At 71.7% G+C, this 113,676-nt stretch carries 100 protein-coding genes and 3 pseudogenes (3 of these 103 running past the window's edge); 60 read left to right on the top strand and 43 right to left on the bottom strand.

Annotated elements, in window-relative coordinates:
* Nucleotides 1-54: pseudogene (locus AQJ54_RS47825) on the top strand (tetratricopeptide repeat protein) (its annotated part extends 627 nt beyond the left edge of the window); the annotation flags it as partial.
* Nucleotides 1-673: the 3' portion of a hypothetical protein gene (locus AQJ54_RS47425; RefSeq protein WP_211278598.1), read on the top strand. The gene continues 38 nt to the left of window position 1, outside the view; the window shows 673 of its 711 coding nt (coding positions 39-711); its start codon lies beyond the left edge, outside the window; the stop codon is at nt 671-673. The pseudogene AQJ54_RS47825 and the gene AQJ54_RS47425, both read left to right, overlap by 92 nt.
* Nucleotides 565-1,341: a tetratricopeptide repeat protein gene (locus AQJ54_RS46415; RefSeq protein WP_211278597.1), complete on the top strand. Its 777-nt coding sequence runs from the start codon at nt 565-567 to the stop codon at nt 1,339-1,341. The genes AQJ54_RS47425 and AQJ54_RS46415 overlap by 109 nt, the downstream gene beginning before the upstream one ends.
* A gap of 62 nt (nt 1,342-1,403) precedes the next feature.
* On the opposite strand, the gene AQJ54_RS28080 is transcribed toward AQJ54_RS46415, so the two are convergent.
* A complete protein-coding gene (locus AQJ54_RS28080; RefSeq protein WP_062241853.1) occupies nt 1,404-2,696 on the bottom strand; it encodes a DUF1015 domain-containing protein in 1,293 nt (430 codons plus the stop codon).
* 72 nt (nt 2,697-2,768) lie between these two features.
* Between AQJ54_RS28080 and AQJ54_RS28075 the strand changes: the two genes are divergently transcribed.
* The 3 genes from AQJ54_RS28075 to AQJ54_RS28065 all read left to right on the top strand — a co-directional run bounded on the left by AQJ54_RS28075 (nt 2,769) and on the right by AQJ54_RS28065 (nt 5,995).
* The gene (locus tag AQJ54_RS28075; RefSeq protein WP_062241851.1) at nt 2,769-3,797 is read left to right on the top strand and encodes an HAD hydrolase-like protein; all 1,029 of its coding nucleotides are present in this window, start codon (nt 2,769-2,771) and stop codon (nt 3,795-3,797) included.
* A 120-nt stretch (nt 3,798-3,917) separates the two neighbouring features.
* Nucleotides 3,918-4,961 (top strand): FecCD family ABC transporter permease, encoded by a 1,044-nt coding sequence (locus tag AQJ54_RS28070; protein WP_062241849.1) that lies wholly within the window; start codon nt 3,918-3,920, stop codon nt 4,959-4,961.
* Complete coding sequence (locus tag AQJ54_RS28065; RefSeq protein ID WP_062241847.1) at nt 4,958-5,995, top strand: FecCD family ABC transporter permease; 1,038 nt, start codon at nt 4,958-4,960, stop codon at nt 5,993-5,995. The genes AQJ54_RS28070 and AQJ54_RS28065 overlap by 4 nt, the downstream gene beginning before the upstream one ends.
* On the opposite strand, the gene AQJ54_RS28060 is transcribed toward AQJ54_RS28065, so the two are convergent.
* Entirely contained in the window at nt 5,967-6,137 is a 171-nt protein-coding gene (locus AQJ54_RS28060) for a hypothetical protein (RefSeq protein WP_159055560.1), read from the bottom strand. The two genes, AQJ54_RS28065 and AQJ54_RS28060, sit on opposite strands and share 29 nt — an antisense overlap.
* 1 nt (nt 6,138) lies before the next feature.
* Here AQJ54_RS28060 and AQJ54_RS28055 point away from each other — a divergent pair, with 1 nt between their 5' ends.
* Complete coding sequence (locus AQJ54_RS28055; protein WP_062241843.1) at nt 6,139-6,957, top strand: ABC transporter ATP-binding protein; 819 nt, start codon at nt 6,139-6,141, stop codon at nt 6,955-6,957.
* Nucleotides 6,958-6,962: 5 nt separating this feature from the next.
* Here the strand turns inward: AQJ54_RS28055 and AQJ54_RS28050 are convergent, their stop codons facing one another.
* Entirely contained in the window at nt 6,963-7,310 is a 348-nt protein-coding gene (locus tag AQJ54_RS28050; RefSeq protein WP_062028837.1) for an SCP2 sterol-binding domain-containing protein, read from the bottom strand.
* 42 nt (nt 7,311-7,352) lie between these two features.
* On the opposite strand from AQJ54_RS28050, the gene AQJ54_RS28045 reads away from it, so the two are divergent.
* From AQJ54_RS28045 to AQJ54_RS28025, 5 genes are all read left to right on the top strand, one after another.
* Nucleotides 7,353-7,655, top strand: a complete 303-nt coding sequence (locus tag AQJ54_RS28045; protein WP_062241842.1) for a hypothetical protein — start codon at nt 7,353-7,355, stop codon at nt 7,653-7,655.
* A gap of 7 nt (nt 7,656-7,662) precedes the next feature.
* Nucleotides 7,663-8,478 (top strand): TlyA family RNA methyltransferase, encoded by an 816-nt coding sequence (locus AQJ54_RS28040; protein ID WP_062241840.1) that lies wholly within the window; start codon nt 7,663-7,665, stop codon nt 8,476-8,478.
* Nucleotides 8,475-9,380, top strand: coding sequence for an NAD kinase (locus tag AQJ54_RS28035; protein ID WP_020139442.1), 906 nt, complete (start codon nt 8,475-8,477; stop codon nt 9,378-9,380). The genes AQJ54_RS28040 and AQJ54_RS28035 overlap by 4 nt, the downstream gene beginning before the upstream one ends.
* A gap of 161 nt (nt 9,381-9,541) precedes the next feature.
* Nucleotides 9,542-11,260 (top strand): DNA repair protein RecN, encoded by a 1,719-nt coding sequence (recN, locus tag AQJ54_RS28030; RefSeq protein ID WP_062241906.1) that lies wholly within the window; start codon nt 9,542-9,544, stop codon nt 11,258-11,260.
* 199 nt (nt 11,261-11,459) lie between these two features.
* Nucleotides 11,460-12,593, top strand: coding sequence for a glycosyltransferase family 4 protein (locus AQJ54_RS28025; protein WP_062241838.1), 1,134 nt, complete (start codon nt 11,460-11,462; stop codon nt 12,591-12,593).
* Between the two features lie 67 nt (nt 12,594-12,660).
* Here the strand turns inward: AQJ54_RS28025 and AQJ54_RS28020 are convergent, their stop codons facing one another.
* A complete protein-coding gene (locus AQJ54_RS28020; RefSeq protein ID WP_062241836.1) occupies nt 12,661-14,292 on the bottom strand; it encodes a PucR family transcriptional regulator in 1,632 nt (543 codons plus the stop codon).
* A 55-nt stretch (nt 14,293-14,347) separates the two neighbouring features.
* On the opposite strand from AQJ54_RS28020, the gene AQJ54_RS28015 reads away from it, so the two are divergent.
* The gene (locus tag AQJ54_RS28015) at nt 14,348-15,304 is read left to right on the top strand and encodes an LLM class F420-dependent oxidoreductase (protein ID WP_062241834.1); all 957 of its coding nucleotides are present in this window, start codon (nt 14,348-14,350) and stop codon (nt 15,302-15,304) included.
* Here the strand turns inward: AQJ54_RS28015 and AQJ54_RS28010 are convergent.
* Both AQJ54_RS28010 and AQJ54_RS28005 read right to left on the bottom strand, forming a co-directional pair.
* Complete coding sequence (locus tag AQJ54_RS28010; RefSeq protein WP_062241832.1) at nt 15,291-16,673, bottom strand: FAD-binding oxidoreductase; 1,383 nt, start codon at nt 16,671-16,673, stop codon at nt 15,291-15,293. The genes AQJ54_RS28015 and AQJ54_RS28010 overlap by 14 nt on opposite strands.
* 158 nt (nt 16,674-16,831) lie before the next feature.
* On the bottom strand, nt 16,832-18,634 hold the full coding sequence (locus AQJ54_RS28005) for a glycoside hydrolase family 15 protein (RefSeq protein WP_030322509.1): 1,803 nt from the start codon (nt 18,632-18,634) through the stop codon (nt 16,832-16,834).
* A 469-nt stretch (nt 18,635-19,103) separates the two neighbouring features.
* Here AQJ54_RS28005 and pyrG point away from each other — a divergent pair, with 469 nt between their 5' ends.
* From pyrG to AQJ54_RS27945, 12 genes are all read left to right on the top strand, one after another.
* On the top strand, nt 19,104-20,765 hold the full coding sequence (gene pyrG / locus AQJ54_RS28000; protein ID WP_062028823.1) for a CTP synthase: 1,662 nt from the start codon (nt 19,104-19,106) through the stop codon (nt 20,763-20,765).
* 85 nt (nt 20,766-20,850) lie between these two features.
* A complete protein-coding gene (locus AQJ54_RS27995) occupies nt 20,851-21,477 on the top strand; it encodes an NUDIX domain-containing protein (RefSeq protein WP_062028821.1) in 627 nt (208 codons plus the stop codon).
* 258 nt (nt 21,478-21,735) lie between these two features.
* Nucleotides 21,736-23,859, top strand: a complete 2,124-nt coding sequence (locus AQJ54_RS27990) for a tetratricopeptide repeat protein (protein WP_062241831.1) — start codon at nt 21,736-21,738, stop codon at nt 23,857-23,859.
* Nucleotides 23,860-24,003: 144 nt separating this feature from the next.
* Nucleotides 24,004-25,119 (top strand): alanine dehydrogenase, encoded by a 1,116-nt coding sequence (gene ald / locus AQJ54_RS27985; RefSeq protein WP_107121156.1) that lies wholly within the window; start codon nt 24,004-24,006, stop codon nt 25,117-25,119.
* A 421-nt stretch (nt 25,120-25,540) separates the two neighbouring features.
* Nucleotides 25,541-26,671, top strand: coding sequence for a ParA family protein (locus AQJ54_RS27980; RefSeq protein WP_020117888.1), 1,131 nt, complete (start codon nt 25,541-25,543; stop codon nt 26,669-26,671).
* On the top strand, nt 26,656-27,225 hold the full coding sequence (locus AQJ54_RS27975; RefSeq protein ID WP_078852097.1) for a hypothetical protein: 570 nt from the start codon (nt 26,656-26,658) through the stop codon (nt 27,223-27,225). Before AQJ54_RS27980 ends, AQJ54_RS27975 begins: the two co-directional genes overlap by 16 nt.
* Before the next feature lie 18 nt (nt 27,226-27,243).
* Entirely contained in the window at nt 27,244-28,383 is a 1,140-nt protein-coding gene (locus AQJ54_RS27970; protein WP_107121148.1) for a segregation and condensation protein A, read from the top strand.
* Nucleotides 28,380-29,033: an SMC-Scp complex subunit ScpB gene (gene scpB / locus AQJ54_RS27965; protein ID WP_020139428.1), complete on the top strand. Its 654-nt coding sequence runs from the start codon at nt 28,380-28,382 to the stop codon at nt 29,031-29,033. Before AQJ54_RS27970 ends, scpB begins: the two co-directional genes overlap by 4 nt.
* Entirely contained in the window at nt 29,033-30,196 is a 1,164-nt protein-coding gene (locus tag AQJ54_RS27960) for a pseudouridine synthase (protein WP_062241829.1), read from the top strand. Before scpB ends, AQJ54_RS27960 begins: the two co-directional genes overlap by 1 nt.
* Nucleotides 30,197-30,449: 253 nt before the next feature.
* Nucleotides 30,450-30,983: a maleylpyruvate isomerase family mycothiol-dependent enzyme gene (locus tag AQJ54_RS27955; RefSeq protein WP_062241902.1), complete on the top strand. Its 534-nt coding sequence runs from the start codon at nt 30,450-30,452 to the stop codon at nt 30,981-30,983.
* 78 nt (nt 30,984-31,061) lie between these two features.
* On the top strand, nt 31,062-31,778 hold the full coding sequence (locus AQJ54_RS27950) for an NUDIX hydrolase (protein WP_062241827.1): 717 nt from the start codon (nt 31,062-31,064) through the stop codon (nt 31,776-31,778).
* Nucleotides 31,775-32,791: an ADP-ribosylglycohydrolase family protein gene (locus AQJ54_RS27945; protein WP_062028812.1), complete on the top strand. Its 1,017-nt coding sequence runs from the start codon at nt 31,775-31,777 to the stop codon at nt 32,789-32,791. The genes AQJ54_RS27950 and AQJ54_RS27945 overlap by 4 nt, the downstream gene beginning before the upstream one ends.
* Nucleotides 32,792-32,802: 11 nt before the next feature.
* Here AQJ54_RS27945 and AQJ54_RS27940 read toward each other — a convergent pair whose 3' ends face one another.
* The 3 genes from AQJ54_RS27940 to AQJ54_RS27930 all read right to left on the bottom strand — a co-directional run bounded on the left by AQJ54_RS27940 (nt 32,803) and on the right by AQJ54_RS27930 (nt 34,714).
* The gene (locus tag AQJ54_RS27940; protein WP_062241825.1) at nt 32,803-33,216 is read right to left on the bottom strand and encodes a Rieske (2Fe-2S) protein; all 414 of its coding nucleotides are present in this window, start codon (nt 33,214-33,216) and stop codon (nt 32,803-32,805) included.
* Entirely contained in the window at nt 33,213-33,794 is a 582-nt protein-coding gene (locus tag AQJ54_RS27935) for a DUF6529 family protein (protein ID WP_062028809.1), read from the bottom strand. Before AQJ54_RS27935 ends, AQJ54_RS27940 begins: the two co-directional genes overlap by 4 nt.
* A gap of 245 nt (nt 33,795-34,039) precedes the next feature.
* Entirely contained in the window at nt 34,040-34,714 is a 675-nt protein-coding gene (locus AQJ54_RS27930; protein ID WP_062241823.1) for a hypothetical protein, read from the bottom strand.
* 230 nt (nt 34,715-34,944) lie between these two features.
* On the opposite strand from AQJ54_RS27930, the gene aroH reads away from it, so the two are divergent.
* The 5 genes from aroH to der all read left to right on the top strand — a co-directional run bounded on the left by aroH (nt 34,945) and on the right by der (nt 39,545).
* Complete coding sequence (gene aroH, locus AQJ54_RS27925) at nt 34,945-35,307, top strand: chorismate mutase (protein WP_020139420.1); 363 nt, start codon at nt 34,945-34,947, stop codon at nt 35,305-35,307.
* Nucleotides 35,304-36,389, top strand: coding sequence for a prephenate dehydrogenase (locus AQJ54_RS27920; protein ID WP_062028806.1), 1,086 nt, complete (start codon nt 35,304-35,306; stop codon nt 36,387-36,389). Before aroH ends, AQJ54_RS27920 begins: the two co-directional genes overlap by 4 nt.
* A gap of 186 nt (nt 36,390-36,575) precedes the next feature.
* Nucleotides 36,576-37,262 carry a (d)CMP kinase gene (gene cmk, locus AQJ54_RS27915; protein WP_030322470.1) on the top strand — a complete coding sequence of 229 codons (687 nt, stop codon included), beginning with the start codon at nt 36,576-36,578 and terminating at the stop codon, nt 37,260-37,262.
* Complete coding sequence (locus AQJ54_RS27910) at nt 37,220-37,975, top strand: lysophospholipid acyltransferase family protein (protein WP_174856994.1); 756 nt, start codon at nt 37,220-37,222, stop codon at nt 37,973-37,975. Before cmk ends, AQJ54_RS27910 begins: the two co-directional genes overlap by 43 nt.
* Nucleotides 37,976-38,054: 79 nt before the next feature.
* Nucleotides 38,055-39,545 carry a ribosome biogenesis GTPase Der gene (gene der, locus AQJ54_RS27905; RefSeq protein WP_062241821.1) on the top strand — a complete coding sequence of 497 codons (1,491 nt, stop codon included), beginning with the start codon at nt 38,055-38,057 and terminating at the stop codon, nt 39,543-39,545.
* A gap of 54 nt (nt 39,546-39,599) precedes the next feature.
* Here the strand turns inward: der and AQJ54_RS27900 are convergent, their stop codons facing one another.
* On the bottom strand, nt 39,600-39,923 hold the full coding sequence (locus AQJ54_RS27900) for a hypothetical protein (protein ID WP_020139415.1): 324 nt from the start codon (nt 39,921-39,923) through the stop codon (nt 39,600-39,602).
* A gap of 172 nt (nt 39,924-40,095) precedes the next feature.
* Nucleotides 40,096-40,878, bottom strand: a complete 783-nt coding sequence (locus AQJ54_RS27895) for a hypothetical protein (RefSeq protein WP_020139414.1) — start codon at nt 40,876-40,878, stop codon at nt 40,096-40,098.
* Nucleotides 40,879-41,382: 504 nt separating this feature from the next.
* Here AQJ54_RS27895 and AQJ54_RS27890 point away from each other — a divergent pair.
* Nucleotides 41,383-42,024, top strand: a complete 642-nt coding sequence (locus AQJ54_RS27890; protein ID WP_062028796.1) for a LysM peptidoglycan-binding domain-containing protein — start codon at nt 41,383-41,385, stop codon at nt 42,022-42,024.
* Nucleotides 42,025-42,108: 84 nt separating this feature from the next.
* On the opposite strand, the gene AQJ54_RS27885 is transcribed toward AQJ54_RS27890, so the two are convergent.
* From AQJ54_RS27885 to AQJ54_RS27875, 3 genes are read right to left on the bottom strand one after another with little or no spacing between them, the layout of a single operon-like run.
* Nucleotides 42,109-42,753 (bottom strand): ABC transporter ATP-binding protein, encoded by a 645-nt coding sequence (locus AQJ54_RS27885; RefSeq protein ID WP_062028789.1) that lies wholly within the window; start codon nt 42,751-42,753, stop codon nt 42,109-42,111.
* Nucleotides 42,750-45,620 carry an ABC transporter permease subunit gene (locus tag AQJ54_RS27880; protein ID WP_062241819.1) on the bottom strand — a complete coding sequence of 957 codons (2,871 nt, stop codon included), beginning with the start codon at nt 45,618-45,620 and terminating at the stop codon, nt 42,750-42,752. The genes AQJ54_RS27885 and AQJ54_RS27880 overlap by 4 nt, the downstream gene beginning before the upstream one ends.
* Nucleotides 45,620-46,096: a hypothetical protein gene (locus AQJ54_RS27875; protein WP_062028785.1), complete on the bottom strand. Its 477-nt coding sequence runs from the start codon at nt 46,094-46,096 to the stop codon at nt 45,620-45,622. Before AQJ54_RS27875 ends, AQJ54_RS27880 begins: the two co-directional genes overlap by 1 nt.
* Before the next feature lie 132 nt (nt 46,097-46,228).
* On the opposite strand from AQJ54_RS27875, the gene AQJ54_RS27870 reads away from it, so the two are divergent.
* Nucleotides 46,229-46,774 carry an MTB12 C-terminal domain-containing protein gene (locus AQJ54_RS27870; protein WP_425471542.1) on the top strand — a complete coding sequence of 182 codons (546 nt, stop codon included), beginning with the start codon at nt 46,229-46,231 and terminating at the stop codon, nt 46,772-46,774.
* Nucleotides 46,743-48,035, top strand: coding sequence for an ABC transporter substrate-binding protein (locus AQJ54_RS27865; RefSeq protein WP_062241816.1), 1,293 nt, complete (start codon nt 46,743-46,745; stop codon nt 48,033-48,035). Before AQJ54_RS27870 ends, AQJ54_RS27865 begins: the two co-directional genes overlap by 32 nt.
* 14 nt (nt 48,036-48,049) lie before the next feature.
* On the opposite strand, the gene AQJ54_RS27860 is transcribed toward AQJ54_RS27865, so the two are convergent.
* Nucleotides 48,050-49,183 (bottom strand): epoxide hydrolase family protein, encoded by a 1,134-nt coding sequence (locus AQJ54_RS27860; protein WP_062241814.1) that lies wholly within the window; start codon nt 49,181-49,183, stop codon nt 48,050-48,052.
* A 62-nt stretch (nt 49,184-49,245) separates the two neighbouring features.
* Between AQJ54_RS27860 and AQJ54_RS43885 the strand changes: the two genes are divergently transcribed.
* Nucleotides 49,246-50,334 (top strand): WYL domain-containing protein, encoded by a 1,089-nt coding sequence (locus tag AQJ54_RS43885; protein WP_079070031.1) that lies wholly within the window; start codon nt 49,246-49,248, stop codon nt 50,332-50,334.
* On the opposite strand, the pseudogene ctaD reads toward AQJ54_RS43885, so the two are convergent.
* Nucleotides 50,333-51,913, bottom strand: a pseudogene (gene ctaD, locus AQJ54_RS27855) (aa3-type cytochrome oxidase subunit I); the annotation flags it as partial. The gene AQJ54_RS43885 and the pseudogene ctaD sit on opposite strands and share 2 nt — an antisense overlap.
* Nucleotides 51,914-52,278: 365 nt before the next feature.
* Here ctaD and AQJ54_RS27850 point away from each other — a divergent pair.
* The gene (locus AQJ54_RS27850; protein ID WP_030322439.1) at nt 52,279-52,494 is read left to right on the top strand and encodes an I78 family peptidase inhibitor; all 216 of its coding nucleotides are present in this window, start codon (nt 52,279-52,281) and stop codon (nt 52,492-52,494) included.
* A gap of 232 nt (nt 52,495-52,726) precedes the next feature.
* On the opposite strand, the gene AQJ54_RS27845 is transcribed toward AQJ54_RS27850, so the two are convergent.
* A complete protein-coding gene (locus tag AQJ54_RS27845; RefSeq protein WP_030322437.1) occupies nt 52,727-53,758 on the bottom strand; it encodes a phosphatase PAP2 family protein in 1,032 nt (343 codons plus the stop codon).
* A gap of 247 nt (nt 53,759-54,005) precedes the next feature.
* Nucleotides 54,006-55,607, bottom strand: a complete 1,602-nt coding sequence (locus AQJ54_RS46825; RefSeq protein ID WP_062241810.1) for a mannosyltransferase family protein — start codon at nt 55,605-55,607, stop codon at nt 54,006-54,008.
* A gap of 262 nt (nt 55,608-55,869) precedes the next feature.
* Here AQJ54_RS46825 and AQJ54_RS27835 point away from each other — a divergent pair, with 262 nt between their 5' ends.
* Together AQJ54_RS27835 and AQJ54_RS27830 are read left to right on the top strand one after the other, a co-directional pair.
* Nucleotides 55,870-57,471 (top strand): MFS transporter, encoded by a 1,602-nt coding sequence (locus tag AQJ54_RS27835; protein WP_062241808.1) that lies wholly within the window; start codon nt 55,870-55,872, stop codon nt 57,469-57,471.
* A gap of 132 nt (nt 57,472-57,603) precedes the next feature.
* On the top strand, nt 57,604-58,776 hold the full coding sequence (locus AQJ54_RS27830; RefSeq protein WP_062241806.1) for an acyl-CoA dehydrogenase family protein: 1,173 nt from the start codon (nt 57,604-57,606) through the stop codon (nt 58,774-58,776).
* 37 nt (nt 58,777-58,813) lie between these two features.
* On the opposite strand, the gene AQJ54_RS27825 is transcribed toward AQJ54_RS27830, so the two are convergent.
* Nucleotides 58,814-59,254 (bottom strand): cell division protein SepF, encoded by a 441-nt coding sequence (locus AQJ54_RS27825; RefSeq protein ID WP_020139399.1) that lies wholly within the window; start codon nt 59,252-59,254, stop codon nt 58,814-58,816.
* 786 nt (nt 59,255-60,040) lie between these two features.
* Here AQJ54_RS27825 and AQJ54_RS27820 point away from each other — a divergent pair.
* The 5 genes and pseudogenes from AQJ54_RS27820 (at nt 60,041) to AQJ54_RS45155 (ending at nt 65,569) form a co-directional block, all read left to right on the top strand.
* Nucleotides 60,041-61,864, top strand: coding sequence for an FAD/NAD(P)-binding protein (locus AQJ54_RS27820; protein WP_062241804.1), 1,824 nt, complete (start codon nt 60,041-60,043; stop codon nt 61,862-61,864).
* Nucleotides 61,864-62,919, top strand: coding sequence for an LLM class flavin-dependent oxidoreductase (locus AQJ54_RS27815; protein WP_062241802.1), 1,056 nt, complete (start codon nt 61,864-61,866; stop codon nt 62,917-62,919). Before AQJ54_RS27820 ends, AQJ54_RS27815 begins: the two co-directional genes overlap by 1 nt.
* An 11-nt stretch (nt 62,920-62,930) precedes the next feature.
* Nucleotides 62,931-64,211, top strand: coding sequence for an NtaA/DmoA family FMN-dependent monooxygenase (locus tag AQJ54_RS27810; RefSeq protein ID WP_062241898.1), 1,281 nt, complete (start codon nt 62,931-62,933; stop codon nt 64,209-64,211).
* 2 nt (nt 64,212-64,213) lie between these two features.
* Nucleotides 64,214-64,432: pseudogene (locus AQJ54_RS47820) on the top strand (DUF1684 domain-containing protein); the annotation flags it as partial.
* Nucleotides 64,433-64,666: 234 nt separating this feature from the next.
* Nucleotides 64,667-65,569: a S1 family peptidase gene (locus tag AQJ54_RS45155; RefSeq protein WP_062241800.1), complete on the top strand. Its 903-nt coding sequence runs from the start codon at nt 64,667-64,669 to the stop codon at nt 65,567-65,569.
* Between the two features lie 106 nt (nt 65,570-65,675).
* On the opposite strand, the gene AQJ54_RS27800 is transcribed toward AQJ54_RS45155, so the two are convergent.
* Nucleotides 65,676-66,548 (bottom strand): alpha/beta fold hydrolase, encoded by an 873-nt coding sequence (locus tag AQJ54_RS27800; protein WP_107121145.1) that lies wholly within the window; start codon nt 66,546-66,548, stop codon nt 65,676-65,678.
* An 89-nt stretch (nt 66,549-66,637) separates the two neighbouring features.
* Between AQJ54_RS27800 and AQJ54_RS27795 the strand changes: the two genes are divergently transcribed.
* From AQJ54_RS27795 to AQJ54_RS27780, 4 genes are all read left to right on the top strand, one after another.
* A complete protein-coding gene (locus tag AQJ54_RS27795) occupies nt 66,638-67,591 on the top strand; it encodes a slipin family protein (protein WP_062241798.1) in 954 nt (317 codons plus the stop codon).
* A gap of 232 nt (nt 67,592-67,823) precedes the next feature.
* The gene (locus AQJ54_RS27790) at nt 67,824-68,903 is read left to right on the top strand and encodes a S1 family peptidase (protein WP_079070030.1); all 1,080 of its coding nucleotides are present in this window, start codon (nt 67,824-67,826) and stop codon (nt 68,901-68,903) included.
* A gap of 674 nt (nt 68,904-69,577) precedes the next feature.
* Nucleotides 69,578-73,240 carry a DNA polymerase III subunit alpha gene (locus AQJ54_RS27785; RefSeq protein WP_062241797.1) on the top strand — a complete coding sequence of 1,221 codons (3,663 nt, stop codon included), beginning with the start codon at nt 69,578-69,580 and terminating at the stop codon, nt 73,238-73,240.
* A complete protein-coding gene (locus AQJ54_RS27780; protein ID WP_062241795.1) occupies nt 73,237-74,205 on the top strand; it encodes a DNA polymerase Y family protein in 969 nt (322 codons plus the stop codon). The genes AQJ54_RS27785 and AQJ54_RS27780 overlap by 4 nt, the downstream gene beginning before the upstream one ends.
* A gap of 3 nt (nt 74,206-74,208) precedes the next feature.
* On the opposite strand, the gene AQJ54_RS27775 is transcribed toward AQJ54_RS27780, so the two are convergent.
* A complete protein-coding gene (locus tag AQJ54_RS27775; RefSeq protein ID WP_062241793.1) occupies nt 74,209-74,583 on the bottom strand; it encodes a cupin domain-containing protein in 375 nt (124 codons plus the stop codon).
* A gap of 95 nt (nt 74,584-74,678) precedes the next feature.
* Between AQJ54_RS27775 and AQJ54_RS27770 the strand changes: the two genes are divergently transcribed.
* Together AQJ54_RS27770 and AQJ54_RS27765 are read left to right on the top strand one after the other, a co-directional pair.
* Entirely contained in the window at nt 74,679-75,122 is a 444-nt protein-coding gene (locus AQJ54_RS27770; RefSeq protein ID WP_062028746.1) for a MarR family winged helix-turn-helix transcriptional regulator, read from the top strand.
* 172 nt (nt 75,123-75,294) lie between these two features.
* Complete coding sequence (locus tag AQJ54_RS27765; RefSeq protein WP_062241791.1) at nt 75,295-76,158, top strand: esterase/lipase family protein; 864 nt, start codon at nt 75,295-75,297, stop codon at nt 76,156-76,158.
* Nucleotides 76,159-76,240: 82 nt separating this feature from the next.
* Here AQJ54_RS27765 and AQJ54_RS27760 read toward each other — a convergent pair whose 3' ends face one another.
* Complete coding sequence (locus tag AQJ54_RS27760) at nt 76,241-77,230, bottom strand: lytic polysaccharide monooxygenase auxiliary activity family 9 protein (RefSeq protein WP_062241789.1); 990 nt, start codon at nt 77,228-77,230, stop codon at nt 76,241-76,243.
* Nucleotides 77,231-77,371: 141 nt separating this feature from the next.
* Between AQJ54_RS27760 and AQJ54_RS27755 the strand changes: the two genes are divergently transcribed.
* Complete coding sequence (locus AQJ54_RS27755; RefSeq protein WP_062241894.1) at nt 77,372-77,821, top strand: GNAT family N-acetyltransferase; 450 nt, start codon at nt 77,372-77,374, stop codon at nt 77,819-77,821.
* Nucleotides 77,822-77,842: 21 nt separating this feature from the next.
* Here the strand turns inward: AQJ54_RS27755 and AQJ54_RS47420 are convergent, their stop codons facing one another.
* Nucleotides 77,843-77,977, bottom strand: a complete 135-nt coding sequence (locus tag AQJ54_RS47420) for a hypothetical protein (protein ID WP_020139373.1) — start codon at nt 77,975-77,977, stop codon at nt 77,843-77,845.
* A 139-nt stretch (nt 77,978-78,116) separates the two neighbouring features.
* Here AQJ54_RS47420 and AQJ54_RS27750 point away from each other — a divergent pair, with 139 nt between their 5' ends.
* Nucleotides 78,117-78,716, top strand: coding sequence for a class I SAM-dependent methyltransferase (locus tag AQJ54_RS27750; protein ID WP_062028902.1), 600 nt, complete (start codon nt 78,117-78,119; stop codon nt 78,714-78,716).
* Here AQJ54_RS27750 and AQJ54_RS27745 read toward each other — a convergent pair.
* Both AQJ54_RS27745 and AQJ54_RS27740 read right to left on the bottom strand, forming a co-directional pair.
* Nucleotides 78,713-79,261 carry a ribonuclease FAU-1 family protein gene (locus AQJ54_RS27745; protein ID WP_062028741.1) on the bottom strand — a complete coding sequence of 183 codons (549 nt, stop codon included), beginning with the start codon at nt 79,259-79,261 and terminating at the stop codon, nt 78,713-78,715. The genes AQJ54_RS27750 and AQJ54_RS27745 overlap by 4 nt on opposite strands.
* A complete protein-coding gene (locus AQJ54_RS27740) occupies nt 79,242-80,171 on the bottom strand; it encodes a GNAT family N-acetyltransferase (RefSeq protein WP_062241787.1) in 930 nt (309 codons plus the stop codon). The genes AQJ54_RS27745 and AQJ54_RS27740 overlap by 20 nt, the downstream gene beginning before the upstream one ends.
* Before the next feature lie 71 nt (nt 80,172-80,242).
* Between AQJ54_RS27740 and AQJ54_RS27735 the strand changes: the two genes are divergently transcribed.
* Nucleotides 80,243-80,614, top strand: coding sequence for a GntR family transcriptional regulator (locus tag AQJ54_RS27735; RefSeq protein ID WP_062241785.1), 372 nt, complete (start codon nt 80,243-80,245; stop codon nt 80,612-80,614).
* Nucleotides 80,615-80,635: 21 nt separating this feature from the next.
* Here the strand turns inward: AQJ54_RS27735 and AQJ54_RS27730 are convergent, their stop codons facing one another.
* Together AQJ54_RS27730 and AQJ54_RS27725 are read right to left on the bottom strand one after the other, a co-directional pair.
* Nucleotides 80,636-81,355, bottom strand: a complete 720-nt coding sequence (locus AQJ54_RS27730; protein WP_062241784.1) for a DUF72 domain-containing protein — start codon at nt 81,353-81,355, stop codon at nt 80,636-80,638.
* A gap of 15 nt (nt 81,356-81,370) precedes the next feature.
* Nucleotides 81,371-82,465 (bottom strand): DUF5925 domain-containing protein, encoded by a 1,095-nt coding sequence (locus tag AQJ54_RS27725; protein ID WP_062241781.1) that lies wholly within the window; start codon nt 82,463-82,465, stop codon nt 81,371-81,373.
* Between the two features lie 154 nt (nt 82,466-82,619).
* On the opposite strand from AQJ54_RS27725, the gene AQJ54_RS27720 reads away from it, so the two are divergent.
* Nucleotides 82,620-84,041 carry a GH39 family glycosyl hydrolase gene (locus AQJ54_RS27720; protein WP_062241779.1) on the top strand — a complete coding sequence of 474 codons (1,422 nt, stop codon included), beginning with the start codon at nt 82,620-82,622 and terminating at the stop codon, nt 84,039-84,041.
* Between the two features lie 30 nt (nt 84,042-84,071).
* On the opposite strand, the gene AQJ54_RS27715 is transcribed toward AQJ54_RS27720, so the two are convergent.
* The 7 genes from AQJ54_RS27715 to AQJ54_RS27685 all read right to left on the bottom strand — a co-directional run bounded on the left by AQJ54_RS27715 (nt 84,072) and on the right by AQJ54_RS27685 (nt 93,751).
* On the bottom strand, nt 84,072-87,899 hold the full coding sequence (locus tag AQJ54_RS27715; RefSeq protein ID WP_062241777.1) for a lipopolysaccharide biosynthesis protein: 3,828 nt from the start codon (nt 87,897-87,899) through the stop codon (nt 84,072-84,074).
* Nucleotides 87,892-88,692 carry a polysaccharide deacetylase family protein gene (locus tag AQJ54_RS27710; protein WP_062241775.1) on the bottom strand — a complete coding sequence of 267 codons (801 nt, stop codon included), beginning with the start codon at nt 88,690-88,692 and terminating at the stop codon, nt 87,892-87,894. Before AQJ54_RS27710 ends, AQJ54_RS27715 begins: the two co-directional genes overlap by 8 nt.
* On the bottom strand, nt 88,685-89,674 hold the full coding sequence (locus tag AQJ54_RS27705) for a glycosyltransferase family 2 protein (protein WP_062241773.1): 990 nt from the start codon (nt 89,672-89,674) through the stop codon (nt 88,685-88,687). The genes AQJ54_RS27710 and AQJ54_RS27705 overlap by 8 nt, the downstream gene beginning before the upstream one ends.
* Entirely contained in the window at nt 89,671-90,492 is an 822-nt protein-coding gene (locus tag AQJ54_RS27700) for a glycosyltransferase family 2 protein (protein WP_062028731.1), read from the bottom strand. Before AQJ54_RS27700 ends, AQJ54_RS27705 begins: the two co-directional genes overlap by 4 nt.
* Nucleotides 90,493-90,841: 349 nt before the next feature.
* Complete coding sequence (locus tag AQJ54_RS27695) at nt 90,842-91,963, bottom strand: GNAT family N-acetyltransferase (protein ID WP_062241771.1); 1,122 nt, start codon at nt 91,961-91,963, stop codon at nt 90,842-90,844.
* Between the two features lies 1 nt (nt 91,964).
* Complete coding sequence (locus tag AQJ54_RS27690) at nt 91,965-92,360, bottom strand: hypothetical protein (RefSeq protein ID WP_248845450.1); 396 nt, start codon at nt 92,358-92,360, stop codon at nt 91,965-91,967.
* Between the two features lie 173 nt (nt 92,361-92,533).
* A complete protein-coding gene (locus AQJ54_RS27685) occupies nt 92,534-93,751 on the bottom strand; it encodes a S8 family peptidase (protein WP_062241767.1) in 1,218 nt (405 codons plus the stop codon).
* A 277-nt stretch (nt 93,752-94,028) separates the two neighbouring features.
* On the opposite strand from AQJ54_RS27685, the gene AQJ54_RS27680 reads away from it, so the two are divergent.
* Nucleotides 94,029-94,823: an SGNH/GDSL hydrolase family protein gene (locus AQJ54_RS27680; protein WP_062241764.1), complete on the top strand. Its 795-nt coding sequence runs from the start codon at nt 94,029-94,031 to the stop codon at nt 94,821-94,823.
* Nucleotides 94,824-94,830: 7 nt separating this feature from the next.
* Here the strand turns inward: AQJ54_RS27680 and AQJ54_RS27675 are convergent, their stop codons facing one another.
* The 4 genes from AQJ54_RS27675 to AQJ54_RS27660 form a co-directional block, all read right to left on the bottom strand.
* Nucleotides 94,831-96,438, bottom strand: coding sequence for a serine/threonine-protein kinase (locus AQJ54_RS27675; RefSeq protein WP_062028722.1), 1,608 nt, complete (start codon nt 96,436-96,438; stop codon nt 94,831-94,833).
* A gap of 57 nt (nt 96,439-96,495) precedes the next feature.
* A complete protein-coding gene (locus AQJ54_RS27670) occupies nt 96,496-98,283 on the bottom strand; it encodes an urease accessory protein UreH domain-containing protein (RefSeq protein ID WP_062241762.1) in 1,788 nt (595 codons plus the stop codon).
* Nucleotides 98,280-99,734, bottom strand: a complete 1,455-nt coding sequence (locus tag AQJ54_RS27665) for a tetratricopeptide repeat protein (RefSeq protein WP_062028718.1) — start codon at nt 99,732-99,734, stop codon at nt 98,280-98,282. The genes AQJ54_RS27670 and AQJ54_RS27665 overlap by 4 nt, the downstream gene beginning before the upstream one ends.
* A gap of 180 nt (nt 99,735-99,914) precedes the next feature.
* Entirely contained in the window at nt 99,915-101,447 is a 1,533-nt protein-coding gene (locus AQJ54_RS27660) for a DUF4331 domain-containing protein (RefSeq protein WP_174856995.1), read from the bottom strand.
* A 207-nt stretch (nt 101,448-101,654) separates the two neighbouring features.
* Between AQJ54_RS27660 and AQJ54_RS27655 the strand changes: the two genes are divergently transcribed.
* From AQJ54_RS27655 to AQJ54_RS27645, 3 genes are all read left to right on the top strand, one after another.
* Complete coding sequence (locus AQJ54_RS27655) at nt 101,655-102,197, top strand: sigma-70 family RNA polymerase sigma factor (protein WP_062028715.1); 543 nt, start codon at nt 101,655-101,657, stop codon at nt 102,195-102,197.
* A complete protein-coding gene (locus tag AQJ54_RS27650) occupies nt 102,194-103,018 on the top strand; it encodes an anti-sigma factor (protein ID WP_062028713.1) in 825 nt (274 codons plus the stop codon). The genes AQJ54_RS27655 and AQJ54_RS27650 overlap by 4 nt, the downstream gene beginning before the upstream one ends.
* 126 nt (nt 103,019-103,144) lie before the next feature.
* Nucleotides 103,145-103,414: a hypothetical protein gene (locus AQJ54_RS27645; protein WP_062028711.1), complete on the top strand. Its 270-nt coding sequence runs from the start codon at nt 103,145-103,147 to the stop codon at nt 103,412-103,414.
* Between the two features lie 284 nt (nt 103,415-103,698).
* On the opposite strand, the gene AQJ54_RS27640 is transcribed toward AQJ54_RS27645, so the two are convergent.
* Both AQJ54_RS27640 and AQJ54_RS27635 read right to left on the bottom strand, forming a co-directional pair.
* A complete protein-coding gene (locus AQJ54_RS27640; RefSeq protein ID WP_062241760.1) occupies nt 103,699-104,481 on the bottom strand; it encodes an ABC transporter permease in 783 nt (260 codons plus the stop codon).
* Complete coding sequence (locus AQJ54_RS27635) at nt 104,478-105,416, bottom strand: ATP-binding cassette domain-containing protein (RefSeq protein ID WP_062241759.1); 939 nt, start codon at nt 105,414-105,416, stop codon at nt 104,478-104,480. Before AQJ54_RS27635 ends, AQJ54_RS27640 begins: the two co-directional genes overlap by 4 nt.
* Nucleotides 105,417-105,479: 63 nt before the next feature.
* On the opposite strand from AQJ54_RS27635, the gene AQJ54_RS27630 reads away from it, so the two are divergent.
* Complete coding sequence (locus AQJ54_RS27630; RefSeq protein WP_062241757.1) at nt 105,480-106,193, top strand: TetR/AcrR family transcriptional regulator; 714 nt, start codon at nt 105,480-105,482, stop codon at nt 106,191-106,193.
* Nucleotides 106,194-106,284: 91 nt separating this feature from the next.
* On the opposite strand, the gene AQJ54_RS27625 is transcribed toward AQJ54_RS27630, so the two are convergent.
* The 3 genes from AQJ54_RS27625 to hmgA form a co-directional block, all read right to left on the bottom strand.
* A complete protein-coding gene (locus AQJ54_RS27625; protein WP_062241755.1) occupies nt 106,285-107,439 on the bottom strand; it encodes a type ISP restriction/modification enzyme in 1,155 nt (384 codons plus the stop codon).
* A gap of 26 nt (nt 107,440-107,465) precedes the next feature.
* Entirely contained in the window at nt 107,466-108,215 is a 750-nt protein-coding gene (locus tag AQJ54_RS27620) for a GntR family transcriptional regulator (RefSeq protein ID WP_062028702.1), read from the bottom strand.
* Between the two features lie 313 nt (nt 108,216-108,528).
* Nucleotides 108,529-109,938, bottom strand: a complete 1,410-nt coding sequence (gene hmgA, locus AQJ54_RS27615) for a homogentisate 1,2-dioxygenase (RefSeq protein ID WP_248845449.1) — start codon at nt 109,936-109,938, stop codon at nt 108,529-108,531.
* A 173-nt stretch (nt 109,939-110,111) separates the two neighbouring features.
* On the opposite strand from hmgA, the gene AQJ54_RS47815 reads away from it, so the two are divergent.
* The 3 genes from AQJ54_RS47815 to AQJ54_RS27600 all read left to right on the top strand — a co-directional run.
* The gene (locus AQJ54_RS47815; protein ID WP_062241753.1) at nt 110,112-110,987 is read left to right on the top strand and encodes an SPRY domain-containing protein; all 876 of its coding nucleotides are present in this window, start codon (nt 110,112-110,114) and stop codon (nt 110,985-110,987) included.
* A gap of 49 nt (nt 110,988-111,036) precedes the next feature.
* On the top strand, nt 111,037-111,657 hold the full coding sequence (locus AQJ54_RS27605) for a TetR/AcrR family transcriptional regulator (protein ID WP_062028695.1): 621 nt from the start codon (nt 111,037-111,039) through the stop codon (nt 111,655-111,657).
* 77 nt (nt 111,658-111,734) lie between these two features.
* Nucleotides 111,735-113,676 carry the 5' portion of a molybdopterin oxidoreductase family protein gene (locus AQJ54_RS27600; protein ID WP_062241752.1) on the top strand. 290 nt of this gene lie beyond the right edge of the window, so the window shows 1,942 of its 2,232 coding nt (coding positions 1-1,942); the start codon lies at nt 111,735-111,737; its stop codon lies off the right edge, out of view.

Raw genomic sequence — 113,676 nt, 5'->3', positions numbered from 1 at the left:
CGCGGTGGCGGCGGTGGCTACGCCCGGCGTGACGACCGCGACCGTGGACCCCGTGGTGATGACCGGGACCGCGGCTTCCGTCGGGACGACCGCGGTGACCGTGGGGATCGCGGTGAGCGCGGTGGCTTCCGTCGGGACGACAACCGCAGCAGCGCCGGCGGTGGCTACCCGCGCCGTGACGACCGTCGTGATGACCGCCGTGGCGACGACCGCGGGGACCGCGGTGGTTTCCGTCGGGACAACGACCGGCGTGACGACAACCGTGGCGACCGTGGCGGTTTCCGGCGCGATGACAACCGGGGTAGCGCCGGCTACGGCCGACGTGACGACAGCCGCCGTGAGGACAGCCGGGGTGGCGACCGCGGTGGCTTCCGGCGCGATGACCGTCGGGACGACCGCAGGGACGACCGTGCTGGGCGCGGTGGCGGCGGCCCCCGCAGGGACGACCGTGGCGGGCGGCCCGGTGGGTTCCGTGGCCGGGACGACCGGCGCGGCGGCGACGACCGTCGTGGTGGTGGGCGTTTCCGTGAGGAGCGTGACCGGGACCGCGAGCCGATCAAGCGGCTGCCGATCCCCGAGGACGTCACAGGCGACGAGATCGACAAGGACGTACGGCAGGAGTTGCAGAGTCTGCCGAAGGGGCTCGCGGAGGATGTCGCCAAGAACCTGGTGATGGTCGCCCGGCTCATCGACGAGGACCCCGAGGGTGCGTACGGCTACTCCAAGGTGGCCCTGCGGCTCGCGTCGCGTGTCGCCGCCGTGCGCGAGGCTGCCGGGTTCGCGGCTTACGCCAACCAGAAGTACAGCGAGGCGCTCGCCGAGTTCCGGGCCGCGCGGCGGATGACCGGGAACGTGGAGCTGTGGCCCGTCATGGCCGACTGCGAGCGGGGGCTCGGGCGGCCGGAGAAGGCGCTGGACATGGCCGGGGCGCCCGAGGTGCACAAGCTCGACAAGGCCGGGCAGGTCGAGATGCGGCTCGTCGCCGCCGGTGCCCGACGTGACATGGGGCAGCTGGACGCGGCCATCGTGACGCTCCAGAGCCCCGAGCTGGCCTCCGCCTCGGTGCAGCCGTGGACCGCGCGACTGCGGTACGCCTATGCCGACGCGCTGCTCGCCGCCGGGCGGGAGGACGAGGCGCGGGAGTGGTTCGCCAAGGCCGTGGAGTCCGACAAGGACGGCAGCACCGACGCCTCCGACCGGCTCGCCGAGATGGACGGGGTCGAGTTCGTGGACGCCTTCGACGAGGACGAGGCCGAGGACGCCGGTGTCACCGAGGCCGCTGACAGCGTCGTAGAGGACGAGGAAGCCGGAGAAGTCGGCGAGGGGGACCTCAAGGACTGACCTGCGGGTCGGTGAGCGATGAGCAAGGGGCGGGATCCCGGTGATCCCGCCCCTTGTTCGTGTCAGACGTCCAGTGCGCGCAGGACCAGGCCCGAGGCCGGTTTCGGGCCGAAGGACGTCGACTTGCGGGGCATGGTGACGCCCTGGCGGGCGAGGTCGCGGACGACCTCCTCGCGGACCGGGTGCATGAGGACCGCGGTGCCGCCGTCCCGTTCCGCCTTCTCGACCGTGGCGGCCGTGTCGTGGATGTAGGCGATGCGGGCGGGGTCGTCCTCGGGGATGTCCCAGACGTGGGCGAGGAGCGTGGCGTGGAGGACCGTCGCGTCCAGGGTGCGCCAGGCGGTGGGGCGGTCCGTGGGGATCGTGCGGGACAGGAGGTCCGGGTCGGGGCGGTCCACGAGGTGGAAGGCGCCGTCGCCGGCGAGGAGGAAGGCGTTGCCCGCGCAGGCCGCGTCGGCGAGGGTGTCGAGGGCCTCCGTGAGGCCGACGTCGAGACGGCTGACCCGGAAGAGCCCCTCCAGGGGCGCGAGGGCCTGTGCCACCGGCACGCCGTGCAGGAGGCGGTGGATGGCGCGCACGCGGAGGGGATAGCGGGCCGTGTCGACCAGCAGGACCAGGCCGTGGTCCCAGGGGCTGGGTGAGGGGTGCTCCGCGCGTAGACGGCGGTAGGTCGCCCAGCGGTGGTGGCCGTCGGCGATGAGGGCCTGGTGCTGGGCGAGGTCCGACTGGATGCGGGACACCTCATCCGGGTCGGTGATCGACCACAGGCGGTGGCGGTAGCCGTCCTCGGTGGTGGTGGCGAGGAGCGGGGGCTGCTCGGCCAGGCGCTCGATCACGGTCGTCGTGGCGGACCGCGAGCCGTTGCCGCGGTAGGTCAGGAGCAGGGGCTCCAGGTTCGCCGAGGTGGCGCGCATGAGGGCCGCGCGGTCGGCGACCACATGGGGCATGACGTCCTCGTGTGGCAGGACCACCCCCTCCGAGGGCTCCGACAGGAGCAGGGTCCCTATGATCCCGCGCTGGAGCAGGCCGGCGCCGTCGTCCTGCTCGTAGACGTACAGGCCGGGCTCGGGGTCGGCGGCCAGGATGCCCTCGGCGAGCCAGTCGCGCAGGGTGCGGGCCGCCTGGGCGTTGCGTTCGGCCGGCGTCCTCGCCTGCGGAAGGATCAACCGGACGATGTTGTACGGGTCGTTGGACTGGAGCTGGTGCAGGCCGTCGGGGCGGACCACGACGTCGTACGGCGGGGAGGTGACGGCGGCGAGGCTGCCGACCCGGTCGGGGTCGTAGCGCAGGCCTCGGAACGGGGTGAGTTCCAGGCCTCGGCGCGCCGTTGCTTCCGGGTGACCTGCTGTGTTCATCCCGGCATCGTACGGGTGTCGGTGGCATGGGGGATGATCGGGGGAAAGCCGTCGAACCGGGAGCGATACGGAATGAGCCAGCGCGTGAGGACGAAGCCCGAGGGCAGTGAGCGGGCCTTGAGCGAGGCGTACGACACCGCGCTGCTCGATCTCGACGGGGTGGTGTACGCGGGCGGGAACGCGATCGCGCACGCCGTCGAGTCGCTCGCCACCGCGCGTGAGGGCGGGATGCACCTCGCCTACGTCACCAACAACGCCCTGCGGACGCCCGACACCGTGGCCGGGCATCTCACCGAGTTGGGGATACCGACCGGTGCCGATGACGTGATCACCTCCGCGCAGGCGGTGGCACGGCTGATCAGTGAGCAGGTGCCGGCCGGGTCGCGGGTGCTCGTCATCGGGGGCGAGGGGCTGCGGGCGGCGCTGCGGGAGCGGGGTCTTGAGCCGGTCGAGTCGGCGGACGACGATCCGGCCGCCGTGGTGCAGGGCTTCGGCGGGCCGGATCTGCCCTGGGGGCGGTTCGCGGAGGCGAGTTACGCCGTCGCGCGCGGGGTGCCGTGGTTCGCGTCCAACACCGATCTGACCATCCCGAGCGGGCGCGGGATCGCGCCGGGCAACGGGGCCGCGGTCGAGGTCGTGCGGATCGCGACCGGTGCCGAGCCTCAGGTCGCCGGCAAGCCGCTGCCTCCCATGCACCGGGAGACGATCCTGCGGACCGGTGCCGAGCGGCCGTTGGTGGTCGGGGACCGGCTGGACACCGACATCGAGGGGGCGTTCAACGGCGAGGTGGACTCGCTGCTCGTGCTCACCGGTGTCACCGACGGCGCGCAGCTGCTGGCCGCGCCGCCGCAGCACCGGCCGACGTATGTGGACGCGGATCTGCGGGGGATGCTCACCGGCCAGCCCGAGGTCACCGAGGCGGGAGACGGCTTCCGGTGCGGGGGATGGACGGCGACGGCCGGGAAGGAGCGGCTGGAAATCGACGGAGACGGGGAGGCGCTGGACGGTCTGCGGGCCCTGTGCGCGGCGGCCTGGACCGTGGCCGGAGAGGGTGTGTGCGAGCTGGACTCGGGGAAGGCGCTGGCCAGGTTGGGGTTGTGAGCTGGCGTCCCCTGCTGTGAGCCGATGTCCCCTGCTGTGAGCCGGTGTCCCGAGCTGTGATTCGGGGTACGTTCCGGCCCGGGATCGTGGCTTGCGGGCAGGGTAGGCTAACCTAACCACGTGTTGGTCGACAGTCCTCCCGAACAGCGCGCGGAGACCGCCCCCGCGCCCCCAACCCGCCGGGCGATACGCGTTCTTGGGCTCTTCGTCTCCCTGGCCGTCCTCGTGGCCGTAGGAGTGGCGAGCATCGCGATCGGTGCGAAGGGGCTGTCCGTCGCAGAGGTCTGGCACGGCCTGTTCCACGACACCGGGACCTACGGTGACGTCGTCGTGGCCGACCGGCTGTCGCGGACGGTCCTTGGACTGCTGGCCGGGGCCGCGCTGGGGCTGTCCGGGGCCGTGCTCCAGGCCCTGACCCGCAATCCGCTGGCCGATCCCGGGCTGCTCGGCATCAACGCCGGCGCGTCCGCGGCCGTCGTCACCGCGATCACCTTCTTCGGCGTCACCTCGCTCAGCGGCTATGTGTGGTTCGCCTTCGTCGGGGCGGCGGCGGTCGGTGCGCTGGTCTGGTTCCTCGGCGGGAGCCGGGGCGCCACTCCGGTCCGGCTCGCCCTGGCCGGTACGGCGATCAGCGCGGCCCTGTACGGCTATCTCCAGGCCGTGATGATCACCGACGACCAGGCGCTCAACAAGATGCGCTTCTGGACGGTCGGTTCGCTGTCCTCGGCGAGCACCTCGACCATCCTCCAGGTGCTGCCGTTCCTCGCGGCCGGCTCGCTCCTCGCCCTCTCGCTGGCCCGCCCGCTCAACGCGATGGAGATGGGCGACGACACCGCCAAGGCCCTCGGCGCCAACCTCAACCGCACCCGGGCACTCGCCATGCTGGCCGCGACCGTGCTGTGCGGGGCGGCTACGGCGGCCTGCGGACCGATCGTGTTCGTCGGCCTGATGGTCCCGCACGTCGTGCGCTCCTTCACCGGCCCCGACCTGCGCTGGATCCTGCCGTACGCGACCGTCCTGTCGCCTGTGCTGCTGCTCGGCTCCGACGTGATCGGCCGGGTCGTCGCCCGGCCCGCGGAGCTCCAGGTCGGGATCGTCACCGCGCTCATCGGCGGGCCGGTCTTCATCTTTCTCGTACGACGGCGAAGGACGGCTCAGCTGTGAGGACCAACCGTGCCCTCAGGACCCCCGGCGGGCTCTCGGTCCGGCTGGACGTGCGGGCCACCGTCGTCGTCGCCCTGATCCTGCTCGCCGCGCTCACCGCGAGTGTCGTGCTGATCGGCACCGGTGACTACCCGATCCCGGCGCGGGACGTGCTCAAGACGCTGTTCGGGGACGGCAACGCCGGGCAGGAGTTCATCGTCAACGAGCTGCGGCTGCCCAGGGTGCTCGTGGGGCTCCTGGTCGGGGCCTCGCTCGGGCTCGGCGGGGCGCTGTTCCAGGCCATCTCCCGCAACCCGCTGGGCAGTCCGGACGTCCTCGGGCTCAGCCAGGGGGCGACGGCCGGGGCGCTCACCATGATCGTGCTGTTCTCCGGGAGCGCGGGGCAGGTGACCACGGGTGCGCTCGTGGGCGGGCTCGTGACCGGGTTCGCCATCTACCTGCTCGCCTGGCGGCGGGGTGTGCACGGTTATCGACTGGTCCTGGTCGGTATCGGTGTCTCCGCGATCGTCACCGCGATCAACGGCTATCTGCTGACCAGGTCCACGCTCACCGAGGCGTCCCAGGCGGTCGTCTGGATGACCGGCTCGCTCAGCGGCCGTGACTGGACGCAGGTGTGGCCGCTGCTGTGGCTGTGCGCCGTCCTCGTCCCGCTCGTCCTCGTCAACGGGCGCGGCCTCAGGATGATGGAGATGGGCGACGACGTCTCCAACGCGCTGGGCGTGCGCGTGGAGCGGGTACGGCTGCTGCTGCTCGTCGCCGCCGTCCTGCTCACCGCCGCCGCCACCGCGGCCGCCGGACCGGTCAGCTTCGTCGCGCTCACCGCCCCGCAGCTGGCCCGCCGCCTCACCCGCTCGCCCGGCCCCAACCTGCTGGCGTCCCTGTGCATGGGCGCCACCCTCCTGGTCACCGCCGACTGGACCTCGCAGAAGGTCTTCGGCGCCGACCAGCTGCCCGTCGGTGTGGTCACCGGGGTCCTGGGCGGCGTGTACCTGCTGTGGCTGCTGGTCACCGAGCGCAGGGCGGGCCGCATATGAACCTCCCGAGCACCCCGAGCACCCCGAGCACCCCGAGCACCCCGAGCACCCCGAGCACCCCGAGCACCCCGGGCACGCCCAGCACCCCGGGCACGCCCAGCACCCCGAACATCCCCAGCACCCAGCGGAGCACAAGGAGCACCGTGAACCGCCTGTCCGCCGACGCCGTCACCCTCGCCTACGACCAGCGGGTCATCGCCGAGCAGCTGTCGGTGGAGATACCCGACAACTCCTTCACGGTGATCGTCGGCCCCAACGCCTGCGGCAAGTCCACGCTCCTGCGCGCCCTGTCGCGGATGCTCAGGCCGAGCCAGGGCAAGGTGCTGCTCGACGGGCAGGTCATCCAGTCGATGCCGGCGAAGAAGGTCGCCCGCACCCTGGGCCTGCTCCCGCAGTCGTCGATCGCGCCGGACGGGATCACCGTCGCCGACCTCGTCGGCCGTGGCCGCTACCCGCACCAGGGCATCCTGCGCCAGTGGTCCACCGAGGACGAGCGGGTCGTCCAGGAGTCCATGCGGCAGACCGGGGTCGCCGAACTCGCCGAGCGGTACGTCGACGAGCTGTCCGGCGGTCAGCGTCAGCGGGTGTGGATCGCCATGGCCCTCGCCCAGCAGACCCCGCTGCTGCTCCTCGACGAGCCGACCACCTACCTCGACATCCAGCACCAGATCGACGTCCTCGACCTCTGCGCCGAACTGCACGAGGAGCAGGGCCGCACCCTGGTCGCGGTCCTGCACGACCTCAACCACGCGGCCCGGTACGCCACGCACCTGATCGCGCTCAAGGGCGGGAAGGTCATCGCCGAGGGCGCCCCCAACGACATCGTCACGGCCGAGCTGGTCGAGGAGGTGTTCGGACTGCGCTGCCAGGTCATCGACGACCCGGAGACGGGGACACCGCTGGTGGTGCCGGCCGCGCGGAAGGCACGCGCGCGTGTGGAGGCAGTCGTAGAAAAGGCGTAAAAGCCCTACAGAAGCTTCCTGAGCTGGAACAGGTCCTTCAGGCCCGCCTCCAGCTTCACCCGGCCCGAGCCCCAGGCCTTCGCGAAGTTCAGCTCGCCGTTCACGAGGGCCACCAGGTCGTCGCCGGACATCGTCAGCCGGATCTGGGCCTTCTCCTTCGGAGGGCCCTGCACGGTGTCGTGCACCACGATCCGGCCGCCCGTCATCCGGCCGACGAAGGTGACGTCGAGATCGGTGATACGGCAGCTCACCGAGCGGTCCATCGCCGCGGCCGCGGCGACATCCCCCTCGGCGTCGCCCATGGAGTCGGAGAGCTTCTCGAGTGCGGCGCGGCACTCCTCGATCGTGGCCATCGCGATCGACGGTACCCCAAGGGTTCGGGGTAGCGTCTGGGCATGAACGACGTGGTGCCAGAGCCTTCACCAGAGGTCCCGGTCGAACCCGACCACGACCCGGCCGCCCCCGCCCCGCTGCAGGTGCCCCGGACCCCCACCGGCAACGCCGAGGTGGACGCCGGTCTGGAGCGGCTCGGCGACGCCGACCACCTCGCCACGGACGGCCACATCGAGGTGTACGAGGATGTACACCGGGGGCTGCGCGACGCGCTGACCGCGCTCGACGTGCGCCCGGGACCTCCGGCGCCCTCGCCGTCGTACGACCAGAGGGCGCCCTCACCCTCGTATGGCACTAGGAGCTGAACCGAACGTGGCAGGAGTCGCACGCCGTCGGCTGGACGCGGAGCTGGTCCGGCGGAAGCTCGCGCGCTCGCGCGAGCACGCCAGCCAGCTGATCGCGGCGGGGCGGGTCACCGTGGGCAAGACCGTCGCGACCAAGCCGGCCACCCAGGTGGAGACCGCGGCCGCGATCGTGGTGCAGAGCGACGACGGTGACCCCGACTACGTGTCCCGGGGCGGGCACAAGCTCGCCGGGGCCCTCCAGGCGTTCGTGCCGCAGGGGCTGGTCGTCGAGGGGCGGCGGGCGCTGGACGCCGGCGCGTCCACCGGCGGGTTCACCGATGTGCTGCTGCGGGCCGGGGCCGCGCACGTGGTCGCCGTCGACGTCGGGTACGGCCAACTCGCGTGGTCTCTCCGGAGCGATGAACGCGTCACCGTCAAGGACCGTACGAACGTACGCGAGTTGACGCTCGAAGCGATCGATGGGGAACCAGTGGATCTTGTCGTGGGGGATCTGTCCTTCATCCCGCTCGGCCTGGTGCTGCCCGCCCTGGTGCGGTGCGTGAAGCCGGACGCCGATCTGGTGATGATGGTGAAACCGCAGTTCGAGGTGGGGAAGGAACGGCTGGGCAGCGGGGGAGTCGTACGGAGCACGCAGCTGCGGGCGGAGGCCGTGCGCGGAGTGGCCGCGAAGGCGGCGGAACTCGGGCTCGGGGTGAACGGGGTCACGGCCAGTCCGCTGCCCGGGCCCTCGGGCAATGTCGAATACTTTCTGTGGCTGCGTGCCGGGGCGCCCGCCCTGGACCCGGCCGATGTCGACCGTGCAGTTGCGGAGGGGCCGCGTTGAGCCAGAACCGAGCTCGTACTGTTTTCCTGCTCGCCCACACCGGGCGGCCCGCGGCCATTCGCAGTGCCGAGCTCGTGGTGAAGGGGCTGCTGCGCTCCGACATCGGCGTGCGCGTCCTGGAGTACGAGGCGGCCGACCTGCCGCTGCCGCCCGAGGTGGAGCTCGTCAAGGAGGCGACACCGCAGTGCCTCGAAGGGTGCGAACTGCTCATCGTGCTGGGCGGTGACGGGACGCTGCTGCGGGGCGCCGAGTTCGCCCGGGCCTCCGGGGTGCCGATGCTGGGCGTCAACCTGGGCAGCGTCGGATTCCTCGCGGAGGCCGAGCGGGACGATCTCGACAAGGTTGTCGACCGGGTGGTGAGCAAGGCGTACGAGGTCGAGGAGCGGATGACGGTCGATGTCGTCGTTCACCGGAACGGGGACATCGTCCACACCGACTGGGCGCTCAACGAGGCCGCGGTGCAGAAGGCCGGCGCCGAGAAGCTCCTCGAGGTCGTGCTGGAGATCGACGGGCGGCCGGTGACGGGGTTCGGGTGCGACGGGATCGTGCTGTCCACGCCCACCGGGTCCACGGCGTACGCGTTCTCTGCCGGGGGGCCTGTGGTGTGGCCCGAGGTGGAGGCGCTGCTGATGGTGCCGATCTCCGCGCACGCGCTGTTCGCCAAGCCGTTGGTGACCTCGCCGAACTCCGTGCTGGCCGTGGAGTTGTTGCCGCACATCCCTCCGGGGGTGTTGTGGTGTGACGGGCGGCGGACCTTCGAGTTGCCGCCGGGGGCGCGGGTCGAGGTGCGGCGGGGGGCTGTGCCGGTGCGGCTGGCTCGGCTGCATCACGCTTCGTTCACGGATCGGCTTGTGGCGAAGTTCGCGTTGCCGGTCTCTGGATGGAGGGGTGCGCCGCACTAGCCGGCTGTGGGGGGTGGTTGCGGAGTGTGGCGGGCTGCGGGCCGGTGGGGGCTTGTCGCGCAGTTCCCCGCGCCCCTGAAGAACCTCCACTCGCCCGAGTGAACAGGGCACCTCGCACTCTCCCGCCCCGACCTCGTAAGGTCTTCACCGTGCTGGAAGAGATGCGGATACGGTCGCTCGGAGTCATCGATGACGCTGTCGTCGAACTGTCGCCCGGGTTCACCGCTGTCACCGGTGAGACGGGTGCGGGCAAGACCATGGTGGTCACCAGCCTGGGTCTGCTGCTCGGCGGGCGGGCTGACGCGGCGCTCGTGCGGATCGGGGCCGAGAAGGCGGTCGTGGAGGGGCGGATCACCGTGTCCGCCGGGGACTCCGTCGTCGTACGGGCCGAGGAGGCCGGGGCGGAGCTCGACGACGGGGCGCTGCTGATCAGCCGTACCGTTTCCGCCGAAGGGCGGTCCCGGGCGCACCTGGGCGGGCGGTCGGTGCCCGTGGGGGTGCTGGCCGAGCTCGCCGACGAGCTGGTCGCCGTGCACGGCCAGACCGATCAGCAGGGGCTGCTCAAGCTGAACCGGCAGCGGCAGGCCCTCGACCGGTACGCCGGTGACGGCGTCGCGGTGCCGCTGGCCAAGTACACCGAGGCCTACCGGCGGCTGCGGGCCGTCACCGTCGAGCTGGACGAGATCGTCACCCGCGCGCGTGAGCGGGCCCAGGAAGCCGATCTGCTGCGCTTCGGGCTGGACGAGATCGCCGGCGTGGAGCCGCGGGCCGGGGAGGACGTGGAGCTCGCGGAGGAGGCGGAGCGGCTCGGCCACGCCGAGGCCCTGTCGTCCGCCGCCACGGCCGCTCACGCCGCGCTCGCGGGCAATCCCGAGGACCCCGAGGGGATCGACGCGGCGACGCTCGTGGCGGGCGCCCAGCGGGCCCTGGAAGCCGTGCGGTCGCACGACCCGGCTCTCTCCGCGCTCGCCGACCGGCTCGGGGAGATCGGGATCCTGCTGGGCGACGTGGCCGGGGAGCTGGCCGGATACGCCGACGACCTGGACGCCGATCCGCTGCGGCTGTCCGCCGTCGAGGAGCGGCGGGCCGCGCTCACCGCGCTGACCCGGAAGTACGGCGAGGACGTCGCCGCCGTGATCACGTGGGCCGAGCAGAGTGCCGCGCGGCTCACCGAACTGGACGGCGACGACACGCGGATCGACGAGCTGACCGCCGAGCGGGACGCCCTCAGGGCCGAACTGGGCGGGCTCGCGCAGGCGCTGACGGACGCGCGGACGGAGGCCGCCGAGAGGTTCGCCGCCGCGGTGACGGCGGAGCTGGCCTCGCTGGCGATGCCCCACGCGCGCGTGTCCTTCGCCATCCGGCAGACCGAGGACCCCGAGGGCGTGGAGGTCGACGGACGTCCGGTCGCCTACGGACCGGCCGGTGTCGACGAGGTCGAGCTGCTGCTCGCCCCGCACCCGGGCGCCCCGCCGCGGCCCATCGCCAAGGGCGCGTCCGGCGGTGAGCTCTCGCGCGTGATGCTGGCCGTCGAGGTCGTGTTCGCGGGGACCGACCCCGTGCCGACGTACCTCTTCGACGAGGTCGACGCCGGTGTCGGCGGCAAGGCGGCGGTCGAGATCGGGCGGCGCCTCGCGCGGCTCGCGAAGACCGCGCAGGTCGTCGTGGTGACCCACCTCCCGCAGGTCGCGGCCTTCGCCGACCGGCAGCTGCTGGTCGAGAAGACCAACGACGGGTCGGTCACCCGCTCCGGTGTGAAGGTGCTGGAGGGCGAGGAGCGGGTGCGGGAGCTGTCCCGGATGCTCGCCGGCCAGGAGGACTCGGAGACGGCCCGGGCACACGCGGAGGAGTTGCTGGCGACGGCTCGCGCGGACGCGTGAGCGGGTGCGTCACTCTTGTGAGGGACGCCGACTCGCCGTGCGCACCCGCGCCCCGTCCTCCGCATTCCCGGAACACCCGTACGTCCTGGCATCCTTGGCAGAGAACCCATCACGCGTAGGAAGCGCGCGGTACACCCCCCGCTCGACACTTCTGTACGTTTCCTCGTGACCGCACGACCCGAACCAGGAGCCCGGCCACGTGACCCCCGTGAGCAGCCACTCACCGCACGGCCAGTCCTCGCTGCGCACCGTGCAGGTGCTGGGCGGCGGCAATGCCGGCAGCAGCGCGCATGTGCGCTCCCTGACCTCGGGGCTCGTCGCGCGGGGCGTGCGGGTCACGGTGTGCGCCCCCGCCGAGGCGGATCGCACCTACGACTTCACCGGGGCCGGCGCCGAACACGTGCACGTACCGCGCAGCAGTGACCCCACCTCCGTGGCCGTGCTGCGGGCGGCCTGCTCGGACGCCGATCTGGTGCACGCCCACGGCCTGCACGCCTCGTTCCGCGCGGTGCTGGCGCTCAGCGGGCGGCGCACCCCGCTCGTCGTCACCTGGCATGACCGGGCGTACGCGGAAGGTGCCCGGGCCCATTTCGTGCGCCTGCTGGAACGCCGGGTCGTGAAGGCCGCCGCCGTGGTCCTCGGCTCCACCTCGGCGCTCGTGGACCGGGCCCGCAGGACCGGCGCCCGGGACGCCCGGCTGGCCGCCGTGGCCCTGCCCGGGCCGCGCGGGGCCCTCGAACAGGAGGACCCCGACCGGCTACGGCCCAAGCTCCGGGCCGAACTCGGGGCCACCGGGCGCCCCTTGCTGGTCGCGGTCGGTGCCCTGGAGCGGCACAAGGGCTACGAGACGCTCCTGGACGCCGCCCGCGCGTGGCGACGGCTCGACCCCGTGCCGCTGGTCGTCGTCGCCGGGGAGGGGCCGCTGCGGACGGTCCTCCAGAGTCGTATCGAGGACGAGGAGTTGCCCGTCCGGCTCATCGGACGCCGTGACGACAGCGCCGAGTTGCTCGCCGCCGCCGACCTCGCCCTTCTGCCCAGCCGCCTGGAGGCGCGGTCCGTGCTCGCCCAGGAGGCCTTCCACGCGCGCGTGCCGCTGGTCGCCACGGCGGTCGGCGGCATCCCCGAACTCGTCGGCGACGCGGCCGAACTCGTCCCGTACGGCGACCCGGAGGCGCTCGCCGGGGCCGTCGTACGGCTGCTCGGGGACCCCGAGCGGCAGGAGCTGCTGCGGGAGCGGGGGACGCGGCAGGCGGCGACCTGGCCCACCGAGGACCAGACCGTCGCGCAAGTGCTCAGCGTCTACGACGAGTTGACCCAGCCCCGGCCCATCTGAGGGCCCCGCCCCACCTGAGGGCCCGGCCGATCTGAGGGCCCCCGCCGATCTGAGGGCCGAAGGAGCGCTACGGCACGTGTCTGCGTGCCCGGAGCGCCAGGCTCAACGCCAGGACCGTCTGCGGGTCGTCGAGGTCCGTGCCGAGCAACTCCCCGATGCGGGCGAGGCGGTTGTAGAGGGTCTGCCGGTTCAGATGGAGCTCGCGGGCCGTCTCCGCCTTGCGGCCCGCGTGCGCGAGGTAGGTCTGGAGGGTGGGCAGCAGCGGCGGCTTGGAGCGGTCGTCGTGGGCGCGCAGGGGGCCGATGGCCCGGTCCACGAAGGCCGCCAGGTCCGGGTGGTCGCGCAGCCGCCACAGCAGCAGGTCGATGTCGAGGCGGCGGGCGTCGTACCAGGGGCGGTCCGGCAGGCCCTGGGCCGCCGTCGCCGTCTCCGCCGCGTGCCGCAGGCCTGCCGAGGCCGCCGTCCAGCTGCCCGCCGCGGCGACCACGACCACGGGCGGCTGGGCGCCCGGCCGCCGCATCCCGGCCCGCTCCAGGCCCGCCCGCAGCGCCGCCGCGACCTTGTCCGACACCGCCTGCCGCTCCGACTCCGAGCGCAGCCCGAGCAGGACCAGGACCCGGCCCTCCACGGGCCGTACGCCGAGCAGGACCGGCACGCCGAGCGAGGCCAGCTCCTCGGAGAGCGCGCGGGCCAGTGCCGTCCAGCCGCCGCCCGAGGAGCCCAGGTGCATCACGATGGGCAGCAGCGGGCCGCCGCCCGGTCTGAAGCCCAGCACGCGCGCCTGCGCGGGGGCGTCCTCGGTGGTGATCCGGCCCTCCGCGAGATCGGTCAGGAAGTCGCCGCGCCCGCGGGCCGCCAGCTCCTCCTCCTGGCGGGCCTGCATCAGGACGACCGCGAGGATGCCCGCGGCCCGTTCCGCCGCCATCCGGTGCACCGGGCCCATCGGCCCCCGCACGGGCAGCAGCACGAGCCGCGCCCGCACCGACCCCGTGCCGGGGCCGCCCCCGGGCACGTCCACCAGGACCGATCCCGCCGGTGGTGTGTCCTTGTGCTGGCCGCGCAGCCCCTCCCAGACCTGGAGGGGGTCGGCGCCCTCGGGCCCGGCCCCGGCGGCGTACAGGAGCCTGCCGTCGGTCGTCTCCAGGAACACCGGGTTGCCGCCGAAGTCGGAGAGGGTGCCGAGGACCTGCGGCACCCCGCCGCCGCCCAGCAGGGCCTCCGTGCAGCGCCGGTGCACCTCCTCCGCCCGCTGGAGCAGGGCGTAGTGGCCGTTGACGATCTCGGTGTGGATCTCCTCGGTGACCGTCACGAACGGCACCTCGCGGTGCAGCTGGACGAGCGGCAGGCCGGTCGCCCGGGCCGTGTCGACGAGGGCCGCGGGCAGCCGGGTGAAGCGCGGGCCCAGCTCCACGACCAGGGCCGCGATACCGCGCTCGGCCAGGGTGCGCACGAACGCGCGCTGTTCGGCGGGCCGGGTGCCGAGCCCGTAGCCGGTGGTCAGCAGCAGCTCCCCGCCCTTCAGCAGGGAGGCGATGTTCGGCACCTCGCCCGCGTGCACCCAGCGCACGCTCCGGTGCAGCCGGTCCGCGCCCGCGAGGATCTCCGGGAGCCCGCTGCGCAGCCCGGGCAGCTCCAGCGCGCGCTGCACGGTGATCCCGGCGCCCTGGGTGTCGAATCCGCTGTTCGTAGCGCTGTCCATGAGCCGGACGCTACCCGAGGCATGCGGGCGAGAGGGCCGGGGTAGCGGCCGGGGCATGGACTTCAGCGTGGTGGCCGTGGCACGGGAGGACGACACTCCGGTCGAGGAGCCGATGCGGGTGGCGGTGACCGCCGACCGGCTCGGGTACCGGGAGGTGTGGGCGGGGGAGGGCCCGACATGGGACTCCTTCGTCCTCGCGACCGCGATCGGGCGGGCCACCGAGCGGGTCGCCCTGACGGCAGGACCGGTGCCGGTGTCCGTGCGCGACCCGTACACCTCGGCCCGGGGCGCCGCCTCCGTCGCGGCCCTCGTCGGGCGGCCGGTCGGGGTCGCCCTGGGCACCTCCAGCAAGCGGGTCGTGGAGGGCGTGCACGACCGGCCGAGGACGCGGCCGGCCGCCGTACTGGAGGAGCACGCGGCAGCCGTACGACGGTTCCTGCACGCTTCTTCGGGGGAAGCGGTCGTGCCCGGCAGCCCCTTCCGCCGCCGTCTGCCCCCGCCCGGAGGTCCGCTCACGGTGGCCGCGTTCGGGCCCCGCGCGATCGCCACGGCCGCCGCGCACGCCGACCGCATGCTGCTGGACGTGGTCTCGCCGGAGCAGGTGCGGGCGCTGCGGGCCGAACTGGACGCGGCGGCGCGCAAGGCGGGCCGTCCGGCGCCCGCGCTCGCCGCGTGGCTGCCGGCCGCCGTCGATCCCGGGCCGGAGGCCCTCGCGCAGGTGCTCGGCAGCATCGCCGGGTACCTCACCGTGCCGGGGTACAGCGAGGTGTTCGCCGAGGCCGGGTTCGGGGACGCCGTGGACCTCGCCGCGGGCGGGGCCGACCGCGAGACGCTGGTGCGGGCCCTGCCCGCGGCGGCCGCGGGCACGGTGGGACTGGTCGGCGACCTGGACGCCGTACGCGCGCGGGTCGAGGCCTACGCCGAGGCCGGGCTGGACGAGATCGCCCTGGTGCCGGCCACGGCGGGGGACTCGGGCGGCGAGCGGACGCTGACCGCGCTCAGGCCGGCCTGATGTTGTGGTTGAAGCGGAACACGTTGTCCGGGTCGTAGCGGCCCTTCACCTCGGCCAGGCGATGGGCGTTCTCGGCGCCCACGCCCGCGGTGACCCGGTCCGGGCCCTCGTCGCCGATGAAGTTGAGGTAGACGTCACCCGTGCTCCACGGCTGCGCGTCCGCGCGGACGTCGCGGACCCACTGGATGCCCCGCTCGTCGTCCGCGGGGTCCTCCCACATCGCGAACGGGTGCACGGCCCAGGGCGCGTCACGGTAGGGCACCGGGTACTCGTGCGGTCCCCGGGCGATGGCTCCGCCCTGCGGGAAGAGCACGTGGATGGTGCCGGTCGGCACCGGCATGGACTCGGCGCGGGCGCAGTACAGGTCCACGTACGGGTCGGGTATGCCCGTCAGGTACTCCGCCGACCAGTAGTTCCGCATGCCGGGCGGATCGTCGATCATGCACTGCACATCGGCGTACGGCATCGCGCCGACGACCTCCGTCTCGTGCGGGAGCGCCAGCAGCGGCTCGGCCAGCTTGCGCATGTCCTGCTCGGGACCGGCGTAGGTGAGCAGGGCGCCGCACAGGAGGCTGCCGACCAGGTGCGGCGGGACGAACTCCTCGGGCGGGCCGGTGAGATAGATGATGCCGCCGCTCGCCTCGTCGGGCGCGTGTGCCATCAGCTCGCGGTAGGTGCGCACCACCTCGGGGCCGAACTCCGGGAGGTACAGCAGCAGCGCGATGGAGAAATCCGGCAGCGAGTGGAGCCTCAGGGTGATCCCGGTCGCGATGCCGAAGTTGCCGCCGCCGCCGTGCAGGGCCCAGAACAGGTCCGGGTGCTCGTCGGCGCTCGCGTGGACGCGCTCGCCGTCCGCGGTAACCAGATCCACGCCGAGCAGGTTGTCGACGGCGAGCCCGCACCAGCGGTCCAGCCAGCCGGTGCCGCCGCCCAGGACGAAGCCGCCGACGCCGGTGGTCGAGGCGCGGCCGCCGGTGGTGGCGAGCGCGTGCGGCTCGCAGGCGCGGTCCAGATCGCTCATCGTGCCGCCGCCCGCGACCCGCACCGCGCGGGCGACGGGGTCGACGGCGACCGCCCGCATGTGACGCAGATCGATGACCAGACCGTCGTCGTTGACCGCCATGCCCGCCACGCTGTGCCCGCCGCCGCGCACCGCGATCGGCAGGTCCAGTTCACGGCCGAAGCGCACGGCCCGTACGACGTCGTCCTCGCTCACGCACTGCGCGATCACCGCCGGCCTGCGGTCGATCATCGCGTTGAACACGGTCCGGGCCTCGTCGTAGCCCGGGTCCGAGGGGGCGAACACGTCGCCGACCAGATCTTCGCGCAGCGCGGCTAGGGCCGCGCCCGCCTTCGACGGGGATGCCATGGGGCGCCCCCTTTCGTGCAGGGGCTGTTGGGTCCCAGCCTAGGCGGGCGCGGGCCGGCGGTCCTGTTCGGCCGCCGGCCGTCACGGCCTCGTAAGAACTCGCGCGGTGTCGTGAGAACGCACGGGATCTCGCGAGAACGCGTGGGGTCCCGTGAGGTTCAGCCGCCGTACGCGCCCGACGCCGTCAGGCGCAGTGCGGTGTCGATGAGCGGGACGTGGCTGAAGGCCTGCGGGAAGTTGCCGACCTGACGCTTGAGGCGCGGGTCCCACTCCTCGGCGAGCAGGCCGAGGTCGTTGCGCAGGGAGAGCAGCTTCTCGAAGAGCTTCCTCGCCTCGTCCACGCGGCCGATCATCGCGAGGTCGTCCGCCATCCAGAACGAGCAGGCCAGGAAGGCCCCTTCGTCGCCGGGGAGGCCGTCGACGTTCTCGTCGCCGCTGGAGGTCGGGTAGCGCAGGATGAAGCCGTCCGGGGTGGACAGCTCGCGCTGGATCGCCTCGATGGTGCCGATCACGCGCTTGTCGTCGGGCGGCAGGAAGCCCATCTGCGGGATGAGGAGCAGACTCGCGTCCAGCTCCTTGGAGCCGTACGACTGCGTGAAGGTGTTGCGTTCCTTGTCGTAGCCCTTCTCGCACACGTCCCGGTGGATGTCGTCGCGCAGGTCGCGCCACTTCTCCAGCGGGCCGTCCGCGTCACCGGACTCGATGAGCTTGATGGTGCGGTCGACCGCGACCCACGCCATCACCTTCGAGTGCACGAAGTGCCGGCGCGGCCCGCGGACCTCCCAGATGCCCTCGTCCGGCTCGTTCCAGTGGTCCTCCAGGTAGCGGATCAGCTTGAGCTGGAGGATGGAGGCGTAGTCGTTGCGGGCCAGGCCGGTCATGTGGCCCAGGTGCAGGGCCTCGGTGACCTCGCCGTAGACGTCCAGCTGGAGCTGGTGCGCGGCGCCGTTGCCGACCCGGACCGGGGCGGAGTTCTCGTAGCCGGGGAGCCAGTCCAGCTCGGCCTCGCCCAGCTCGCGCTCGCCGGCGATGCCGTACATGATCTGGAGGTTCTCCGGGTCGCCGGCGACGGCCCGCAGCAGCCACTCGCGCCAGGCGCGGGCCTCCTCGCGGTAGCCGGTGCGCAGCAGCGAGGACAGCGTGATGGCCGCGTCCCGCAGCCAGGTGTAGCGGTAGTCCCAGTTGCGGACGCCGCCGATGTCCTCGGGCAGGGAGGTCGTCGGGGCCGCGACGATGCCGCCCGTGGGGGCGTACGTCAGGGCCTTGAGGGTGATCAGCGAGCGGATGACGGCCTCGCGGTACGGGCCGTGGTACGTGCAGTGCTCGACCCACTCGCGCCAGAAGTCCTCGGTCGCCTCCAGGGACTGCTCCGGCTCCGGCAGCGGTGGCGGCTGCTTGTGCGAGGGCTCCCAGGAGATGGTGAACGCGATCCGGTCACCCGGGGCGACCGTGAAGTCCGAGTACGTCGTCAGGGCCTTGCCGTACGTCTCGCAGTCGGTGTCGAACCACACCGAGTCCGGGCCCGCCACGGCGACCGTGCGGCCCTCGTGCTTGTGGACCCACGGGACGACCCGGCCGTAGGAGAAACGCATCCGGAGAGCCGAGCGCATCGGTACGCGGCCCGAGACGCCCTCCACGATCCGGATGAGCTGGGGGGCGCCGTCACGCGGGGGCATGAAGTCGGTCACCCTGACCGTGCCGCGTGAGGTGTCCCACTCCGATTCGAGGATCAGGGAGTCGCCGCGGTAGGTGCGCCGGGCGGCGGTGGGGGGCTCGGCGTCCGCCGCGTGCGCGGGGCCGAGCCGCCAGAAGCCGTGTTCCTCGGTGCCCAGCAGGCCGGCGAAGATGGCATGCGAGTCGAAGCGGGGCAGGCACAGCCAGTCCACTGTGCCGTCCCGGCAGACCAGGGCAGCGGTCTGCATGTCTCCGATGAGTGCGTAGTCTTCGATGCGCCCGGCCACGTGCAACTCCAGTCGAACGGCCACGTCACCCCCTGAAGGAAAGGGGGCTGTCGCTTGGTGCGGTCAAGGGGGTCGTTGTAATGCGTCGTTGAGCGGTGAAGCAAAACAGTCATGCCGCTGTGAGGCAAAACGACAACTGTCGCTCAACGAACTGACGAGCTCTCGTTGTTCCGGCTCTTACGGGTGGGGGTGGTCCCGTGTTTCCGGCCGGGCTCGGCAGCGAGTGTCCGAGCAGGATACGACGCACGTAGATGATCTGTGTGCCGCTCCGGACAACGCGCCTGGGCCGAACGGGTGAGCAGCGGGTGAGAAACAGGTGCTCTCGTGCGGTTCCGTGTCGGCTCGTGCGCGGAGCGTGGCCGGAGGCCATCTCCTCACGGCGCTGATACCCTGGTAGCCCGTGGACCGGTGGGCGCCTGACCCCCGAACCGCACCTCCAGATCGCGACCACGGGAGCCCCCTCTTGGCCATGCCCCCTGTTTTTCGAAACAGCACCACGACGACCAAGCACATCTTCGTCACCGGGGGTGTCGCCTCCTCGCTCGGCAAGGGCCTGACGGCTTCCAGCCTCGGCATGCTGCTCAAGGCGCGCGGCCTGCGCGTCGTGATGCAGAAGCTCGACCCGTACCTCAACGTCGACCCGGGCACGATGAACCCCTTCCAGCACGGCGAGGTGTTCGTCACCAACGACGGCGCCGAGACCGACCTGGACATCGGCCACTACGAGCGCTTCCTCGACCGCGACCTGGACGGCTCCGCCAACGTCACCACCGGTCAGGTCTACAACACGGTGATCGCCAAGGAGCGCCGCGGCGAGTACCTGGGCGACACCGTGCAGGTCATCCCGCACATCACCAACGAGATCAAGCACCGCATCCGGCGCATGGCGACCGACGAGGTCGACGTCGTCATCACCGAGGTCGGCGGCACGGTCGGCGACATCGAGTCGCTTCCCTTCCTGGAGACGGTCCGCCAGGTCCGTCACGAGGTCGGTCGTGACAACGTCTTCGTCGTCCACATCTCGCTCCTGCCGTACATCGGCCCCTCGGGTGAGCTGAAGACGAAGCCGACCCAGCACTCGGTTGCGGCCCTCAGGAACATCGGTATCCAGCCGGACGCTATCGTGCTCCGCTGCGACCGCGAGGTCCCGACCGCGATCAAGCGCAAGATCTCGCTGATGTGCGACGTCGACGAGGCCGCCGTGGTCGCCTGCCCCGACGCCCGCTCGATCTACGACATCCCCAAGACCGTGCACGGCGAGGGCCTGGACGCCTACGTCGTCCGCAAGCTGGACCTGCCCTTCCGGGACGTGGACTGGACGACCTGGGACGACCTGCTCGACCGCGTCCACAACCCCGACCACGAGATCACCCTCGCCCTGGTCGGCAAGTACATCGACCTGCCCGACGCCTACCTCTCGGTCACCGAGGCGCTGCGCGCGGGCGGCTTCGCCAACAAGGCCCGCGTGAAGATCAAGTGGGTCACCTCCGACGACTGCAAGACCCCGGCCGGCGCCGCCGCTCAGCTCGGTGACGTGGACGGCATCTGCATCCCGGGCGGCTTCGGCGACCGCGGTGTGCTCGGCAAGGTCGGCGCGATCAAGTACGCCCGCGAGAACAAGGTCCCGCTGCTGGGCCTCTGCCTGGGCCTCCAGTGCATCGTGATCGAGGCCGCGCGGAACCTGGCGGACATCCCGGACGCCAACTCCACCGAGTTCGACTCCGCGACCGCCCACCCGGTCATCTCCACCATGGCCGAGCAGCTCGACATCGTCGCCGGCGAGGGCGACATGGGCGGCACCATGCGGCTCGGCATGTACCCCGCCAAGCTCGCCGAGGGCTCCATCGTCCGTGAGGTGTACGACGGCAAGGAGTACGTCGAGGAGCGGCACCGTCACCGGTACGAGGTGAACAACGCCTACCGCGCCGAGCTCGAGAAGAAGGCGGGCATCCTGTTTTCCGGCACCTCGCCGGACGGAAAGCTCGTCGAGTACGTCGAATACCCGCGCGATGTCCACCCCTATCTGGTCGCCACGCAGGCCCACCCGGAGCTGCGCTCGCGCCCGACACGTCCGCATCCGCTCTTCGCGGGCCTCGTGAAGGCCTCGGTCGAGCGGAAGACTTCGAAGTAACACGACAGTTGTACGGTGGCCGGGGCGCGCGCATTCAAATGACGGGCGTCCCGGCTTTTTTTGCTCACGTGGGGAAGGACAGGGCATGACGATCAAGGACACCCCGGAAGAGTGGGAGATCCGGGGGACCGAGACCCCGTTCGTGGGCAACAAGACCTCCGTCCGCACGGACGAGGTGGTCATGCCCGACGGATCGGTGGTCCGCCGCGACTACCAGGTCCACCCCGGTTCCGTGGCCGTCCTCGCCCTCGACGACGAGGACCGGGTCCTGCTCATCCGCCAGTACCGGCACCCCGTACGGCAGAAGCTGTGGGAGATCCCGGCGGGGCTGCTCGACGTGCCGGGCGAGAACCCGCTGCACGCGGCCCAGCGGGAGCTGTACGAGGAGGCACACGTCAAGGCGGAGGACTGGCGGGTGCTGACGGATGTCTACACGACTCCGGGCGGGTGCGACGAGGCGATCCGCATCTTCCTCGCCCGGGGGCTGTCCGAGGCCCAGGAGGAGCGGTTCGAGGTCGAGGACGAGGAGGCGGACATGGAGCACGCGCGCGTGCCGGTCGCTTCGCTGGTTCAGGGGGTGCTGGCGGGGGAGTTGCACAACAACTGCCTTGTTGTGGGCGTGTTGTCGCTGGTCGCGGCGCGGGCCTCCGGTGGGGTGGAGGGGTTGCGTCCTGCTGAGGCGGAGTGGCCTGCGCGACCGTTTGAGGCGTGAGGTTTCGCGGGGTTCGCCGTTCGGGGTGCGGTTCGTTGCGGGGTGGCGGTTCGTCGTGGCTGGTCGCGCAGTTCCCCGCGCCCCTATGGGTGCGCCATGGAACCGTAGTTCCTATGATCCGTTGATCCGATCGGGGGACTCTGTGTCCGTCACCGTCGCGCTCTGCCAGGAACGTTGCACAGCGTGAACTAGGCTTTTGGTGCCCGATCCGGGGTCACCGGCGGGCTTTGCGCGTGCGGTGGGACGGGAGTGTGGCCCGTGACGGACCAGGCGGTGGACGCAGAGGGCGTACGGCTGTCCTGCGAGGATCATTTCCTGGGGCGGACACGGGAGTTGAAGGAACTGCGCGCCGACATCGAGCGTGCCGGACTGGACACCCTCGCGGGCCGGAAGGCACCCCGCGCACGCGTCCTGCTCATCGCCGGGCGACCCGGTTCGGGGCGTACCGCGCTCGCCGAGGAACTCGTCCGGGCCGTTGCTGAGAGTTACGGCGACGGGGTGCTGCGGGCCCGGCTGGGCGAGCCCGACGGCACCCCTGTCCCGGTCGCGAGCGTGGCCCGGGAGCTGCTCGCCGCGCTGGAGGTGCAGGCGCCGGCGGGAGCCGCCGAGGACGAGCTCTCCGAGGCGCTGCGCCAGGCCCTCGCCGATCGGCGCGCGCTGCTTCTGCTGGACGACGCGGTGGCCGCGGAGCAGGTGGACGCCCTGCTTCCGGATACTCCGGAATGCCTGGTCGTGGCCGTTTCCGGAGGGCCGCTGACCGGGATCGCGGACGTCCGGCCGTGCACCCTCGGCGGGCTGGACACCAAGTCCGCGCTGGAGCTGCTGAGCCGGCACACTGGGTCGGTGCGCATCACGGTCGACCCGCGCGCCGCCGAGCAGCTCGTCGAGATCTGCCAGGCGCATCCGGCCGCGCTGATGCTGGCGGGGGGCTGGCTCGCCGCCCGGCCCAAGGCCGCCGTGGCCGATCTGGCCAAGCAGCTGCATGCGGAGAGTGACGAGGCGACCCCGCTCAGCCGGGTCTTCAAGCTGGTCTACACCTCGCTCCCCGCCCCGGCCGCCCGGATACTACGACTGCTCTCCCTCGCCCCGGCCGGCCTGGTCGACCCGCACACCGCCTCCGCGCTCGCCGGCTGCTCGGTGGGCGGCGCCCGCTCCACCCTGGACGACTTCGTCGCGCTCGGCCTGCTGCACGCCGTGCCCTCCTCACTGCCGGAGTACGAGGTCCCCGGCTGTCTGCATCCGCTGCTCAAGGCCCTCGCGGACAGCCAGGACCGGCCCGCCGAGCTCCAGCTGGCCCGCGCCCGGATGCTGGAGCGGACGGTACGGCTGCTCCAGTCCTCCCGGGCGATCACCGAGACCGACAGCGCCGACGCCCGCGAGAAACTCCAGGGCATGCCGCGCTCCCTGCGCTTCCCGAGCCCCCGGGCCGCCGAGGACTGGCTGCGGATCCGCAAGCCGGCCCTGCTCGCCGCCGCCCGGCTCGCGGTCGCCGACGGGGAGCTGGACACCCTGGCCCGGCGTCTGATGTCCCAGCTCGTGCGCGCGATGGTGGCCCACTTCGGCACCAAGGCCGCCGCCGCCGACCTCTACGGCCTCCACGGTCTCGTTCTCGACGTGGCCGAGCGGCGCGCGCTGCCCCGGGAGAAGGCCGCGGCCCTGCTGAACCTCGCCGACCTGGACGCCCAGACCGGCCGGACCCGGGAGGCGCTGGCCCGCTACCGCGCCGCCTTGGACGCCGGACGGGAGGCGAACGACCCGTATGCGACCGGCCGCGCGATGGAATCCGTAGGAGGCGCGTATCTGGAGCTCGGGGACTACGACCGGGCCGCCGACTGGTACGGCCGGGCCCTCGCCCAGCGGCTGGCCCGGGACGAGCGCGCGGAGGCCGCCCGGCTGTACGGCCGTATCGCCGCCGCGCACACCTACGCGGGCCGCTACGGGGAGGCGGTCAGGAACTGGCGGGCCGCCCTCGCCGGACACCGCAGGACCGGCGATCTCGCGGCCCACGCACGGGCGTTGAGCGAACTCGCCCGGGTCCAGGAGTACGCCGGCCACCCCGAGGAGTCGCTGCGCACCTGCCAGGACGCCGTGGAATGGGCCCGGCGTGCCGAGGACCTCCGGCTCCAGGCGGCGCTCCAGCTGCGGATCGCCGACACCCTGGAGCATCTCGGCGATCCGGCGGCCGCACAGCTGCACCGCGGTACCGCCGAGCGGCTGCTGGGTGAGGACCTTTCGCAGGGGGAACCCGGTGCCTCACAGAGCGAGGAACGGACCGGTGAACGGACCCGTGAACAGACCGAGGAACAGGCCGAGGAACAGGCCGAGGAGCCGAAACAAGACGCTGACGCCTACGAAATCCGTAGTACATCCGCAGAAGATTGATGCAATGAAAGGCTAGACACGGGGAACGCCTTCATTAGACTGGCTCTGCCGCACCTTCTCCTGCGGTGTCTCCTGGTGTGCTCATGCATGCCCGGGTATGTGTTGTATTGCCCCACACACTCTGAGCCAAGGACCGTGATCCACGTGAAGGTCGGCATCCCCCGCGAGGTCAAGAACAACGAGTTCCGGGTGGCCATCACCCCCGCCGGTGTGCACGAGCTGGTGCGCCACGGCCACCAGGTGGTCATCGAGCGCGGCGCCGGCATCGGCTCCTCGATCCCGGACGAGGAGTACGTCGCCGAGGGCGCCCAGATCCTCGACACCGCCGACGAGGTGTGGGCCACCGCCGACCTGCTGCTGAAGGTCAAGGAGCCCGTGGCCGAGGAGTACCACCGGCTGCGCAAGGACCAGACGCTCTTCACCTACCTGCACCTGGCCGCCTCCAAGGAGTGCACCGACGCGCTCATCGAGTCCGGCACCACCGCGATCGCCTACGAGACGGTCGAGCTGCCCTCCCGCGCGCTCCCGCTGCTCGCCCCGATGTCCGAGGTCGCGGGCCGGCTGGCCCCGCAGGTCGGCGCCTACCACCTGATGCGCTCGGTCGGCGGCCGCGGTGTCCTGCCCGGCGGCGTCCCCGGCACCCAGCCCGCGCGGGCCGTCGTCATCGGCGGCGGTGTCTCCGGCTGGAACGCCACGCAGATCGCCGTCGGCATGGGCTTCCACGTCACGCTGCTCGACCGCGACATCAACAAGCTGCGCGAGGCCGACAAGGTCTTCGGCACCAAGGTCCGGGCGATCATGTCCAACGCCTTCGAGCTGGAGAAGGCCGTCCTGGACGCCGACCTCGTCATCGGCGCGGTGCTCATCCCGGGTGCCAAGGCCCCGAAGCTGGTCACCAACGAGCTGGTGTCCCGGATGAAGCCCGGAAGTGTCCTTGTCGACATCGCGATCGACCAGGGCGGCTGCTTCGAGGACTCCCGCCCGACCACCCACGCCGAACCGACCTTCCAGGTCCACGACTCGGTCTTCTACTGCGTCGCCAACATGCCCGGCGCGGTGCCCAACACCTCGACCTACGCGCTCACCAACGCCACGCTGCCCTACATCGTCGAACTCGCCGACCGCGGCTGGGTGGAGGCGCTGCGCCGCGACCCCGCGCTCGCCAAGGGCCTCAACACCCATGACGGCAAGGTCGTTTACCGCGAGGTCGCGGAGGCGCACGGACTGGAGCACGTGGAGCTCGAGACCCTGCTCGGCTGACCCCGGGGTCGTCACGCGGTCGGCGGAGAGCTAAGTCACCTTTTCGTAAAGGCGATACGTCAACAAGGCGCGTCAACGAGGCACATGCGGCCGGACCTTGCCCACAAGGTCCGGCCAGATGTGTGTATGGTCACTTTGCGACTCTCGGTCAACTCGCGTCGAACGTAACCGTTGAACCGATTCGTACACCGGCGAAACCTGCCGTGCGACTGCCGTACGCCCTTGACAGCGGGATGTTTCATTGCCGACACATCCTGCCGGGTCCGGCGGATTGTGTTGCTGTGAACACCCGACACGCCATAGAGTCGCCAACCGTCGGCATGGTGCCACGCTGACCTTGTCTAGAAGTTTCCTGGTCACCAAGGAGGTAAGACGACTTGTGAATGAGTCGACATTTTCTCCCGGGGGTGGTCAACCAGGAATGCCTGCCGGGGCCCAGAGCCCGGCAGGGTTCGAGGCTGTCGGCTCCGTCGCGGTGCGCACCTTCGCAGCCCACCAGAGTCGTCCGCAGACCGTGCGGACAGCACACCAGAGCATGGATGGCCATCACGTGAACGCCATGGCCGGCGACGGAAGTGGCGCGCCCCACAACCACTTCGCCGACTACGACGAACTGCCCGAGGGGCACTTCTACGACCCCGACGCCGAGTACGAGCCGGATCCGGAGTACGCGGCCACGCTCGCGCCCGACGCGGCCCGCCAGCGCCGTGAGCGCGTGGGCCCGACCGGACGCCCGCTGCCGTACTTCCCGATCCCGGGCCCGCTGACCGACCACGGCCCCGCGAAGATCATCGCGATGTGCAACCAGAAGGGCGGCGTGGGCAAGACGACGTCGACCATCAACCTGGGTGCCGCGCTCGCGGAGTACGGCCGGCGGGTGCTGCTCGTGGACTTCGACCCGCAGGGCGCGCTGTCGGTGGGTCTCGGTGTCAACCCGATGGAGCTCGACCTCACCGTCTACAACCTGCTCATGGAGCGGGGCATGGCGGCCGACGAGGTCCTGCTCAAGACCGCGGTCCCCAACATGGACCTGCTGCCGAGCAATATCGACTTGTCGGCGGCGGAGGTCCAGCTGGTCTCCGAGGTGGCCCGCGAGTCGACATTGCAGCGTGCCCTCAAGCCGCTCATGGCCGACTACGACTACATCGTGATCGACTGTCAGCCCTCGCTCGGCCTGCTCACGGTCAACGCCCTGACGGCCGCGCACAAGGTGATAGTGCCTCTGGAGTGCGAGTTCTTCGCGCTGCGTGGTGTCGCCCTGCTGACGGAGACCATCGAGAAGGTCCAGGAGCGGCTCAACCCGGAGCTGGAGCTCGACGGGATCCTCGCGACCATGTACGACTCGCGCACGGTCCACAGCCGCGAGGTCCTGGCCCGCGTGGTCGAGGCCTTCGACGACCACGTCTACCACACGGTCATCGGGCGCACGGTCCGCTTCCCGGAGACCACGGTCGCCGGTGAGCCGATCACCACGTACGCCTCCAACTCCGTCGGCGCCGCCGCCTACCGTCAGCTCGCCAGGGAGGTGCTCGCCCGGTGTCACGCCGAGTGAGTCTGCCGGGGGCCGACGAACTGTTCCGTACGACAGGGGGAATGGCGCTCCAGGCGTCCACTCCCCGGCGGGGGGCCAACGGCGAGGCCCGGGTACCGGCTCCCGCGGGGGAGTCCGACGGGGTCGCCGCGTCCGAGGACGCGCCGCACTCCGTGCCCGCGCAGGGCGGTGACGGCGACGGGGCCGAGCATGTGGCGGCCGACGCCGACGGCTCCGAGGAGGGCGAGTCCCGCAGCCGGGCCGCGGAGCGCTCCGCGCGCGGCCGAGGGGCGCAGGAAGGTTCTGCCTCCGATGCCGGGCAGCCCCGGGGCAAGCGGGGCCGGTCGCCCTCGCGGCGGCCGAGCGGGCGGGAGCGGCACGACGAGAAGATCACCGTGTACGTGTCCGCCGAGGAACTGATGGACCTGGAGCACGCACGCCTCGTGCTCCGCGGTGAGCACGGACTGGCGGTGGACCGGGGGCGCATCGTCCGCGAGGCGGTCGCCGTGGTGCTGGCCGATCTGGAGTCCCGCGGGGACGCGAGCATCCTCGTACGCCGGTTGCGTGGGCGGTAGCGGTAGCCTGCGGGGGCTATGACCTCGAACGACGTTTCTTCCGGTGCCGGTCCCGGCGGGCGGCGGCGCGCGCTGGGGCGGGGGCCGGGCGCTCCGCGGGTTGCGCCGGAGGCAGGCGCGACGCAGGTCCCGGACGAGCCGGAGATCGAGGTCACGGAGTCTGGCACCGTACCGGAGCCCGAGGCCGTCCCGGACCCAGGGCCTGGGGTCGAGCCGGTGGTTGTGCTCGAGCCCGAGCTGGAGGCCGGGGCCTTCTCCGGGACCGAGACGGTCACTGCGCCCGAGGCCGTCGCGGCGCCGGAGGCCGCCCCTGAGCCCGAAGCCCCCGCGCCCCAGGAGGAGGAAACCTCCGACGGCGTCTTCAAGGTGCGGCTCGCCAACTTCGAGGGGCCCTTCGACCTCCTCCTCCAGCTGATCTCCAAGCACAAGCTGGACGTCACCGAAGTGGCGCTCTCCAAGGTCACCGACGAGTTCATGGCGTACATCCGGGCCATGGGACCGGACTGGGACCTGGACGAGACGACCGAGTTCCTCGTCGTCGCCGCCACGCTCCTCGACCTCAAGGCCGCCCGGCTGCTGCCCGCCGCCGAGGTCGAGGACGAGGCCGACCTCGCGCTCCTGGAGGCCCGGGACCTGCTCTTCGCGCGGCTGTTGCAGTACCGCGCGTACAAACAGATCGCCGACATCTTCAACGGGCGGCTCGACGAGGAGGCCCGCCGCTACCCCCGTACCGTCGGCCTCGAGCCGCACCACGCCGAACTGCTGCCCGAGGTCGTCATCAGCATCGGCGGCGAGGGGTTCGCGAAGCTCGCCGTGAAGGCGATGCAGCCCAAGCCCAAGCCGCAGGTGTACGTCGACCACATCCACGCGCCCCTGGTGAGCGTCCAGGAGCAGGCCGGGATCGTGGTCGCGCGACTGAAGGAACTCGGTGAGGCCAGCTTCCGGCTGCTGGTGGAGGATGCCGACGGCACCCTGACCGTCGTGGCGCGCTTCCTGGCCCTGTTGGAGCTGTACCGGGAGAAGGCCGTGGCACTGGACCAGGAGACCGCGCTCGGGGAGCTCGTCGTGCGGTGGACGGGTGGCGAGGGGGACGCCGAGCCCGTGGTGACCGACGAGTTCGACCGGCCGCCCGAGCCGCCCAAGGAGGAGAAGGCGTGAGCGAGGACACCACCGAGGTGCCGGCGGGGCTGTCGGCCGTCGCCGAACTGGACCTCAAGCCGGCCCTGGAGGCCGTCCTGATGGTCGTGGACGAACCCGCGACCGAGGAGCACCTGGCCAAGATCCTGGAGCGGCCCAGGCGGCAGGTCACCAGGGCACTCAGGGAACTGGCCGGCGAGTACGCCGCCCAGGGTCGCGGCTTCGAGCTGCGGCACGTCGCGAACGGCTGGCGGTTCTACAGCAGGGCCGCGTACGCCCCGGCCGTGGAGCGGTTCGTCCTGGACGGCCAGCAGGCCCGGCTCACCCAGGCCGCGCTGGAGACGCTGGCGGTGGTCGCGTACCGCCAGCCGGTCAGCCGCAGCCGGGTCTCCGCGGTGCGCGGAGTGAACTGCGACGGTGTGATGCGCACCCTTCTCCAGCGGGGCCTGGTGGCGGAGGCGGGCACGGAACCCGAAACAGGTGCGATCCTGTACGTGACGACGAACTACTTCCTGGAGCGGATGGGCCTGCGCGGTCTGGACGAGCTCCCGGAGCTCGCGCCCTTCCTCCCGGAGGCGGAGGCGATCGAGGCCGAGACCCAGGAAGGCGTACCGTCGTTCGATCCGGACGCCCCGGACACCGGGGACGCAGACGACAAGACGGAACTTTGATGCGAAGCAGCAGCGGCAGGAACAGCAGCGGAAACAACGGCGGGAGCCGTGGTGGCAACAGCGGCGGCCGCGGTGGGAACAGCGGTGGTCGCGGCGGCGCCGGCGGCGGTCGCGGCGGGAGCACCGGGGGGCGCGGGAACTACCGCGGCGCCGGGAACGACCGCGACGACAAGCAGGGCGGCCGGCCGAAGAAGCCCCGCCCCGAGGAGCGGCGCTACGACGTGGGCCCCGGCGCCTCCCCGGAGGGCCCCAAGTCCGGGCGCGGCGCCTCGGCGCGCGGCGGTGCCAAGGGCGGCCCGAGGCAGTCCCCGGGCACCGGGCGGGGCCGTTGGGCGCCCGCGACCTCCCGTGAGTACGACGCCCGTGCCGAGGAGCGCAACCGGGAGCGGTACGCCGGCAAGAAGGACGTGAAGCTCCCGAAGACCTTCCCGGGCGCCGAGCAGGAGGGCGAGCGGCTCCAGAAGATCCTCGCGCGCGCGGGCTACGGTTCGCGGCGGGCCTGCGAGGAGCTGATCGAGCAGGCGCGGGTCGAGGTCAACGGCGAGATCGTCCTGGAACAGGGCAAGCGGGTCGACCCCGAGAAGGACGAGGTCAAGGTCGACGGCCTGACCGTGGCGACGCAGTCGTACCAGTTCTTCTCGCTGAACAAGCCCGCCGGTGTCGTCTCCACGATGGAGGACAACGAGGGCCGGCAGTGCCTCGGCGACTACGTCACCAACCGTGAGACCCGGCTCTTCCACGTCGGGCGGCTGGACACCGAGACCGAGGGCGTCATCCTGCTCACCAACCACGGCGAGCTGGCCCACCGGCTGACCCACCCCAAGTACGGCGTGAAGAAGGTCTACCTCGCGCACATCGTGGGCCCGATCCCGCGCGACCTGGGCAAGCAGCTCAAGGACGGCATCCAGCTGGAGGACGGCTACGCGCGCGCGGACCACTTCCGGGTCGTGGAGCAGACCGGCAAGAACTACCTCGTCGAGGTCACCCTCCACGAGGGACGCAAGCACATCGTGCGCCGCATGCTCGCCGAGGCCGGCTTCCCGGTCGACAAGCTGGTGCGGGTCGCCTTCGGCCCCATCACCCTGGGCGACCAGAAGTCGGGCTGGCTGCGGCGGCTGTCCAACACCGAGGTCGGCATGCTGATGAAGGAAGTCGACCTGTAGGCCCGCCCTCACGCGCGTGCGGCCGGTTCCGGTGAACTCCGGGACCGGCCGATGCGTTTTGGCCTTCCGCCCGGTCTGTACGGGTGACGGAGGGAGTGGGGATGGACATGAGGGCCGAGATCTGCGACGAGGTGCGTCCGGCACGGCTGGAGGGCCGTGTGCGGCCTTCGCGGCCGGCAGGACGATCGGAGGGCCGGGAAAACCCTCTGAGGCCGTTGTGGGGCTGTTCGGGCGGCTCGGCGGAGGTGCAGTCGTGAGCGCGGGGGAACTGCTGGAGCGTTCGCTCGCCTACGCGCTGGGCAGCGTGGCGGGGGCGCGAAGCGTCTGCCCGGGGTCGGACACACCGTGCGCCGACTGGAACCTGGGCGAGCTGCTGGGGCATCTCGACGACTCCCTGGACGCGCTGTACGAGGGGCTGACCGGCGGGAGCATCGGGCTGCTCCCGCACGCCGACCGGGTCTGCGGCTTCCGCACACGCGCGTGTGCCGTGCTCGGCGCCTGGGCGGCCGGGCCGCCCGAGGACGTCCTGGTCGGTGAACGGCCGCTGGACGTGCGGGTGATGGCCGCGGTCGGTGCCGTCGAGATCACCGTGCACGGGTGGGACGTGGCCCGGGCCTGCGGACTGTCGCGGCCCGTTCCGGAGGACCTCGCGGCCGAACTGCTCCCCGTCGCGCAGTGCGTGGTGGGGGAGGAGGACCGGGGCGTGCGGTTCGCCGCTCCGGTCACCGTGCCGCCCCGCGTGCAGGCCGGGACCCGGCTGCTGTCCTTTCTGGGCAGGCGCCCCTGAGGGCTTGTGGAGAGCCCGCCCGCTCTTTATAGTCGTAGTGACTATTAGTCATGCCGACCATAAAGGGGGTGGGCGCGCGTGGACTACGACAAGTACGCCTACGAACCCTTCGCCGTCACCGTCGACCTCGCCGTCCTCACCGTCACCGAAGGCGCTCTGCACGCACTGCTCGTGGAGCGGGGGCAGGAGCCGTACGCCGGGCACTGGGCGCTGCCCGGCGGGTTCGTGCATCCGGACGAGTCCGCGGAGACCGCGGCCCGGCGTGAACTCGCCGAGGAGACCGGTCTGTCGGACCTCTCCGGACTGCACCTGGAACAGCTGCGGACCTACAGCGAGCCCGGCCGCGACCCCCGGATGCGGGTCGTCTCCGTCGCCTTCGCTGCCCTGCTGCCCGACCCGCCCGAACCGCACGGTGGCAGCGACGCGGCCGACGCCCGCTGGGTGCCGTACGACAGGGCGCGGCCGCTCGCCTTCGACCACGACCGCATCCTGGCCGACGCCCATGAACGCGTCGGCGCCAAGCTCGAGTACACCTGCCTCGCCACCGCCTTCTGCCCGCCCGAGTTCACCCTCGGCGAGCTCCAGCAGGTGTACGAGACGGTCTGGGGCACCACCCTCGACCGGCCCAACTTCCGCCGCAAGGTGCTCGCCACACCGGGCTTCGTCGAAGCCGTGCCCGGTGCCGCGCGGCTCACCGGCGGCCGTGGCAAACCGGCCGCGCTCTACCGCGCGGGACCCGCCACCGCCCTGCACCCCCCTCTCCTCCGACCGTCCCCGGAAGGACGCCCCGCATGACCACGATCCTGACCAAACGCGCCGCCACCGGAACCCTCGTCGGCCTCGCCCTCGGGGACGCCCTCGGCTTCCCGACCGAGTTCAACGACGTGCGGTCGATCCTCGCCAAGTGCGGGCCGTGGCGGGAGATGGAGCTCATCACTCCGGCCGTCGTCAGCGACGACACCCAGATGACGCTGGCGGTGGGCAGGGGGCTGCGGGCGGCGATGGACCGGGGGGTGCTCGGGCCCGAGCTGGCGGAGTCGGTCCGCCGGGAGTTCATCGCGTGGAACCGCTCCCCTGAGAACAACCGCGCCCCCGGCAACACCTGCCTGCGGGCCTGCGACCTCCTGGAGCGCCCTGAGCTGCCCTGGCAGGACGCCAGCCAGATCGGCTCCAAGGGCTGCGGGGCCAACATGCGGGTCGCGCCCGTCGGGCTCGTCCCCGGACTGAGCGACGAACAGCGCGCGGGCGCGGCCCAGTTGCAGGCCGCGCTCACCCACGGGCACCCCACCGCCCTCGCCGCCTCCGACCTCACCGCGCGTGCCGTACGGCTGCTCGCGCAGGGCGCCGAGCCGGGCGAACTGGTCGGGCTGCTGCGGTCGTACGCCCTGGTGAACCGGGGCCAGTACCACGAGCGTTGGCTCGGGGACCTGTGGACGCGCAGCCAGGACCCGACGTCCGGGCAGTTCATGGCGCGCGGCTGGGACGAGTGCCTGGCCGTTCTCGACCGGCTCGACGACGCCGTGCGCACCGCCTCGCCCGAGGACGACCCCTGCCTGGCCACCGGGGCGGGCTGGATCGCCGAAGAGGCCCTGGCGACCGGGCTGTTGTGCTTCCTCCAGTTCCCCGAGGAGCCGCTGACGGCCCTGCGGCGGGCCGCGTGCAGCTCCGGCGACTCCGACTCCATCGCCTGCCTGACGGGTGCGTTCGCGGGCGCCCATCTGGGAGCCGACGCCTGGCCCGTGGAGTGGGCCGACCGGATCGAGTACGGCAGCGAGCTGGTGACCCTCGGGGCGCTCTGGGACGCCTAGTCCCGGGCCGCCTAGGCCAGTTGGATCGAGTCGCCGGTGACCTTGATCTGCTTCTCCGGCAGCGGCTGGTTGGCGGGTGGATTCGCCACCGAACCGTCCGTGATGTTGAACTTGCTGCCATGGCAGGGGCAGTTGATGGTGCCGTCGGAGACGCTGGACACCTGGCAGCCCTGGTGGGTGCAGATGTCGGAGAAGGCCTTGAACTCGCCCTTCTTCGGCTGGGTGACGACCACCTTCTGATCCTTGAAGATCTTGCCGCCGCCGACCGGGATCTCGCTCGTCTTCGCCACCTCGGTGCCGGCGCCCGCCTCCACCGAGCTGGAGCCGGAGTCGTCGTTCCCGCTGCCGTACTCGCTGCAGCCGGCGGTCAGTGCGGCGCCGCCCGTCGCGAGAAGGACCGTGCGCCGCGTCGGGCTGTGCGTCATGTCGTGACTCCGAAGGTGCGGAAGAACCAGAGGGCGGAGGTCAGCCAGAGGATCGTGAGCGCGGTGAAGACGAGCCCGCCGACGATCGGCAGCAGCCATCCGGGAAGTCGCTCCCAGCGGAGCAGCAGCATCTTGGCACTGAAGACCCCGAAGAAGAAGCAACCCAGGAGGGAGTGCCACAGAACGCGTGATTCGTAGGACTGGAAGCCGAACGCGTACAGACAGTGCACCGCGACCGGCACCGCGAGCAGGAAGGCCACCCGGCCGGACCAGCGGTGCAGGGTGCCCGACCAGCGTGGGCCCGGCAGCCTGCCGTACAGCATCAGGGCCGAGACGAGCTGGACGAGCGCGAAGAAGAACGCGGCCGTCGCGAGCCATGACTTCACCGCGCCGGTGCTGCTGAAGCCGGCGAGGTTGAAGGCCGTCCCCGTCGGGTCGTGGACCTTGCCGTAGGCGCCGAGGCCGACCGCCACCGCTGCGGCGACCAGGGCCGGGATCAGATAGCGGACCGGGCTCGGGCCGCGCTCGGGTTCGGGTGCGGGCCAGCTCTGGGTGGCCGCGTTCGGGTCGACGGGCATGATCGGCTCCCTCGGGCTAGGGTCTGTCCGGCGGATCAGGCCGGCTGCAAGAAACGGTGCTGCTCGGTGCAGGTGAGCGGGGCTGGGTGCGTCTGGCTGCAAGGCGGAGGAGGGAGTCGACGCGATGGGGGCCCCTCCCGCGTGAGGTTGTTCGAGCGTGGGGGAGTCGGCGAGTGACGACAACGCGGCAGACGGGCGTGCCCAGCCCCGCGACGCCGGCATGATCCGCCGGACAGGCCCTAGGGTCAGGGGGTTACCGGACGGGCCGTGAGCTGCTGTCCGTCGACCGTCACCGCGCCGGTCTCCGGGTCGATCGCGGGTGCGGGGGAGGGCTTGCCGTCGCGCCTGAGGATGCCGACCTGCTTCCCGTCCGGGAGCACGATCCAGCCGCCCTCGATTTTCGCGCCGGCGACCGTGCTGTTCGCCCGGTAGAGACCGGACGACTTCTTGGACTTCTTGATCGTGAAGGGGTAGCTGCCGCTGCCGACCCTGGCGGTGCCGCGGATCGCCTTGGCCTCCTTGGCCCGGCCCTCCAGGCTCGCGCCGCCCTTGCCGGTCAGGCGCAGGCTGCCGTCGTCCTTCACGGAGCCTTGGAGCCACGATTCGATGTTGCGGCCGTCGCAGACGTACGCGATCGCCTTGTCGCCGCGGACCGTGATCGCGACCGCGGAGGAGTCGTCGTCGGTACGGCCCGTGTAGACGCCCTCGGGCACCGGCGTCCGGGCCGGAGACGGGCTCGGCGGCGCGGACGTCCGTGCCGGTGGGGTGCTCGGTGACGCCTTGGTGCTGGGTTTGCCGGTCGACGGCGGCTTCACGTACGACGACGTGGGCTTCTCTCCCGTCGTGGCGTTGAGCGAGAGCATGAACAGGCCGAGCAGCAGTCCCGCGAGCAGAGTCAGCAGCGGTCCGGAACGCTTCATGTCAGGGGCCTCCCCCGAGGCAGGTTTCCTGCCATGAGAGCGGACCAGGGGGCCCGCGTCCAGGGGCGCACGGGCGTGTTTCACCCCAAGTAGCGGAACCGGGACATTCGGGTGACATTGACCTGGTCCGTGCGGCCGTCTCACGGGGCGGGCGCCGAGCACCCCGTCGGCGCGGGCTGACTAGGCTGGTCGTGCACAGAGCCGGGATCACAGCAGCAAGGAGCAACGCCGTGGCGGTACGAGCGGTCCGGGGCGCCGTCCAACTCGAACAGGACGAGGCCGGCCACATGGACGAGCAGGTCGGGGCGCTGCTCACCGCCATCATGGAGCGGAACGAGCTGACCGCGGACGACCTGATCAGCATCTGGTTCACGGCCACGCCCGATCTGCACAGCGACTTCCCGGCTGCCGCGGCCCGCAAGCTCGGCATCGTGGACGTCCCGCTGATCTGCGCCCAGGAGCTCGACATCGAGGGCGCCATGCCCCGGGTGGTCCGGGTGCTCGCGCACATAGAGTCCGACCGCGCCCGCGCCGACATCGCGCACGTCTACCTCGGCGCCGCGGCCGCCCTCCGCAAGGACATCGCGCAGTGAGGACCGCGCTCGTCGTCGGGACCGGACTCATCGGCACGTCCGCCGCCCTGGCGCTGGTGGCGCGGGGCGTCACCGTGCACCTCGCCGACCACGACCCCGAGCAGGCCCGTACGGCTGCCGCGCTCGGCGCCGGCACCGACGAGGTGCCCGAGGGGCCGGTCGACCTCGCGATCGTCGCCGCGCCGCCCGCGCACGTGGCCGAGGTGCTCGCCGGTGCCATGCGGCGCGGCGTCGCCCGCGGCTACATCGACGTGGCCAGCGTCAAGGGCGGGCCGCGCCGGGAACTGGAGGCGCTGGGGCTCGACCTGTCCTCGTACATCGGTACGCATCCGATGTCCGGGCGGGAGAAGTCCGGGCCGCTGGCCGCCTCGGCGGACCTCTTCGAGGGCCGGCCCTGGGTCCTCACCCCGACCAGGGACTCCGACACGGAGGTGCTCAACCTCGCGCTGGAACTGGTCTCGCACTGCCGTGCGGTGCCGGTCGTCATGGACGCCGACGCCCACGACCGGGCCGTGGCGCTCGTCTCGCACATGCCCCATCTGGTGTCCAGCATGGTCGCCGCGCGCCTGGAGCACGCCGAGGAGGCCGCCGTACGGCTGTGCGGTCAGGGCATCCGGGACGTGACCCGGATCGCCGCGTCCGACCCCGGTATGTGGATCGACATCCTCTCCGCGAACCCGGGGCCGGTGGCCGACCTGCTCACCGATGTCGCCGGGGACCTGGAGGAGACGGTGCGGGCGCTGCGGGCGCTCCAGTCCGCCGACGAGGCCAAGCGGATCGACGGCACGTCCGGGATCGAGGACATGCTGCGACGCGGGAACGCCGGCCAGGTGCGAGTGCCGGGCAAGCACGGGTCCGCCCCGCGGGTGTACGAGGTCGTGGCCGTGCTCATCGACGACCAGCCGGGGCAGCTGGCCCGGATCTTCGCGGACGCCGGCCGGGCGGGCGTGAACATCGAGGACGTGCGGATCGAGCACGCGACGGGGCAGCAGGCCGGTCTGGTGCAGCTGATGGTGGAGCCGCAGGCGGCACCCGTGCTCAGTGCCTCGCTGCGGGAACGGGGCTGGGCGATCCGGCGGTGAGCGGCGCGGCGGTCCGTGTGGCCGGTCCGTGTGGCCGGTCCTCGCGTCTGGTCCTCACGCCCGGTACCCGTGACCGGTCCACCCTTCGGTGCGCGTCCGGACGAGTGACGCGCACCCAGTAACCTGGTGCGGGGCACAGTCGCGCCCTCACACCATCCGCCAGACGCACCCGAAAGGTGTCCCCCCGTGGAAAACGGCGCCGCCCAGCCCGTGATTGTCGCCATCGACGGCCCCTCCGGCACGGGCAAGTCGAGCACCTCGAAGGCTGTCGCCGCGCAGCTGGGGCTGAGCTACCTGGACACCGGCGCCCAGTACCGGGCGATCACCTGGTGGATGGTGAACAACGGGATCGACATCGACGACCCGACCGCGATCGCCGCAGTGGCCGGCAAGGCGGAGATCGTCTCCGGCACCGACCCGGAGAACCCCACGATCACGGTCGACGGCACGGACGTGGCCGGTCCGATCCGCACCCAGGAGGTCACCTCCAAGGTCAGCGCCGTGAGCGCGGTGCCCGAGGTGCGGGCCCGGATCACCGAGCTCCAGCGCTCGCTCGCGACCTCCGCGGAGAAGGGCATCGTCGTCGAGGGGCGGGACATCGGCACCACCGTGCTGCCCGACGCCGACCTCAAGATCTTCCTCACCGCCTCGCCGGAGGCGCGCGCCGCCCGCCGCAGCGGTGAGCTCAAGGGCGCCGACGTCCAGGCCACCCGCGAGGCCCTGATCAAGCGGGACGCGGCCGACTCCAGCCGGAAGACCTCGCCGCTCGCCAAGGCGGACGACGCGGTCGAGGTGGACACCACCGAGCTCACCCTCGCGCAGGTCATCGAGTGTGTCGTGACTCTCGTCGAGGAGAAGCGGGCCGGGAAGTGAGCGGGGACTCATCGGGCAGGGCTCCTTCGGAGCGGACCGTTCCTTCGGAGCGGACTGTTCCTTCGAAGAGGACTGTTCCTTCGGAGCGGGGTGCCGAGGTCGGGCGGCGGATCGGCGTCGGCCTGATGTACGGGCTGTGGAAGCCGCGGGTGCTCGGCGCCTGGCGGATGCCCGCGACCGGTCCCGCGATCCTCGCCGTCAACCACTCCCACAACATCGACGGTCCGATGGTCATGGGTGTGGCGCCCCGGCCGACGCACTTCCTGATCAAGAAGGAGGCGTTCGTCGGTCCGCTGGATCCGTTCCTGCTCGGCATCGGACAGGTCAAGGTCGACCGCTCGGGCGCCGACCGTACGGCCATCACCCAGGCCCTGGACGTCCTGTCGGCCGGCGGTGTCCTCGGGATCTTCCCGGAGGGCACCCGCGGCGAGGGTGACTTCGCCGCGCTGCGCGCCGGGCTCGCCTATTTCGCCGTACGCAGCGGGGCGCCGATCGTCCCGGTCGCGGTGCTGGGAAGCTCCGAGAAGCGCGGACGGTTGATAAAGGGGCTGCCTCCGCTGCGCAGCCGGGTCGACGTCGTCTTCGGGGACCCCTTCGAAGCGGGCGACGGCAGCGGGCGGCGAACGCGCAAGGCGCTGGACGAGGCGACCGAACGCATCCAGAAGCAGCTGAGCAGCCACCTGGAAAACGCCAGGCGCCTGACCGGGCGCTAGGCGACACTGAGTAGTGGATCAGACCGGCGAAAGGGCCGGCGGTTCCACCGATCACCACGATGAACGAGGTACGGACTTCATGAACGACCACATCCACTCCGAGGGCTCGGGCGAGTTGCACGACCACGGGGCGCTTGGCGATGCCGAGTTCGCGGAGTTCATGGAGCTCGCCGCGGAAGAGGGCTTCGACGTCGAGGACGTCGAAGGTGCCATCGAGGAGGCCGGTCACGGGCCGCTGCCCGTGCTCGCCGTCGTCGGCCGCCCCAATGTCGGCAAGTCGACCCTCGTGAACCGCATCATCGGGCGCCGCGAGGCCGTCGTCGAGGACAAGCCCGGTGTCACCCGCGACCGCGTGACCTACGAGGCCGAGTGGTCCGGGCGCCGCTTCAAGGTCGTCGACACCGGCGGCTGGGAGCAGGACGTCTTCGGCATCGACGCCTCCGTCGCCGCGCAGGCCGAGTTCGCGATCGAGGCCGCCGACGCCGTCGTGTTCGTCGTCGACGCCAAGGTGGGCGCCACCGACACCGACGAGGCGGTCGTACGACTGCTGCGCAAGGCCGGCAAGCCCGTGGTGCTGGCCGCCAACAAGGTGGACGGACTGAGCGGTGAGTCCGACGCGGCCTATCTGTGGTCCCTGGGTCTCGGCGAGCCGCACCCCGTGTCCGCGCTGCACGGCCGGGGCACCGGCGACATGCTGGACGCGGTCCTGGAGGCCCTGCCGGAGGCGCCCGAGCAGACCTTCGGCGCCACCGGGATCGGCGGCCCCCGCCGGATCGCGCTGATCGGCCGCCCGAACGTCGGCAAGTCCTCGCTGCTGAACAAGGTGGCCGGCGAGGAGCGGGTCGTCGTCAACGAGCTGGCCGGCACCACCCGTGACCCGGTCGACGAGCTGATCGAACTCGGCGGTGTCACCTGGAAGTTCGTCGACACCGCGGGTATCCGCAAGCGGGTCCACCTCCAGCAGGGCGCCGACTACTACGCCTCGCTGCGGACCGCGGCCGCCGTCGAGAAGGCCGAGGTCGCGGTCATCCTGATCGACGGCTCCGAGTCCATCTCCGTGCAGGACCAGCGGATCGTCACCATGGCCGTGGACGCGGGCCGTGCCATCGTCGTCGCCTACAACAAGTGGGACACCCTCGACGAGGAGCGCCGCTACTACCTGGAGCGGGAGATCGAGACCGAGCTCGGCCAGATCGCCTGGGCCCCGCGCGTGAACGTCTCGGCGAAGACCGGACGGCACATGGAGAAGCTGGTCCCGGCGATCGAGACGGCCCTGGCGGGCTGGGAGACGCGGGTCCCCACCGGTCGCCTCAACGCCTTCCTCGGCGAGCTGGTCGCCGCCCACCCGCACCCGATCCGGGGTGGCAAGCAGCCGCGCATCCTCTTCGGCACCCAGGCCGGCACCAAGCCGCCGCGGTTCGTGCTCTTCGCCTCCGGGTTCATCGAGGCGGGCTACCGGCGGTTCATCGAGCGCCGGCTGCGCGAGGAGTTCGGCTTCGAGGGCACCCCGATCCACATCTCGGTGCGGGTGCGCGAGAAGCGCGGCGCCAAGAACACCAAGAAGAAGTGACGCGGGCATGAGTGAGGGGGCGGTCCCGACCGGGACCGCCCCCTCACTCATGCCTCAGATCCCTCTGCGCGGGCCGGGCGGCAGCGCCGCCGGGACGTGGTGCATCCCGGTGTGCTGCTGCCCGATGTGACCCACCCGCTGCCACTGCGACTGCTGGCGGGCGCTGAACGCCCCCGCGCTGTAGGCGCTGTACGAGCTGCTGAACGAGCCCGAGGCGTGCGGGGTGTTCCCGAACGCGGTGAAGCCCAGCTCCTCCTCGCCGCTGCGGTCACCCGGCAGCGAACGGAAGGTCTTGACGTACTCGGAGTAGAGCGCGTCGTAGATCGGCGTGGCCGATGGTCCGCCGGGAAACCGGCGCGGAGCGTCGTATGGGTGCACGTATGTCCAAACGACCGCGGGACTTCAGGGATGCGGGTGCGTGATCAGGGGGCACCCGCACGTCCCGGCGAGGCGGACCTTCACGCCCCGGCGAGGCGGACCTTCACGTCCCGGCGAGGCGGACCTTCACGCCCCGGCGAGGCGGACCTTCAGGCCCCGGCCGGGCGGACCCTCACGTCCCGGCCAGGGGCATCGCGGCGGCCACCAGCTTCCCGTTGGCCGCGGCCTTGTCGAGGGCGTCCCGGAGCAGGTCCTCGCGCGGCTGGCGGCCGATGGAGCCCACCGGGGCGGCGAACATCAGCACCTGCTGGTGCTTGTTCGCGGCCGCCCGCCAGCTCTCGGTGACCTGGAGCGGCTGGTGCGCCTGCCACCAGGCCACCGGCTGGCCGCCGTTGGCCGACGGCTGGAGCACCGCGTGCAGCTGGCCCACCGCCAGCAGCACCGACCAGCCGTGCAGCACCGACGGCACCGAGTCGATCGTGGTCAGCGGCATGAACCCCTGCTCGATGAGCAGCGGCAGGAAGTCGTCGCCGAGTCCCGTCGCGCCCGGCCGCACGATCGGCCCGGTCGGTTCCACGACCAGCGCCGGGTGCAACTCCCCGGCGATCAGGACGAGTCCGCTGGTCACCCCGAGCACCGCCTGCTCGGGTGCGACCTTGTCCGGGTCGAGGTCCACGGTGTCGCCGGTGATGGACTTCACCGCGCCCTGGAGCTGCTCCTCGGTGACCTGGACGACCTGGGAGGGCAGGCAGGTGGCGTGGGCGAAGGCCAGGACGGCGGTCTCGTCGCCGATGAACAGGACGGTGCTGGTGCGCTCCTGTTCGGAGTCGCCCTGGGTGCGGCAGGACGTGCAATCGTAACTGCCGGGGGCGTTCTCGCCGGCGAGCAGCCGGTCGGCTTCTTCGTCGCCGATCTCGGCACGTACCTCGTCGCTGACGTCGAGCATGCGCGGCACGGGTGGCTCCCTCGGGATGTGGTGCTCGGGCGGGTCCCGGGCTCATGAAGAAGACAACGGGTGATCTGTGGCCGGAGTCACGCTTCAGGGCGAACGGAATCGAACCATCCAGCGCGCAGGGTCACCGCGGGTGCGCAATCGGGCACTCAGCGTCAAGTAGAGGGGAGGTCAAGGGAGTTGGTTGCGTGAACCGGGTCACAGAATGGCAACGGTCCTGTTCGACAAATCAGGAAATCCACTGAAGAAGTGGGTGGCCGGAACATGCCGATACCCGCGGTAACCATCAACTGACCTGGTACGACGAGGAGTTGGTTGCTGTCGCCTCCACAGGCTCTCTACATTCCTCCGCCGTGTGCAGCGAGCACCGCTCGGGAACGTCCGCCGACGCACCAAGCCAGCACTTCGCACCACCTTCGGCGGACGGGGCGGAGCGCGACCACCCGGCCCCTGTGCCGGGAGCGCGCCCCGCCTTGGGGGACCCCGGGTTGTTCGAGAGGGAATCACATGTCCGAATGTGCCGATACCACGCGCGACAGCGCTCGTAAGACCCGGACCACCGCGGCCCTCGCCGGGGCCGCCCTGCTCGCCCCCCTCGGACTGCTGGCCGCGGCCGGCAACTCCGTTGCGGCGGACGGCGGAGTGTGGGACCGCATCGCCCAGTGCGAGAGCGGCGGGAACTGGCACATCAACACCGGCAACGGCTACTACGGAGGACTCCAGTTCTCCGCCGGCACCTGGCGCGCGTACGGCGGTACGGCCTACGCGCCCACCGCCGACCAGGCCACCAAGTCACAGCAGATCGCCGTGGCCACCAAGGTCCAGAACGCCCAGGGCTGGGGCGCCTGGCCGACCTGCTCGACCCGGGCCGGGGCGTACGGCGGCGCGCCCGCCGCCTCCTCCGGCTCCGCGGAGAGCTCGTCCTCGACCAAGGCCGCTCCCGCCAAGCCGGTGAAGAAGCCGGTCCGTTCGGAGGGCCACACCAACCGCAGCGCGTCCCGCGGCGACTACACCGTCCGCACCGGCGACACGCTGAGCAAGGTCGCCACCCGGCACGGGACCACCTGGCAGCGGCTCTACGCCCTCAACAAGGCCGTCATCGGTGCCGATCCCGATCTGATCGTGCCCGGGCAGCGCCTCGAGATCTGAGACACCCCGTAGCGGGCAGCGGGCCCCGTCCGGCCGTCCTTCGGCCGGGCGGGGCCCCGCCCGCATGCGGGCGCTCCGTCTGGTTCACCTCGGCCGCAGTTCCGCTGCCTCTCCGGCGAACACGACCGTGCCGCGCCGCAGTTCGTACACGATCGTCGGCCTACCGAGCAGCGCGGGCGGGAGCCGCTGCTCGGCCACCACCACACACGCGTCCAGCGCGGCGAGGAGCTCGTACGTGCGGTCCGCGACCGCCGGGGACATGCCCTGCGCGGGTTCGTCGACGAGGACCACGCGTGCGCGTGCCAGGAAGGCGCGGGAGAGGGCGAGCATGCGCTGCTCGCCGCCGGAGAGGGTGCCGGCGCGGCGGGCAAGGAGCGGGGCCAGCTGCGGGTAGGCGTCCAGGGCGAGGTCGTGGGCGGGCGCGGCGAGTTCGAGGTTCTCGCGGACGGTGAGCGAGCCGAACACCGCCTGGCGCTCGGGGACCAGGCACAGCCCGCGCCGGGCCCGCTCGTCTGCCGGGACACGGGTCACGTCGGTGCCGTCCCACACCACGCGGCCGTCGGTGAGCTGCACTGTTCCGGCCAGGGCGCGCAGGGTGGTCGTACGGCCGGAACCGTTGCGGCCCAGCAGGACGGTGAGGCCGGGGGCGGGGGCGGTGAGGGTGATGCCGTGCAGGGCCTCCAAGGGGCCGTAGCGCACGCGCGCGTGGCGCAGGGAGATTCCGTTCATACGGCCGTCTCCCGGGCGTCGAGGGTGTCCAGTACGTGGGCCGGGGGCCCGGAGGCGACGATGCGGCCCGCGGTCATCACGTGCACCACGTCCGCGAGGTCGGCGACCAGGTCCAGGTCGTGCTCGACGACGAGGAGGGCCGTGCCGTCGGCGGCCAGGGCTCTCAGGACGCGGGTGAGGGCGGCCACTTCGGCGGTGTCCAGGCCGGCGGCGGGTTCGTCGAGGAGGAGGACGCTCGGGGTGCCGGCGAGGGCTCTGGCGAGTTCGACCCGGCGGAGGGTGCCGGTGGGGAGGCCGGCGGCGGGGGCGTCCCGGAGGGGGCCGTCGAGGCGCAGGAGTCTCAGTGCGCGGTCCGTGGCCGACGGGTCTTCGATGTGGCCCTGTTCCGCGCCGAGCCGGACGTTCTCGGTGACGGTCAGGGTGGGGAAGACGGCGAGTTGCTGGAAGGTGCGGGCGATTCCCAGGCGGGTGCGGGCGTGGGGGGACAGGTGGGTGATGTTCCGGGCGTTGTGGCGGACTTGGCCTCGGGTGGGGCGGAGTGTTCCCGCCAGACAGTGGAAGAGGGTGCTCTTTCCGGCTCCGTTGGGGCCGATGATCGCGGTGATTCTGCCTGGGGGGACGGTGAGGTCGACTCCGGCGAGGGCGGTGAAGCCGTCGTAGCGGGCGTGGAGGTCGTGGGCGGTGAGGACTCCCCGGCCTTCGGCCGGGTTCGTCCTTGTGTTCCCACCCGCACCACCCGTACGGGAATCGCGGTCGGGTGGTGCGGGTGGCCCCTGTGGGGGTGCAGCGCCGTCGGCGGGTGCGGCTGTGTGGTGGGGCGCGGTGGCGTGGTCGGGGGCGGGCGTGGCGTCGGGGGACGGGGCGGGTACGCCGACGGGTGCGGGTGCTCGTGCCGGTCTTGATACCGGTGCCGGTGCCGGTGTCTCTGCTGGCGCCGGTCCTGATGCCTGTGCCGGTGTCGGGGTGGGCCCTGGTGCCGGTGCCCCCGCTGGTGTCTGTGCCTGTGCGCCGGGTGTCGTCCTGAGGCGGTGCCGCACGCGGGAGCCCAGCGGGGTCAATCCTGTCCGCCGGGGTGGCCGCAGGCGTTCCGTCAGGGTTCGGAGGGCGTCGTACGGGCCCCCGGGGAAGCGGCCCACCAGGACCGCCAGCACCCCGATCAGGGCCGCCGCCACCCCGCCCCGTGCTCCCGCGTCCAGGCCGACCAGCAGGGCCGCCGCCGCCAGCGCGCCCAGGGTGCTGTCGGCGCCCAGGACCGTCACCGCGGCGAACCAGAGGAGGCTGCGGACGGGGTCGTAGGCCGAAGGGTCGAAGGCGCGCAGACCCATGGCGAGCATTCCGCCGCCCAGGGCGGCCAGGGCCGCGCCCGCCACGAAGGCCAGCAGCTTCAGGGCGGGGACCCGGACGCCCGCCGCCGACGCGCCCTGCTCGTGGTCGCGCAGGGCGGCCAGGGCCCGGCCCGTGCGACCCCTGCGCAAGGCGTGGGTCGCCAGCAGGGCCAGTGTCAGCAGGGCCAGCTCCAGGACGTAGTACGCCCGGTCGCCGTCGAAGCCCCGGGGGCGGCCCAGGGTGAGGCCGGACGTGGCGTACGGCTGGGCGAAGACGAAGCGGCTCACGCCGACGCCGACCGCGAAGGTCGCGAGGGCCAGTGCCAGGCCACGACGGGTGATCGCCGGCCACCCGGTCAGGAGGCCCAGGGGAGCCACCAGAAACACCGCGAGTGCGAGGGCCGCCAGTTCCGGCAGCCGGGGCAGGCCCGGGAAACGGCCCGCGGCGAGGAGCGCGGTGAACAGGGCTCCCAGCCCCGCGTAGGCCGCCTGCCCGAGGGAGATCTGGCCGCCTCTGCCCGTCACCACCACCAGCGAGAGCAGCACCACACCCAGCGCCGGGACCTGGACCGACGTGTGCAGGTCCGGCCCGGCGAAGCCCAGCGGGAGCAGGAACAGCACCGCCGCCACGATCCACGCGCCCGGCGGCGTCGGCACGCGCGCGGTGGCCGTCCGCGGCAGACCGTCACGGGTGCCGACGCCGGGGAGCACCAGGGACGCGATCAGCAGGGCCACGACGAAGAGGTTCGCGCCCACCGCCTGGAGCAGCGGTGCGCCCCAGCCCGACGGGTGCAGCCTCGTCAACTGGCTCTGGGCGACCCCGATCGTCAGGGCCACCAGGACGGCCACCGGCAGGCTCCGCATCCGTGCCGCCACCGCGACCGCGAGCACCTCCATGACGAGCAGCGGCAGGCCGTAGGGGTCCAGGCGGACGTAGGGAGCCAGCAGCACGCCCGTCAGGCCCGCCGTGAACGACCCGAACGCCCAGCCTGCTGCCGCCACCCGGTCGGCGTCGATCCCGCCGAGCACGGCCAGCCGCCGGTCGTCCACCACCGCCCGCAGCTCCCGCCCGAAGCGCGTCCGGCGGATCACCGCGCCCACCCCGAGGGCCAGGACCAGGACGATCGCCAACTGCCCCCAGGGGTCGGCCGCCACCAGCTCCGGGGCGTCGTCCCGGGCGCCCTGACCCCACAGCAGCGCGGCCCCGCCCACCAGCAGCACGAACACCCCGATGGAGGCCACCAGGGTCTGGGCCGGATCGCCGCCCAGGACGGACAGCGGGCGGAAGACGAGACGCTCCAGCACCACTCCCAGGCCCGGAGCCAGCACCAGGAGGGTCAGCGCCGCCCCGGCCCACAGCGGGCGGCCCCACTCCACCACCCACTGCCGCAGCACATACGCGCACACCATCGCGATCGCCCCGTGCGCGAAGTTCAGCACCCCGGTCGCGCGGTACGTCACGATCAGGCCGACCCCGGTGAGCGCGGCGGCGCTGCCGACCGACAGACCGGCCAGGGTGAGGTCCCAGGTCAGCGAGGACATCAGTCGGTCTCTTCGACGGGCTCGCAGATCGGGCAGGGGCCCAGCTCCCCGCTCGCCAGGAGCTTGGCGTCCACCGGGACCGCCTCCGCCTTCCCGGAGACCAGCGGGCAGTCCGCGCGGTGCCAGAGCGTGCCGCCGGGCACCATCAGCAGGTCCCCGCTCACCGCGAGGGGCGCCCCGGCCGCCGTGCCGGAGTCCTCCGCGGGGCCGGGGTCCGCGGCGACCAGGAGGCCGTACAGCTCCTCCACGCGGGTGGCGGCCAGCGCGCCCCGGCCGTGGGTGAGGAGGACGGCGCCGGCGACGATCAGCGCGGCTCCGGGCACCGTGCAGGAGGCGAGGTAGGGCAGCTGCCGTTCGGCGTAGCGCTCGCCCGAGACGCCGTACCAGCCGAGGACGCAGAGCACCGCGCCCGCGGCGAGGGCGGCCCAGCCGGCCCAGAGGACGGGGTGCACGGTCCGCAGTCGGGCTGTCCGCATCTCTGGCTCCCACATGTCGCGTGCCTGACCCTGTGCAAGTCCACCCATCGCTTGCACTATGCCTTCTTGAAGCTGACCCTGAAAGCACTGGGCGCACGTGGCCCGGACCGACACCCGGTGGTGGTGAGCCAGATGGTTCTCGGGAGCGACCGCACGTGGAGGAACGGCAGCCGGGGGCTGGTGGCGGGGTTCGTCCTCGCCGTGGCCCTCTCGGCGTGCAGCGACGACAGCGGCGGCGGCAGCGAGAGCCCGCCGCCGACGCCCTCGGTGGAGCGGAGCACACCGTCCGCGGCCCCGTCGACCGGCGGACCCGCCGACGCGGCGGCCGCCCGGCGCGAGATCACGACGAACTGGCAGAAGTTCTTCGACCCGAAGACCTCGACCAAGGACAAGCAGGCCGTCCTGGAGAACGGCGACGAGATGGGGCCGGTGCTGCGGGCGTTCAGCGGTGACCAGCGGGGCGGGCAGGTGAAGGCGCAGGTCACCAAGGTGCAGTTCACGAAACCGGACCAGGCGACCGTGACGTACACCCTGCTCCTGAACGGCGCCACGGCCCTGCCGGACGCCTCCGGCACGGCGGTCGAGGAGGGCGGCCACTGGAAGGTGTCGGTCAACACCCTGTGCGCACTGGTCCAGTTGAGCGGCAATGCCACGGCGTCGGCGCTGCCGGGCTGCTGAGGCCGCCCTCGCGGTGCTGCTGCTCGCGGTGGGCACGGCGTGCGGCAGCCGGCTGCCGGAGAGCGACTTCGAGCACCGGGAGCGCGCCGGTCCCGCCCAGGACGCCGGGCCGATCCGGGTCGGGATCGTCACCAGCGCCACCAGCCCGGTCGGCGGCGACGCCTTCACCGGCCCCCGCGACGGGGCCAAGGCGTACTTCGAGCGGCTCAACGCGCGCGGGGGCGTCGACGGACGCAGGGTCGAGGTGCGCGAGTGCGACGACGGCGGCAGCGGCGTCGGCAACAACACCTGTGTGCACCGGCTGCTCGACGAGGACAAGGTGGTCGCCCTGGTCGCGACCACCGCCCTCGACTACGCGGGCGCCTCCCGCGTCTCCCACGCGCGCGTGCCCGACATCGGCGGTCAGCCCATCGGCGCCGCCTACGACACCTGGCCGCACCTTTACGGCATCTACGGCAGCCTCGCGCCCCGCGACGGCACCACCGGCTGGGGCGGCAAGCAGTACGGCGGCACCGAGGTCTACCGCTACTTCAAGCGCGAGCACGGGGCCCGTACGGCCGCTGTCGTGTCGTACAACCAGGCCGCCTCCGTCGCCTACGCACGGCTCGTCGAGCAGGGGCTGAGGGCCGAGGGCTACCAGGTGGTCACCGAGCAGGTCGACTTCGCGCTGCCCAACTTCCGTGCCGTGGCGGCCGATCTGAAGGAGCAGGGCGTCGACCTGGTCTTCGACGCCGTCGACAGCCATGGCAACGCCCAGCTGTGCGAGGCGATGGACCGGGCCGGGGTCGAGGTCACCGCCAAGGTCACCAACGTGCAGAACTGGACCTCCACCGTGCCCGACGACTACAGGGACGCCCCGCGCTGCCGCAACGCCCTGTGGGCCACCGGATCCAGCAGGAACTTCCAGGACACCGGCAATGCGGCCGTCCGCGCCTTCAGGGACGCCACGAAAGGCCTCCGGACGCACTCCCAATGGCAACTGGAGGGCTGGGCGGCCGCGATGTGGTTCACCGACGCGGCGAGGTCGTGCGCGGAACAGGGCATCACGCGCGCGTGTGTCGACGCGTACATGAACCGCAGCCAGGGCTGGACCGCGGACGGACTCCTCGTCCCCGTCAGGTTCGAGCGCCTCTCCGAGCCGCCGGAGCACCGCGAGACCTGTCTCTCGGTGGCCCGCTGGAAGGACGGCCGCGGCTGGGTCTCCCAGGGCGACATGAACGACACCTGCTTCGACGTTCCGCAACTGTCCTACCAGCAGTGACCTGTCGGTGTCCCTCAGCGCAGTGCGCCGAAGAACTCCCTGATGTCGCCGGACAGCAACTCCGGGACCTCCAGGGCGGCGAAGTGGCCGCCGCGGTCGAACTCCGTCCAGCGGACCACGGTGTTGGCCTGCTCGGCCCAGCGGCGGATCGCCACGTCCTCGCCGAAGTTGGCCACCGCGGTCGGCACCCCCGAGTCCGACGTCGGGAACCAGTCGGGCACATGGCTGTTCTCGTAGTACATGCGGGCCGCGGAACCGGCCGTGCCGGTCAGCCAGTACAGCATCACGTTGGTGAGCAGGGTGTCCCGGTCGACCGCGTCCTCCGGCAGGGCCGCTGAGGAGTGCGTCCACGCCTGGAACTTCTCCATGATCCAGGCCAGTTGGCCGACGGGCGAGTCGGTCAGGCCGTACGACAGGGTCTGCGGGCGGGTCGACTGGAGGACGTTGTAGCCGAAGCCGTCCGTGGTGAAGTCGGCGATGCTCGCGAGGCTCCTCAGCTCGCGCTCGGTCAGCCCCTGCCGTGCCTCCTCGTCGACCGGGCCGAGCGGGATGAAGCCGACCGAGGCGGCGTTCACATGGACGCCGACCACGGACTCGGGGGCGACGCGGGCGAGCGCGGGGGAGATCAGCGCGCCCATGTCGCCGCCGTGGGCGCCGTACCGCTCGTAGCCGAGCCTGCGCATCAGCTCCGCCCAGGCGCGGGCGACCCGGTTGACGTTCCAGCCCTTGTCACGGGTGGGCCCGGAGAAGCCGAAGCCCGGGATGGACGGGATCACCAGGTGGAAGTCCTCGCTCAGGGAGCCGATCACGCCGAGGAACTCCACGATCGACCCCGGCCAGCCGTGCGTCAGGATCAGCGGGAGCGCGTCCTCGCGGGCGGAGCGGATGTGCAGGAAGTGCACCCGGGCGCCGTCGATCTCGGTGACGAACTGCGGGAGTTCGTTGAGGGCGGCCTCGTGCTTGCGCCAGTCGTAGGCGTTCCGCCAGTACCCGGCGAGATCGCGCAGATACGGCAGGGAGGCGCCGTACGCCCAGCCGGCGTCCGGGAGTTCGTCCGGCCAGCGGGTGAGGTCCAGGCGGGTGTGCAGGTCGTCGAGCTGGGCCTGCGGGATGTCGATCCGGTGGCTGTGCACGCTGTCGTCTGCCATGAGTCCAAGGTAGGAAGACTTGCGGACAGCTACTGTCCGCGATGACTGGCAGACTCGGCCCCATGCTGGAGACCTCGGCACGACTGCTGCGCCTGCTCTCGCTCCTCCAGGCCCACCGCGACTGGTCCGGCGCCGCCCTCGCCGAACGCCTCGGCGTCACCCCGCGCACCGTGCGCCGGGACGTGGACCGGCTGCGCGAGCTGGGCTACCCCGTCAACGCCAGCCCCGGCACCGGCGGCGGCTACCAGCTGGGCGCGGGCGCTGAGCTGCCCCCGCTGCTCCTGGACGACGACGAGGCCGTCGCGGTCGCCGTCGGACTGCGCACCGCCGCGGGCCAGGGCATCGAGGGCATCGGCGAGACCTCGGTGCGGGCCCTCGCCAAGCTGGAGCAGGTCCTGCCGGGCCGGCTGCGCCGCCGGGTGGGTGCCCTGAACGCCTTCACCGTGCCGATGCTCCGCGGCCCCCAGCCCTCCGCCGTCGACCCGGCCGTCCTCACCGAGCTCGCCCACCTGTGCCGGGACGCCGAGCGCCTGCGCTTCGAGTACAGCGACCGCCCCCAGTCTCGAACAACCTCGACCGGGGGGACCCCCATGGGCGCCGCCAGCCGCCGTACCGTCGAACCGCACCGCCTGGTGTGCAGCGAGCGGCGCTGGTACCTGGTCGCCTGGGACCTCGACCGCGACGACTGGCGGACCTTCCGCGTCGACCGGATCACCCCGAAGCCGCCGCACGGCCCCCGCTTCACCCCGCGCACCCCGCCCGCCGACGACCTCGCCGCCTATGTCTCGCGAGGCGTCTCCACGCGCGCGTACGCCTCGCACGCGGTCGTACGGCTGCTGGTGCCCGTCGAGGAGGCCGCCGAGCGGATCTCGCCGAGCGCCGGGGTTCTGGAGGCGGAGGGGCCCGGCAGCTGCATCCTGCGCACCGGCGCCTCCAGCCTCGACGTCATGGTGATCCATGTGGTCCTGACAGGCTTCGAGTTCGAGGTGCTGGAACCCGCCGAGCTGACCGAGGCGATCAGGACGGTTCGTGACCGGCTTGCTCGCTCGCTTGCTCGCTCTTCGGCTCCGGCTGCGGAGCCTGGGCCGCGTACTCCGGATGGTGCAGGTCGAACGCCGGGGACTCGGAACGGATCCGCGGCAGCGTCGTGAAGTTGTGCCGCGGCGGCGGGCAGGAGGTCGCCCACTCCAGGGAGCGCCCGAAGCCCCAGGGGTCGTCCACCTCGACCGGCACGCCGTACTTCGCGGTCTTCCAGATGTTGTAGAGGAACGGCAGCGTCGACATGCCGAGCAGGAACGCGCCGATCGTCGAGACCGTGTTCAGGGCAGTGAAGCCGTCGGCGGCGAGATAGTCCGCGTACCGGCGGGGCATGCCCTCAGCGCCCAGCCAGTGCTGCACCAGGAACGTGGTGTGGAAGCCCACGAACAGCGTCCAGAAGTGGATCTTGCCGAGCCGTTCGTCGAGCAGCTTCCCGGTGAACTTGGGCCACCAGAAGTAGAAGCCGGCGAAGATCGCGAAGACGACCGTGCCGAAGACGACGTAGTGGAAGTGCGCCACCACGAAGTAGGTGTCCGACACATGGAAGTCCAGCGGCGGCGAGGCCAGCAGCACCCCGGTCAGACCGCCGAACAGGAACGTCACCAGGAAGCCCGTGGCCCACAGCATCGGTGTCTCGAAGGACAGCGAGCCCTTGATCATGGTCCCGGTCCAGTTGAAGAACTTCACTCCGGTCGGGACGGCGATCAGGAAGCTCATGAAGGAGAAGAAGGGGAGCAGCACCGCGCCGGTGACGAACATATGGTGCGCCCACACCACGATCGACAGTCCGGTGATCGACATCGTCGCCGCCACCAGCGTCAGATAACCGAAGATCGGCTTGCGGCTGAAGACCGGGATGATCTCCGTGATGATCCCGAAGAACGGCAGCGCGATGATGTACACCTCGGGATGCCCGAAGAACCAGAACAGGTGCTGCCACAGCAGCGCCCCGCCGTTGCCCGCCTCGAAGACCTGAGAGCCGAAGCGCCGGTCCGCCTCCAGGACCAGCAGGGCGGCCGCGAGCACCGGGAACGCCAGCAGGATCAGGATCGACGTGAACAGGGTGTTCCAGGTGAAGATCGGCATCCGGAACATCGTCATGCCGGGCGCGCGCATCCCGATGATCGTGGTGATGAAGTTGACCGCCCCGAGGATCGTGCCGAAGCCGGCCAGCGCAAGGCCCATGGTCCACAGGTCGGGGCCGACGCCGGGGGAGTGCGCGGAGTTGTTCAGGGGCGCGTAGGCGAACCAGCCGAAGGCGGCGGGGCCGGTCGGCACGAGCAGCGACCCCAGCACGATCAGCCCGCCGAACAGGAAGAACCAGTACGACAGCATGTTCAGCCGGGGGAAGGCCACGTCCGGGGCGCCGATCTGGAGCGGCATCAGCTCGTTGGCGAAGCCCGCGAAGCTCGGGGTCGCGAACAGCAGCAGCATGATCGTGCCGTGCATCGTGAACAGCTGGTTGTACTGCTGGTTGTCCATGATCTGGAGCCCGGGGCGGGCGAGCTCGGCGCGCATCAGCAGGGCCATGACCCCGCCGACCAGGAAGAACACGAACGACGTGATCAGATACAGGTGGCCGATCTTCTTGTGGTCGGTGGTGGTCAGCCAGTCCACGACCAGCCGCCCGCGCCGCCTGTGCCGCCTGGCCCGCACGGGTCCTGCCGTCGCCTGCGCGGTCTGCGTCCCCATCGCTCGCCCCTTCGCTCGGCTCACGCCATGATGCTCGCGCCGTCGTGCGCGGCGACAGGGGGCGTAAGGGGGTTCTGTGCCGGAACCGTGTATTTCTTATGCGGTGTCAGCTTCCCGGTCCCCATCCGGTATAGGCGGGCAAAGGGGCCGCGGCTGTTCTTCGCCCAGCCTTCTCACAGTCCTTTCGGGGAAGTCGGGGGACACGCGGGAATTTCGTTCGAATACCCGCGGAAGGGCTAGGGAAACGCCCGTCCGTGTGACGCACCGCTAGGGAAACGCGGACCTTGATCCTGTGACAGAAGCGTGACAGGAGGGGGGCCGGGTACGGACTTCCGCAGCCACCGGGCAGGGCCTAGCGTGGCGCCATGGCACCCATTCCCACACCGTCCGCCGAACCCGACGACAGCCCGGACACCTATGTCGGCCTCGACTCCGCAGCCGCCGAGCGGATCGCGCGCGAGCGGGGCTGGCCGACGGTCCGGTCGCTGCCGCCGGGGGCGATCATCACGATGGAGTACCGCGCGGGCCGGCTGAACTTCGAGGTGAAGGACGGCTTCGTCGCGCGGGCCTGGAAGGGCTGAGATCCCGGTACCTGGGGGGCTGGATCCCCGGTATCCGCAGGTTCCCGGTATCCGGAGGGGCTGAGGTCCCCGGCGTCCGCAGGTTCCCGGCATCCGGAGGGGCCGAGGTCCCCGGTAGCCGGAGGGGGCGAGATTCCCGGTACGACGACGAAGGCCCCGGCTCCTGGGAGGGAGCCGGGGCCTTCGTCGTCGTACCGCTGCGAGGTGGTGTGCGTACCTGCGACGGAGCCGGTCAGCCGCCGGTCAGCGGGCGGGTGGCCGAGGACGGGGTGCCGCGGACGAGGCGGTCGGAGTGCGGCGGACGGCGGCTGCCGACCGGGGTGACCGGGGTGCGCTCCGAGCGGCTGGTGTGCGGGCCGGGGGACAGGTGGATCGGTGTCCTGGGTCCGCGCGGCGGAGCGACGGCCTCGCGGGCCGCGGTCTCGTTCTGCGGGGCGGTGAGCGGCTTGAGCCGGGCCGGCGCGGGGGCCGTGACCGGGGTGACGGGGGCCGGGGCCCTGACGCCGCCGCGGGCCCGCCAGCGGTCGCGCAGGTCGAAGGCGTAGACCTCGGTGCGGGCGATCAGCGGCTCGAACCAGGGGAGCGCCAGCAGGATCAGCAGCCCCGCGACCCAGCCCAGCAGGACGTCGCTCAGCCAGTGCGTACCGAGGTAGACGGTGGCCATGCCGACGCCCAGCGAGGTCACCGCGGAGATCGCGGACAGCCAGCGGCGGGCTCTCGGGGTGGAGGCCAGATAGGCCAGGATTCCCCAGGTCACCACGGCGTTCGCGGTGTGGCCGCTGGGAAATATATCGCCGCCCATGCCCATCTCGTTCGAGCCGATGACGGTGGCGTAGTGCGGTCCGAGCCGTCCCATGCCGTACTTGGCGGCGCCGACCGTGATGTTCAGCAGCAGCAGCGAGGTGCCGAGGGTCAGCAGCGGGCGCAGGGTGTGCTGCCGCCAGGAACGCCAGCCCAGCCAGGCCGCGACCATCACCGCGGTCGGGCCGCGCTGGCCCAGCACCACGTAGTAGTCGACGAACCAGTGGATGGACGCCCACTGCTGGTACGGCCGGAAGAACATGACCTGCCAGTCGAGGCGGACCAGCCACGAGGTGGTCACCACCAGCCACACGATCGCCAGGTAGAACGCCAGGGCCGCGACCACGAGGACGGTCCGGTGACGGCTCGCTCTCGGCACGCTGAGGTGGGCCGGCCGTTCCGGCTCACGGTCCAGTCTGGCGAACACCCGGTCCAGACGGGTGGGGTTTCGTTCGGTACGCACCCAATCGACGTTACAGCGAGTGAGCTCTGTTCCCTGTCGAATCAGCGGCTTTGTGATGACGATGTGATGTGGGATTCCTCTCAGGCGGGGGTTTATTTCCAGCGATTCCGCAAAGGGGGGCGGCTCCGCCCTTCAATTCCTTTGATCATTCTGGGTTCCGGTTTTATGGCCCTTATGAATTCGTTCACCGAATCATGGGGCGGAATTGTCCGGCCGCTCATGGACGCCCGGGGGGCCGGCCCGTCGATCATGGCGGACCTGAGCCGTTCAGCCAGAACGCGCCGTACAGGGCGGACGCGACGGCGACGGCGGCCACGACCGCGGCTGACCTGCGGGTTCTCGCGCGGGCGAGAGCCAGGGCGAGGGGGAGCAGCAGGGGGAAGGCGGGCATCAGCAGGCGCGGTTTCGAGCCGAAGTAGCTCGACGCGCACAAGGCGAGTGCCGTGACGACCCCCGCGTACACCAACAGGGGCAGCGGCTGGCCCTGGCGCACGCAGATCACGTACAGCCAGATGATCAGCGCGACCCCGACGATCAGTCCGGCTCCGGCGAGGGCGGACGGGAACGACGTGAACTTGTCGCCGACGAATCGGGCGAACGCGTACCCGCCGTCGAACCCGTTCCGCCAGCCGGCCTGGACGTCGAGGTAGCCGAGGGGGCCCTTGCCGGTGCGGTGACCGACCCACAGGACGTAGGCGGCGGTGCCGAGGGGGGCCAGCGCCATGCCGAGGGCCCTGCGCACGCGCGTGCCGCCGCTCTTGCCGACGCCGGGGGAGTGCGACGGGGTGCGTGCGCCTTCCGCGTCCGGGGCGCGCCCGCTCAGGGACGCCGTCCCGGTCTCGGGGGCGTGTCCGACGGCACGGGCGCCGCCCGCATGCGCCGCGCTTCGGTTTCGCCCCGAGGAGGGACCCTCGGGGCGGCTCCGATCACGTTCACAGGCGACCGATGCGGCCTCGCCTTGGCCCCGTTGGTAGGCGGCCGTGGCGGCCTGGCCCGGCTCCTGTTCGCAGTCGGCCGTGGCGGCCTCGCTCCGGTCCCGTTCGCAGGCGACCGTTGCGGCCTCACCCAAGCCCTGTTCGCGGGCGACCGTCGCGATCTCGCCCGGCTCCTGTTCGCAGGCGGCCGTCGCCGCCTCGCTCTGCTCCCGTGCGCCGACGACCGTGGTGGTCTCGCGGCCGGCCTGGTCGCCGGCGGTTGTCGTGGTCTCGTGGCGGTCCCGTCGCTCCCGCAGGAAGGCCGCGGCGCCCGTCGCCCACACCGCCGCCACCACCGCCAGTCCGACCGGGCGGGTCAGGCCTGCCAGGGAGGCCAGGAGGCCCGCCGTCACCCACCGCCCCGTCAGGACCGCGTACAGCGACCACGCCGCGAGTGCCGTGAACAGCGACTCGCTGTACGCCATCGACTGGACGATCCCGACGGGCAGGACGGCCCACAGCAGGACCGCGCAGACGCCGGCCCGGCCGCCGTACACGTGGTCCGTCACCGCGAAGACACCCCAGGCCGCGGCGAGCGAGGCGAGCAGGGAGACCACGAAGCCCGCGTCGGCGTACGACAGAGGGGTCAGCGCGGACAGCAGTCGCTCCAGCCAGGGCAGAAGGGGGAAGAAGGCCAGGTTGGAGTGCACGTCGCCGTTCGGGAGGCGCACCTCGTAGCCGTAGCCCAGTTCCGCGACCCGGGTGTACCAGAGCGCGTCCCAGCGGGCCGTCAACAAGGTGTACGCGCTCTTGTCGCGCGCCGCGCTCCACAGGGCCAGCGTGAGAAGGCCCAGGGCGCGGACGGCCGCGTAGCCGAGCAGTGCCGGGGTGGCTCGGCGCAGGGCCCGTCCGGGGCGCGTTCCAAGATCGGTCACGGGTCCGATTATCGACCGCGCGCCGAACCGCCAGGTCCCCAGGGGCGCGCGGGCGGACCACCGGAGTGGTGTACGCCACACGAGTTCTGTCCCATGTCTGAGAGGTCCACCACTGGGCGAACGCGCGAACTCGCGTACGCTGACGTGTCACCCGCCGTTCGCTGCGCGGGCCGGAGACAGCCGCTCCTCTCCGGCCGAGATCATGGGGAGTCCCCGCCCCGTGTGCCCGCCGAACGCGAGGGAACTTCTGGGAGGTACGTACATGTCCGGGACGACCACGGCCGCCGCAGCGCTGCGCCGTCGGGCGGCCGGGGCCGGTGCAAACCGCTGGGTCGTCCTGGTCGTCCTCTGCGTCAGCCTGCTCCTGGTCGCCCTCGACGCGACGGTGCTGCACGTGGCGGTGCCCGCCGTCACCGAGGACCTCAAGCCCGGCGCGATAGAACTGCTCTGGATCGTCGACGTCTATCCGCTCGTCTGCGCCTCGCTGCTGATCCTCTTCGGCACGCTCGGCGACCGCGTGGGCCGCAGACGCGTCCTCCTGCTCGGCTACGGCCTCTTCGGTGTCGCCTCCGCGGTCGCCGCCCTCGCGGACAGCGCCGAGGTGCTGATCCTGGCGCGGGCCCTGCTCGGCGTCGGCGGCGCGATGATCATGCCCGCGACCCTCTCGATCCTGCGCCAGGTCTTCCCCGACCGGCGTGAGCGGGCGCTCGCGATCGGCATCTGGAGCGCGGTCGCCGCGGTCGGCGCGGCGGTCGGCCCGCTGCTCGGCGGCTTCCTGCTGGAGCACTTCTGGTGGGGCTCGGTCTTCCTCGTCAACATCCCGCTGATGCTGGTCAGTCTGCCGGTCGGCCGACTGCTGCTGCCCGAGTCGAAGGGCGGCGCGGACGGCCCCTGGGACGTGGTCGGCGCCCTGATGGCGGCCGCCGGTCTGTTCGCCCTGGTGCTCGGCGTGAAGCGGCTCGGCGGCGGCGAACTCGACGCCTTCACCGCGGTCCCGCTGATCGTGGGCGCGCTGCTGATGGTCCTGTTCGTACGACGGCAGCGGCGACGCACCCACCCCCTGGTGGACCTGCGGATGTTCGCGCGCCCCGCGTTCAGCACCTCCGTCGGCTGCATCGTCCTCGCCATGCTCGCCCTCGTGGGCCTCGAACTGATCGCGGCGCAGTATCTCCAGCTGGTCCTGGACCTCTCCCCGCTGGAGACCGGTCTGCGTCTGCTGCCGCTCACCGTCGCCGCGATGGCGGCCGGGCTCGCCGGGGCGCGTCTGCTGCGGCGGTTCGGCCCGCGCCGGATGGTCAGCGCCGGGTTCTGTCTCACCGCCGTGGCCGTCCTGCTGCTCACCGCGATGGGCGACAGCGACAACACCGGCCTGCTGCTGTTCGGGTTCGTCCTGCTCGGCTTCGGCCTGGAGACCACGCTGTTCGGGGCGTACGAGTCGATGCTCAGCGAGGCACCCCCGGAGCAGGCCGGCGGGGCCGCCGCGATCGGCGAGACCTCCTACCAACTGGGCGCCGGCATCGGGATCGCCCTGCTCGGCAGTGTGATGAACGCGGCCTACGCCCCCGGTCTGTCGGGCGTGCCCGGGGTCCCCGAGTCGGCGTCCCGGTCGGCCGGGCACTCCCTCGGCGAGGCCTACGACGTCGCCGGCAGCCTCGGTGGATCCGCCGGGGTCGCCCTGCGCCGCGCCGCCCGGGACGCCTTCGTGCACGGTCTGCACGTGACCTTGCTGGTGAGTGCGGGGTTGCTGGTGCTGGGTGCGGTGATGGCGCTGCGGCTGCCGCGCACCATGCAGTGCGGTGAGACGCCGACGGCCGTGGAGCTGCCCTCGCCCCGTGAGGTGGCGGAGTCCCGCGTCTCTGCCTGAGGCGCGTCCTGCCGGGCGGGCGTCTGGCTCTCGGGGGACCCGCGTTGTAACGTCGGCCCAGGACAATTTAATTAGCGCTGCTAGTTTCGAGCCGCCCGCACGCTTGCCCGCTCGCCCGCCGGAGGATGCGCCATGCCCCCGTTCGACCCCGCCGACCCCCTCGGCATCGACGACCTGCTGGAGCCGGAGGACCTGGCGATCCGCGCGACCGTGCGGACCTGGGCCGCCGACCGCGTCCTGCCGCGGGTCGCCGACTGGTACGAGAAGGGCGAACTGCCGGAGATCAGGGAACTGGCCCGTGAGCTCGGGGAGATCGGCGCGCTCGGGATGTCGCTCAGTGGGTACGGCTGCGCCGGCGCCTCCGCCGTGCAGTACGGACTCGCCTGTCTGGAACTGGAGGCGGCCGACTCCGGGATCCGCTCCCTCGTCTCGGTGCAGGGTTCCCTCGCCATGTACGCGATCCACCGCTTCGGCAGCGAGGAGCAGAAGCAGACCTGGCTGCCCCGCATGGCCGCCGGCGAGGTCATCGGCTGCTTCGGGCTGACCGAGCCGGACCACGGTTCCGACCCCGCCTCCATGCGGACGTACGCCAAGAGGGACGGCACGGACTGGGTCCTGGGCGGCCGCAAGATGTGGATCACCAACGGCTCGGTCGCGGGGGTCGCGGTGGTGTGGGCGCAGACCGACGACGGAATCCGCGGGTTCGTGGTGCCGACCGACGTGCTGGGTTTCTCGGCGCCCGAGATCAAGCACAAGTGGTCGCTGCGGGCCAGTGTCACCAGCGAGCTGGTCCTGGACGACGTACGGCTGCCCGCCGACGCGGTGCTGCCGGAGGTCGCCGGGCTCAAGGGGCCGCTGAGCTGTCTCTCGCACGCCCGGTACGGGATCGTGTGGGGGTCGATGGGCGCGGCGCGGTCGTGTTTCGAGGCCGCCGTCGACTACGCGAAGACGCGCGAGCAGTTCGGGCGGCCGATCGGTGGTTTCCAGCTCACCCAGGCCAAACTCGCGGACATGGCGGTCGAACTGCACAAGGGGATCCTGCTCGCCCACCACCTGGGACGCCGCATGGACGCCGGCCGCCTGCGTCCCGAGCAGGTCAGCTTCGGCAAGCTCAACAACGTCCGCGAGGCCATCGAGATCTGCCGTACGGCACGGACGATCCTCGGTGCCAACGGGATCTCCCTCGAATACCCCGTGATGCGGCACGCGACGAACCTCGAGTCGGTGCTGACGTACGAGGGCACCGTCGAGATGCACCAGCTGGTGCTGGGCAAGGCGCTCACCGGACTGGACGCGTTCCGGTAGAGCCTGCGCGGAGGCAGGGCCGGGAAACGGCCCTGCCTCAGCTCTGGTTGAAGAAGCCGTCCGTGCGGTGCTGTGCCGGGTCGCCGTTCACGATCTCCGTGTTGGCGGGGGTCAGCAGGAACACCCGGGTGGACACCCGCTCGATGGAGCCGCGCAGTCCGAAGATCAGCCCGGCCGCGAAGTCGACGACGCGCTTGGCGTCACCGGCCTCCATCGCGGTGAGGTTCATGATGACGGGGACGCCGTCGCGGAACATCTCGCCGATGGCCCGGGCGTCTCTGAAGCTGTCGGGGGTCACCGTGCCGATCCGGCGGCCCTTCTCCTCGGCGACGTCCGAGGCCACCTTGACCCGTGGGTCGGTGACCCAGGCATCCCCGGGCTCGGTCCCTTCGGAGTAGCCGTCGTCGTCGTAGTAACGCTCGTCATCGTTGTCGTCAACGAGGCCCAGCCAGGCACTCGCCTTGCGCACCGATCCCATGGACGCCTCCTCTCACAGCGGTCTCTCTTGCTTATGTATCCCTATGGTCATCCATGATGCGGATCGCGCGCCAAGTGGATAGCCGCCGCGCGGGGGGTTTGTGACGGTACTGGTGCACAGGGAATACGTCGAGAGGCCGGGTGCCCCAAGGGTCGTTTCCCATACGGCTGCTGACTGTGAGTGAAATATGATTCTTCGGGGCGTATGGGTGATGAGTGGGGCAAACGGGTGAGGCGGAGAGTCGTCTGAAGCATCGTCAGTTCTCGTGCGGGGGCGGGAAGATCTTGGATCCAGGTGCCCCGCGACCGGCCGGACATGCCGACGGTGTGCGCACGGTCAGACCTCCCGGGAGAGGAGAAAGCGCGCTGGGTGAGGGGAGGGGTGCTCGTGTGAAGGCGCAGAACGTGGAAAAGCGGGGAGAACGCGAAAGGCGCCCAGCGGAACCGGGGCGCGCAGTGGGTCAGCTCAACAGGAGGAGGACCACACGCGACCGAGGTCGATGTGGGAGCGCTTGACCAGCCACTGCTGTGGATGCATGGGGTAAGTGGAACAGGCATGCGGTTTGGCGTCAACCGACTTGAGACGTACGGCTCACAGTCTGGACGACCTTGACAACAAGGGGAAACGCCCCCGTAGTCTCGAAGGGCGGCCCTGCTGAGGGGCTCGGCCGCAACCGTGTGAAGGCAACCGCCCGAGTTCATTCGACTCGCTGCCACGGAGCCCTCGCATGCCCACGTGCACCCTCGCCAAAGCCCCCGCCGCGCCCGGAATGCCGGAGCGCACCCGATGAGACGCTCACTGGTGATCGTCGGCGCCGGTCCGCGGGGGACCGGTCTGATCGAGCGGATCGCCGCCAACGCCCCCGAGCTGTACGACGGCCACGGCCTGGACGTCCACCTCGTGGACCCGCATCCGCCCGGCGCCGGACGCATCTGGCGCGCGGCCCAGTCCCCGCTGCTGTGGATGAACTCGCACGCCGAGGACGTCACCATGTTCACCGACGAGACCGTGGACATGGCAGGACCCGTGAACCCCGGCCCCACCCTGCACGAGTGGGCCGGCATCGACGGCCGCACCTTCGCCGACCGGCAGCTCCAGGGCGCCTATCTGCGCTGGGTCCACGAACAGGCGGTGGCCGCGCTTCCGGACGGCGTCACCGTGCACCACCACCCGCTGCGCGCCCTGCGGGTGAGCGGACCCCGCGAGGGCCGGCAGCAGGTCTGGCTGGAGGGCCGGCCGCACCCGCTCCTCGCCGACCTGGTCGTCCTGGCCCTCGGCCACCTCGACGCCGAACTCGACGCGGAACAGCACGACCTGGCCGAGTACGCCCGCACCCACGGCCTGGTCCACCTGCCGCCCGACTTCACCGCCGACAGCGACCTGTCCGCCCTCGCGCCCGGCGAACCCGTCCTGGTCCGCGGCTTCGGGCTCGCCTTCGTCGACCTGATGGTGCTGCTCACCGAGGGCCGGGGCGGGCGGTACGACGGGGACACCTACGTCCCCTCCGGCCGGGAGCCGGTGCTCCACGTCGGATCGCGGCGCGGAGTGCCGTACCACTCGAAGATCGGCTACGACTGGACCGGCGACCGGCCGCCGCTGCCCCGCTTCCTGGGGCCGGCCCAGATCGACGGACTGCTCGCCCGGCCCGAGGGGTTCGCCCGCGGCGAAGCCGCTGTCGGACTCAGTCGGGAGGACGTGTGGCCGCTGGTGGAGAAGGAGCTCGGGTTCGCCCACTACCACCGGCTGTTCACCGTGCACCCGGAGCGGACCGCGATGTCCTGGGCCGACTTCGAGGAGAAATACGCCGTGGCGGATCCAGCCGAGCGCGGGGCGCTGGTCGCCGCCGCGGTGCCGGACCCCGGCGACCGGCTCGACCTCGCCCGCCTCGACCGCCCGCTGGAGGGCGTGCGGTTCGGGTCGCACGAGGAACTCCAGGAGGGGCTGCGGGAGTACGTCGAGGCGGATCTCCGCCGCAGGCACGACCCCTCGCACAGCCCGGACCTGGCCGTCTTCCTCGGACTCCTCTCCGTCTACGGGCAGTTGGTGAAGCTCGGGGACATCGGCGGCTGGTGGCACGGCTTCTTCAGCTATCTCGCGTCCGGCCCGCCCGGACCCCGGCTGCGCCACTTGCTCGCGCTGTCCCGGGCCGGGGTGGTCAGGTTCGTCGGCGCGGACATGGAAGTGCGCGCCGAGGACGGGGTGTTCCGCGCGTCGAGCCCGTCCGTGCCGGGAGCTTCGGTCGAGGCCCGGGCACTGGTCGAGGCGAGACTGCCCGAACCCACCGTCGGGCGGGCCCTCGATCCGCTGCTGCGCGAGCTGCACGCCGAGGGGGTCGCCGAGAGCCCGGACGGGCTGCTGCGGGTGGACCGGACCGACGGGCGGCTCCTGGACCGGTCCGGCCGGCCGCACCCACGGCGCTTCGCCCTCGGACCGCACACCGACGGCCGTACCCCCGGCGCCTTCACCCGGCCCCGCACCGGTGGGCCCGCCTTCCGGCAGAACGACGCGACGGCCCGGGCGGTGCTGCTGTTCCTCGCCGAAGCCGCCGAAGCCGCCGAAGCCGCCGAGGTCGCCGAGGTCGCCGGCCGTGAGAAGAAAGCGGTGCTGTGATGCTGCATCTCTCCGTCGCCGTGGATCAGCAGTCCGCCCACGACGCCGACTCCTACGTCGCCCTTGCCCGGCTCGCCGAGCGCGGCGGGTTCGACTTCGTGACGCTGGACGACACCTTCGCCCGGCCCGGCCCCGACGCGCTCGCCGTGCTGTCCCGGGTCGCGCCCGCCACCAGCCGGATCGGCCTGGTGCCCACCGTCACCACCACCCACACCGAGCCCTTCCACGTCCAGGCCGCCGTCGCCACCCTCGACTGGGTCAGCCGTGGCCGGGCCGGCTGGCGGCTCGACGTGTCGACCACCGAGGGCGAGGCCCGCCTCTTCGGCAGCCGGCAAGCGGCCGCCGCCGACGCGCTGTGGCAGGAGGCCGGTGAGGTCGCCGACGTGGCCGCGAAGCTGTGGGACAGCTGGGAGGACGACGCCGAGATACGGGACGTGCCGACCGGCCGCTTCATCGACCGGGACAAGCTCCACCACGTCGACTTCCGGGGCACGTCCTTCTCGGTCAAGGGCCCCTCGATCGTGCCCCGGCCACCGCAGGGCCACCCGGTCCGCGTGGTCGACGCCACCGACGGCCAGGCCCGGCGGACGGCCGCGCGGTACGCCGACGTGGCCCTGGTGCGGGCCGCCGGTGCCGGGCAGGCGGCCGACGTACGCGCACAACTGCGCTCCCGGGCGGCCGAGTACGGCCGTGAGCCCGGTCAGCCGAAGGTCCTCGCGAGCCTGCTCGTCGATCTCGGAGCCGGTGAGCACGCGGCGGAGCCGGGGCACGGCGGGGGCGGCCCCCGGCAGAGCGCACAGGGGCCCCTGTACCGGGGCGGCCCGGTCGACCTCGCGGAACTGATCGCGGGCTGGCACGGCGAGGGCGTCGTCGACGGCTTCCACCTCGTCCCCGCCGAACCGCTCCGCGACCTGGAGCGGCTGGTCAACGGCACGGTGGCGCTGCTCCAGCACCGCGGGCTGTTCCGCACCTTCTACCCGGGCAGCACGCTCAGGGAGCACCTCGGCCTCGCCCGGCCCGCCAACCAGTGGGCCGTGACCGGGGGAGCGTCGTGAGCCGCAGGCAGATGCACCTGGCGGCCCACTTCCCGGGTGTCGACAACACCACCGTGTGGGCCGATCCGGACTCCGGGTCCCAGATCGAGTTCGCCTCCTTCGAGCACCTTGCCCGTACCGCCGAGCGCGGACTGTTCGACTTCCTCTTCCTCGCCGAGGGGCTGCGGCTGCGCGAACACAAGGGCCGTATCCATGACTTGGACGTGGTCGGGCGTCCCGAGTCGATCACCGTCCTGAACGCCCTGGCCGCCGTCACCGAACGGCTCGGACTCGCCGCCACCGTCGACGCCGGCTTCAACGAGCCCTACGAACTCGCCCGCAGGTTCGCCACCCTGGACCACCTCAGCGGCGGCCGGGCCGCCTGGAACGTGGTCACCTCCTCCGACGCCTTCACCGGAGAGAACTTCCGGCGCGGCGGTTACCTGGACCGGGCGGAGCGCTACCCGCGGGCCGCCGAATTCCTCGACACCGCACGGGAGTTGTGGGACTCCTGGACTCCGGACGGGATACCGAGGCCGTTCGCGCACCGCGGTCGGCACTTCGACATCGCGGGCGAGTTCACCCTGCCGCGCTCGCCGCAGGGGCACCCGGTCGTCATCCAGGCCGGGGACTCCGAGGAGGGACGGGAGTTCGCCGCCTCCGCCGCCGACGTGGTCCTCGCCCGGCAGCGCTCGCTGGAGGACGGCCGCGTCTTCTACGCCGACGTGAAGCGACGCCTGGCCAAGTACGGTCGGGCGCCGGGGGACCTGAAGATCATGCCCGGGGTCGGTGTCGTCCTCGGCGACACCGCGGCCGAGGCCCAGGAACGTGCCGCCGAGATCCGCAGGCAGCAGACCTCGCCGCAGACCGCGCTCCTCACCCTGGAGCAGATCTGGGGCGTCGACCTGTCCTCCTACGACCCCGACGGCCCCCTCCCCGACATCGACCCGGTCGTCGACCCGGCGCTCGCCCACGGGCGGACCCGGCGCGGCGACACGGTCGCGATCGCGGAGAAGTGGCGGGCCCTGTCCAAGGAGAAGGGGCTGTCGATCAGGGAGACCGTGATCGAGGCGGGCGGCCGGCACTTCTTCACCGGCACCCCGGAAGCCGTCGCCCGCGAACTCGACGAGCACGTGCGGCGCGAGGCCGCCGACGGCTTCGTCCTCGTGCCCCATCTGATCCCGGGCGGACTCGACGAGTTCGTGGACCGGGTGGTCCCGCTGCTCCAGGAGCGCGGCGCGTTCCGCACCGAGTACCGCGGCACCACCCTGCGCTCGCACCTGGGGCTCCCCGAACCCGGGAACCGGCGCTGAGGGTGGCCGTCCAGGGCGACGGTTCGCCGTGGGCGGTTTTCGGCGATGCGACGAGCGGGGGCAGAAGTCGCCGATTCCGCTTCCTGCGCCCGGCCGCAACGGACGCCGGGGGCCGCACGACGATCGACTCCCACCGGGCGCTGCTGCCGCCGTACGCCTTCTCCGACCACTTCATCTGCCCTTTCCCGCCGCCGGGGAGCACTCCGGGCGTCGCCGTCGCGGCGGGGGAGCGGGACGTGATCCGAGCGCTCCGGGTTCCCTTCGGATCGCAAAGGTGTGTCAAAGTCGCGGCCGAAACGCGCCCTTGCGGCGACCGGTCGTTCGGCCGAATACTCCCCCTCAGCGCTTGTCAGGGGCACGACGTGTTCGCAACCCGGACGGGACGTGCCTCCGACTGCGCCTCACGGGCCCCGACCCCACGCGGGCCCCCGAATTCCCCTGGGAGGGAACGAAACGTGAGGATCAAGCGCACCACCCCCCGCAGCGGCATCACGAGACGCACCCGGCTGATCGCCGGCACCACCGGCCTCGTGGCCGCGGCCGCCATCGCGGTCCCCAGCGCGAACGCGACCGCTGCGACCCCGTTCAGCACCGCCGAACTCAAGAGCGCCAGCAGTTCGGTGCTCAAGGCGGACATCCCCGGCACCGCCTGGGCCGTCAGCGGCAACCGTGTCGTCGTCACCGTCGACAGCACGGTCTCGCAGGCCGAGATCGCCAAGATCAAGGAGCAGGCCGGCAGCAACGCCGACGCGCTCACGATCAAGCGGACCCCGGGCAAGTTCAACAAGCTGATCTCCGGCGGCGACGCCATCTATGCGAGTAGCTGGCGCTGCTCCCTCGGCTTCAACGTCCGCAGCGGCAGCACCTACTACTTCCTGACCGCCGGTCACTGCACCGACGGCGCGGGCACCTGGTGGTCGAACTCGGGCCACACGAGCACCCTCGGTTCGACGGCCGGATCGAGCTTCCCGACGAACGACTACGGCATCGTCAAGTACTCGTCGAGCTACCCGGTCTCGTCGATCTCCGGCACCGTCGGCAGCGTCGACATCACCAGCGCCGCCACGCCCTCCGTGGGCACGACGGTCTACCGGCGCGGTTCCACCACCGGCATCCACAGCGGCCGGGTCACCGCGCTGAACGCGACCGTCAACTACGGCGGCGGTGATGTCGTCTACGGCATGATCCAGACCACGGTCTGCGCCGAGCCCGGCGACTCCGGCGGCCCGCTCTACTCGAACAGCGGTATCGCCTACGGTCTGACCTCCGGCGGCAGCGGCAACTGCTCCTCCGGCGGCACGACCTTCTTCCAGCCGGTCACCGAGGCACTGAGCGCCTACGGCGTCAGCGTCTTCTAGGTTCCGGAGCCCCCGGGGGCCTTTCGCACCCCTGGAGCACGGCCGACACCCGGTGAGCCCCCGCACGCGAGCGCCGTGCGGGGGCTCGCTGCCGGGTCCGGTCCCGTCATCGGGCGGACGGAGCGAGCCAGTCCAGTACGGCGGGCAGTGCCTCCAGGGCGCCGAAGTGGCCGGCGTCCTGATCCAGGACGGGGCGGGCGCGCGGGACGTGGTGCGCGAGCCACTTGAAGTGGCCGACCGGGGAGAGGGTGTCCCCGGCTCCGTGCCAGAGCAGGACGGGCCTGGTCACGGTCGCCGGGTCGAAGCCCCAGTTGCTGAGCAGCGCGAGGGTGTCGTCGAGCCAGCCGTACGACGTGTCGCGCAGTGCCTCGCGGTAGCCCCGCAGCAACTGCTCGCCGATCGCCGGGGCGGCCAGGATCCGACGGTCGGAGTCGGTGAGCCCGTCGCGGAGCGCCACGAGCCGCTGGGCGGGGTCCCGGCGGATGTCGGCGGCGCGGGCGGCGAGCCGGTCGGCGTAGGCGAGCGGGTCGGTGAGGGCCAGGGTGAACTCCTCGACGGCGGAGTCGGCCATGCCGTCGAACCAGCTCAGGTCCCGCGCGTCCGGGGGCGCCGGACAGGCCAGGGCGGCCGCCCGCCGGACCCGGGAGGGCAGCAGTGCGGCGCAGGCCAGGGCGTGCGGGGCGCCGCCGAAGAGGCCGAGCACCGAGAAGGAGCCCAGGTCGAGCGCGTCGGCCACGTCCCGTACGTCCCGGGCGGCGTCGGCCACGCGTCGGCCCGGCTGCCGGTCGGACCCGCCGTAGCCGGGGCGGTCGTAGGAGATGAACCGGGTGCGCGGACGCGCGGTCAGCACGTCCTCGGGTACGACCCCGAAGCGGCCGCCGGGAGTGCCGTGCAGCAGGATCACCGGAGTGCCGTCCGGGTCGCCGTACTCCTCGACGGTCAGTTCGCGACCGTCCTGTGTCCTTGTGCCGAGGGTCACCTGCGTCCTCCGTCTCCCCTTTGTGTACATGCCGGAGTTACCGTCGAAGTACACACCTTGAGCGCCTGGTTCGGACCCTGGGGGTCGCGATGGTCGAGGAGCTGGTGGCGGCGGGCGTCGCGCTCGTGTCCGCCGGAGCGGTGTACACGATGGCGGCCGCGCGGGTCGTCAAACAGTACGAACGGGGCGTGGTCTTCCGCCTCGGCAGGTTGCGGCCGGAGGTGCGGGGGCCGGGGTTCACCATGATCGTTCCGGGCGTCGACAAGCTCCGGAAGGTCAACATGCAGATCGTGACCATGCCGGTGCCCGCGCAGGAGGGCATCACCCGGGACAACGTCACCGTGCGGGTGGACGCCGTCGTCTACTTCAGGGTGACCGGGCCGGCCGAGGCGGTCGTGCGGGTGGAGGACTACCGGTTCGCGGTCTCGCAGATGGCGCAGACGTCGTTGCGGTCCATCATCGGCAAGAGCGAGCTGGACGATCTGCTGTCCGACCGCGAGAAGCTCAACCAGGGGCTGGAGTTGATGATCGACAGTCCCGCGGTCGAGTGGGGGGTGACCATCGACCGCGTCGAGATCAAGGACGTGTCCCTGCCCGAGACGATGAAGCGGTCCATGGCCCGGCAGGCCGAGGCGGACCGGGAGCGGCGGGCCCGGGTCATCAACGCGGACGCGGAGCTCCAGGCGTCGAAGAAGCTGGCCGAGGCGGCCAAGGAGATGTCCGAGCAGCCGGCCGCGCTGCAACTCCGGCTGTTGCAGACGGTGGTGGCGGTGGCGGCGGAGAAGAACTCGACGCTGGTGCTGCCGTTTCCGGTGGAGCTGCTGCGGTTCCTGGAGAGGGCGCAGCAGGGGCAGCAGGTGGTGCAGCAACCGGTGGCGCCGGTGGTGCAGGAACCGGTGGGGCCGGTGGTGCACGAACCGGTGGGGCGGTCGGTTCAGGAACCGGTGGTGCCGGTGCTTCAGCAACCGGTGCAGGAGCAACTTCTGTCTCCTCCGTCCCGGTTGGATGTCGTCTCCGGAGGGGCGGATTCAGGACAGGACTAGACCTCGCGTGGGCGTGATGAATCACGCGGGGGTTGTGTTTGCTCTGTGAACGCGCCTGGCGTGACTGTGTACCGTCAAGGGTCGGTGGGCGCGCAACCGCGTTCTACGCGCGTCCGGAAGTCAACCTTGTGCGCCCCCTGTGGGTTTCGGAAGAGTGGTCGCCCGTCAGCCATCCTTCCGGTCCGTGAGCTCCCCACTAGCCGCGGACCGACCCCCCACAGGAGGACCCGAGTTGAAGCACCGACGTATACCCAGGCGGCGGATCGTCGTGGCGGGTGCGGGTGTTGCCGCGCTGGTCGCGGCGGGAGTCACCTTGCAGACTGCGAACGCCAGCGAGGCGCCGGCCCCGTCCGAGGCCAGGACCCTCTCGGTCCTCGCGGCCGGAAAGCTCGCCTCGACCCTCGGGGCGGATCTCGGCGCGGACGCGGCCGGGACGTTCTACGACGCGAAGACCAGAACGCTCGTGGTGAACGTGCTCGACGAGGACGCGGCGCGGACGGTGACGGCTGCCGGGGCCTCGGCGAGAGTCGTGTCCCACTCGCTCGCCGAGCTGAAGAGCGCGCGCACCACGCTGGCGAGCGACGCGACCGTCCCGGGGACGTCCTGGGTCACCGACCCGACGACGAACAAGGTCGTCGTCACGGCCGACCGCACGGTGTCCTCCGCCGAGTGGGCCAAGCTCACGAAGGTGGTCGACGGGTTGGGGACGGTGGCACAACTCCAGCGCACAAAGGGGGAGTTCAGGCCCTTCGTCGCCGGCGGTGACGCGATCACCGGGTCCGGTGGGCGGTGCTCGCTGGGCTTCAACGTGGTGAAGGGCGGGGAGCCCTACTTCCTCACCGCGGGGCACTGCACCGAGGCGATCTCGACGTGGTCGGCCGGCGGGAGGACGATCGGGACCAACGCGGCGTCGAGCTTCCCCGGCAACGACTACGGGCTGGTGAAGTACACGGCGAACGTCGACCACCCCAGCGAGGTCGACCTCTACAACGGGTCCGCGCAGGCCATCACGGGCGCGGCGTCGGCGACGGTCGGGCAGTCGGTGACGCGGAGCGGTTCCACGACCCAGGTGCACTCCGGGAAGGTCACCGGCCTGGACGCGACGGTGAACTACGGAAACGGCGACATCGTGAACGGGCTGATCCAGACCGATGTCTGCGCCGAGCCGGGGGACAGCGGAGGCTCGCTGTTCTCGGGGAGCAGCGCGATCGGGCTGACGTCAGGCGGCAGCGGTGACTGCACCTCCGGCGGCGAGACGTTCTTCCAGCCGGTGACGGAGGCGCTGTCGGCCACGGGTACGTCGATCGGCTGACGGCCGACCGACCGGTCCGGCGTGCATGGAGCGGAGCCCTGTCCCTCTGGGTGTGTGCGGGGGCGGGGCTTTCGTGTCTCCTGTCATCGTTATCCGTTCGAGACCCTCCTACCCGGATCGTCCTCGTCGTGGCCCGGCAGGCCGACCAGCAGTACGGCGACGCGAGCGACGGCATGGTGGTGCAGGTGGAGGTCGGGGCGCGCCGACGCCGGTCGCGCCGGGGTTCACGTGCGACTACCTGCCGCTCGCCCAGATGACCGTGCGGCCCAACGCGGGACCATCACCCAGGCGGACATCGAGAACAGCGGGTGTTCACCGTGGCCACGGGCGGAGTACTGGCCGCCGGACGCCAGTCCGTGTCCGTACGGACCAGGTTGAGGCCAGCCTTGACGTCGTACAGCCACTGTCCGGCGTAGCCCTCGGCCGGGAGCGACTCGTACCTCTGCAACGGCAGCGTCAGCCTGCCGTCGCGGCCGAGAACCACACCGAGAACCGCACCCAAGAGCCCCCGGAGACGGACACCGCCGGGCCCCTCTGAACCGGTCCCGGCAGTCCGCCCCACGACCGTTTCCGCAGGTGGGAGGCGGTCGTACTGCTGTCGTACGCATGTTCGAGTTTTGGTCTATGGTGGAGGAGAGGCGATAGGGAACTGATGTTCGATACGGGAGGTGTGGATGTCCGGCTTCACTCATCTGCACACCGTTTCCGGGTTCTCCCTGCGCTACGGCGCCTCGCACCCCGAGCGTCTGGCCGAGCGCGCCTCCGAGCGGGGGATGGACGCCCTCGCCCTCACCGACCGGGACACCCTCGCGGGGTCGGTCCGGTTCGCGAAGGCCTGTGCGAAGGCGGGGGTGCGCCCGTTGTTCGGGGTGGAGCTGGCCGTCGAGGAGATCGAGCCCGTACGGCGGGAGCGGCGCCGCGCTCCCGTGCGGGGAGGCGCCTTCGTCGACGAGTCGGCCCCCCGGGTCACCTTCCTCGCCCGGGACGGTGCCCGCGGCTGGGCCGACCTGTGCCGGCTCGTCACCGCGGCGCACTCCGGCAAGGCGGCGGAGGGTCCGCCCCTGCTGCCCTGGGAGGAGAACCGGGGGGACGGGCTGACCGTGCTGCTCGGGCCCGCCTCCGACGTCGGCCGCGCGCTCGCCGCCGGCCGTCCCGACCGGGCCGCCCGGCTGCTCGTGCCCTGGCGGGAGGCGTACGGCGACGCCCTGCGGCTCGAAGCCGTCTGGCACGGGAGGAAGGGCACCGGCCCGGGCTCCCTGCGGCTGGCCGCCCGTACCGTCGGCTTCGCCGCCGAACAGCGGATCCGGCCCGTGCTCAGCAACGCCGTGCGGTACGCCGACGCAGGCCTCGGGCCGGTCGCCGACGTGCTGGACTCCGCCCGCCGGCTCGTCCCGGTCGGCGCGGTCAAGGAACTGGACTCCGGTGAGGCCTGGCTCAAGGACGCCGGGGCCATGCTGGCGGCCGCCGAGCGGATCGTGGAGGCGGCGGGCTTCCGGCGGGACATCGCGCACCGGCTGCTGGAGCAGACGCGGGCGACCGCGGCCGAGTGTGTCGTCGACCCCGAGGACGACCTCGGCATCGGCACCGTCCACTTCCCCGAGCCGCATCTCGTCGGTGCCGGGCGCCGTACCGCCCAGCGGGCGCTGGCCTCCCGGGCGGTGGCCGGGATGGTGCTGAAGGGGTACGCGGGCAGGGCGGCGTACTGGGAGCGGATGCACGACGAACTGGACATCATCGCCCACCACGGCTTCGCCTCCTACTTCCTGACGGTGGCTCAAGTCGTGGACGACGTAAGGGGAATGGGGATCCGGGTGGCCGCGCGCGGGTCCGGTGCGGGGTCGCTGGTTAACCATCTCCTCGGGATTGCGCACGCCGATCCCGTCGAACACCGGCTGCTGATGGAGCGGTTCCTGTCCAAGCGTCGGATCGCCCTGCCCGACATCGACATCGACGTGGAGTCCGCGCGCCGGCTGGAGGTCTACCGGGCGATCATCGGCCGGTTCGGCAGTGAGCGGGTCGCCACCGTCGCCATGCCGGAGACGTACCGGGTGCGGCACGCCGTCCGGGACGTGGGGGCGGCCCTGTCCATGGACCCCGCGGAGATCGACCGGATCGCCAAGTCCTTCCCGCACATCCGGGCGCGGGACGTCCGCGCGGCGCTGGAGGAGCTGCCCGAACTCAAGGCGCTGGCGGGGGAGAAGGAGCGGTACGGCAGGTTGTGGGGGCTGGTGGAAGCCCTCGACGCGCTGCCGCGCGGGGTCGCCATGCACCCGTGCGGGGTGCTGCTCTCGGACGCGTCCCTGCTGAGGCGTACGCCGGTCGTGCCGACCAGCGGCGAGGGGCTGCCCATGTCGCAGTTCGACAAGGAGGACGTCGAGGACCTCGGGCTGCTCAAGCTCGACGTGCTCGGGGTGCGGATGCAGTCGGCGATGGCGCACGCGGTCGCGGAGGTGGAGCGGGGGACAGGGGAGCGGATCGACCTGGACGCGCTGCCGCCGGGCGACCCGGCGACGTACCAACTCATCCGGTCCACCGAGACGTTGGGCTGCTTCCAGATCGAGTCGCCGGGGCAGCGGGACCTGGTCGGGCGGCTCCAGCCGGCCACCTTCCACGACCTCGTCGTCGACATCTCGCTGTTCCGGCCGGGACCGGTCGCCGCCGACATGGTGCGGCCGTTCATCGAGGCACGGCACGGGCGGGCGCCCGTCTGGTATCCGCACCGGGATCTGGCGGAATCCCTGGAGGAGACGTACGGGGTCGTCGTCTTCCACGAGCAGATCATCGACATCGTCGACATCATGACCGGGTGCGGGCGCGGCGAGGCGGACCAGGTCCGGCGCGGGCTGTCCGACCCGGAGTCGCAGGGACGGATCCGGTTCTGGTTCGCCCAGCACGCGGCGTCGAAGGGCTACAGCGCGGAAACGATTCAGCGGGCCTGGGAGATCGTCGAGGCCTTCGGGTCGTACGGCTTCTGCAAGGCGCACGCGGTCGCCTTCGCCGTACCGACGTACCAGTCGGCGTGGCTGAAGGCGCACCACCCTGCCGCCTTCTACGCCGGGCTGCTCACCCACGACCCCGGGATGTATCCGAAGCGGCTGCTGCTGGCGGACGCGCGGCGGCGCGGGGTGCCGATCCTGCCGCTGGACGTGAACGCGTCGGGGGTCGAACATCGTATCGAACTGGTGTCTGAAAATCCTTCGGTGTGGGGTCTGCGACTCGCCCTCTCCGACGTGTACGGCATCAGCGAGGCCGAGGCCGCACGGATCGCGGAGGGGCAGCCGTACGCCTCGCTGCTGGACTTCTGGGAGCGGGCGCGGCCGAGCCGGCCGGTGGCCCAAAGGCTCGCTCAGGTCGGCGGGTTGGACTCCTTCGGCGCCAACCGGCGTGATCTCCAACTGCACTTGACCGAACTGCACCGGGGTGGCCGGGGCGCGGGCGGCGGTCAGCTCCCGCTGGCCGGCGGGCGCAGGACCGCTCCGGCCGGGCTGCCGGACCTGTCCTCCACGGAGCGGCTCAGTGCCGAGCTGGGGGTGCTGGCGATGGACGTCTCGCGCAATCTGATGGACGACCACCAGGAGTTCCTGCGGGAGTTGGGCGTGGTCGGCGCGCGGCGGCTGCGGGAGGCGCGGCACGGGGAGACCGTGCTGGTCGCGGGGGCCAAGGTGGCCACCCAGACACCGCCGATCCGGTCCGGAAAGCGGGTCATCTTCACCACCCTGGACGACGGCACCGGCCTGGTCGACCTCGCCTTCTTCGACGACTCGCACGACGCCTGCGCGCACACCGTCTTCCACTCCTGGCTGCTGCTGGTGCGCGGAGTGGTGCAGCGGCGCGGCCCGCGCAGCCTCAGCGTGGTGGGCGCGGCCGCCTGGAACCTCGCCGAACTGGTCGAACTGCGGGACGGGGAGGGCCTCGACGCGGTGGCGGCGCGGCTGGCGGAGCCGGTTCCCGTGCCGGGGGCTGGGCCGGGTGCGGGTTCCGGTTCGGAAGCGGCCGGTGACGGGAGCGGAGATCCGGTGGAGGGGCGGGCCGGGAATCCCCCGGAGAGGCCCGCCGGGGATCGGGTGGAAAGGCCGGCCGGAGACCCGTCGGGAAGCCGGGACGGAGAGCCGTCGGGAAGGCGGCCGGGGGAGCCGTCGGGAAGCCAGGACGGGGGGCCTCCGGGAAGGCGGTCCGGGGACGCGTCGGAGAGGCGGTCCGGGGATCCGACCGGCGGCCGGCGGATCCACCTGCCGACGGGATACGAACTGCATCCGTGGGCCGATCTGCGGCCGGCGGGTCAAGAGGCTTCACAGGTAAGGAAGTTGTGGCACCAGAGTCCGGGGAGTGCGGGATGACCATCCTCTGCGTACGTTTCCAGCTGCCGCCGACGCGCGAGGCGGCCCTGCCCGAACTGCTCGGCCTCCTGGAGGAGTTCACCCCGGTCGTGGAGGCGCTCCCGCCGGACGGGGCACTGGCCGATCTGCGGGGCGCCGAACGGTACTTCAAGCGTGACGCCGTCGAACTGGCCTCGGTGATCCGGGTCCGCGCCCTCGCCCTGCACGGGGTGGACTGCGCGATCGGTGCCGGACCCGGACCGATGCTGGCCCGCATGGCGCTGAAGGACGCCCGGCCCGGGCTGACCCGGGTGGTCCACGAGGGCGCGGTGGCGGACTTCCTCGCCGGCCGGCCCGTCGCCGCGCTCCCCGGTGTCGGCACCGCGACTGCCCGTGTCCTGTGCGAGTACGGCCTCGACACCCTGGACCGGGTCGCCGCCGCGCCGCTGTCCACCCTCCAGCGCCTGGTCGGCGCCAGGGTCGGCCGTGAGCTGCACGAGAAGGCGAACGGCGTGGACCGCGGCCGGGTGGTCCCGAACGGCGTCTCCCGCTCCCTCGCCACCGAACGCCCCTTCGACCGCGACGAGTTGGACCCCGACCGGCACCGCCGTGCCCTGCTCTCCGCCGCCGAGGAACTGGGCACCAGGCTGCGCGCCCTCGACAAGGTCTGCCGCACCCTGACCCTCACCGTCCGCTACGCCGACCGCACCGCGACCACCCGCAGCCGCACCCTCGGCGAGCCCACCGCCCACTCGGCGGCCCTGACCAAGGCGGCCTACGGCATGTACGAGGCGCTGGGCCTCCAGCGCGCCCGGGTGCGTTCCCTCGCCCTCCGTGCCGAGGGCCTGGACCCCGCCGAGCAGGCCTCCCACCAGCTCACCTTCGACCCCACGGACGAGAAGCTCCGCCGTATCGAGGAGGCCGCGGACCGCGTCCGGGCGAAGTTCGGACCGCTGGCGGTGCTGCCGGCGACGCTGGCGGCGTAGGGGTCAGTTGGCCCACGGGGGAGTGATGCGGCTGCCGTCCGCCAGTTCCGCCTCCAGGCCGATGGAGGTGGTGACCCAGGTGAGGGCGGTGTGATCGGTGGGGTTCTCGACGGCGAAGGTCACCCCGGGATTGACGATCACCGTGTCGCCCGCGGTGATCCGGTGGACGGAGCCGTCGAGGGTGACCTGGAGTTCGCCGATGAGCAGATGGAAGATCTCCTCGCGGTTGACGGTGTGAGCCGGTGCCTTCGTCCCCGCCGGGATCTCACCCCGCCAGGCGCAGAGCTCCTTGGCGCCGCTGAGGGGAGTGGCGTACGAGACGAAACGGGCGCCGTGGATCTCATGGGTGACGGCTTCGGACGAACGGACGACGGGCATGCGGGACCTCCGGTCCAAGATGGTCAAGCAGCTTGACTATATGCTCCCATCGTCAAGCTGCTTGACCAGTTCGTCAAGGGTGTTTCAATGCCTGGGTGCAGAACTCCGAAGCCCTCGCCCTGGCCGCCGCCCTGCTCGCCGCGGCCGGTGACCTGACTCAGCGCATCAACGACGGCGTGGTCGCCCGGGGGTTCGAGGCGCGGCCTGCCTGGGGTTTCGCGTTCGCGAGGCTCGCGCCGGACGGGGCCACGGTCACCGAGCTCGCCGGGCATCTGGGGGTGACCAAGCAGGCGGCGAGTCAGCTGGTCGACGAGATCGTGCGCAAGGGGTACGCCGAGCGGCGGCCGCACCCCGAGGACGCCCGGGCCCGGCTCGTGGTGCTGACCGAGCGGGGGTGGGCCTGCACCCGGGCGGCGGAAGAGGCCGCCGCGGAGGCCGTGCGGACATGGGTCGATGTGCTCGGTGAGGGTGAAGTGCGCGCGTTGCGCGAGCGATTGGGGCGCATTGCTCCCAATGGCCCCATCAAACCTGCCTGGTGACGGTTCATCAGGGGCAGCCCTCGGCACCGGTTATCACTGGAAGTTTTTACTGACGCGTAACTTCACAAGTTCGCTACTCATCCGTAACTTTCGAATTGAACAGCATCCTCGTGATCCGGATCACAGGGCGTACGGCCATCGCACCTCCCTTGAGCCGCAAGGAGATCACCCGATGCTGCCCTGGAAACGAGTGCTCAGACCCCTCGCCGCCCTGTTCCTGACCGCCGCGGTCGCCGTCGTCCCGGCCGCCGGAGCCGCCCAGGCGGCCACCGCCCCGACCAGCGGTTGGAACGACTACTCCTGCAAGCCCTCCGCCGCCCACCCCCGCCCCGTCGTCCTCGTGCACGGCACCTTCGCCAACTCCACCGACAACTGGCTGGCCCTCGCCCCCTACCTGGAGGACCGCGACTACTGCGTCTTCTCCTTCGACTACGGCCAGTTGCCCGGGGTGTCCCTCTTCTACGGACTCGGCCCCATCGACAAGTCGGCCGAGCAGCTGAGGACTTTCGTCGACAAGGTCCTCGCCGCCACCGGAGCCACCGAGACCGACCTCGTCGGCCACTCGCAGGGCGGCCTGATGCCCCGCTACTACCTCAAGTTCCTCGGCGGAGCCGCCAAGGTGAACGCCCTCGTCGGCATCGCCCCCGACAACCACGGCACCACCCTCTCGGGTCTGACCGACCTGCTGCCCTACTTCCCGGGAATCAAGGACTTCCTCACCACCAACACCCCCGCCCTCGCCGACCAGGTCGTCGGCTCCCCCTTCCTCACCAAGCTCAACGCGGGCGGCGACACCGTCCCCGGCGTCAAGTACACGGTCCTCGCCACCAAGTACGACGAGGTCGTCACGCCGTACCAGAGCCAGTTCCTCAGCGGATCCGGCGTCCACAACGTCCTGCTCCAGGACCTGTGCCCGCTCGATCTCTCCGAGCACGTGGCCATCGGCCTCTTCGACCGGATCGCCTTCCACGAGGTGGCCAACGCCCTCGACCCGGCCCACGCCACCCCCACCACCTGTGCGTCGGCGCTGAGTTGAGGCGCTGAGCTGAGGCACAGAGTGGAGCGTCGCCGGGGCCTGTCCGGCCTGAGCCGCCGGTCAGGCCCCGGAGTTCATGCGGTCAACGGCCCAGCCGTCCGACACCGTTCACGGCACGCCTGCGCACCGACCCGAACACGATCGCCGCGCCGGCGGCGAGCGTGGCGGCACCGCCCATCGCGAGATACGGCGTGATGCCGGAACCGCCCGTCTCGGCGAGGCGCCGCGAAGTGCCCGCCGCCTGTGGGGCGTTGGCGTCCGCGGCAGGACCGGCGCTCGCCGCCTCGGCCACCGGCTCCGCCGATGTACCGGCGTCGTCGTCACCGTGCCCGTGATGCTCGACCGTCGACCTGCCGGTGCCTTCCTCGATCTGCTCGTCGGAGGGCGCGGAAGCGCTCGGCTCCGGAGAAGAACCGCCCTTCGCCGCACCGGTCTCGCCCCCGAACGTCACGTCCGAGCAGGAGTAGAACGCCTCCGGGCTGTCCGAGCGCTGCCAGACCGCGTACAGGAGCTGCCTGCCCGAGCGCTCCGGAAGCGTGCCGGAGAACCGGTAGAAGCCGCCCGACGCGACCGGGTCCGTGGCCGTCGCGACCGGGTGCGACAGATCCAGGTCGTCCCAGGCCAGCGGCTGCGCGGGATCGTAGCCGGGCTTGGTGAGGTACACCGTGAAGGTGCCCTTGTGCGGGGCGGTCACCCGGTACTCGAAGGTGTACGACCCGCTGCGCACGCTCGTCGCCGGCCAGTCGGCGCGGGCCAGGTCCAGCCCCTTGAACTCGTCGTTGCCCGCGCTGCACAGCCTGCCGTCCGGGATCAGCTCCTGGTGCCGTCCGTTCGCGTCGCCGATGCGGATGCCGTTCCAGTCGTACAGCGCCTGGGTGCCACCGGCCGCGACCGCCGCCCGGCACGCGTCCGACCGCGGGCTCTCCGGGCCCTCCGCGTAGCACTGCGCGACGCGGCTGACCGGGCCGCCCATCGAGCCGTGCGCGGCCGCGGGCGAAGCGGCCAGCGCGGTCAGGGCGAGCGGGGCCAGGCCGACGGCGGCGACCGTGGCGGCCTTGCGGCGTGCGGGCATGGGGGATCTCCTAGGAACCGGAACTGACGGGTGCCGGATCAAAGAAACCCTGGAATTCTCCGCTTGTGACGGCCGCTGACGATCTTTATGGCTGTCTTAAGGGAGTGCTGAGACTGAGATCAGGTAGCTAGCGTGCAGGGCATGACCAACGACGAGATCAGGCCCGCAGGACCGGCCGACGTGCCGGCCGTGAAGGCCGTCACCGACGCCGCCTACGAGCACTACATCGAGCGCATCGGACTGGTGCCGCAGCCCATGAGACGGGACCACGCGGCGAACGTTGCCGCGGGGCAGGTGTACGTCACCGGCGACCCCGTGGTCGGGCTCGTGGTGGTGGAGGAGCGCGAGGATCATCTGTACCTCGACAACATCGCCGTCCGTCCCGACGCCCAGGGACAGGGCGTGGGCGGACGGCTGCTGCGGTTCGTCGAGGCACACGCGCGTGCGCTGGGCCTGCCCGAGGTCAGGCTCTACACCAACGCGAAGATGTGGGAGAACCAGGAGATCTATCCGAAGTTCGGTTACGAGGTCGTGGAACGGCGAGTGGACGGGCCCTTTGACCGCGTCCACTACCGCAAGCGGCTGGTCTGAGACGGAGCATGCCTGTCGCCGTCAGCCGTCCGGCCACCAGGTCCGGGCGATGTCCTTGCGGACCTCGGGACGTCCCGCGGGGCGCTCCTCGGCCTCCTCGCGGATCCGGCGGGCGTCAGTCCTCTTCAGGGGCTTCTGCACGGTCGTGCGGCGCATGGCTGCCTCCTTCAGTGCCTACCGAGTTCCGCGTTCTCACGGAGGTAGACCCTTTCGGGGAGGGTTCCTCATCGCTCCTGGTCTGTCAGTGGCGGGTGTCACGATTCGAGTGTCAGTGGCGGGTGTCACTCTGGGGGGCATGACGGAACACAGTGGTGGTGGGGGCGTGGACTGGAACGCCGAGGCGGCGACGTTCGACGAGGAACCGGACCACGGACTGCGCGACCCCGAGGTGCGGCGGGCCTGGGCTCGGCGGCTCCGGGAGTGGCTCCCCGAGCGGGCATCCGACGTCCTCGACCTCGGATGCGGCACCGGGAGCCTGTCGCTCCTCGCGGCCGAGCAGGGGCACCGGGTGACCGGGGTGGACCTTTCTCCGGCCATGGTGGAGCGCGCCCGCGCCAAGCTCGCGGGGCGTGACGCGGCGTTCCTGGTCGGTGACGCGGCGCAGCCTCCGGTGGGGGAGCAGCGGTTCGACGTCGTGCTCGTACGGCACGTGCTGTGGGCGCTGCCGGATCCCGGGCGGGTGCTGCGGCGGTGGTGGGGGTTGTTGCGGCCGGGTGGGCGGTTGGTGCTGGTGGAGGGGGTGTGGGGGGCGTTCGGGATATCCGCCGAGGTGGTGAGCGGGTTGGCTGAGCCGCTCGGAGGGTGTGTTCGGGTGGAGCGGCTCTCGGAGGACTCCCTGTTGTGGGGGAAGGACGTGGATGACGAGCGGTATGCGGTGGTGGTGGGGGGCGACTAAAGGGGTGGGAAGGAGCCTTCAATGTCGGCTGCGGGTGCGTCGTGGCTTGTCGCGCAGTTCCCCGCGCCCCTGGGGCGTGCCAGTTGCTCCAGTTCGTTCAGAGCCGCCCATGCCGCCGAAGCGGCCTCGGGATCCGTCTGCGTCAATCCGCTCTCCTCGAACTCGTCCTCGTCCAGGCGCAGTACTTCCTTGCCGTCGGCCGAGACCCAAAGGTCCAGGTCGAGGTCCTCCACGACCAGTTCGGCGCCGTTCAGGACGGCCGGGCGGGTGATGTCGCAGTACCAGCCCTTCAGGGTGCCGTCGGCGTCGCGGACCTCCTTCACCGCGTACCAGCGGTCCCGCCAGTAGTGCTCGGTGAAGACGTCGCCGGGCTCGAAGCGGACGAAGCCGAAGTCGCGGACGCCCTCTCCGGCCCAGGGGGCCCGGACCGTGACGCGGGTGCCGTCGTCGGTGAGGAGTTCGGCCTCGTAACGGATCTTCGTGCGGCCGGCCTTGACCAGGACGACCTCCAACCGCCGGAGAGACTCAGCTGAGTTCGCGGACATGACGTACCTCCGTGGCGCGGATCTCGTACCCGAACCACTTGTTGATCGCGAGCATCGGTTCGTTGCCGGCGTCGTTGCCGGTCAGGGCCTCCGTGCAGCCGGCTGCGCGGGCGCGGTGCAGGGAGTCGTTCTTGGCGAGCTTGGCCAGGCCGCGGCCGCGGAAGGCGCGGGCGGTGCCGGTCATGGCGGTGGCGTAGCGGCCGGTGCCGTCGGTGTGGGCGGCGCTGAAGGCGGCGGGGCGGCCGTCCACGAGGGCGATCGTGGTCAGGGCGTGGTCCAGGAGCGGGTGCTTCCAGTTCTCCTCGACCCACACCTCGTAGTCGGTGAACTCCGTGTCCACATCGCTCGGTTCGTCCAGCGTCGTCTCCGCGTCCAGCTCGAAGAAGGGGCGCGGGTCGTGCGCGAAGTCGGCGGCGGTGCGCAGTTCGACGCCGGGCGGGAGGGGCCGGCGCGGCGGCAGTGTGCCGTTCCTCAGGTCCAGACGCAGGAAGTGCGCGGAGCGGCCGGCCCGGTAGCCGTGCCGCTCGGCGAACGCGCGGTTGTGAGGCTCGTCCAGGACCCAGGAGAACAGCCTGGTCGCCCCGTGTGCCGCCAGGTGCTCCTCGGCGGTGCGGACGAGGAGGTCACCGGCACCGCGCCGGACGCGGTCCGGGCGTACGTAGATGTTCAGGTAGCCCTGGCCCGCCTCCGGACTGTCGTGCGCGAGACCGAGCTGAGCCGTGCCGATCACCTCGCCGTCCTCCTCCGCGACCAGGGAACGGTAGTGGGCGGCCGGGTCGGTGTGGAGCGTGCGGTGGATGACACCGGCCGGCGTCCACAGCACATGAGGCAGGGCCAGATGGCGGGCCCGGGTGAAGTTCTCGACGTCGGCCGGGTCCTGGGGGCGCAGATCTCGCACGATCACGGTCATGAAGGCGCACGTTACGTGCGGGGCCCTGCCGGATGCCTCTCATTTTCCGGCCCGTACGGGACAATCGGCGGGTGACCTTGAAGATCCACATCGACGACAGCGCACCGCCGTACGAGCAGGTACGGGTGCAGATCTCCGAGCAGGCGCGCGCGGGCGCGCTGCCGGTGGGGTACCGGCTGCCGACCGTGCGAGGGCTCGCCGAGTCGCTCGGGCTGGCCGCGAACACCGTCGCCAAGGCGTACCGGGCGCTCGAGAGCGACGGGGTGATCGAGACGCGGGGGCGCAACGGCACGTTCGTCGCCGCGGCGGGCTCGGCCGCCGAGCGGGAGGCGGCGGCGGCCGCTCAGGCCTACGTCGAGCGCGTACGGCGGCTGGGGCTCACGGAGAGCGACGCGCTGGCGGCCGTACGGGACGCGCTGCGGGCGGGTTACGGGGGGAGCTGAACGGCAGCCGGGCGCGCCGGATCAGAGCAGGGACTCGAACGTCATCGCGTCCCTCACGGCCGCCCCGTTCGGGTCGTTGTTGAAGTACGCGTACACGTCCTCGTCGCCGGAGAAGGTCTCGGTGACGCGGTCCGCCCACGTCTTCAGGGACTGCCGGCCGTAGCTCGGCCACGCCCGGGCGCGGCCCTCGTGGAAGCGGACGTAGCCCCAGTCCGTCGTGCGCCACAGCGGGGTGACCGGGCGAGCCCGGACGTCGGCCCAGCACAGGGCCGCGTGCCGGGCCTCCAGCACCTCGCGCACCTCCGCCGTCCACCACGACTCGTGCCGGGGTTCGACCGCCACCCGTGTCGACGACGGGAAACAGGCCAGACACGCGTCCAGGAGGCCCGGGTCCGCCTTCAGCGTGGGCGGCAGCTGGAGGAGGACCGGGCCCAGCCGGGACCCCAGTCCCTCCGCGTGGCCCATCAGCCGCCGCACCGGCTCTTCCGGGTCCTTCAGGCGCTTGATGTGGGTCAGGTACCGGCTCGCCTTCACCGCCACGACGAAGTCGTCCGGCACCCGGGCCCGCCATGCCTCGAAGGTCTCCCGGGACGGCAGCCGGTAGAACGCGTTGTTGATCTCGACCGTCGGGAAGTGCCCGGTGTACTCCTCCAGCCAGAGCCGCACGGGCACGCCCTCGGGATAGAGCACGCCCCGCCAGTCCTTGTACTGCCACCCCGAAGTGCCGACGAACAGGGTCATGCATCCATCAAAGCACTACAGGTACAGCCCCGCGTCCGCCCCCGGCCGGGGCTCCGGCAGTGCCGTCGGCGACGTCCCCCGGCGCAGCGCGTACAGCTCCGCCAGGGTCGCGCCCTCCCGGCCCACGCCCTCCTCGGTGCCGAGCCAGCCCACCGCCTCCCGGCGGGTCAGCGGGCCCACCTCGATGCGGGCGAGGCAACGGCCGGGGCGGACCACGGCGGGGTGCAGGCGCTCCAGGTCCTCGTTGGTCGTCACGCCCACCAGGACGTTGCGGCCCTGGCCGAGGAGGCCGTCGGTGAGGTTGAGCAGCCGGGACAGGGCCTGGCCCGCGGTGTGCTTGGCCTCACCGCGGATCAGTTCGTCGCAGTCCTCCAGGAGCAGCAGCCGCCAGCGGCCCTTGCCCGTGGAGTCCTCCTCGCCGATCGCGATGTCCATCAGGTAGCCGACGTCGGAGAACAGCCGCTCCGGGTCCAGGACGCAGTCCACCTGGCACCAGTCCCGCCAGGAGCGGGCCAGGGTGCGCAGCGCTGAGGTCTTGCCGGTGCCCGGCGGCCCGTGGAGCAGGAGCAGCCGGCCCGCGATGTCCTCCGGTGTCGTCTTCATCAGGCTGTCCATCGCGTCCGCGACCGGTGCCGTGTAGTTCTCCCGGACCTCGTCCCAGGTGCCCGCCGCGATCTGCCGGGTCGTGCGGTGCGGGCCGCGCCGGGGGGAGACGTACCAGAACCCCATGGTCACGTTCTCCGGCTGGGGTTCCGGCTCGTCGGCGGCGCCTTCGGTGGCCTGGTCGAGGATCCTCTTGGCCAGCTCCGGATCGGTCGCCGTGACGGTGACGTCGGCGCCGCGGTTCCAGCGGGAGACCAGCAGCGTCCAGCCGTCGCCCTCAGCGAGCGTGGCGCTGCGGTCGTCGTCGCGGGCCACGCGCAGCACCCGCGCGCCCGCCGGCAGGAGGTTGGCGCCGCTGCGGACCCGGTCGATGTTGGCCGCGTGGGAGTACGGCTGCTCGCCCGTCGCGAAGCGGCCGAGGAACAGCGCGTCGACGACGTCGGACGGGGAGTCGCTGTCGTCGACGTTGAGCCGGATCGGCAGCGCGTCGTGTGGGTTCGGGGACATGCGGCCCATGATCCGGCACGGGACCCCCGCACGCACCCGGTTTCCGCGGTGCGCCGGTCGTGTCGCGGCTGTCCCGTTCCCCACGTTTTGTTGCTCATCTGTTTGTCCACGGCGTCTGCCCGCGCAGGTGTGTTCGCGGATACCGTTGTCCTCAATGGGACGTCATGGGTGGTATTCGGGGGCACGGCGGTGGCGGCTCACCGCACTGCTCGGCGTGGGCGCGGTGGCTCTGGCCCTGGTCGTGACCCTCCTCAACACGCTTCCGGGCAGCGGCGCCGGCACCGACGGCACCTCACGCAACGGCGACCGGGTGCACGGCACCCCGACGACCACCCCTGACGCCGACACCCCGGACGTCGGCTGGGGCTTCACCCACACGCAGTTCAGCGCCGACGAGGGCAGCTCGACGGCCGGCGAGCGGGTCGAACAGGAGATCAAGGACGTCGGCGGCATCCCGCAGAACCAGCACATCATGGGCTGGGGCGCCGACAACCCCGAGCCGGTGAAGGGGCGTTACGACTTCGAGGACCTGGACCGGCGCGTCGACTTCGTCCGCGCCTCCGGCTCCACCCCGACCCTCACCCTGTGCTGCGCGCCGGACTGGATGAAGGGCGGCAGAGCGGGCGTCGGCAACACCGACTGGAGCCAGGCGTCGCTGGAGAAGGCCCCGGACCCGGCGCACTTCAAGGACTACGCGGCGCTCGCCGCGACGGTGGCCAAACGCTACCCGGACGTACGGCACTTCATCGTCTGGAACGAGTTCAAGGGCTTCTGGAACGACGCCGAGGGCCGCTGGGACTACGAGGGGTACACCCAGCTGTACAACCTGGTCTACAAGGCGCTCAAGAAGGTGAACCCCGACATCATGGTCGGCGGCCCGTATCTCGTGATGGACAGTGTCGACCCGCGCTCCACCGACGCCTCCGCGACCTTCAAGGGGCCGTGGGGCGCGATGGACCAGCGGATCCTCGACGCCTTCGACTACTGGAACCAGCACAAGGCCGGCGCCGACTTCGTGGTCGTGGACGGTTCCAGCTACACCAACGACGACGAGATGCTGCCGAACGAGTTCGCGGCCACCGACAAGTTCACGGCGGTGAGCCGGTGGGTGCGGCAGCGGACCGGGAACCTGCCGCTGTGGTGGGCCGAGTACTACGTCGAACCCGCCGACAGCAGGGACGAGCGCGAGGGCTGGTCCGAGGACCGCCGGGTCGCCGTGCAGGCCGCCGGGATGATCGCGCTGGCCAAGGGCGGTACCAGCTCCGCGTTCTACTGGAACCCGGAGAACGAGAACGGCACGGACTGCGCGGGCTGCCTGTGGACGCCGACCAACGGCAGCGGCGGCGGCCGGAAGCTGCCGATGTTCGATCTCGTCAGCAGGTTCGGCAGGGCCTTCGCACCGGGGAGCGCCTTCGAGAACGTCTCCGTGGCCGCCGACGACGTGCCCAACGTCCGGGTCCTCGCCACCGACCGGGCGGTGCTGGTGGTGAACACCCTGAACCGGCAGATCAGCGCGAGCGTTGACGGCAAGCGGTTCGACATGCGGCCCTACGAGGTCAAGTGGCTCACCCGCTGAGCCACTCGACCTCCGAAGACCTCGAGGACCTCACTTCATCGTCATGAACCGCTGCACCAGCGCCGCCAGGAACACCGCGAGCAGCGGCAGCGAGAACCAGAAACTGCTCTGGAGCCAGCGCAGTTGACGCACCCCGGGCCGCACCGCGACCCGCACCACCTCACGCGCCGACAGCAGCAGGATCAGCGCCAGCGCGGCCAGCGCTCCCACCACCGACCAGGGCGTCCAGGTGATCTGCGGTCCGATCGGCCCCGGATCGGGCTGCGGCACCTTGCCCGCAGGCTGGTTCCGCAGGGCGTACATCGTCACGTCCGGGTTGGTGAAGACCCGCTTGAGCTCCTTGCGCTGGTCCAGGTTGTCCAGCAGCCGCGGCTCCCACGTCGTCGAATAGCCCACGTCGAGCCGCAGATACGTGACCTGGCCGGCGTTCACCATCAGATACGAGTTCGGGCCCGCGTCCTTGAGCGCCTTGACCAGGCCCGACACCAGCACCGGGTCCGGCGGCGCGAGCGTCGGCACGTACGACACCTTCTCCATGTCCTTGGCGCCCCACGGCATCGCGGGGGTCACGTTGTTCACGGTGTCGTTGGACAGCCACAGCACCCGGACGGTCGGATCGTCGTGGGCGTACACGTAGTCCATGGCGGCGACCTCGCCGGGCCGGATCCGCTCGAACGGCTCGTTGCCCCAACGGGCCACCAGGAAGCCCCCGATGAGCAGCAGACCCGCCAGCAGCGCGGCCACCGGGGCGAGACTGGCCCGGTCCTTCTCGCGCTCCTCGGCGGTGACACCGGCGAGCGGGAAGAGCGCCAGGGCGGCGAGCAGGCCCGCGCCCGGCAGGGCGAACATGAAGACCCGCAGTGCCATCTCGCCGCCGTACGACTGCATGCCGAAGCCGAGGAACGGCACGAAGGTGAGGACGAGCAGCGCGACTTCCCGGTACCTGTGGTCGCGGCGGCGCCACCAGCCGTAGCAGGCCAGCGCCATCACCCCGCCGGCCAGCAGGACCCGTACGTACAGCACCAGCTTGTGGGTCGAACTGCCGCCCTCGATACGGCCGGAGACCGACGAGGAGACATTGCTGCCGACGCCGCCGACCCCGCCGAACAGGTCGTCGAAGTGGCCGGACCAGTACGGCTCGGCCAGCCAGCCGATCCAGGCGGTCACCATCACGGCGAACAGGACGGGCAGGCCCCGTAGTTCGCTGCGGCGGAACACCACGAGCGCCGCCAGCACACCGAGCATCACGAACGGGGTCAGCTGGTGCGCGGGCACGCTCGCCGCGAACAGGCCGATCAACACCGCGAGCAGTGCCGCCCGTTGCCGCCGGGTCGTCGGCTCCACCTCGGCCTCGCCGGGCCGCCGCCTCGTCCAGATCACGCGCGGGGCACGGAACCACACCAGCAGTACCGCCACGAACACCAGGTAGAGCAGATAGGTGAAGCCCTGCGGGGAGAAGTAGTCCTGGCCGACCCAGCCGCTGAGGACGAAGATCCAGATGCCGGTCCACTTGGCCCGCCAGCCCGCCCGCAGGTGCCGTACGAGGAGGAACATCGGGACCAGGTAGGCGAGTTGGATCGCGGTCGGCCACCAGCGGATGATCTCGGTGAAGTCCGTGACCCCGCAGGCCTTCGCGACGAACGCGGCCACCGCGAAGAAGCCGGGCCAGCTCCAGCGTGCGTCCAGGTCGGGCACCGCGGAGCCGGTCCGGTCGATGTGGTCGATGAACCCGAGGTGCTGCCAGGCGGTCGCGAACCGCGGCTCGGCCTCGATCACCGCGGGCAGCGCGTGCAGCGACACCACCGTCGCCACCAGGGTGACCAGCAGCAGCGCCCGGTGCTCGCGGGCCGGCCAGAGCAGCGAGGCGAAGACCACGACCAGCAGGGCCGCGCCGAGCAGCGTGGGCAGCGGCAGGACCGAGACCAGCCCGAGGCCGCCCATCCGGTCCAGATCGGCCTCGCCCAGGCCCATGACCGGCACCCAGTACAGGAGCAGCGCCACGGCGAGCAGGCCGCCGAGGAACACCCCGAGCCAGTCCGGCTGCACACGCTCCCGCAGGGAGAGGGGGCGCGGGGGCTCCCCGGACCGCGCCTCCACCTCCTCGACCGCGACGGCTTCCTCCGGTACCGCGGTCCCTTCCGGTACGGCGATCTCCTTGCCGGCGTCGAAGGCCACCTCGAAGGGCGCGTCCACCTCCGTCTCGGACGGGCCGCGGGAGGACTCGGCGCCCGGCTCCCTCTCCTCCACCGGCAGGCCGAGCTCGGGGAGTCTCCGCAGGGCCCAGGTCGGGCGGTCTCGCGTGGGGGACACGACCGGTGTCCCCGTGGGCGGGGTGCCCGGGCCCGGCCGGACGTCGGGGCGGCGCTCCTGGTGGTCGAAGTCGACGTGGATGCCGAGCGCGAGGGTGTCCTGGTCGAGCGCCCAGCCGGGGCGGCGGGTGCGGCCGGCGGCCGGTACCTCGCGCGTCCCGAGGTCGGCGAGGTCGCCGTCGGGGGCCGCACCCGCCGGGATCTCGGCGGCCGGGGCGTGCTGGATCGTCCGGTACAGCCGGGGCGCGGCGATGGCGACGATCACCGCGAGGGAGGAGATCTCGGCGACGCCCGCGCCGGTCAGTCCCATCCGGGGGAGCAGCAGCAGGGTCAGCCCGAGCACCAGGGCGCACAACAGGCCCTGGAGCCAGGCGAGTCCGGAGGTGCGGCTCTGTGCGCGCAGCACCGCGAAGTAGGTCTCCATGACGACCCTGAGCACCGCGCCGACCGCGAACCAGCGCAGCAGCGGCGTGGCCGCGTCCGCGTAGCCCGCGCCGAACACCCCGAGGATCCAGGGCGCCCCGACGAACAGGACCGTGGCCACCGGCAGCATGATCCGGGCCATCCGCCTGAGCGCGGCACGGGTGTTGGCGGCCAGCCGGCCCGGGTCGTGCGAGCCCTCGACGGTCAGGGAGGCGCCCATGTTGATGGCGAGCAGGTTGCAGGTGCCGCCTATCGTCGTGGTGATGTAGAAGTACGCGTTGTCCTGGGAGCTGACCTGCGCGGCCACGATGACCGGGACCAGGTAGACCACGGCGAGCGAGAACAGCGAGCCGGTGTAGTCGCCCGCCAGGAACCGCCCGATCTCCCTGACCGAGGGCGGCTTCGCGTGCCCCTCGGTCGCCTTCACATGCCGGGGTGCCAGGCGCCGGAACACCAGCCAGCCCAGCGGCAGCACGGAGACGGCGATCGCCGCGACCCACGACACGAAGACCCCGGCCGTCGGGATCGCCACCGCGAACGCGACCAGGAGACCCAGTTTCACCGCCGAGAAGACGGTGTTGCCCACCGGCACCCACAGCGCGCTGCGCAGCCCGGTCAGCACCCCGTCCTGGAGCGTGAGGACGTTCCAGGCGACGACGGCCGCGATGAAGCCGAGCCCGTTCACCGGCCCGTGCAGGAAGCGGTACGACGGCCCCCACACGTCGAGGGTGAGCAGGAAGACGGCCGCGGCGACCGCCACGACCACCGAACTGGCCGCGTACGTACGGAAGATGAGACGCCCGGTGGCCCGGCCCGCAACCGGTATGAAGCGGGCCAGCGCGCCGGTCAATGTCACCGCGGTCAGTCCGGCGAGGAGCTTCATCGCGGCGATCGCCGCGGAACCCTGGCCGACCGCCGACTCGGAGTAGTAGCGGGCCGCCGCCAGCCAGAAGCCGAGGCCCAGCACCGCGGAGATACCGGTGTTGAGCATCAGGGCGTAGGCGTTGCGGAACAGCTGGTTGCCACCGCCGCCGCCCATTCCAGGCAGCCGAAGACGGCGCCCGGACTGCTCGGGCGCCTTGGCCGCGGTCGACTCGGGCTCGGTCGTGGTCGTCGTGTCAGACACGGGAACGGGAGACCTTCCGGCGGACCTGTCGTGCTCTTCGGACCAACGCGTACCCCTTGGTGAGGGCACGGTCCCTGGCGAAGTCCCGGGCGATCGCACGGCCCTGGACGAGCCGCTCGAACTCCTCGGTCGTGGTGGCGCGGCGCACGGTGAGCCGGGTGAGCGCGTACGGCCCCTGACGGCGGCGCGCGAGAGCGTTGTTCACGGCGAGCGCCTGGCCGTACCCCGTCTCCCGCACCGCCTCGCGCACCCGGCGGCTGGAGTAGCCGTACGGGTAGGCGAGCGAGTCCGGCACGGTGCCGAGTTCGTCGCCGACGATCTCCCTGGAGTGGATCAGCTCGTGGCGCAGCGCGCTGTCGTCCAGCTGGTCGAGCTGCGGGTGGGTGTGGGTGTGGCCGCCGATCTCCACGCCCGCGGAGGCGAGTTCGCGCACCTGGTCCCAGTCCAGCATGGCGTCGAGGCCGCCGCCCATGTCGTGGGCGCCCCGGAGCCAGCCGGTGGAGACGAACACCGTGGCCGGGAAGCCGTGCTTGGCCAGCACCGGCAGGGCATGGCGGTGGACGCCCTCGTAGCCGTCGTCGAAGGTGATCAGGACCGGCCGTTCGGGCAGTGGGCGGCCGTCCCGCCAACGCGCCGCCAGGTCGTCGGTCCTGAGCGGCGTGCACCCCAACGCGCCGATTATGTCCATCTGTTGGGCGAAGGACTCGGGGGACACCGAGAGCACCCGGGTCGCGTCGTTCGGGTCGGTCGCCACCGCGTGGTACATGAGGATCGGTACGGGCGGCTCAGCCATCTCCGTCCCCCTCGATCTCCGCCACCGAGAACGAGGCCCCGCCCCGCCGGGCCCGGACGGTTCCGACGACGTAGCCGCCTGCCGCCGTCAGCACCCCGGCGACGATCGCCCCCGCCCGGCCCGCACCCCCGGGCCGGGCCAGCGCGGCGTCCCGCAGTCCGCGCACCACCCCGGACGGCAGCACCCGGGTGGCGTACCGGCGCTCCGACTCAAGTCCCTTGCCTGCGCCCACACTTCGGGCCACGAGCGCCTTCGACAGGCCTTCCGCGTACGCACGGGTGCGGAAGTAGCCGAAGTGCTCACGCGCCTCGGGCACCCGGTGGTGGATCACCGCCCGGTCGTCGATCAGCAGGACGGCGTCCGGTCTGGCCCGGCTCAGCCGGATGCACAGCTCCGTCTCCTCGCAGCCCAGCGGGCGCTTGTCGCCGTCCCGTCCGATGCCGGTGGCGAAGCCGCCCGCCGCGTCGAACGCGCTGCGGCGGAAGGAGGCGTTGCCGCCCAGGACGTTGCGCACCCGGACCAGGCCGGACGGGAGGCCCCGGTAGGTGCAGCCCACCACCCAGTCGAACTCCTCCGGGAACCAGGCCGGCCGGCGTCCCGAGGCCCAGATCGGCACCGTACGGCCGCCGACCGCCATGACCTGCGGGTCGGCGTAGGCCCCGGCGAAGTGGCGCAGCCAGTCGCGTTCGGCGACGGCGTCGTCGTCCAGGAAGGCGATCACCTCGCCGCGGGAGGCGGCGATCCCGGTGTTGCGGCCCGCGGACAGGCCCCGGGGGCCCGCGTTGGCGAACACGCGGACCTCGTCCACCTCCTTGTACTCCTTGACCAGCCGGTCCAGGAGCGCCGGGTTGTGGTCGACCACCAGCAGCGTCTCCCGGGCCGGGTACGACTGCGCCCGCACCGAGGCGACCGCCGCGAGGATGTCCTCCCAGCGGTCCTCGGTGTACGCGCAGATCACGACGGAGACGTCGGGACCGCTCAAGACACCTCTCCCCGGCGCGAGTCGAGCAGCGGCGAGTGGTGGGCACGGCGGCGCAGCGCCCGCCGGTTGGACCGCTCCCCGAGGATCACCCTGAGCACCCGGAAGCCGTCCCGGACCGCCCGCAGATTGCTGGCGCCGTGGATGCGCAGGTACTCGTAGCTCGGGATCTCCTGCACCTTCAGACCCGCCTTGACCACCCGGATGTTCATCAGGGTCTCCACCTCGAAACCCGTGCAGTCGAGGTCGATCTTGTCGAGGCAGTGCCGCCAGAAGGCGTTGTACCCGTAGCAGAGATCGGTGTAGCGGGCGCCGAACTTGCGGTTGACGATGGTGCACAGCGCCCAGTTGCCGAGCTTGCGGATGAAGGTCATGTCGTCGGTGCCGCCGCCGTTGGCGAACCGCGACCCCTTGGCGAAGTCCGCGCCCGAGACCAGGGCGGAGACATAGGAGACGATCTCGTTGCCGTCGGCGGAGCCGTCCGCGTCGATCATGACGACGATGTCACCGGTGCAGGCCTCGAACCCGGTGATGAGGGCGTCCCCCTTGCCCTTGCCGTGCTGCTTCACGACCTTCACCTCGGGCCACAGCTCACGGGCCACCGCGACGGTGTCGTCCGTGGAGTTGCCGTCCACCAGGACCACTTCGTGGATCCAGTCGGGCAGGGTCTTGAAGACGTACGGAAGGTTCTCCGCCTCGTTCATGGCGGGTATGACCACGCTCACCGGTGGCGCGATGGCCAGGTGGGTGGAGATCGGCCGGTACTGGCCGGCCGGCGGCGCATCCTGGCCCACAGCCGCCGGGCGCAGAACTGAACTCATGAGTCTGGTTCCCTCTCGTCCGGTGGACCGCCCGCCCCTGTGGGCGGTCCGGTTTTTTGCTCCGGTTCGAAAGGGGGGTTCTCACTCACGGCACGCCGGAAGGAATCTCCGTACTCGCCGGGTGAGCTGGCAAAGCTGGCCGGACCGTCGTCCGAGACGACAGCCGGTCGCGCGGCACGGCCCGGTCACCACTGCGGCCACCGAGCACGGCACCCCCCTACCGCGCCCCGCGTCCCCCCGTCGCGGTCCTTGAGCCCTCCCCTAGAGCCGCTCGATGACGGGACGATGCGAGTGAGATGTATGACGGTATTGACGATTGAACCCCTATGGCAAGGCCTGGAACGAGGCCTCACGTTTTTGTTGGTTTGACCGTTACAGTCGCCCCCGAACGGATCTTTCCTATTTTCTTCAGTAACCGGTCGGCTGGTTCGAACAGCTCCGGACGTGTCACCACGGCGTTGCGCAGCGCACGCGCCGGAGCCCGGCGGACGCGGTGTCCGACCGCGACCGGGTGCCGACGGGTCACCCACCCCTCCGACACGGTCAGTTCCCGTGTCTTCAGGGAGTCCTTGTACTCCTTCTGCCCCCGGCCCAGATCGAGGTGCGCGACACCGTCGGCGGCGGCCGCCTCGGCCATGCGCAGATGCAGGATCAGGCCCGGGGAGTACTTCGCGTACTCCGGGTCGTACGCCGGGAACCAGCACGCGAGAACGCGCTCGGTGCGCAGCCCGAAGTGGGCGGCCACCGGCTTCCCGTCGGCGTACAGCACCGAGAGGACCCCCGCGAACGACTCGGACCGGGTGTGGAACAACTGCCGTACGAGACCGGCGATCCACTCGTGCGCGAACCGGTCGCTGCGGCCGGTCCTGCGGTACTGGGCGGACTTCCAGCCCATCAGGGTGCTCAGGGCGGCCGGGTCGCGCTCGTCGTGAACGTAGCGCACCCCGCTCGCGGTGCGCAGGAGCCGGCGTTCCTTGGCGAGGGTGGTGCGGGTGAACTTCGGTGACCGCTCCCGCAGTCGGGCCAGATAGGTCTCGTACCCCTGGTCGACGTCCATGACCGGTGAGGGGAAGCCCTTGGCGGCTGCCGTCCCGAACGGCTCCTGGCCCGCCACCAGATGGTCGAACTCCCAGACGGCGAGTCCGCAGGCGCGTAACAACTCCTGTGCGTCCCAGGTGAATCCGGGCCGGTGCACGATCCCCTGGGCGTCCGAGATCCCGAGCCCGACGGCCCGGCCGACGCCGGTCGCGGTCCGCTGGAACGGGAAGAACGCGACGGGCTCGCCCTGCTCCCGTACGACCGTGATCCGCACGCCCCGTCTGCACCGGCCCACCGCGAGCGCGAACTCGGGGGACAGGAACGGGTTGGCGAGATGGGGTGAGCCCTGGAGATGGGCCTTGGACTGCAGAGCCGTCCACGCCGCCCGGTCGGCGCCGCTGAGCTCGCCGGGGCGGTACACGCTGATGTCCACGTCAGCCGTCCTGCCCCTTCGCCGTCCGGCGTCGTCGCAGCAGCTCCGGCAGCAGGATCAGGGCGCTGAGCACGGCCATCGCCACCACGCCGCCGCGCGGTGACCAGCGGTGCGTGGCCAGCATGGCCTGGGCCACCAGCATGTTGAGGACGACCGAGCCGGCCAGCGCGACCAGCGCACGGGCGAACGGGTCGAGGCCGGGCAGCGCGGCGGCGATGCCGGCGGCGGGTGCCGCGAGCAGGAAGAACAGCACGAGCGGGGCCCGCAGCGGCGAGTCGGAACCGGTGAGCGCGAGCAGCGCCCCGAATCCCCCCACTGCGGTCGCCGAGCCCGCGAGCAACGGCGTCAGTTCTCTGCCGGACGTTCTCGAGGACGTCCGTGTCCGTGTCGTCTGCATGGGCGACCTTTCCCCCCAGAAAGCGCCGGATGCCGGACTTCAATGTCGCGCAGCGCCACGGGAGCCGTCAAGGCCGACTGGTACGGACGGGGACAAGGGTGTTCCCCGGAGGCGCAAAGAGCCTCCGGGGAACGGGACTTCGGGAATTTCAGGCCCTACGGCGACTTCAGGCGCTACGGGACGAGCTTGAGGAGCTTGTTGGGCGAGCCGCTGCCCGGGCTGGTGACCGCGTTGGACGTGGCGCCGTTCACCAGTGCCGTGGCGACCTGGGCCGGGGTGGCCGAGGTGTGACCGGCGAGGTAGACCGCGGCCGCGCCCGCGACGTGCGGGGTCGCCATCGACGTACCGGAGATGGTGTTGGTCGCGGTGTCGCTGGTGTACCAGCCTGCCGTGATGGAGGAGCCGGGGGCGAAGATGTCGAGCACCGAGCCGTAGTTGGAGTAGCTGGCCCGGGCGTCCGTGCTGGTGGTGGCGCCGACGGTGATCGCCTCGGTGACGCGTGCCGGGGAGTAGGAGGAGGCGTTGGCGCTGCTGTTGCCCGCCGCGACGGCGTAGGTGACGCCGCTCGCTATGGAGTTGCGGACGGCGGTGTCCAGGGTGCTGGACGCGCCGCCGCCGAGCGAGAGGTTGGCGACCGAGGGGCCGGAGTGGTTGTTGGTCACCCAGTCGATGCCCGCGATGACGCCCGCGGTGGTGCCGGAGCCGGCGTTGTCGAGCACGCGCACCGCCACGATCTTCGCCTTCTTGGCGACGCCGTAGGTGGAGCCCGCGATCGTGGTGGCCACATGGGTGCCGTGGCCGTTGCCGTCGGCGGCGGTGGTGTCGCCGTCGACCGCGTCGTAGCCGTAGGAGGCGCGTCCGCTGATCTGGCTGTGGGTGATGCGGACGCCGGTGTCGATGACGTACGCCGTGACGCCGCTGCCCGCGCTGTCCGGGTAGGTGTACGTGCCGGACAGCGGGAGCGCGGCCTGGTCGATGCGGTCCAGGCCCCAGGGGGCGCTGGACTGGGTGGTGTCGGCCAGGTGGACGGTCTGGTTCTGCTCCACGGCGGCCACCGACGGGTCGGCGGCGAGTCTTTTCGCCTCGGTCGCCGAGAGCGTGGCGGTGTAGCCGTTGAGCGCGGAGCCGAAGGTCTTCCCGACGGTCCCGCCGTACTCCTTGATGAGCCCCTTGCCCTCGCTGGACGCGGCCTTGAAGCCCGCGTTCTTCTTCAGCGTGACGATGTAGCTGTCCTTGACGGCCGTGGGGGAGCCGGCGGCGAGGACCCTGCCCTCGGCCGGGGCGGCCGGGGCGGCCTGGGCGGGCAGGGTGGTGAGCCCGCCGACGAGGGCGGTGGTCGCCAGGACGGTGGTCGCGGCGAGCCGGAGCTTCTTGCTACGCAGTTGTGCCATTACGAGGGAGTCCTCCTCATGGGCGACACGCGCCTGGGTCGGGCGGGTGTCCGTGGGGGGTGCGCGCGTGATCGCGCACACGGCCTGGAGCGTCGCGTTCCGCTCCCGGCTGAGGTAAAGGCTGGGTCATCTACACGGGCAGAACAAGGGAGTTGAGGAGGAGTCAACAAATCTGTCATGCCCACGAAATCAACGCCGCTTTTGGCATGGACACTTCCCGCCGGTACGTCTGCTTGCTACGACAGATGTGGCAGAGATCCTGCTAAAGGGAGGTTCCATGAGACGTTCCCGATTTGCCGCGTACGTCGGCTCACTCCTCCTCGCCCTCGCCGCCGTCCTCACCGGGACGGGCACCGCCCACGCCGCCACAGGCCCCTATGTGGCCCTTGGGGACTCGTATTCCTCGGGCGTCGGTTCGGGCAGCTACATCAGCTCGAGCGGCGACTGCAAGCGCAGCACGAAGGCCTACCCCTACCTCTGGGCGGCCGCGCACTCACCCTCGTCGTTCGCCTTCACGGCCTGCTCGGGCGCCCGTACGGGTGATGTTCTGGCGAGTCAGCTGACCCCGCTCAACGCCGCCACCGCTCTCGTCTCGATCAGCATCGGCGGCAACGACGCCGGCTTCTCCGACGTCATGACGACCTGTGTGCTCCAGTCCGACAGCGCCTGCCTGGCCCGGATCAACACCGCGAAGGCGTACGTCGACGCCACGCTCCCGGGTCAACTGGACAACGTCTACTCGGCGATCACGTCCCGGGCCCCCAACGCCCACGTGGTCGTCCTCGGCTACCCCCGCTTCTACAAGCTCGGCACCACCTGCCTCGGCCTCTCCGAGACCAAGCGGAAGGCGATCAACGACGCCGCCGACTACCTCGACACGGCCACCGCCAAGCGGGCCGCGAACCACGGCTTCGCCTGGGGTGACGTCCGCTCCACCTTCACCGGCCACGAACTCTGCTCCGGCAGCGCCTGGCTGCACAGCCTCAACCTGCTCAACATCGGCGAGTCCTACCACCCGACCGCGGCCGGCCAGTCCGGCGGCTACCTCCCGGTCCTGAACAGCGCGGCCTGACCGCCCCTCACGGGGACGCAGTGGGGGAGGCCTCGTCGCTGCCGGACGGGGTCTCCGTCACGCAAGTGAGAGTGAAAGGAACGGAGTTGGAGGTCTTCTCGACGGGGTCGCGGACCTCCACGCTGATGGTGTCCTCGAAGGTCCCGCTGTCGTCCTGCGTGGTGATGAACCGCCGCTCCTGCTGCGTCTTCCCGCCCCCTGCGGGGAACGTCAGCGTCTTCCAACTCCCGTTCACCGAACCGTTCTTCGACACCCAGCGGTAGGACACCGTGGCCGGGACCCGCCCCACCTCGAGCGTGACCGTGAAGGTGGGGGCCGCCGACCTGTCCGGCGGACAGCTACCCGTGTAGTCGGTGTTCGAGCCGCTCAGGGAGACGCTCACCGACTGCGGCGGGGGCGCGCTCGTGGTCTTCTCGCTCGGGCTGGGCGAGGGGGTGTCGCTCGGCTCGTCCGTCTTGGTCTGCGCGGGCGAACTCACCGTCGAGCCGGGGTCCTTGGCGGTCTCCCCGTCCTTGTCGCCGTTGTCGCGGTTCAGCAGCGCGTACGTCAGCCCCGCGATCGCCAGCGCGAGGGCCAGCACGCCCGCCACCAGGACCACCCCCGCGCGGCGGTTGCGCTCGGGAGGTGTGGAGGTGGTGACGGGGGTGGACGTCGGCGTCGGGACGGGCCGGTACGGGGTCGATGGCGTCGGGACGGACCGGTAGGGGGTCGTCGGCGGCTCCTGCGGGAAGGGCGCCGCGATCGTCGGGGCGTACGGCCCCGCCTGCACGGCGTCCGCCCCGGGCGTCCCCCCGGCCGCGACGACCCGCAGCTCCTGCTCGGCCCGCTCGGCCGGCAGCCGCTGGGCCGGGTCCTTGCGCAGCAGCCCCTCGATGACGGGGGCGAGCGGACCGGCCCGGTACGGCGGCGGCAGCTCCTCGTCCACGATCGCGCGCAGGGTGCTCAGCGGAGTGTCCTGCCGGAAGGGCGAGTTCCCCTCGACGGCGGCGTAGAGCAGCACGCCCAGTGACCACAGGTCGGACTCCGGGCCCGGGGTGCGGCCCAGCGCCCGCTCCGGGGCGAGGAACTCGGGCGAGCCGATGACCTCGCCGGTCATCGTCAGCGCCGAGCTGCCCTCGACCTGGGCGATGCCGAAGTCGGTGAGCACCACCCGGCCGTCGTTCGACATCAGCACATTGGCGGGCTTCACGTCCCGGTGCAGCACCCCGACCTCGTGCGCCGAGCGCAGCGCGGAGAGCACCTCGGCGCCGATGTGCGCGGTCCGCTGCGGGTCGAGCGGGCCCTCCGCGTCCAGCAGTTCGGCCAGCGAGACACCGCGCACCAGCTCCATCACGATCCACGGCCGGCCGTCCTCGGAGGCCACGTCGTACACCGTCACCACGTTGCGGTTGGCCACCCGCGCGGCCGCCCACGCCTCGCGCTCCAGCCGGGCGTACAGCCGCTCGACCTCCTGCGTCGCCAGGCCGTGCGGCGCGCGTACCTCCTTGACGGCGACCTCGCGGTGCAGCACCTCGTCCCGGGCCCGCCACACGGTTCCCATGCCGCCCTCGCCGAGCGGGGACAGCAGCCGGTAGCGGCCCGCGATCAGTCGCTCACCGCCCGGTTCTTCGGACACGGCCGTCCCCCACTTCGTACTCCGCTCGACTTCGCATGATTTCTTCACAAAAGTAGCTCAGCCGAGTGCGGATGCCGCCCCCTTGAGCACCAAACCAGCCCCAAGGGCCACGACGACGAACGCGGACATCAGCGGTGCGGTCCTGCGCACCAGCGCGGTCAGCGGGCTCGCCGCCAGGCGGGGGCGCCGGTCCAGCACCCGTGTCACTCCGCTACCCAGCCTGACGACGGCGAATCCGGCCGCGGTCAGGGTCAGGGCGAGGCCGACGCCGTACGCCACCACGAGCAGCAGTCCGAACCAGGCCTGCCCGAGCGCGGCGGCGCCGACGAGCACGACGACGGCGGAGGGGCTGGGGACGAGCCCCCCGGCGAAACCGAGCAGGATCGTGCCGCGGACGGTGGGGGCGACGGCGTGGGTGTGGGTGAAGCCGCCGTGGGTGTGTTCGAGGGAGTGGTTGTGGGGGTGCGGGTGGTCGTGAGCGTGCCCGTGCTCGTGCTCGTCGGAGTGGGTGTGGCCGTGGTCGTGGTCGTGGGTGTGGCTGTGACCGTGATGGTGGTCGGAGGCGTGGGTGTGCGAGTGGCCGGGCGCGTGGACGTGCTGGTGCGCCGTTGCCTTCGCCGTCGCCGGGGCGGTCTCCGTGTGGGCGGCGACCAGGACCAGGGAGCGCTCCTGGGGCTCCTCGGCGGCGGGCGCGTGCGAGTGGTCGTGCGGGTGGTCGTGGGAGTGGCCGTGCGGGTGATCGCCCTCGTGACCGTGCCCGTGCCCGCGCCCGTGCCCATGACTGTGATCGCCCCCGTGCCCGTGCTGGTGCGTACGGGTGCGCAGGGCCCGGCGCAGCAAGGTCACCCCCGCCGCGGTCACCATGAGCCCGCTCGCGATGCCCAGCCAGGCGATCACCGAGGGCGCCGCGGCAGAGCCGGCCGTGACGAGCAGGCCGAGGGCGACCACACCGAGGGTGTGGGTCACCGTCACGGACGCGGCCAGGGGCAGGACGTCCTTCATCCGGGCCTTGCCGCCGCGGGCCGCGGCCACCGCCGCCATCAGGGTCTTGCCGTGACCGGGTGCGAGCGCGTGCATCGCGCCGAGGACGATCGCGATGAGCAGGGCGAGCGCCGCGAACCCGACGGTGAGGTCGTGACGGGCGACCAGGGAGTCCAGGGCGCGGGTCCAGCGGTCGGCGCCGCGGGGCAGCACCGAGGCGGCCGGAGCGTCCGTCTTCTCCTCGGCCAGCGCAGGACCACCGGGCCGCACCCGCACCGAGGCGGTCACGGTGTCCGCGGGCGAGGACAGCAACTCCTGCGGATACGTGGTCAGTTCCTTCGAAACCGACTTCGCGGGCACGTCCGACCCGGTGAGCGTCATCCGGTCGCCGCGCGCGGTGATCTCGCGCCAGCCGGGGCCGGAGTCGGTGCCCGCGCTGTGGAAGCCCAGGGAGACGGAGGCCTCCTCCGGCAGCGGGGCGGTCAGCCGGCACTCCACCCGCAGGGTGTTCAGACCGGCCTGTCCGGGACGCAGGCGCGCATGGCTGCTCCTGACGACGAGATCGGCCGGTCGGCCGTCGACGGTGACCTTGGCACCCTCCGCCGCCTTCTGGCAGCGCTGGGCGGCCCACTCGGTGGTGCCGAGCCGCTCCAGGTCCGGCTTGGCCTGGGTGGCCGGGATCTCGGCGAGGTCCTCGACGTGGTCGACACGGAGCTGCCCGGGGGCGGCCACGAGACCGTCGTAACGGTTGACGGTGAAGTTGCCGAGAGGGTGCGCGCTCGCGCTGCCGGAAGGGAGCAGCGCGAGCGCACAAGCCGCCGTCAGGACGGCCGGGAGGGACACGAACAGACGGCGGAGCTTCAACGGGCCATCTCCTTCAGTGCCTTGCGGGCCTCGCGGGCACCGAGCGGGGAGAAGCCGGGGTTCAGCTTCAGGGCGGAGGTGAGGTGGGTCCTGGCGTCCTTCTTGTCGCCCACGGCGAGCTCGATGATCCCGCGGTGGTAGCGGAAGGAGGCGTTGCGGTAGCCGGTGGCGGTGGCCTGCCGGGCGTACGGCAGGGCCTCCTCGTCGCGGCCGTTGACGTGCAGGGCCCAGGCAAGCGCGTCCGCGGTGTGCACCGTGTGCCGGCGGGCCCACTCGGCGCGGGCCGCGCGCAGGGCGGAGGCCTTGTCGCCGTGGTCGGCCGCGGCCAGCGCGGTGTCGAGGTCGGCGTTGACACCATTGGCCCGGGCGAGGGCGATCCAGGCGTCGACGAGCGCGTACTGGTCGCGCGCCCTGGCTTTGTCCCCCTCGCCGCCCCGGTCCTCGTACAGCTCACCGAGTTCGACGAGCGGGCCGGGCAGCGGATACCGCGCCACGACGGCCTCCATGCCCTTGATCGCGGCCGCGCGGTCCCCGCTCGCCGCCTGGGCGCGCGCCCTGCCCTCCAGGGCGGGGAGATAGGTGTCGTCGGCGGCGAGAGCACGGGCGTAGTCGGTCAGCGCGGTCTTGTAGTCGCCCTGGTTCCAGGCGAGTTGACCGAGCGCGGCGGCCACGTACGAGATGTCTCCCGGGGTGGTCGCGGTGGACAGGGCCTGCTCCAGGACGCGGCGGGCGGTGCGGACGTCGCCGCGCAGTTCGTGGACGTAGGCGTAGCGGGTGAACACCGGGATGCCCGGCCGCCGTGCGTCCGCGAGGTCGGCGGTCTTCGACGCCTCGTCGTAGCGGCCCAGTTCGACGAGGGCGTCGATCCGGGAGGACAGGGCGCGTTCGCTGTAGGGGTTCTGCCCTAGGGTCCGGTCGGCGTAGGTGAGGGCGTCCTTGAAGTCGTGCCGGGCGGCCGCGAGGGCGGCCAGTCCGGTGAGGCCCTGTTCGTTGTCCGCCGACAGCTTCAGCGACTTGCGGAGGGCCTGCTCGGCCTGCGGATACCGTGACGGGTCGCCTTTCGTCCTCGCCTGCTCGACGTAGGCGAGGCCCAGGGTGGCCCAGCTGCCGAAGTCCTTGGGCTGGGTGCGGAGATGGGCCTGGATCGCCTTGATCCCCGCGTCGAGGTCCCCACTGGCCATGAGCCCGGGCGAGACCGCCGACGACGAACTGGCCACGGTGGCGGCCCCGCCGTCCCGCAACGCCCCGAAGGCGATCGACCCGCCGGTCAGCGCCACCGCCAACAGCGCGGCACACCCGGCGAGTTGTGCGGCCCGCCAACGCCGCCCGGCCGCGGAGACCCGCCGCACGGCGGCGACCTTCTCGTCCTCGGTTTCAGCTGAGGGCTCCACGGTCTCCGACGAACCGCTCTGCTCGTCCTCGGGTGCGTTGTCGGTCGTAGACCCGGACATGCCCTCTCCTGATTCATTCGTGATCGATCGTGAACTGCGGCGCGGCCTGCACCGTGGGGGATGAGTAGCGCAGGCCGCGCCAGTAAAAAGGGGGGGGGGAGATGAGGGCTTTAGGGGCGCGGGGAACTGCGCGACCAGCCCCCACGCACCCGCAGCCGCCGAACAACGGGCCCTGGCACCTTAGTAGGCACGCCTCCGCATACGCCGCCACCACATCAACGCCGCCCCGATGAGCACGATCCCGGCCGCACCCGCCCCCGCGGACCCGGCGATCAGCGACATGTTGTTCGATCCGGAGGACCCGGCAGGCGACAGCGCGTCACCCAGCTGGTTGCGGACGTCGTTCCCACCGGACGTCCCCTTGGCCAGCGGACCACGGGAACCCTCGGTCGGCAGCGCCAGGTACGGGAAGGACTTCTCGAAGTCCTTGTCGTTCTTGTCGACGGCGTCACCGAGGTCGTTCTTGGATCCGACCAGCTCGCCCTCGACGACCTGGAGCGAGGCGTCGATCACGTCGTCGGTGAGCCGACGGCCGTTCGGGAATCCGGCGTTGTCGCCATCAAGCACACCGAGCCGCTTCGGAGAATCGGTGGGCTTGATGGACGTGTTGAGGCGCAGCTCCTCCGCGGGCCGCACGTAGGGCGGCTGGTTCAGCCCCTTCACTCCCTTGAGGAACACGTCCACGAGGTCGTTGCGAGGCTCCTTCGGGGCGGGGATCTTGTAGATCGCCTCGATGAGCTTCGGCAGTTCGGGGTTGGTCACGTTCTTGAGGAACTGCGCGTCGTCCGTGGGGACGGACGCGTTGAACTTGTCCTTGTCCTTCAGCGGGTTGACGACCTCGTTGACGAGCGGGTTCCCGAGGCGCGAGACCTGGGAGTAGTAGCCGCGGGCGTTCTTGCGCTGGGTCGTCGACCAGATGCCCACGACGGGCTGGTGCGAGGACTCGGCTATGACGTCGTTCGGCACCTGGAGGGCGATCGAGTTGACGTTGTAGCCCTTGAGCGTGTCGTTGCCGACCTCGCTGAGGTTCCCGCCGTACAGCAGGTCGAAGACGCGCAGGTCCGCGAAGAACGGGTCGTCGGCCTGGCCGGCGAAGGCCGTGGCGTCGCCGGGAAGCTTGTAGACCGCCTGGTCGCGCAGCTTCTCGTAGTTCGGCATGGACGCCTTGCCGACGTTCGACGGCGCCACGGGGATGTCGTCGGCGACCTTCGTCTTGTACTGGACCCTGCCGTACTTCAGCCGGAAGAGCTCGATGTCGTACGTCTGCGTGACGTTCAGGTCCGGGTCGTGGAGGCTGTCGACGACGCCGGTGTTGTACAGGAACGACTTCTTGTTCTTGACGTGCGTCTTGAAGGTGAAGCGGTACAGCAGGTCGCCCTGTCCGTCACCGTTGTTGTCGACGTGGATGTCGTACTGCGCGTCCTCGGCGAACTGGTAGAAGTTCGGGCCGCCTCCGGGCTCCTCGAACGGGATCCAGTTGGCGATGATCGTCGTCGTGTCCGGCTTGTCGGGGCTGACGAACGCGTACAGGTCGGTGTTGTCGTACTGCGGGGTCCCCGAGATGAGCGGGGCCTCCCGGTGGCTGGAGGCGGAGGCCGCCCCGGGTTCCAGCGTGGCCACACCGGCGGCTGCGAGCCCGCCGGCGGCCAGCGCACCACATACGAGGGTCGCGAGACTCCTGCGTCCCGAGCCGCTCCTGGAGATAGGTGTCATGCCGTCCGTCCTCAGTCCAACTTGCCTGACGCCCGGTGATTCGGAACGGTGGGCGGGCTGGATTGGTCGAATCTCAAAACTTCTTTTCTGCTGCTCGACCCGCGTTTTCGGCGATCTGATCCGTAACCCCATCCGGAGGTGTGTTCGTTGCGAATACCTCGTGGGACGGGACGGCCCAGGTGCGGCTTTGCGGGAGGGGGCGACGAGTTGGAGGCGGACGAGCTTCTGGTGCTCGTGGCGGGCGGGGACCAGAGGGCTTTCGAGGAGCTCTACGGGCTCGTGTCGGGACCGGTGTTCGGGCTCGTACGGCGCGTGGTGCGTGATCCGGCGCAGTCGGAGGAGGTGTCACAGGAAGTGCTGCTGGAGTGCTGGCGGTCGGCCGCCCGGTTCGACCCGGGCCGGGGCAGCGCGCTGTCCTGGATCCTCACGCTCGCGCACCGCCGTGCCGTCGACCGGGTGCGCAGCGCCCGCGCGGCCGGTGAGCGCGAGCAGCGCGAGGCGCGGCGGGCCCACCACACGGCCTTCGACCAGGTGACCGAGGAGGTCGAGGCCGGCCTCGAACGCGAGTGGGTGCGCCGGTGCCTGGAGCGTCTCACCGAACTCCAGCGCCAGTCGGTGACCCTCGCCTATTACGACGGGTACACCTACCGTGAAGTGGCTGAGCGGCTGTCGCTGCCGCTGGGGACGGTGAAGACGCGCATGCGTGACGGACTGACCCGCTTGCGGGAGTGCCTGGGAGGTGTGGCGTGAGTCTCTTCCGCCGGGAAGATCTCCACTCCCTCGCGGCCCCCTATGCCCTCGACGCGCTGGAGCCGCCTGAGCGGGCCCGGTTCGAGCGGCATCTCAAGGGCTGCGACAGCTGCGCGGCGGAGGTGCGTGCCCTGTCCGAGGACGCCGTACGGCTGGCATGGTCGACGGCCGCCCCGCCGCCGGCCGCGATGCGTGACCGGGTGCTGTCCGCCGTGCGCACCACCCCGCAGCAGCCGGCCGCGCGTCCGGAGCCGCAGCGGGCCCGGCCCGAGCCGGCCAGGGCCCGCAAGTCGCAGCTGCCCCCGCATGTGTGGGGCGCGCAGCCGCCGCCCAGACAGCGTCGGAGGCGTCCGCTCTTCGTGCCCTTCGCGACGGCCACGGCGGCCGCGGCGCTCGTCGTCGCTTCCCTGTTCGCCGTCCAGGCCCACCGGACCCAGGACGAACTGAACGCCCAGAAGGCGCAGGCCAGTGAGATCGCCCACGTTCTCCAGGCCACGGACGTGCTCGCGACCCGGGGTCGGGACGCGCAGGGCCGGAGCATCGCCGTGGTCGCCTCCGCATCGGAGGGGCGCGCGGTCGTCACCCTGAGCGGGTACAGCGCGCCCCCGAGCGGCCGCGTGCGCCAGTTGTGGCTCATGCGCCCCGACGAGCAACCGCGCTCCCTGGGGCTCTTCGCCGCCGACACGCCCTTGGTCGCCACCGGACTCGACAAGTCTGCAACATCACTCGCTGTGACCGTGGAGCCCGACGGGGGCTCACCGCAACCCACTACTCAGCCGGTTGTCCAACTCGCCCTGAAATCTGTTGGATTCGGAGAGTAATCATGGAGGGGTCGTCAACGCCCTTGCGGGGAAGGTGAATCCTGTGACGCCGATACACGTGTGCCTCGACGGGGCGATAGGGTTACCCTGCCCGGGCCGGGTGGACTCGTACGGGTGGGGAGTGACATGGAACAGATAACAGTGCGCAGGGCGAGGGTCCCTGCGATCACCTGCGGGAGCAGCGCGACCAGTTCGCGCCTGGACCGCCATCTCTCGGTGCTGTCGGGGCCCGCCGTCCCGCAGCGCGAGGCGGCCGAGGCGACCTCGCTGATGCGTGAGCTGACCGCGCGTGACACCACCAAGCAGGAGCGCAGCGACCGGGGCGCCCGCATGCGTCGCGTCTCGCTGTTCGCGCCACTGCGCCGACTGCGCCGTTCGCTGTTCGGCGGGCACTGAGCCCCAGCCGCCCGGTTTCGTGCTGCGGTCCTGTCCGTCATCCCCACGGCATGCAGCACGATCCAGGTGAGCGGACCGAGCGAGGGGTGCACCCCACCCCCGGCTCGGCCACCCCGTACGCGCACCACCTTTGGCATGCACGCCTCCGAGGTCGGCCCGGGCCCCGGCAGGGCCCGAACTCTCCTCCCGGCAAGAGGCGTTCAGCGACGGGCTTTCAGTGACAGGCGGTCAGTGACAAGCGGTCAGTGACAAGCGGTCAGTGACAAGCGGTCAGTGGGAGGCGTTCAGCCCTCTCCGCGCCCGTACCGCCGCACGGCGAGCGGTGCGAAGACCGCGAGCAGTACCGCGCACCACAGCAGTGACCCTGCGATCGGATGTGCCACCGGCCAGGCGCCCCCCTCCGGCACCGGTGCGTTCCCGAACAGGTCCCGCAGGGCCGTGGTCACCGCGCTGATCGGGTTCCACTCGGCAAGGGGCCGCAGCCACCCGGGCAGGCCCTCGGTCGGGATGTAGGCGTTGGACAGCAGCGGCAGGATGAAGGTGGCTCCGCCCAGCTGGCCCGCGGCCTCCTCGTTGCGGCTGAGCAGCCCGAGGAAGATGCCCACCCAGGTCGTCGCGAACCGGAACAGCAGCAACAGCCCCACGGCGGCCGCCGCTTGCGGCGCGGACCCCTCCACCCGCCAGCCCACCGCGAGCCCCACCAGCAGGAACGGCACCAGCCCCGCGCCGCTGACCACGACATCCGCGACCGACTGTCCCAGCGGTACGGCCGCCCGGCTGATCGGCAGGGTCCGCAGCCGCTCCGTGACGCCCCGGTGGACGTCCTGTGCCGCCTGGAACATTCCCGTCATGATCCCGTTCGCCGCGGTCGCCACCAGCAGACCCGGCACCAGGTAGGACCGGTACTGCTCGCCCGGCATCGCCAGTGCGCTGCCGAAGACATAGCCGAAGAAGAGCAGCATGGTGATCGGCATGGTCTGGGTCAGGACCAGCAGCCCCGGGTTGTTCCGCACCCGGCGCAGCTGGCGGCCCAGCATCGCGGTGCCGTCGTAGGCCGACATGCTCATGCGGCCACCTCCTCGGTCAGTCGCAGGAACACCTCGTCCAGGGTCGGCGGCCGGATGCTCGCGTCGAGCAACGGCACGCCCGCCGCGTCCAGTTCGCGCACCAGACGGGGCAACGTGAGCGTGGTGTCCCGGGTGGTCGCGGCGACCGCGTTGCGGTCCTTGTCGAACGACGGTTCCCCACCCGTGAGTTGGTCGAGCACGGTGGCCGCTCTCGCCAGGACGCCGGGGTCCGCGACGACGATCTCGACATGCGCCCCTATCAGGGCCTTGAGGTAGGCCGGCGAACCCGTGTGCGCGACCCGTCCCTTGTCCACCAGGGCGATGTCATGGGCGAGTTGGTCGGCCTCCTCCAGGTACTGCGTGGTCAGCAGCACCGTCGTGCCGTCCGCGGTCAGCTCGCGTACGGCGTCGTGGATGAGGTTGCGGCTGGCGGGGTCGAGGCCGGTCGTCGGCTCGTCGAGGAACAGGATCTCCGGACGGCGGACCAGGCTCGCCGCCAGGTCCAGCCGGCGGCGCATCCCGCCCGAGTACGTGGCGGCGGTCCGGTCGGCGGCCTCGGCCAGCCCGAAGCGGTCGAGCAGCTCGGCGGCCCGCTCGGCCGGCCCCCGCACCCGGTGCAGCCGCGCGAACAGCACGAGGTTCTGCCGTCCGGTGAGGTCCCCGTCCACCGAGGCGTACTGCCCGGTGACGGCGATGGAGCGGCGGACCGCCTCCGGCTCCCGGACGAGGTCGTGCCCGGCGACGCGGGCCGAGCCCGCGTCCGGCCGCAGCAGCGTGGTGAGCAGCCGGACGGCCGTGGTCTTGCCCGCGCCGTTGGGCCCGAGGATGCCGCAGACCGTGCCCTGGGCGACCGCGAGATCGAGGCCGCGCAGGGCATGGACCTCCCCGAACCGTTTCTTCAGACCCTCACTAAGTACAGCGTACGTAGAAGTCATGGCAGGACCATAGCGCACTACGTACGCTGTACGTAACTAGGATGGTGGCCGAGGTGATGACCGATGGCGGGCCGAGCGGCCGTACCCGAAGTGATCTGGGCTCGTCCCGAACGGACCGGGCGTGGGCCCAGACCCGCGTTCACCAGGGCGGACATCGCGGCGGCGGCGGTGCGGCTGGCCGACGCCGGCGGGCTGGACGCGGTGTCGATGCGGCACGTCGCGGCCGAATTGGGCTGCGGCACGATGTCGCTGTACAACTACGTCCCCCGCAAGGAGGACCTGTACGAACTGATGGTGGACGCGGTCAGCGGGGAGCACGACCTGTTCGAACCGACGGGGGACTGGCGGGCGGACATGCTCCGCAACGCGCGCCAGACCAAGGCGCTCATGCACCGGCACCCCTGGATGGTCCGGCTGATGTCAGGCGTGTACGGCTTCAGCCCCAACGCCCTGCGCTACCTGGAGCACTGCCTCGCCTGCCTCGATCCGCTGGAGGCGCCCTACGGCACGAAGATCGAGCTGGTCGCGATGCTCAACGGGTGTGTGACGACGTATGTCTCGAACGAGCTGTCCACGGCTGAGCGGGTGCGGTCGCTGCCGTGGTCGGAGGAGCAGGAGAACGCGGTGCGCATCGCTTATCTGGGGGGTCAGGTGGCTTCCGGGGCGTATCCGCGGTTGGCGGCGTCGTTCGCGGAGGACTCGGGGCCGATTGATCTTGATGCGGTGTTCGAGAGGATGCTGGGGCGGGTTCTGGACGGGTTCTCGCCGCGGGGGTGACAGTCCGTATGCCGGGTGCGGCGCCGTTGTGGCTGGTCGCGCCCGCGCGGCGGTAGCCGCAAATCCAACACAGCCCCGCGCCCCTAAGGTGTCACAGCAGCGTGAACTGGCCTTCTGGGCCCTCCTCGTGGTGATCGAAGACCGACGCAGGCTTCCGAGCGCTCTCCGGCACCGGCAGTACCCCCGCCTTGCGCAGGTCGGTCACCGTGATCTGTGAGGGCAACTCGTCCTCCAGGGGCTGGAGATCCGCCAGCAGGGCCAGCACCGTGATCAGCTCAAGGAGTTCCGAGGTCCAGGTCTGGGGCCAGGTCGGCGGGCGGATCGCCGCGAGCGTGCCCGGTTCCGGTTCCTCGATCCGGGCCGTGAACCACTGCTCCAGCACCCGTACCCCGCCCGCCTCGAAGTCCCAGGCCTCCGGCGGTACCGGGGAGATGCGGCCGTCGTCCAGCAGCAGGGCCTCCTCGTCGCGGTCGTAGTCCAGGGTCAGCGGGCGGGACGGCAGCGGGGCGCGGACGTACGGTCGGCGGCCGCCGGGGAGTTTCGGGCGGTCGCCGTCGCGACGCATCAGCCACAGCGTACGGTGGCCCGACTCCACGCCACGGGACCAGAGTTCGGGGTCCGCGGGGAGCGGGACGGTGAGGTCGGGGCGTACCGCAGTCAGGATCCACGCGAGGACGTCCAGCGGTTCCACCGGGACACCGAGCCGCGTCCGCAGGTGTTCCGGCAGACCCGGCGCCAGGTTCGGTTCCGTGCCGTCCGGGCGGCGGTACAGCGGACGGACGCGCCCGGGGCGCAGCAGCGGCAGCAGCGAGGTCGCGAGGAGGTGCGGGCCCCGGCCCTCAGCCGGTGTCTCCACCACGAACACCTGCGACTCGTCCGCCACCCGCCACAGTTCGGGCCGGGCCGCGTCGATCAACCGGTGGTCCGGGATCAGCCACTGCTCGTCGAAGGGAGCGGACAGGACCCGTACCGGCTCCGGACAGGGGCCGGAGGCGCGCGCGAGACGCTCGGTACCGCCCGTCCGTCCCGGCAGCTGTCCGACCGCCGAGCGCAGGGTGCGGGACCGGGTCGGTTCGAACAGGGCCTCCCGGTCGGGGCCCTCGGCCTTCAGCAGCGCGTCCCAGCGGGCCTTCAGGGAGGCCGCGTCGGGGCCCGCCGGCCACCCCCGGCCGAGCCGCGGCGGTGCGACGGACCACGGCATGAGGTCCGCGAGTGGCGGAGCGTCGTCGTGCGTCACGCTGGGCATCGTACGACTTGTCACGGACCGTGCGTTCACGTGGCGTCCAGGGTGACGGTGAAGGAGAAGCGGTCGCCGCGGTAGTGGATCACCGCGGCGTCCAGCACCCGGCCCTCCCCGTCGTACGCCAGGCCCGTGTAGTGCAGGATCGGGCTGAGCAGCGGGACTTGGAGCAGCCGGGCCGTCTCCGGATCCGCGAGCCGTGCCTCCACGGTGTCCGTGATGCGGCTGATGTCCGCCCCGACGACGTCCCGCAGCACCTTCGTCATCGGCCAGCGCACCAGGTCCGACGGGTCGATGCGCGCGGCCAGTTCGGGGCGGACGTAGTTGCGGGCGTGGTTGGTCGGCTCGCCGGTCCGCTCGTCGCTGCGGAGCCGGTGGTACGCCGCCACCTCGTCCAACGCCGGGAAGTGCTCGGCGAGTTCGGGCGGCACGGCGGACTTGCCGTGGTCCAGCAGCTCGGTGGTCATACCGGATTGCTGGGCCACGATCGCGTCCACCGAGCCGAGCAGCCGGACCGGGCTGCCCCTTCTCGCGTCCGGCTCGATGAACGTGCCCCGGCGGCGGTGCCGGGTGATGAGCCCCTCGTCCTCCAGCTCCTTGAGCGCCTGCCGCATGGTCAGCACGCTCACGCCGTAGTGCCCGGCGAGCTGTTCCTCGGTGGGCAGGCGCAGCGGGTCCTGGGGCGAGCGGCCGAGTATGGAGGCGCGCAGCGACTGCGACACCTGGTACCAGAGCGGCAGCTTGCGGTTCAGGACGATCGAGTCCGGAGCGAAGGAGGTCACGGGCTATCCGTACCTTTCGCGGATCGGTCGGTGCAACGGGGGATCGGTGGTGGCGGGCGGATCTGCGGGGTGGGTGGGTCGGTGCGACGGATGGCTCTTTAAGGGAGGCGGGTCGGCGGCGGCGGGCGGATCCGTGAGGTCGGCAGGGCAGTTGGACCGGCGGAATCGCGGGGCGGACAGGGTGAGGCGTCGGGCGGGTCCGCGGGGCGGGCGGGCCGAGGGGTCGGGTGGAATCGCGGGGCGGACGGGGCGAGGCGTCGGGTGGGTCCGCGGGGCGAAGGGGGGCGTCGGGTGGGTCCGCGGGGCGGGTGGGTCAGTTCGGGGTGCGGAAGTGGCGTTCCAGGCCCCGCCACACGTCGTCGTAGTGCGGCTGGAGGTGGTCCGCACGGGCCGCGTGCGCGGTGAGCGTCACCGGCCAGCGGGTCTCGAACATGAACGCGAGTCCGTCGTCGATCTTCTGCGGCCGCAGCTCGGCCGTGCTCGCCCGGTCGAACGTCTCCCGGTCGGGTCCGTGCGCCGACATCATGTTGTGCAGCGAGCCGCCGCCCGGCACGAAACCCCCCTTCCCGGCGGTCTTCGCGTCGTACGCGCCCTCGATCAGGCCCATGTACTCGCTCATCACGTTCCGGTGGAAGTACGGCGGCCGGAAGGTGTCCTCGCCGACCAGCCAGCGCGGCGCGAAGACCACGAAGTCGACGCCGGCCAGCCCCGGGGTGTCCGACGGTGACGTCAGCACGGTGAAGATCGACGGGTCGGGGTGGTCGTAGGAGATCGAGCCGATGACGTTGAAGCGGCGCAGGTCGTAGACGTACGGCACATGGTTGCCGTGCCAGGCGACCACGTCGAGGGGGGAGTGGTCGTAGGTCGCCGTCCAGAGGTTGCCGCAGAACTTGTTGACCACCTCCACCGGCCCCTCCACGTCCTCGTACGCGGCGACGGGCGCCCGGAAGTCGCGGGCGTTGGCGAGGCCGTTGGCGCCGATGGGGCCGAGGTCGGGGAGCTGGAAGGGGGCACCGTAGTTCTCGCACACATATCCGCGGGCGGACTCGTCCAGCAGCTCCACACGGAAGCGCACCCCACGGGGGACCAGTGCCACATGTCCGGGCTCCACATGAAGGAGCCCGAACTCGGTGCGCAGCAGCAGTCCGCCGCGCTCGGGGACGATCAGCAGCTCGCCGTCGGCGTCGCTGAAGACGCGGTCCATGGAGTCGGTGGCGTGGTACAGGTGCACGGCCATTCCGGTGCGCTGGGTGACGTCCCCGTTGCCGCCGAGGGTCCACAGGCCGGCCAGGAAGTCGGTGCCCTCGGCGGGCTCCGGCAGCGGGTCCCAGCGCAGCCGGTTGGGGTCCGGGACCGACTCGGTGAAGGGGGCCGTACGGATCCGGCCGTGGTGGGTGTGGGTGAACGCCGGGTGCGCGGCCGAGGGGCGGATCCGGTACAGCCAGGAGCGGCGGTTGTGGGCCCGCGGCTCGGTGAAGGCCGTGCCGCTGAGCTGCTCGGCGTAGAGGCCGAGGGGGGCGCGCTGAGGAGCGTTGCGGCCCTCGGGGAGGGCGCCCGGGACGGCCTCCGAGGCGTGTTCGTTGCCGAAGCCGGAGAGGTACGCCAGGCCTTCGGCGGTCTTGCGTGCGTCGCCGCGTGTGCTCGCCGAGTCCCCGCTGGGCCTCGCCGCGTCCGCGCGTGTGCTCGCCGCGTTCCCGCTGGTGCTCGCCGCGTCCCCGCTCATGGTCGCTCCCTTGCGATCTGATTCCTATGGACTACCGTAGGATTGCGGTTTCGGCGACGCAAGAGGGCGTCGCGTGGAACCGATTTCCCCGCTCGTGACCTCCTCAGGGATGAGGACGAGAACAGACCACAGGGGGATTCTCGGTGTCGTACCCGTGTTCTAGGCTCGCCGGCATGTCGTGGACGCGGGGACTCCTTGCCGCGCTCGCGGTCTGTGTCGTGCTGGTGACCGGATCCGTGAGTTGTGGCGCCAGTGGGGAGCAGGGACAGGGGGACGGCCAGTCGGTGTCACCGGTGGGCAAGGTCCTCGGCGACACCGACGGCGAGGGGCGGCACTACCGCGAGGTGGACAAGAAGAACGCCCCCGAGGTCGGCATAGAGGTGCAGCCCGCCACGGACGACTGCTGGTCGGTGCGGCTGACCGTCGAGAACTTCGCGTTCTCGCCCGACGGCACGAAGGCCGAGGCGGTCTCCGGCCGAGGCGTCGCCGTCCTCCTCGTGGACGACCGCCCGGTCACCACCCTGCGCACTCCCGCGTACCGGCTGGCCGCCGCGTACGTCCCACAGGGCACCCACAAGGTCACCGCCCGCCTCTACGCCGACGACGGCACCGTGTGGGCCGTGGACGGCGACCCGGTGGAGAGCACGGCGGACGTCACGGCGTCGAAGCCGCAGACGTCGACGGGCCCGGCAACCGAGACCCCCGGGGCGGAGTCGACGACGGGTGCGGACGGGGACGGCTCGGGGGCGGAGTCCCTGCCGGGCGCGGGTGAATCCGGGGCGCGGTTCGCGGCCGTCGCCGGTGGCGGCGGCTCCGGCGCGAGGCTCACGGCCGGTGCCGACGACGACCCCACCGCGACGCAGCCCACCGCGGGCACCCGTGCCACGCGGGTCACGGCGCCCAAGCGCGACGACGCCCAAGCACCGTCGATCACGATCACAGCAGGCGCAGGCGCAGGCATCGCCGCCCTCGTAATTCCGATCACCGCGAGCACCCGACCCGGCGCCCACGCGACGCGGATCACGGCGCCTACCGGAGCCCGCGCATGAGCGCCGCAGGCACCCCGTGGGGTTCACCCGGTCTCGGTGGAAAGGCATCATGAAGCCCGTGCCCCAAGCGACCTCGCTTCGCCGTGCCCCCGTGCAGCGGCGCAGTGCCGAACGGCTGACCAGAATCCTCGACGCCTGCGCCGACCTGCTCGACGAGGTCGGCTACGACAACCTGAGCACCCGCGCCGTCGCCCTGCGCGCCGGCGTCCCCATCGGCTCGGTCTACCGCTTCTTCGGCAACAAGCGGCAGATGGCCGACGCCCTCGCCCAGCGCAACCTCGAACGCTTCACGGAGCGGGTCACCGACCGGCTCAAGGAGTCGGGCGAGGAGGGCGGCTGGCGTACCGCGATGGACGTCGTCCTGGACGAGTACCTCGCCATGAAACGCACCGCCCCCGGCTTCTCCCTCGTCGACTTCGGCAACCAGATCCCCGTGGGTGCCCGGCACGCCGAACCCAACCACCGCGTCGCCGACCGCCTCACCGACCTGCTGTCCGGCTACCTCTCCCGCGAACCCGACGACGAACTCCGCCGCACCTTCCTGATCGCCACGGAGACCGCGGACACCCTGGTCCACCTGGCCTTCCGGATGGCACCGGAGGGGGACGAGCGGATCATCCAGGAGATGCGGGAGATGCTGCGGGCGTATCTGGCGCGCGTTCTGGACTGAGTCCCGGCAACCCCTCCCCTCCGTCCATACCGGTCGGTATGCTCACCGGGACTGGCACCGCTGCCCCGGGAGGACCCGTGTCCCGCACCGCTCTGCGTATCTGCCCCCTGTGCGAGGCCACCTGTGGTCTGACGCTCACGGTCGAGGGGACCCGGGTCACCGGGGCCCGCGGCGACCGCGACGACGTGTTCAGCAAGGGGTTCATCTGCCCGAAGGGCGCCGCCTTCGGAGCCGTCGACGGGGATCCCGACCGGCTGCGCACCCCTCTCGTGCGCCGCGACGGGGAGTTGCGCGAGGCCACCTGGGAGGAGGCCTTCGACGCGGTCGCCGCCGGGATCCGCGGCGTCGTCGAGCGGTACGGGGCGAACTCGGTCGGGGTGGTCCTCGGCAACCCCAACGTGCACACCATGGCCGGCGCCCTCTACCCGCCGGTGCTGCTCGCCGGACTCGGCACCCGGAGCGTCTTCACCGCCTCCACGGTCGACCAGATGCCCAAGCACGTCTCCAGCGGACTGCTGTACGGCGACGCCAACGCCATCCCGGTGCCGGACCTCGACCACACCGACCACCTGCTCCTCCTCGGCGCCAACCCCCTCGAATCCAACGGCAGTCTGTGCACCGCCCCCGACTTCCCCGGCAAGCTCAAGGCGCTCAAGGCCCGCGGCGGCACCCTCACCGTCGTCGACCCCCGCCGCACCCGCACGGCCCGGCTCGCCGACCGGCACATCGCCGTCCGGCCCGGCACCGACGCGCTGCTCCTCGCCGCGATGGCCCAGGTGCTCTTCGAGGAAGACCTCGTGGACACCGGGGAGTTGACCCCTCACCTCCAGGGTCTCGACGAACTCCGGGAAGCCGTAAAGGACTTCACCCCCGAAGCCGTCGCCGCCGCCTGCGACGTGGACGCCTCGCAGACCCGCACCCTCGCCCGCGAACTCGCCGCCGCCCCGACCGCCGCCGTGTACGGCCGCATCGGCAGTTGCACGGTCCCGCACGGCACCCTCGCGAGCTGGCTCGTCGACGTCCTCAACATCCTCACCGGCAACCTCGACCGGCCCGGCGGCGCCCTCTTCCCGCAGGCCGCCACCGACCGCACACCCCGGCCCGCCGGACCCAGCCACGGCTTCGCCCTCGGACGCTGGCACTCCCGGGTCAGTCAACACCCGGAGGCCAAGGGCGAGTTGCCGCTCTCCGCCCTCGCCGAGGAGATCGACACCGTGACCAGCGAGGGCGAGCCGATCCGGGCGCTGATCGCCGTCGCCGCCAACCCCGTCCTGTCCGCCCCCGACGGCGACCGCCTCGACAAGGCCCTCGGCTCCCTCGACTTCATGGTCAGCGTGGACCCGTACCTCAACGAGACCTCGCGCCACGCCCACGTCGTGCTGCCGCCGCCCCCGCCCTCCCAGAGCCCGCACCACGACTTCGCCTTCAACACCCTGGCCGTCCGCAACCAGGTCCGCTACACCCGCCCCGCCGTCCCGCTGGAGCCCGGCCGCATGGCGGAGACGGAGATCCTCTCCCGGCTGGTCCTCGCCGCCACCGGCATGCACGGCGCCGACCCGTCCGCCGTGGACGACCTGGTCGTCGGTCAGACCCTCGGCAAGGCGGTCAAGGAGACCCACTCGCCCGTGCACGGCCGCGACCCGCGGGAACTCGCCGCCCTCCTCCAGGGCGACACCGGCCCCGAGCGGCGGCTCGACATGATGCTGCGCCTCGGCCCCTACGGCGACGGCTTCGGCGTACGACCGGACGGCCTGAGCCTGACGAAGCTGCTCGCGCATCCGCACGGCATCGACCTCGGACCGCTGACGTCCCGGCTGCCGCAGCCGCTGAAGACCCGCAGCGGCAAGGTCGAGCTGCTGCCCGGGCCCATCGCGGACGACCTGCCCCGGCTGCGGGAAGCCCTGCGGCAGCGGGCCGAGGGGCTCGTCCTCATCGGCCGCCGGCACCTGCGCTCCAACAACAGCTGGATGCACAACGTCCCCGCCCTGACCGGCGGCACCAACCGCTGCACCCTGCACA

It is taken from the genome of Streptomyces griseorubiginosus (assembly GCF_001514195.1).
Lineage (GTDB): Bacteria > Actinomycetota > Actinomycetes > Streptomycetales > Streptomycetaceae > Streptomyces > Streptomyces griseorubiginosus.
Note: the sequence above shows the minus strand (reverse complement) of the source record. Positions and strands in the feature narration are given on the sequence as shown.

Excerpts from the sequence above, each read along its gene's own strand:
- AQJ54_RS27725 (WP_062241781.1), bottom strand. The coding sequence starts at position 82,465 with ATGTCCCCGAACCCACACGACGCGCTGCCGATCCGGCTCAACGTCGAC.
- AQJ54_RS27785 (WP_062241797.1), top strand. The coding sequence starts at position 69,578 with ATGTCCGGCTTCACTCATCTGCACACCGTTTCCGGGTTCTCCCTGCGC.
- AQJ54_RS27750 (WP_062028902.1), top strand. The coding sequence starts at position 78,117 with ATGACGGAACACAGTGGTGGTGGGGGCGTGGACTGGAACGCCGAGGCG.
- AQJ54_RS27825 (WP_020139399.1), bottom strand. The coding sequence starts at position 59,254 with ATGGGATCGGTGCGCAAGGCGAGTGCCTGGCTGGGCCTCGTTGACGAC.
- AQJ54_RS27760 (WP_062241789.1), bottom strand. The coding sequence starts at position 77,230 with ATGCCCGCACGCCGCAAGGCCGCCACGGTCGCCGCCGTCGGCCTGGCC.
- AQJ54_RS27970 (WP_107121148.1), top strand. The coding sequence starts at position 27,244 with ATGACCTCGAACGACGTTTCTTCCGGTGCCGGTCCCGGCGGGCGGCGG.
- AQJ54_RS27820 (WP_062241804.1), top strand. The coding sequence starts at position 60,041 with ATGAGACGCTCACTGGTGATCGTCGGCGCCGGTCCGCGGGGGACCGGT.
- AQJ54_RS27680 (WP_062241764.1), top strand. The coding sequence starts at position 94,029 with ATGAGACGTTCCCGATTTGCCGCGTACGTCGGCTCACTCCTCCTCGCC.
- AQJ54_RS27745 (WP_062028741.1), bottom strand. The coding sequence starts at position 79,261 with ATGTCCGCGAACTCAGCTGAGTCTCTCCGGCGGTTGGAGGTCGTCCTG.
- AQJ54_RS27995 (WP_062028821.1), top strand. The coding sequence starts at position 20,851 with ATGACGATCAAGGACACCCCGGAAGAGTGGGAGATCCGGGGGACCGAG.
- AQJ54_RS27730 (WP_062241784.1), bottom strand. The coding sequence starts at position 81,355 with ATGACCCTGTTCGTCGGCACTTCGGGGTGGCAGTACAAGGACTGGCGG.
- der (WP_062241821.1), top strand. The coding sequence starts at position 38,055 with ATGAACGACCACATCCACTCCGAGGGCTCGGGCGAGTTGCACGACCAC.
- AQJ54_RS27645 (WP_062028711.1), top strand. The coding sequence starts at position 103,145 with ATGGAACAGATAACAGTGCGCAGGGCGAGGGTCCCTGCGATCACCTGC.
- AQJ54_RS27860 (WP_062241814.1), bottom strand. The coding sequence starts at position 49,183 with ATGGCAGACGACAGCGTGCACAGCCACCGGATCGACATCCCGCAGGCC.
- AQJ54_RS27720 (WP_062241779.1), top strand. The coding sequence starts at position 82,620 with ATGGGACGTCATGGGTGGTATTCGGGGGCACGGCGGTGGCGGCTCACC.
- AQJ54_RS28075 (WP_062241851.1), top strand. The coding sequence starts at position 2,769 with ATGAGCCAGCGCGTGAGGACGAAGCCCGAGGGCAGTGAGCGGGCCTTG.
- AQJ54_RS27710 (WP_062241775.1), bottom strand. The coding sequence starts at position 88,692 with ATGGCTGAGCCGCCCGTACCGATCCTCATGTACCACGCGGTGGCGACC.
- AQJ54_RS47420 (WP_020139373.1), bottom strand. The coding sequence starts at position 77,977 with ATGCGCCGCACGACCGTGCAGAAGCCCCTGAAGAGGACTGACGCCCGC.
- AQJ54_RS27890 (WP_062028796.1), top strand. The coding sequence starts at position 41,383 with ATGTCCGAATGTGCCGATACCACGCGCGACAGCGCTCGTAAGACCCGG.
- AQJ54_RS27690 (WP_248845450.1), bottom strand. The coding sequence starts at position 92,360 with ATGCAGACGACACGGACACGGACGTCCTCGAGAACGTCCGGCAGAGAA.
- AQJ54_RS27880 (WP_062241819.1), bottom strand. The coding sequence starts at position 45,620 with ATGTCCTCGCTGACCTGGGACCTCACCCTGGCCGGTCTGTCGGTCGGC.
- AQJ54_RS27635 (WP_062241759.1), bottom strand. The coding sequence starts at position 105,416 with ATGACTTCTACGTACGCTGTACTTAGTGAGGGTCTGAAGAAACGGTTC.
- recN (WP_062241906.1), top strand. The coding sequence starts at position 9,542 with ATGCGGATACGGTCGCTCGGAGTCATCGATGACGCTGTCGTCGAACTG.
- AQJ54_RS27640 (WP_062241760.1), bottom strand. The coding sequence starts at position 104,481 with ATGAGCATGTCGGCCTACGACGGCACCGCGATGCTGGGCCGCCAGCTG.
- AQJ54_RS27830 (WP_062241806.1), top strand. The coding sequence starts at position 57,604 with ATGCCCCCGTTCGACCCCGCCGACCCCCTCGGCATCGACGACCTGCTG.
- AQJ54_RS28080 (WP_062241853.1), bottom strand. The coding sequence starts at position 2,696 with ATGAACACAGCAGGTCACCCGGAAGCAACGGCGCGCCGAGGCCTGGAA.
- AQJ54_RS27765 (WP_062241791.1), top strand. The coding sequence starts at position 75,295 with ATGCTGCCCTGGAAACGAGTGCTCAGACCCCTCGCCGCCCTGTTCCTG.
- AQJ54_RS28020 (WP_062241836.1), bottom strand. The coding sequence starts at position 14,292 with ATGGACAGCGCTACGAACAGCGGATTCGACACCCAGGGCGCCGGGATC.
- AQJ54_RS27960 (WP_062241829.1), top strand. The coding sequence starts at position 29,033 with ATGCGAAGCAGCAGCGGCAGGAACAGCAGCGGAAACAACGGCGGGAGC.
- AQJ54_RS27815 (WP_062241802.1), top strand. The coding sequence starts at position 61,864 with ATGCTGCATCTCTCCGTCGCCGTGGATCAGCAGTCCGCCCACGACGCC.
- AQJ54_RS27660 (WP_174856995.1), bottom strand. The coding sequence starts at position 101,447 with ATGACACCTATCTCCAGGAGCGGCTCGGGACGCAGGAGTCTCGCGACC.
- AQJ54_RS27870 (WP_425471542.1), top strand. The coding sequence starts at position 46,229 with ATGGTTCTCGGGAGCGACCGCACGTGGAGGAACGGCAGCCGGGGGCTG.
- AQJ54_RS47815 (WP_062241753.1), top strand. The coding sequence starts at position 110,112 with ATGTCGTGGACGCGGGGACTCCTTGCCGCGCTCGCGGTCTGTGTCGTG.
- AQJ54_RS27930 (WP_062241823.1), bottom strand. The coding sequence starts at position 34,714 with ATGAAGCGTTCCGGACCGCTGCTGACTCTGCTCGCGGGACTGCTGCTC.
- pyrG (WP_062028823.1), top strand. The coding sequence starts at position 19,104 with ATGCCCCCTGTTTTTCGAAACAGCACCACGACGACCAAGCACATCTTC.
- AQJ54_RS27865 (WP_062241816.1), top strand. The coding sequence starts at position 46,743 with ATGCCACGGCGTCGGCGCTGCCGGGCTGCTGAGGCCGCCCTCGCGGTG.
- AQJ54_RS27935 (WP_062028809.1), bottom strand. The coding sequence starts at position 33,794 with ATGCCCGTCGACCCGAACGCGGCCACCCAGAGCTGGCCCGCACCCGAA.
- AQJ54_RS43885 (WP_079070031.1), top strand. The coding sequence starts at position 49,246 with ATGCTGGAGACCTCGGCACGACTGCTGCGCCTGCTCTCGCTCCTCCAG.
- AQJ54_RS28015 (WP_062241834.1), top strand. The coding sequence starts at position 14,348 with ATGGACTTCAGCGTGGTGGCCGTGGCACGGGAGGACGACACTCCGGTC.
- AQJ54_RS27810 (WP_062241898.1), top strand. The coding sequence starts at position 62,931 with ATGCACCTGGCGGCCCACTTCCCGGGTGTCGACAACACCACCGTGTGG.
- AQJ54_RS27625 (WP_062241755.1), bottom strand. The coding sequence starts at position 107,439 with ATGCCCAGCGTGACGCACGACGACGCTCCGCCACTCGCGGACCTCATG.
- AQJ54_RS27700 (WP_062028731.1), bottom strand. The coding sequence starts at position 90,492 with ATGAGTTCAGTTCTGCGCCCGGCGGCTGTGGGCCAGGATGCGCCGCCG.
- AQJ54_RS27605 (WP_062028695.1), top strand. The coding sequence starts at position 111,037 with ATGAAGCCCGTGCCCCAAGCGACCTCGCTTCGCCGTGCCCCCGTGCAG.
- AQJ54_RS28010 (WP_062241832.1), bottom strand. The coding sequence starts at position 16,673 with ATGGCATCCCCGTCGAAGGCGGGCGCGGCCCTAGCCGCGCTGCGCGAA.
- AQJ54_RS27980 (WP_020117888.1), top strand. The coding sequence starts at position 25,541 with ATGCCTGCCGGGGCCCAGAGCCCGGCAGGGTTCGAGGCTGTCGGCTCC.
- AQJ54_RS27665 (WP_062028718.1), bottom strand. The coding sequence starts at position 99,734 with ATGTCCGGGTCTACGACCGACAACGCACCCGAGGACGAGCAGAGCGGT.
- hmgA (WP_248845449.1), bottom strand. The coding sequence starts at position 109,938 with ATGAGCGGGGACGCGGCGAGCACCAGCGGGAACGCGGCGAGCACACGC.
- AQJ54_RS28050 (WP_062028837.1), bottom strand. The coding sequence starts at position 7,310 with ATGGCCACGATCGAGGAGTGCCGCGCCGCACTCGAGAAGCTCTCCGAC.
- AQJ54_RS27795 (WP_062241798.1), top strand. The coding sequence starts at position 66,638 with ATGGTCGAGGAGCTGGTGGCGGCGGGCGTCGCGCTCGTGTCCGCCGGA.
- AQJ54_RS27780 (WP_062241795.1), top strand. The coding sequence starts at position 73,237 with ATGACCATCCTCTGCGTACGTTTCCAGCTGCCGCCGACGCGCGAGGCG.
- AQJ54_RS27755 (WP_062241894.1), top strand. The coding sequence starts at position 77,372 with ATGACCAACGACGAGATCAGGCCCGCAGGACCGGCCGACGTGCCGGCC.
- AQJ54_RS27740 (WP_062241787.1), bottom strand. The coding sequence starts at position 80,171 with ATGACCGTGATCGTGCGAGATCTGCGCCCCCAGGACCCGGCCGACGTC.
- AQJ54_RS27835 (WP_062241808.1), top strand. The coding sequence starts at position 55,870 with ATGTCCGGGACGACCACGGCCGCCGCAGCGCTGCGCCGTCGGGCGGCC.
- AQJ54_RS27850 (WP_030322439.1), top strand. The coding sequence starts at position 52,279 with ATGGCACCCATTCCCACACCGTCCGCCGAACCCGACGACAGCCCGGAC.
- AQJ54_RS27685 (WP_062241767.1), bottom strand. The coding sequence starts at position 93,751 with ATGGCACAACTGCGTAGCAAGAAGCTCCGGCTCGCCGCGACCACCGTC.
- AQJ54_RS27775 (WP_062241793.1), bottom strand. The coding sequence starts at position 74,583 with ATGCCCGTCGTCCGTTCGTCCGAAGCCGTCACCCATGAGATCCACGGC.
- AQJ54_RS27945 (WP_062028812.1), top strand. The coding sequence starts at position 31,775 with ATGACCACGATCCTGACCAAACGCGCCGCCACCGGAACCCTCGTCGGC.
- AQJ54_RS28045 (WP_062241842.1), top strand. The coding sequence starts at position 7,353 with ATGAACGACGTGGTGCCAGAGCCTTCACCAGAGGTCCCGGTCGAACCC.
- AQJ54_RS27940 (WP_062241825.1), bottom strand. The coding sequence starts at position 33,216 with ATGACGCACAGCCCGACGCGGCGCACGGTCCTTCTCGCGACGGGCGGC.
- AQJ54_RS27875 (WP_062028785.1), bottom strand. The coding sequence starts at position 46,096 with ATGCGGACAGCCCGACTGCGGACCGTGCACCCCGTCCTCTGGGCCGGC.
- AQJ54_RS27630 (WP_062241757.1), top strand. The coding sequence starts at position 105,480 with ATGGCGGGCCGAGCGGCCGTACCCGAAGTGATCTGGGCTCGTCCCGAA.
- AQJ54_RS27885 (WP_062028789.1), bottom strand. The coding sequence starts at position 42,753 with ATGAACGGAATCTCCCTGCGCCACGCGCGCGTGCGCTACGGCCCCTTG.